Here is a 115,343-nt window from a genome sequence, read left to right as displayed (position 1 = left end):
GCCCCACCGGACACCCCCAGCCCGATACCGTCACCGTGGAGCAGGCCCGGGCCGTACTGCGGCTCCTGCACCGCTACGGGCTCATCACCTGCGACTCCCGCGACGGCCCCCGAGCGGTGCGCCTGCACGCGCTGACCGCCCGCGCCGCCCGCGAAACCACCCCCGCCCCGGCAATCCCCGCCACCGCTCGGGCGGCCGCAGACGCCCTAGCGGCGATCTGGCCGACAACCGACCACACCGACCGCGACCTGTGTGCCGTGCTCCGGGCCAACACCGACACTCTGGCCGGTCATGCCGGAGATCTCTTGTGGCAGCCGGATGGCCATCCGGTCCTGTATCGGGCCGGGAAAAGTCTGCTGAACGCCGACCTGTACGCCGCCGCCCACTGGCACCAACTCGTCGCCGATGCCGAGCGGCTGCTGGGCGATGACCACCCCGACACCCTGGCGATGGCGGACGTGCTGCGCCAATGGAAGCGCGTGCGGAAGGACCCGTAGTCCCAGCCTCAGACACCGGTCGCGAAGATCTGTCTGTGATGCTCTGGCCCGTAGTGGCCACGGCGACTTGTAGCAGGTGGAGATGCCTGTGGATCAGCTCCCACGCTTCATCCGACAGGTCACTGGGGTACGGCTAGCGTCCGTCCACACCCACAGCCCACCGCGTACCCGGCCAACGGTGAAGCCCTCGAACGGGACAACCCACCTTCAAGCACTACCAGGGCCACTGAACCTCGCAGAACGCCCACTCACGGAGTTGCGGTGCTGGAGGTGCTCCATCAGGCCGCACAGCGCCAGTACGCCCAGTACTGCGACGACGTGTTCCTTGCCTGCCAGATTGCACTTGATGAACAGCACTTCGACGACCATGGCCGCCACCACGAGCCCGCAGGTGAGCCGCGCACGGTAGCGCCAGCACACGAAGACCGCCAGGCCCACCACGGCTGCCGACGGCCCGGAGTCGTTGAGGTACGCGGCCGACGTCGGCAGGCCGAGGGGGCCGTCCGGCCCGAGCCGGACGCCAAGGTGTGCATACATCGTTCCGGCGAGCGTGGCCGCGTACGCAATCGCCAGGGTCCGCGGGCCACCCAGACAGATTTCGCAGATCCCGAAGACGACCAGGATCTGCGCGAGCGCCCCCCACACCGGGAGGTCCAATGCGGGCACGAAGAGGGACAGGAGGGTGCGCAGTAGGGTCAGCCACAGGGGATCGTGTGCATGTACCGACCCGAGTTCCTGGACGAGTCCGTAACCCCAGGACTGGTTCTGCGCGATCTGCAGCAGCAGCGTCAGGCACACCGATGCGATCGTGATCGGAATCGCACGGAGCCCTCGCTCGCCCAGCCCGTTGCGTACGGTGCGAAGCAGCGGGCCCCACTCCGTGCGCACGGCTCGGCGCAGGACCGGCCTGTGCATCTCTTGGCTCTGCGGCATTACGAGGAGCCAGCGGTCTTGGCGCTGAGCAGCGACTCAAGCTCCTGTCGACCCGCGGACACCGGGCCGGGCGAACGCCGCAGCTGTGCATAGTACGCGAAGGGCGGACCGGTGCGCCGGCTGACGCGCAGGCCAGCTGCGCTTGCGTGGCCGATGAGGTGGGCCGGACGGATCTGATGACGGTCGAAGAACTCTCCGACGATCAGTCGGCCACCGGGCTTGAGAACCCTGCGCAGTTCACTCAGCGTCCGGGCCGGATCCGGGATCTCGCCGAGCGCGGTTACCAGATAGGCGCCATCGAACGTCGCGTCGATGAAAGGGAGTTGGTGAGCATCGGCCAGGCTGGGCACGATGTTGGTGATGTTCCTGTCCGCGGCCCGGCGCATCACGTGGTCGAGCATCGGCTGCTGGATGTCGACGATGTCCAGCCGACCCTGGGCCTCCAGCTGCGGCGCTACGTGGAGGGACTGCAGCCCGGTGCCGGGGCCGATCTCAAGGATCCGCTCCCCTGGACGGGCCTCCAGTATGTCGTCCAGACGGCGCAGGGTCAGGAATGGCAGCGGAAGGTCGAGCAGCCAGTGCTGGGAGTACGGGTAGGGAGCGGAGTCGGACATCCACCACGCGCCGATCGCGGCACCGATGGTGGCTCCTGCCGCGACTCGCCTGAGGGTCCGGCTGTGCCTGATCGAGGCCGGGATCGAGATGCTGGACATGATTCTCCTTCGACAGCATGCGTGCATAGCTGGGCAGGTCCGGAACACACCACGTACTGGTGTGGCGGGGCATGGGTCTGTCACCCATTGCGTTCCGGGGCGGTGAGCAAGGAAGGCCCACGGTCGGCTCGCCTCCTGCCAACACCACAGTGCCGGGGGAGCCCGGCGCGATCCTCAACCCAGGCATCCGAATCCACGGTGGTGCTAGAGCCACCACGGCCCCGGCTGCCGAAGCCGCAGGGGGATTCCCCGAGTTGAGGGGTGAACCCAGTGCCACCCCGGAGTCGGGTACTGGGGTTGGAGACTGGGGCCCTCGCTCCGGTCAGGCTCGGTTGTGTACCTCAAAAGCGGGCCAAGGAGAGTCGACGCCGTGAACACTGTGCTGAACCAAGAGCTTCTTCCCTCATCCGGCGACGACGACAGGGCCCAACTCCGGGGCACCCCATGGTCGGTGCGGCTCAGCCGGGCAACCCTGGGACGTGCGGCCCTGGAGATCTACGACGGCGAACGCGTCGTGGACGTCGTCGTCCCGACCGCTCTGATCTCAGCCACCCTGCTCGGCGTGCTGTCGGGCATGCAGGCCGACGGCGATCCCGTCACCCTGGCCTGGGGCGTCTTCGAGGCCGGCCAGGACGCTCCGCCGGACGTCACCTTCCAGCGCGGGCGACGGTGGGGGAACACGTCAAGCAAGGGTGCGGAGGTCTTGATCGGCAGGCAGTTCTGGCTCAGCGTCGCGGAAGGCCGCTTCGCCACCGCGACCGCCACACGCTCCAACGGCGACATCGAGCGGCGCACCGTACTGCGCTGACACCTCGGTCCCCGGTCCCGCACCAGAACCACCTACGCCCCTCCCACACGGCTGTGCGTCGGCAGCCCTCCCGGCCCGCGGACCCTCACCGGACTTCCACGAAGAAGAGGACAAGGCTCGCGAAGTGTCCATGGCGCTCCGGTGGTCAGTGTGGTCAGGAACTCAATTGGCGTACCACCGAGACCAGGGTCTCGCGCTGGGCATCGGGGCCCTTCTCTGTGGCTGCGGACATGAGTATGCGGGCGAGCTGGGGGAGGGTGAACCAAGAGGCGGAGAGCGCGATCACGGCGTGCATGAGCTCCGCCGGGCCGACGGCGTCGCCCAGGGATCCGTTCTTCTGGGCCTGGGCGACGGCGGCGATCTTCTCGGCGTAGTGGTCGGTACGCTCGCCCTCGGCGGCGATCCGGTCCTCGTACAGCAGGCCCTCCCAAGCCAGCAGGCGTACGAAGTGCGGGTGGGCGCGGTGGTAGTCGAAGACGCGGCCCGCATAGTCGCCCAGGTCTGCGGCCTGTTCGCTGGTCATCGGAACGGCTGCGGCGATCTTCTTCAGCTCGGATTCCAGGACGGCGGCGAACAGTTTGTCCTTGCTGCCGAAGTACTGGTAGATGCGCTCCTTGTTGATGCCGGCGCGCTGTGCGATGCGGGCGACGCGGGCGCCCTCGGGGCCGTGTTCGGCGAATTCCTCGACGGCGGCGTCAAGCAGGAGCTGTTTGGTTCGCGCGGTGTCCCAGGCCATGGGGCGACCCTATCCCATCTCCAACCATTGGGTTGGACATTGGTGGAGGTGTGTGTGAAACTCCAACCCATCGGTTGGAGATTCAGGCTCCAGCGCGTCCCACCTCGCCTGCCAGGAGATACGCATGTCCGTGAACGTCCCCGCCGCCGCTCCGTCCACGCATCGCCGCGCGCTGATCACGTGGCTGGCGATCTACCCGACGGTCACCGTCGTCCTCGGCCTGATCGGCCCGGCCACGGCCCGTCTGCCGCTGCTGGTCCGTACGTTGATCCTCACGGCGATCGTCGTCCCGGTCGCTGCCTACCTGTTGATCCCGGCCCTGATGAAGGCCAACGCGGTCCTCGCCCGGCGCTGATCTGGCGCTACGACGGCCTCGCCGTGGGCCGGGGGCGCACAGAACCTTGGTGTCGCCGCTTGCGCCGAGATCGAGATGGCGGTCCAATGCTGAAGGTGACTGCTGCTGGTGGACTCGGGACCATAGACGCTGGGGCCGGAGAAGATACGAACCCTCTCGAGGAGCTTTCGCTCAAGCAGCTCCGTCAGCGCAACAGCATGAAGCGGCGCACGTATCCGGCAGATGTCCTGCCCCTGTGGGTGGCTGAGAGCTGAGATGGATGTCCTGCTCACGCCGCCGGTCGCCGAAGCGCTGCGCGAGGCGATCGATACCGGTGACACCGGATACCCCGCCGGAACCGAGTTCGCCGAGTCGCTGGCCGGCTTCGCCTCACGTCGTTGGAAGTGGGAAGGAGCGTCGGTCGATCGCGCCGCCGTGGTCCCGGACGTGATGATGGGCGCGGTCCAGGTACTGCGGCTGATCACTGACCCCGGCGACCCGGTCATCGTCAACTCTCCGGTGTACGCGCCCTTCTACGCCTTCCTCACCCATGACGACCGACGGATCGTGGAGGCGCCGCTCGGGCGAGATCTCCGCATCAACCTGGACTGATGGAGGAGATGTTCCGGCGTACCCGGGAGCGGCAAGGGCAGGATCGCCTTTCTCCTCAGCAATCCGCACAACCCCACCGGCACGGTTCACACCGCCGAGGAGCTCGCCGCCGTGGCGGAGTTGGCTCGGCGGTACGGAATCCGCGTCGTCGCCGACGAAATCCATGCCCCACTCGTCTTGCCGGGCGCCGACTTCAAGCCCTACCTCAGCATGCCCGGGGCCGAGGACGCCTTCTCGCTCATGTCGGCGACCAAGGGCTGGAACCTGAGGCCGCTGCCGATCTGCGCCGGACGCCCGAGGAAGTCCACGACGGCGCCGGGTTCCTGGGCGTCATCGCCCATACTGCGGCCTACCGCCACGGGGACAATTGGCTCGATGCGTTGTTGGCGGGGCTTGACGCGAACCGCTCCCTGCTGGGTCGGTTCATCGACCAACACCTGCCCGGAAGCGGCTACGCCAGGCCGGAGGGAACCTATCTGGCCTGGCTCGACTGCCGTTCCCTCGGCCTCGCCCCGGAAGAATGCTCCACGGACCTCTCGGGTGTGACCGATCTGGCCGGCCCCGCGTGGCTGTTCCTGGAGGACGCCCGGGTGGGTTCTCTCCGCCGGCCACATCTTCGGGACGGGAGGCGCCGGGCACGTCCCTCTGTACTTCGCCACCTCCCAGTCCGTCCTCACCGAGGCGATCACCCGAATGGGACAGGCTGCCGCCCGGCACCCCGCGCTGGTCAAACGAGCCTCGCTGTTGAGCAGCGCCTAGTTCACGGCCAGTTCCGCGATGCCCGGGTGCTGCTTGGCCTCGGTGTCGCCTCGCACTGTCACTCGTACGTACCGGGCGAGTCGCGCAGCACCCGCCACCTCGGGCTGCCAGTGATGCCCGTCGAGGGAGAGTTCGATGCTGTAGGCGGTGGGTTTGGTGCTGTTCCAGGTGGGGGTGACCTTTGTGACGCGGACGGGCCTGGTGAGGTCCGCCGTCAGCTGGCCGCTTGTGCCGTCGGGGACCCAGGCCGTGGCCCCGTTGCCGTCGAGCGCGGCCCCCGCGTACATGCCGGGCTGTTCGGACGAGGCCGTGGCGGTGGTGCAGCGGGCCGCGTTGGTGGTGGGTATGAGGTCGGGGCGGCGGGTCTTGAGGACGGCTGGGGAGCCCTTGCTGACGATCTGCTTGCCCTGGGGAGTGTCGAGCGTCATCGGGGCGCCGTCGGTGAGCCGCACGGTGGTGCTGTGGGCGCCGAGTTCGATGTCGTAGGTGCGTCCCTGCCAGGTCAGGCCGTGCAGGGTGACACCGCGGTCGAGCTGCGGGGGCAGCATCGGGTCGAGGTGGAGGCGGTCCTCGCGCATCCGCATGCCGGTCAGGCCGTTGGTGAAGACCTGCAGGAAGCCGCCCTTGCCGGTCAGGAAGTCGTGGGCGGGCGAGCCCGCCAGCGGGTCCTGGGCGCCCGCCTTGTCGCCGCGGGCCTCCGAGAACTGGTCGAAGGGGCCGCGGACGAACGGTTTGATGGAGCGTTCGAGATAGGTGTACGTGGAGCAGCCCGGCTCGCCGAGTCCGGCGGCGTCGATGGCGTGCACCGAGTCCGTCATGGCCGGGCCGTCCGGGTCGGTGCGCTGCGCGTAGTAGTCCAGGGTGGCGGCGTCGGCGCCCTGGGGCATCGGCCATTCCAGCGGGTACATCAGCAGGACCGTGTCGGCCTGCTTGATGGTGCTGCCGTGGTAGCCGTCGTACTGCTGGAAGACCTTGCTGCGTTCGTCGTATGGGATCCGGATGTGGTCGGCGATCGTCTTCCACTCGGCGGGGGCCTGCAGGCCGAGCAGTTCGGCGGCGCGGATGGCGTGGCGCAGGGCGGTGACGGCGCCGGCGTTGGTGAAGACCGCGTCGTCGACGCCGTTGCTGTATTCGTCGGGCCCGGCCGTGTCCTTGATCGAGTAGCTGCCGTCCGTGTTGCGGCTGACACGTCCTGCCCAGAACTCGGCGATGCCCTGCAGCACCGGCCAGCCGCGCTCGCGCAGCCACTTCGTGTCGTTGGTGGCCAGGTAGTACTGCCAGGTGGCCAGGGAGATGTCGGACTGGAGGTGGATCTGGGTGCGGCAGTGCGGCGGGTCGACGCTGTGGCACTCCTGGGCCAGGTCGCCCGAACTCCCGCTGTTCCAGGGGTAGAAGAGCCCTTGATAGCCGAGCTCGCGCGCATTCTCGCGAGCCCCTGCGAGGGTCCGGTAGCGATAGTCGACCACGGTCTTGGCGAGTTCGGGCCGGGTGGCGAGCAGGCCCGGGTACATCCACGTCTCGGCGTCCCAAAAGACGAGGCCTGCATAGTTGTCGCTGGTCAGGCCCGTCGGAGCAATGCTGTTGGCCGCGCCCTCGCGAGTGTTGGAGAGCAGCCCGTACTGCGCGGACCGCACCCACGACTGCATCTCGGGCTGTCCGGGCACCTCGATGTCGCTGCGCCACAGCCGCGACCAGGCGGCGGTGTGGGAGCGCAGCAGGGCATCCCAGCCACCCTGAGAGGCACGCTGTGAGGCGACGGTGGCATCGCGGCGCGGCGCGCGCGAGGTCAGAGACGTGTCGACGCCGACGTACTTGGTGACGTCGTACGACTGCCCACCCCGGACCGGAAGAGTAAGGGCCTGATGGGCCGTCATGTCCTTTGCTCCTGTGGCCTGTTGGACGTCGGCGCCGTGCGCTCCGCGTCCGGCGCGCAGGGTGGAGGCGACGGCTCCGTCCACGTTCGTGCCGTCCGTACGGAAAGCCACATCCATGGTTGGTGCGGCCCTGTCGCCGCCCTGCCCGCTGGTCCGGTCACCGCCGCCGGTCTGGCTCATGCGGCGCGCGCCGCGCCCGTCCAGCGTGTCGGTCACGGTCGCCTCGCCGCTCCAGTGCGGCGTCATGCTCAGGCGTACGGCGCCCACGTGCGGGTTGACGCGGTCGGCGAGCACCTCGTACACGAGGTCGGTCCGGCGGCCGTCGGTGGCGGTCCAGGTCAGTGACGTACGCACCACGCCGCAGTGAAGGAGGAGCGACTGACGGTAGTGGGAGATCCGGCCGGACGGCGTCGAAGAGTCGAAGGTATCGCCCCGCGTTCCACCGGTGCTGATGGCGAGCGCGGTCCAGGTGGGCAGCGCCGCGACGGCTTGCCGGTCCCCGGCGGTCTGCTTGTTGTGCGCATAGAGCCCGGACACGAACGAGCCGTCGTAGCTCGGGGTGAACAGTGGCCAGCCGGTCTTGGCCGTGCTGTCGGTATATCCGGCACCGTTCGGCGGCACGCGCTGCCCGAGGTAGCCGTTGCCGACGAAGGCATGGTGGGTGTCGGCCGCGTCGATACGGGTGGTGCCAAGCGTCCAGTCGTCGCTGTCGGGGCAGTCGGCGGTCGTGGCGGCGGTGTTCCGCACTGGCTGCGAGGCCGCCGGCGGCACGGAGGCGAGAAGCGCTCCGGCCAGCAGCACCGCGGTCAGCCGGGCGGCACGCGGCCGCACACCTAGGGAGTACGACGTCATGGTTCTCCGTCACTCTGGTTCGCCTGCGAGGGTCCTGGGACCATAAATTTCCTGAACGATTCACGTCAATAGATGCGCAGTCTTAGCCAAGTTCCGAACACAAGAGGTTGGCTGTTGACGTACAGGGCGAGGTGTTTCGGCCAGTGTGGGGAGGTCGGGAGGCTGGGCGTCGGGGCGTGTCCTGTGCGGTGGTGCAGCGAGGCGGTCCTGTCGTTCACAGGCGCTGCCCGTGCCTGACACGTGTGTGCGCGGGACACCGGCACGTCTCCCCTGCGGGATATCGGGCTGCCTTGCAGAGAATGTCGCGTTCTTCCTCCACGGCGACTCCGTTCTCTTGGACCATCGAGATCCAAGTCTCTCCGGTGTCCAAACTCCGGCGTCAGGGCTCGGTTGCCACGGCCCGGCCCCGGACGGAGAAGCGGGGATAAAGCGGACGTCCCGCCAACAGCGCAGGGTCTGCTGGGCGGCCGTCAATGATGCGGGATGTCGATGCCTGCCGCGCGCAGGTTCGCCTCGACCAGCGCGTTCAGCCGGGCGATGGACGGTGCCTGGTCTTCCCGGTGGTGGTTGACCAGTCCGTACCGGGAGGCGGCGTCGGACTTGTTCCGAAACTCGGTCGGCATCGCCAGCAGCGTGCGGTTGGTCAGCAGCTTGCCGGCCAGCGTGGACGCCAGCTCCTCGATCCGCGGGTCGTCCGGCTCCCAAGACCTCGCGTCCCAACCGCGTTTGGTCAGCTCGACGGACTCGGGATCGTCAAGCGAATGTTCAAGCCGGGTCAGGAAGGTGTCGAAGATCTCCGGGACCAGCGCCCGGGCCAGCACCAGAGCCTCCCGTTGACCGGCCACGTAGTCGGGGCTGAAGCCGAGATCGGCGAGTCGGTCCAAGACCGAGCAGGCCCGGTCGGGCAGCAGGGCTCGGTCGCCATGGGCAAGCCGGTGCAGCATGTCCCGTCGCGCGATCAGTTCCTCGATCTGTTCGGTGAGTCGATGATGGACATCGTCCAGGGCGGCGGTGAACCGCTCGGGACCGGCGTCGAGCAGGTCACGGATCTCGGCCAGCGGCACGCCGGCCCCGGCCAGGGTCCGGACCTGGACCAGCCGCAGCAGGTCGGCCGACCCGTAGCGGCGGTAGCCGGAGATGTCACGTTCCGGCTCGGCAACCAGGCCGAGCCGGTGATAGTGCCGCACGGTCTTGATCGTGACGCCGACGAACCCCGCCGCCTGACCGATTGTCAGCCCGCCTGCCATCGGATCAGCACACCTCCAGATCATGGGCGGCCGCGGTCTCGCAAACCGCGTCGGCGCGTAAGTCCTTGCGCAGGATCGAACCGTAATCGACGGCGACCTTCGCGCTCACCTTGAGGTATGGCTTGCGGACGATCAAAGGGGCGAGGGTAGCGCGCATCTGTTCCCGCTCGTTCACCCTTCTCGCTGAGGCCGGCACCCGAGCGACCACGTACCGCACCCGCACGGTCAATGAAGCTCCGCCATCTCCGAATGTGCCGAGGACCGCGTCGACGTCGGCGTGGAACGGGGGGCTCGATGGCGATCTCGGCGTACCGGCCGATGCCGTGCGGTCCGCGGCCAGGCCCGGTCCAGGCCGGGCACCTGCGATGAGTACCGGTCAGCCCATGGCCGCGCGAGAGGTTGACCTTGACCTTAGGTCAGGGTGCACGCTCATCGCATCACCACCGCGAAGGGACCGGTAGCCACCAGGGCCGCCGTGACCTCAAGCACTGTGCACAAGGAGATTCATGATGGGAACAGACAACAGCGGCTTCTCCGAAGCAGGGCTGCGCATGCTGCGCGACGTACTGGCACGGCATGTCGAGTCCAAGAAGATTCCCGGGCTCGTCGCCCTGGTCAGTCGCGGCGGTCAGACACACGTCGAAGCGATCGGGACGATGCGCCATGACGGTGGCGCGCCGATGGGCCGGGACACGATCTTCCGGATGGCGTCCACGTCCAAGCCGGTCACGATGGCGGCGGCGATGATCCTGCTCGACGAGTGCCGACTGCGGCTGGACGACCCGGTGGATCCGTGGCTGCCCGAACTCGCCGACCGTCGGGTGCTGAAGCGGCCCGACGGCCCGCTGGAGGACACCGTGCCCGCACAACGGCCGATCACCGTACGGGACTTGCTGACCTCCACCTTCGGGCTCGGGGTGGACTTCGCGCTGATGGGCTCCCCGATCAGGGCCGCGACCTTCGAGCGTCTCGACTACAGCGTGGCATCCGGACCGGCGCCCGACCCGGACGAGTGGATGCGCCGCCTCGGCGAGCTGCCGCTGTCGTACCAGCCCGGAGAGCGGTGGCAGTACGACCTCAGCAACGAGGTGGTCGGCGTGCTTGTCTCCAGGGTTACGGGCCAGCCGTTGGAGACGTTTCTGCGCGAACGCGTCCTCGATCCGCTGGGGATGAAGGACACCGCCTTCCACGTACCCGCCAACAAGATCGACCGGCTGCCGCCCCTGTACGGACCCGATCCGCAGACCGGCGAGTTCGTCGTGTGGGACGAGGCGGCAGGCGGACGGTCCAGCCAGCCCCCGGCGTTCCAGGGCGCTGGCGGTGGGCTGGTCTCCACCGTCGATGACTACCACGCCTACTTCCAGATGCTCCTGAATCACGGGATGCACGGCAGCGAACGGATCCTGTCCCGGCCCGCCGTCGAGCTGATGACCACCAACCGCCTCACGCCCGAGCAACAAGCCGCCCGGGACACCATGTACAGGAACATCGCCCATATGACGGGCGGACAGGGACTCCACGGCGGCTGGGGCTTTGGGATGGCGGTACGAACTTACCGCGGCGACCACGCGCCCATCGGCCAGTTCGGCTGGGACGGCGGTACCGGCACCACCGCCTACGCCGACCCCGACAACCAGCTCACCGGAATCCTGCTCACCCAGGTAGGGATGTCCACCCCGGACTCGCCGCGGCTCATCCACGACTTCTGGACCACTCTCTACCAGGCCATCGACCGACAATGAGCTCGCTGAGCGCCTGCCCACGAATCTGCCGAGGTTGAGCGGGCGGACAGCCGGGGCGCCGCGGAACACACCGCATCTGCCCCGCTACTCGCCCTCCCGTGCCTCATCGGTCTCGGGTGTGTGGGCGGCTTCGATGCTGGGGCCTCGGTATTCGGGATGAGCACGGTCCATGGCGCCGGCGACGTGAAGGGGGACGGGGTGGCGGGTGCGCGCGTCCCAGGCCAGGGACTGGTGGCACAACTGGGCTGCGAGCGCCGCGAGTTGCTGCGGATCTCGCTCTGCGGCGTGAGGGACGGCGATCTGGGTGGCGGTGAAGCTGTGCCAGTCCTTGCGCTGAAGTGCCCAGTCGTCCTTGGGGAGGGTGAAACGGGTATGGACGCCGCCGATGCTGCCAGCGCTGCCAAAGCCGTCATAGGTGCGGGAGGCCTGGGCGATGTACCAACTGGTATGGCCGGTACTGGTGGTACGCCGGTAGAGGCGCTCCTGGGGCTTCGGCGGGCGCTTGGGGCTCTTGCGCGGGCTGGCGGTGTTCTCTACCGGGGTGGGCACTTCGCCATAGGAGGTGTTGATGGCGACCACGGCGACGGACCGTGTCTCGGTGCGCAGGTCATCGCCCGGCAGCGGCCCCTTGCCGAAGCGGACGTTCTGCAGACCCGGCCAGATAGTCCGGCAGGCTTCGGTATCCACGAAGATGATCAGAGGGCGGTCGGAGGGGAGGATCTTCAGGGCGGATTCGATGTGCTGGCGGGCCAGCAGGGCGCCTTCTTCGTGCCGGGCGTGCCCCTCGCGGCCGATGGCACGCCGGCCGAAGGCCGCTTCCGCTGCCGCCTGGGGCCGCCAGTCGTGGGCATGGTGGTCGTAGGAGCCCAGGTGCCAGGGCCGATCGGGGTCGTTGCTGGTGTGGAGTGCGGTGAGGACTTCGACCATCTGCGTGCGGTCGGCAGCACCGGGACGGCGGTTGCTGACGCGCTGCTGGCGCAGGTGGATGCCGACCAGGATGGGCTCGTCCGTCAGGTCGGTGACGTGGCGCAGGCGGTCGTCCACGCAGCCGAGTCGGAACAGCAGATCGCGCAGGGCGTTGATCGCCTTGTAGTCCTTGGGTGCCTCGGCGTCGGCGTCGGTGTCTGCTTCGTCAGCCGCGTCGTCGGGTTCGGGTGCACTCTGGCGGGCCAGGAACTGGGAGACGATGTCGCGCTCGTACAGGGCGCGGCGCAGGTCCCTTTTGTGGTCGTGGCGGTGCTGGCCGGCCTCGCGTTCGCGCTTGGTGGGCTTGGGGTTCCAGATGGTCTCGACCCAGGCGCCGTTAACGGCGTCGTCCTGGAGTTGGTCGAGGAAGTCGAGTTCGCCGTCCCAGTCGACCTGCTCGACGTGGTCGAGGGCCCGCAGTCGGTGGAAGCGGACGACCAGCCGCTGGCTGAGGCGGTGGTCTTGGTGGTCGCCGCAGTCGAGCGGCCGCTCGGGGGTGCTCGTGTAGGCGGCGAGGGCCTCGCTCATTCTCCTGCGGGTGGTGCCGTCGTTGTAGAGGGCGATGATGCGGACGGTTTCACTGCCGGTGGCGGCCAGGGCGTGGTCGAGGTCTGCGCGGGTGACAGCGCCCTTGGTGGGGCGGGTGAGTTCGACATCGGTGGCCTCGAAGCCCACTTGGATGATCTTGGGGCGTTTGAAGGTCTCGTTGATGTGGTCGGCGAGGATCTTGTTGAAGCGTGTGCCGACACCTTTGCCGAGGACGTGGGGAACGGGGGCGGGAACGAGGGCACGCATCTGGCCGCTCAGTGCCGCGAGATCGTCGTTGGTGGGCCAGGCGGTGAAGGCCATGCCGCAGGCTTCGAGGACTTCGGCGGCGTAGTTGCGGGCGTAGGGCACCCACTGGCCGTCGCTGTTCTTGGTGTGGCCGATCGGCATCCGCAGCAGCGTGTTCTTGTGCCCGCCGTGCTCGATGAACACGGTGCGGGTGCTGGCCCAGTGGGTGGCCAGCCTGCTGAACGTGGGCAGCACGTGGAGCGCGAAGAGCGGTTCGCCAGGCTGGGTGGCGACTCGGAAGTCCAGTTTGTGCAGGGCGTATCCGGTGCGCTTGGGTTTCAGCGTGGTCCGCCGGGTGACGTTGTCCCAGCTAATGAGGCTGCCCTGGGTATCCATGCGCCAGTGGATGCGGCGCATGCTGGGGCCGTTAGGGATGAGCAGGGGGGTGCGGGCCAGACGCTGGGCGAAGTTCCAGGCTGCGACGCGGTAGAACCAACCCGGGGCGTGCGGGGTTCCGTCCTCGACGCCGCGCACGAAGGACGCGAGTTCGGGGTGTTCGACTTCGGCAGCGGCGAGCAGAGGGGCAAGTGTGTTGGCGTCCTCGCCCTTGCGTACGCGCCGCTCCCATTCGCGGACCGCGGTGGACAGGATCCAGGCGTTGAAGGGCTTGGTGGTGACCGCGACGGCGGGCTCGGCGAAGTCATCATCCACGGGTTCGTAGGTGTGCGGCATGAGGACAACGGGCTGGCCCGAGACCGCGCTGAGCGCGGAGGCCAGTCCGGCATACGGGGGGCGGCTCGGCTTGCCGTTCTTGGCATCCCCGTAGGTGGGCAGGCTGCTCCATGCCTGGCCGAACTCGCTGTTCAGGGGGTAGAGCGTGATCTTCCCGAGTGCGGAGTACGGGAAGAGAAAGGCCAGGGTGCTGATCATCCGGCAGTCTCCCCAACATGGCGGTCGGCGAAGCGGAAGAAGGCGTTCAGGGTGGTGCCGTAGTAGCGGCGCATCAGAGGCAGCTCGTGGTTCTTGGTCCACTGCTCGCGCAGGGCGCGGATGAGGTGGGGCAGGTCGGACTTGCCGCGGGTGTCGAGGAAGGCGGCGTCGACGAGTTTGATGCGCCCTGGTGTGCCTCCACGCCGGGCGCGTCCGACGAGCTGGATGAGGCTGATGATGAGCTCAGCGGCGATGGCTTGCTTGGCGCGGGCCGGCAGGGAGCGGAAGTAGCGTTCACTGGTGACCAGCTTTTCGAAGTAGTGGCCGGCCACCGTGCGGCGTCGCTCGAGCTCCGTCCAGGGCTCGCTGCTGGTCTGCTTCTCGTCCAGGGCGCGGGCGCCGACGTGGGCGAGGAGTTCGTCGGGCTCGTCGACGAGTGGGACGGGGCGGATGGCGAGCCAGATGGAGCCGATCGCGGACTTGTTGGACTGGGGCGCCAGGATGTTCAGCCCGCGCTCGGCCCGGCCCAGCGGCGCGATCAGGATGCGGGCCTTGGGCAGCCGGGTGAACGATTCGAGCTGGTCGCCGCGGATCTCGTGCCACAGCGGTTCGCCCGAATCGTCGTGGCGGGAGGCCGGTTCGTCCTCCGGGCGGGGCCTGACGGCCACCGCGATGAGCCCGGGTTCGGCGCCCGCGGCCAGCAGGCCGTCGCGCAGATGCTGGCAGCTGTCGTAGGAGGTGGTGACGAGCAGGATGGAGTCCTGGACCCGGTTCTTGCTCTGCCGGGCGAGATCGTGGAGCTCGCCGCGCAGCCGGGGCCACAGGCGACGGCCCAGAAGCCGGGTGGCTTCGACGCGGTCCTTGCCGGTGATGCCGGAGATGCGCAGCATCTCTTCGCCGAGTCCGGGGAAGAGTTCGGCTTCGATGCTCACCCCGTGATCGACGTCGTCGGGCACCCACCAGGTGGGGACGGTGTGCACGTGGTGGCGGTGCGCGCCGGGCGCGTATGCGGTGGCCGACAGGCCCAGCACGGCGCGTTTGTGGCCGCTGTGGGCGAGCGCCGTGATCTGTCCGAGGGTGGTGACGTAGGTGTGCGGGTCGCCGCCGAAGGCCGCCACGCTCAGGCGGGTGTCCTCCGGCACCCCTGTGCGCACGTCCTCGGTGAAGGCGAACATCAGGCGCCCCTGCGGGCCGTGCGGGATGGCCCGCCACGCGCTGAAGGGTCCCAGCACGTCGGCGATGTCCCGTGCTGATTCCACCCCGGCCAGCTTGAGCTGCTGGGCGTTGTGGACGAAGCGGTACAGCAGCAGCCGCAGCGGTTCGAGGAAGGCCCGGCGCAACATCCGGTCCAGCACGTCGGCGCGCACGTGCTGGTTGGGCACCCACCGGGCCAGCAGCTTCTCCAACTGCTTGCGCACGTGGGACAGGGATCCGGCATCCCCGTCCGGGTCGATGACATCGCGCAGGAGCTCGGCGAGCGGATGCAGATGTTCTGGCAGCGCCGTCATCTTGATCTTGCGCTCGTACAGGGCGGCGAACAGGCCGCGCTCGGCCACGTCCGGGGAGAAGCCACGTTCCTGCCCGCTCACCTGCTGCTCGTCGTTGGCGAACAAGGCCCGCAGCTGGGTGCTGATCCAGCCGTCCCAGCGCTGCGGAATGATCCACCGCCGCTCCTGCACCGGGCGGCCCGACTTCTTCGCGGGGTGGCTCCCCTTCTTGTTCTTGGTGTCTTTGCGGTCACTGGGGCCGAGGGAGCCGTGGGCGAGGTGGCTGGTGTAGGTCTCGGCGAGCCAGCGGGTGCGCATCAAGGTGTTGCGCATGGACTCGTCCAGGGCTGGCCGTACCCGCCCGAAGGCCTGGATGAACTCGCCGTCGAGCCGCAGCAGCGGGCGCTGGTCCTGGCGGTTGCCCCAGGCCAGAGTGAGTCCCCTGCCAGCCTGCCCCAGGACGAAGGACTGAAACGCGTCGACTTCGTCCAGGGCGATGAACTGGCATCGCCGCAGCATCAGTTCCTCCACCGTCATCCGCTCGACGACGGCCCCGGAATCGACCTGGACGGGAATGTGCAGATGCCCCTGGTAGAAGTTCGCGTGCGTGGTGACGATGATCTGCGCGGTGCATGCCTGCCGGGCCAGCCGGAACTTGCCGCACACCGGCCGGTACGGGCAGGCGCAGATCCCCTGCCGTCGTGTCTTCGGACCCCGTCCAGATTCCGGGACTCCAACCGGCCGATACGGGACCAGAGACATGCACGCTTCGTGGCCGGGCACCCACGCATCGACCTCGTCGTCGACGGTCGCCAGCGACGGCAAGGCGCAGCCGTAACCGAGCCGGTCTTCCGCCCACTTGACGAAGGACCGGTCCCTGGACTCCGCAGCCACCTGATCGAGGGCGGCCATCATGCTGTTCGGTGACATCAGCGGCACGACCAGCCGCTCGGGATGCTCAACTCCGCGCGAGCGCAGGTCCTTCTCGATGCCGTAGGCCATCTTCAGCGCAGCCATGGTGGTGGGCACGGCCAGACCCAGCGTGGCGCCCTCCGCCTGCGCCCAGGAGCCCAGGCTCCGCATGAGAACACTCTTACCGAACCCGGTCGGCGCCTGGAGCACCTGCAGATTCCCTGCCTCAACATGCAGCAGGTCGCCGACCTCGACATCGTCGCCGGTCCGTAGCTGAGCAAACAGCGGATCAAGGGACTCGGCGCGGAAGGTCTCACCGGCCTGCTGGTCCAGCTCCCGGTTGAGGGCGAGGAACTCCTTCACCTTGAGGGTCAACTGCCCGGCCGACGCGGTGCACACCCTGACCGGCTCGGCCTCCGGTGCCGCATGACGCTCCTGCAACGTGTAGTGGGCCTGGACGGCCCACGTGGAGTCGTGGCCAGCGACCGGCACCCGCAAGGTGGTCACGTAGTCACCGGGCTCGGCATGGGGCAGGGGGCCGGAGTTCTCGGCACGGAGCCGGTCGATCTCCTCCAGCAGCACGTCGGCCAACTCCCGGGGCAGCATGCCATGGCGGGCGGCGAGCACACCGTCGTCCTGCAGGACGTACTCACACAGCGCTCCCGTGGCCAAGAAGCGCTCCGCGTCCGTATGCAGCGACTCCTCGTTGCTCAGCCGGTTGGGGCGCTGGCGCAGCATCCGGCTGATGCGCCGCTGCTCTTCGCCCGACAGCTGCGGGTATTTGCTCCACGCGTCGTACTGGCCCGTGAGCAGATAGGACACCCGCTTGAGGTCAGTGCCGGCGCTGCCGTCCTTGGCCCGCAGCGGGAAATGCGCCTGCGCGAGCGCGCACGCACAGGCAATGACCTTCGGCAGAATCCGCCGGTCCAGCTCACTGTCCTTCTCCACCACCGGCATGGTCATCGTCGGCCCGCCTTGCGCAGTTCAGCCTTGACCGCCTTGATAACCTCGCTCACCAGCAGGACCGTCAGATTCGGCAGCAGTTCGGCCAGCTCGTCGCGCTGTGCCTCGCCCCGGTAGTTGGGAATAACGATGGTGCGCGCCGCCGGCGGTTTCCTGCGCAGCCGGTCGGCCAGCGACACGGCGCTCGCGTAGTCCTTCACATCGATCCGCAGCTCCCAGCCCGTCGCGGGAACTCGGATCAGCAGGTCGTAACGGTCCTTGCCCGGCCACAATTCGACCTCGACACCGCAGTTCTTGAGCGCCTCCAGCCGCTTGAAGAGGTAGATCTCGGAAACCCCGGAGATGACGATGTGCCGCCACACCGCGGTCTCCACGCAGATGCTGCGGTTCGGGCCCTCCCGGTAAAAGGGCCGGGCCGCCGGCTGCTGCGGCACGCCGCCGTCCCGCCGATGCAGCAGCGGACGCCCCTTCGCGGAGTCGGCACGCACGAAGTACGCCGCGTTGTGCAGCGGGAACCGGCAGCGCACCTCGCCACCATCGACGTGCATCGGCCACTGGCACACCGAGCACGGCCACCACCACTTCCCCCCAAACACCTGATCCGCCGGGATCGGCACATAGCGCACGGACTTGCGCATGCCGACCGCCGAACTGAACAACTCCGCCAACTGCCGCTCACCGCCCGCGGGCTGCTTGACCACGAAGTACCGGTGCGCGGTGTACTCCTGCTCGCTGGCACCCTCGTTGATCAGCTGGAACGCCTCACGCTCCACCATCTCGCCGTGCATCCACGCCCACGTGGGCAACCAGCGGCGCGCGGGATCCACACCCCCGCTGAGCAGCTCAACGATGTCCTCGCAGCCTTCGGCGTACACGTCGTCGCTGAGCTCGCCGCCATCGAGTACCGTCAACGAGCCCATCTGGCTGTCGGCAAACAGGCCGGGAGCGATCCGTGCGAGGGGATGATGCAACGCCTCGATGAGCGTCGTCGGCGTGTTCGGGCCTCGGCCCGGGCCGCACACCGACATGACGACCCCGGTCATGCGGGCGATCTCCCGGCGGGCGGCCGGTTCCTCGTAGCGGCAGGTGTGCGCATATCCGGCACGGACCGCCGCGCTGATCAGCAACCGGCGGTGATACTGCAAATCGTCAGACGACAGCGTCATCCGGCTCTCCATCTCACATCATTAAGTGACCACGACAGAGCTCTCTGTGATGAGGATGGCAGCATTCAGCGCCCCGCCCGCCGTGGCGCGACACGCCGCACCAGGGCTCTGAACTGCATCAACGTCGACGTGATGACGCATTCGGGGTTATCGAAGTTCACCAGGACCGGTGAGCAGTGGCGTGGCGAGTTGACGGGCTCCGCGCCAGGCGGGGACATGAGACCCGCGGCGCGAGTGCGCCCTCAATCGAGGCTGCCGGAGCCGACACCGCCTCGTCCGCGCCGGCTTCGGCGGTGTCGCGGCCCTTCCCGGGTCTGTCCGTGCCGCACTTCGACGCGAAGCCGATCGCCGACGGACGTTCCGGCGTGGACCTGCGCTCAGGCGATCAGGACGTTTCGGCCGGTGGACGTGAGGCGTGCTGACCGGTGCGGGACCCGTCGTCAGGAAGTAGGCCTTGGCGCTACCGTGTAGTGGCGGATGATGTCTTGTGCCGTGAGATTGTTGATGGACAGCGGTTCGCCGACAGGGCCGGCATTCATCCAGGTATCGCCTTCCGCCAGTACCCTCATGGCCGTGCATGCCGCCTCGCACAGTGCGGCCATCCTGGATGCCGTCACGATGCGGCAGACTGGGGGTGCGGTGGCGTTGTGTTCCAGGGGGTTGGCCTGGTGCAGCCGGACGGCGGCGCTCTCCCACCCCGGCCCGGCGACTCGCCTTCCGCGTGGGACACACGTTGAGGCCCCGGCCTGTTCATGACAGCGGGCTTCTCCAGCTGGCCTCGAGCACTCTTCCAACGAGCCACGGCTGCGCGGTCGTTCGAAGACATTACGGTGATGGACCGAGGTTGACGTTTCGTTTCCGGACACGCGCCGTTGGGCCGGGGCACGCCCACGTCGCCTGGCAGCAGGCGTACGTCGTCGTGAGGCGTGAGGCAGGCGAAGGGCGGGGCGATGACTACGAGCAAGGTCCAACGCGTACTCGAGCGGGCCGTGGACGAAGGCGGTGTTCCCGGAATCCTCGCCGAGTTTCGCGACGGCGAGGGACGCTGGTTCGGCTCGGCCGGGGTGGGCGATACGGAAACCGGCCGCGAACGCAGCCCCCAGGACCGGTTCCGTATCGGCAGCATCACCAAGACGTTCGTGGCGACCGTGGTGCTGCAACTCGCCGCAGAACACGAGCTGAGCCTCGACGACACCGTCGAGAAGTGGCTGCCGGGCGTGGTCCGTGGCAACGGCCACGACGGCTGCCGGGTCACCGTCCGCCAGCTGCTCGACAACACCAGCGGGATCTTCAGCTACACCGAGGACTACGCGGCGCTGCAGGCCCGCGACAGCTACACCCCCTTGCAACTCGTCCAGATAGGCCTGTCCCATCCGGCCGCCTTCGAACCAGGTACGGACTGGGGGTACTCCAGCACCAACTACATCCTCGCCGGGCTGCTCGTGGAGCGGGTGACCGGCAGGGCGGTGGCCGACGAGATCGCGGAGAGGATCGTCCATCCGCTCCGCTTGGCCGGAACGTATCTGCCGTGCGCCGATGACCAGGCGATCAGAGGGCCGCACTCGCGGCACTACACCAAGCTGTACCTGCCCGACCCCGACGCCGAGATCTACGACACCACCGAGCTGGACCCGACCCCGTACTGGGCCGCCGGCGGCATGATTTCTACGGCCGAGGATCTCAACCACTTCTTCGGCGCCCTGCTCCAAGGACGGCTCCTCCCGGAAATCCAGCAGAAGGCGATGTTCGCCACGGTCCCCACCAAGGGCTGGATTCCCGGCACTGCCTACGGACTCGGCGTCTGCTCCCTGACACTGCCGTGCGGCACAACGGTCTGGGGCATGGGCGGCGCTGTCCTTGGATCGTGGTCCTACACCTACGGCACCCGCGACGGCCGGCGCATGCTGACGATCAACACCAACGCCGACTGGGCCCAGGGCGGTTGGGACGATCCAATCGGGATCTTCACTGACGTGCTGGAGGCCGAGTTCGGCCCGGGGGATTCTCCGGAGGACGTTGCTTAGAGCAGTGGTGTTCTGGGTCGCGGACGACCTGGGCGAAGGCGCCACCGTCACCGACGCGGTGCTCGCCGCCCACTGAATCAGCGCAGACGCAGGGCCGGGCCCGGGCACAGCAGCCCGGGCCCGGCCCTGCGGCGTCCCGGAGTTCCCTCGTCGTGCAGCACAAGCTGACGAGATCAGTACGGGATTGACCGGAAAGCACCGCCCCGCTTGAGGCTTGAGGCAGAACGGCTCGAAGACGGCTCGAACGCTCGCACCAGGCCGGGCCGTGCAGTGAAAGCTGCTGGAAGTGCTGCGCACGGCGAGGAACCCATCGGCAGCGATCCCGACGGAGGACGGATGGTCAACAACCTTGCGCGGGCCCTGCGTTCGGCCGCCGCGCGACCGCCCCTCGTACGGCGTCCAGACTTGCGCACACTGTTCTTCAGTACGTACAGTGTTCACTGCAACGTACGCCGTACGAATCGAGTGGGGGTGGGGCATGGAGGTGGAAGAGCGACAACTCGCCGCAGCGCCCGGCCCGTTCACCGCGTTCCTTCGATTCGTCCTGTGCGGTGGCGGTCTGGGGGTCGCCTCCAGCAGCGCCGTGGCACTCCTCGCTCTGCTGCTGCCCTGGGCGCTGGCCAACGCACTGGTCACCGCTGCCTCGACGGCCCTCGCCACGGAGCTGCACGCCCGTTTCACGTTCCAGGCGGGTGGTCGTGCCGGGTGGCGTCGGCATGTGCAGTCGGCAGGGTCGGCGGCGGGTGCGTACGTGGTGACCTGCCTCGCGATGGTCGCTCTGCATGCGCTTGTGGCCTCGCCGAATGTGCTGGCCGAGCAGGCCGTCTACCTTTCGGCGTCCGGACTCGCGGGCCTCGGGCGGTTCATCGTGCTCCGGCTGTTCGTCTTCACCGACGCCCACGACCAGCGACAAGACTCGCCCGGCACATCGGTCCACGACGGTGCGGACGCCCGTGCGGAGGAAGGTGTCCACCCACGGCCGGTCCGTCGGCGGGCCCGCGAATCCGCTCGAACGGGGAGCGCACTGCGAGGCCCCTCGCCGGGACGGGCGCGGCAAGGAAGACGCCAGACGCATCCGGGCGTGGTCGGCCGACGGCGCAGACCAGGAGGACCTGTCTGCGTGCCCCGGATACCGGCCTGACCGGCCCCGACCGGTGCATCTGGATACACGAGACCGGCGACCTCGGCCGACCGGAGCCGTCACCGCCCTTCACACCAGTGGGAGACGACCATGTACACCAGCTCGCCGGACCCCTTAACGCCCCAGGACCGCCCCGCCATCGCGCGCCGAGCGATCGCCTGGTCGGTCGATTTCGCCCTCATCCTCGTCGCGGCGTACGCCATCGGCGTCTACACCGCCCACCAAATCACCGACGTATGGAGCAACGCTCCCGAAATCGGCCTGTCCAGCTGGCAGATCATCACCGGTGACGGCAGCGCCATCGACAAGGCGGGGCAGATCGCCACGTCGCTCTGGGACCAGGTGGTCACAGCCGTGATCCAGGGCTTCCTGCTCCTGGCCGCCACGACCTTCGTCTACCACTGGGCCACTCTCGCCGTCACCGGCCGCACCGTTGGCAAAGCACTCGTCGGCATCCGCATCACCCCGCGCACCCCCGCCCGTGCCGCTGCCCGTGCCGCCGTGACCACCATCGCCGACGTGGGCTGCTTCTCCTTCGCCTGCTGCCTGCTGATCTCCGGACACCCCGTCTGGTCCGTCTTCGCCTGGCTGGGCGCGGTGGCTGTCTTCTGGTTCAACGCCCTGTCGGCGTATTCGGGTCGCACGGTGGCCGACCGGGTGGCGGGCACGACTGTGGTACATGCCGAGACGCCCGACTACGCCCCACCGACCACGACTTGGAGTCCTCAGGCTCCGCAGAACGCCCCGGCCGTACCCCCCATGCCCCAGCACGAGCCCCAGTCCACCCCGGTTTCGTAAGCGCCTGTCTACGATCACGGCACCCGTGTGGTGTGGGGGACGTGGCCTTGGCCGGTGTTTGACGGAAGTTCCGGTCGGCAATGTGCGCGAGCCTGGTCCGCGGACGGCCGAGAACGCCGACGGGGCGGCGTGCACCGACGCGGTGTCGGAGTACGCCACCCTCGGGCGGGACGAACTGCGGGAGGCGGCCCGCGCTGTCATGGCGGTTACTTCGGGTCGCTGTTGAACTTCGCCTTCGACCAGAAGTAGCCGAGCACGGTGAGGCCGAGAGCCCAGGCGATGGCGAGCCATCCGTTGTTGCCGATCTCGGTGCCGAGGAGCAGGCCGCGCAGGGTCTCGATGGCGGGGGTGAAGGGCTGGTACTGGGCGATCGGCTGGAACCAGCCCGGCATCGAGTGGAGCGGCACGAACGCGCTGGACAGCAGCGGCAGCAGGACCAGCGGCATCGCGTTGTTGCTGGCGGCCTCGACGTTCGGGCTGATCAGGCCCATGCCGACGGCGATCCAGGTCAGCGAGAGGGAGAAGAGCACGAGCAGCCCGAAGGCCGCGAACCACTCCAGGACGGAGGCGTCGGTGGAGCGGAAGCCGATGGCCACGCCGACCGCGCCGACGACGACCACGCTGAGGATCGACTGCAGCACGCTGCCGATGACGTGTCCGACGATGACCGAGCCGCGGTGGATCGCCATGGTGCGGAAGCGGGCGAGGATGCCCTCGGTCATGTCGTTGGAGACGGAGATCGCGGTGCCGACCACGGTGCTGCCGATGGTCATCAGGAGCAGCCCGGGGACGATGTAGGCGATGTACTTGGCGCGGTCGGGGCCGCCGCCGCCGATGCCCATGCTCATGGTGTCGCCGAAGATGTAGACGAAGAGCAGCAGCAGCATGATTGGCGTGAGCAGCAGGTTCAGGGTGAGCGACGGGTAGCGCCGGGCGTGCAGCAGGTTGCGGCGCAGCATCGTCGAGCAGTCGCGTACGGCGAGGGACAGGGAGCTCATCGGACGGTCTCCTTCTGGGCGGCACCGGCCGGGACGGTGGCGACGGGGGCGGTGGGGTGGCTGGTCAGGGCGAAGAACACGTCGTCGAGGTCGGGGGTGTGGACGGTGAGCTCGTCCGCCTCGATGGCGGCGGAGTCGAGCCAGTCGAGGATGGCCCGCAGCTCGCGCTGGCTGCCGCCGCTCGGAATCTGCAGCGAGAGCGACTCGTCGTCGCGGGTCGCCTCGCGCAGCGCGACGGCGGCGCTCTGGTACGCGGCCGGGTCGGTGAAGCGGAGCCGGACGTGGCCGCCGGGGACGAGCCGCTTGAGCTCGCTCGCGGTGCCCTGGGCGACGAGCTTGCCGCCGTTCAACACCGCGATCCGGTCGGCGAGTTCGTCGGCCTCGTCCAGGTACTGGGTGGTGAGGAACACGGTCACGCCGCCCGCGACGAGGCCGCGGATGATGTTCCACATGTTGTGCCGGCTGCGCGGGTCGAGGCCGGTGGTCGGCTCGTCGAGGAAGATGATCCGCGGGCTGCCGACCAGCGTCATGGCGATGTCGAGGCGCCGGCGCATGCCGCCGGAGTAGGTGGAGGCGGGCTTCTTCGCGGCCTCGACCAGGTCGAAGCGTTCGAGGAGCTCGGCGGTCACCCGGCGCCCCTCGCGGCGGGACAGGTGGTTCAGGTCCGCCATGAGCAGCATGTTCTCCTCGCCGGTGATCAGGTTGTCCACCGCCGAGAACTGCCCGGTCACCCCGATCGCGGCGCGCACCGACTGGGCGTGGGAGGCCAGGTTGTGTCCGGCGACCCACAGCTCGCCGGCGTCGGCGCTGATCAGCGTGGAGAGGATCTGCACGGCGGTGGTCTTGCCGGCGCCGTTCGGGCCGAGCAGCGAGAAGACGGTGCCGGCCGGGACGTGGAGGTCGATGCCGTCGAGGACGGTCTTGTCCCCGTAGGCCTTCCGCAGCCCGGTGGCCGCGATCGCGAAGCTGGTCATGAGGGGTGCTCCTTCGGAGGCTGCGGTCAGAGGCTGCGGGCGGTGATGTCGCCGTAGGAGGTGGTCGCGTGGATGTTCAGGCCGGCGGCGGTGCCGTCGGTGTTCTTGAGCGCGTTCTGAATCCGGCCGTAGCCGGTGCCGGCGTCCAGGGAGGCAGAGACTCCGCGGGCGGCGCCGACCGAGATCTCGCCGGACTCGGTACGCAGCCTGACGGTGCCGGACACGGCCTCGGAGATGCGGATGTCGCCCCTTTGGGTGCGGATCTCCGCGGGGCCGCCCAGGCGGCCGACCGAGACGTCACCGTCGAGGAGGATGAGGCGGGCGCCTGCGGCCTCGTCGAGCTTGACCGGACCCAGCGCGCCCTCGAAGGCGACGTCGCCGAGCCGTCCGACGCCCCGGAACTCGGCGCCGGCCGTCTTCGCCTCGATGCGGGAGCCGGCGGGCAGTTGGATGGTCACCTCGACGCATCCGGAGGCGCCGAAGTACTGGTTCTTGGTCGGTGCGGCCTCGATCCGCAGGACGCCGTCGCCGTATTCGACCGTCGTCTCCTTCGCCGCTTTCACGTCGCGGCTCTTGGAGGCGTTCGCGGGCCGGATCTCGACCATGGTGTCGGCCCGGTCGGCGGCGATGAGCTGGATGCGTCCCGCGGGGACGTTGAGGACGGTGGAGATCGGGGCGGGGGTGTCGAACTTCTGCATCGTGTTCTCCTGCAACTCGTTGTTTCTGATGATGGAAACGCTACGTTGCGTTCATGAATTCTTCAACGAGCTTGTTGCGTTAGAACGGTATTTGAGCAGGTGAAGCGCTATAAATCATTGCAATGGTTTTGGATTTAACGCAACGCCCTCCACTCATTGCGTTGCAATGAGTGGAGGGCGAACGCTATGCTGGAGGCATCAAGGAGAGCGAAGGAGACCGCAATGCCGGGAGGCAGGCTCACCCAGCAGGAACGCCAGCAGATCGCGCTGGGGGTGGCCGACGGCCTCGCCTACGCGGAAATCGCCAGGCGTCTCGACCGTCCGACCTCGACGATCACGCGTGAGGTGATGCGCAACGGCGGCCCCACCGGCTACCGCGCCGACCTGGCCCATCGCGCCACCGAACGTCGTGCCCACCGGCGCAGGCAGGCCCCGCCCCTGAGGGCGGGGGCACCCTCGCAGGCCCACGGGCGCGACGCCGATGCCGTGCGCGAGTACGAGGAGACGTTCGCCACCGTCTTCATGCAACAGGGCCTGCCCAAGATGACGTCCCGGGTACTGGCGTCCCTCTACACCACCGACGCGGGCAGCCTCACCGCGTCCGAACTCGTCCAGCGCCTCCAGGTCAGCCCAGCGTCCATCTCCAAAGCGGTCGCATTGCTCGACAGCCAGGGCCTCATCCGCCGGGAACGCGACGAACGCCGCCGCGAGCGCTACGTGGTCGACAACGACGTCTGGTACCAGGGGATGATCGCCGCCGCCCGGGGCCACGCCCGGCTCGTCGAGACCGCGCGGCAGGGCGTCAACGTCCTCGGCTCCGGCACCCCGGCCGCCGCCCGCCTCGAAAGCATCGCCCGCTTCGTCGACTTCGTCGGCGAAGGCATCGCCCGCGCCGCGGAGCAGGCCCGCGAGGTCCTCTTCACGAACGCCGAAACATCCTCGGGCGGCACTGACACGCCGCATTCGGATCGCGGATAGACACGTCCGGCGGACCCGGAGGGCGGCGACCTCGGGCCCCGGCCGGACTGCGTCCAGCAGCTGGCACAGCAAGGGCGGTAGGTCTCCAGGGCGGCGACGAAAGGCCAACGTGCCTCTGCCACTTCATCCCGGGCCCCGGATGGGGAGGCGTTCGTGCGCGGTTCGAGAACTGGGCAGCCGTGCATGGCTCGGACCCGATGGCGCTCGAAACAGCACAGGTGATCCGGCCCCATCAGGGACCTCGCACTGACGCTGGTTGAGGACGAAGGCCGGCCCATGGCGCTCTTCAAAGAGTGCATCCTCCGTATCGACGGCGGCACCGCTCGCGTGCGCTGCTGACCCAAGCGAAGCCACCGAGCCTGAACAACAAGCTGAGACCCGCCGAAAGCACCTCCGCCCGGCGTGCGCTTCGTGTGCGTTTCGACGTGCGGTTCACGTAAGGTGCGCTGCTGGAGGTGAGGGACGTGTCCCACGAGCAGGAGGGGCTGTTCGCTTCCGTCGATGCCTTGCTGGAGCAGGTCAACGCGGAGGACGGACTGCCGGAACCGACCGAACGCAAGCGGCTTCGGAAGGCCGCGGGCCTGAGCCAGGAGCAGGTCGCCAATGCGCTGGACGTGCGGCGGGAGTCCGTGACCTCCTGGGAGGCCGGGCGCACCGAACCCCGGCAGCCCAAGCGGGCCGCCTACCTCCGCCTCCTCGAAGGCCTCGCCGCCCGCTATCCCGCACCCTCGATCGCCGCACCTCAGCTCGTGCCCGAGCCAGCCCCTGTCTCCGCCCCTGCGCCCGCTGCTACCCCGGCCCCGGCACCTGCCGGGCCGTTGCCGACGGCACGCCGGGCGGCCGCGAAGAAGGCCGTCGCCAAGCCGGCCGCTCCCGCTGGGACCGATCCCCGTTTCGCACACGGTCCGCTCGCCGTCCTGGACGGCGACGGGTCCGCCTACTGCGTCGGCGGCCTAGTCCTGGACTGCCCGGCCACCGACATCGTGTCCCTGGTCGAATGGGCGTTGAACGAAGCGAAGTTGGGTGCCTCGCGGCTGCACCGTTCGGGCAAGGACTCCGACCCGCTCATCGTCGTCACGGCGGCCGCCGCCGAACGCCTCGGGCTCCCAGCCGTGCTGGAGGACCGGCGGGGCCTGCGGCTGCCGGAGGCCCACCCGACGGTCGAACGGATCACCAAGGCGAAGTGGAAGCTGACGAGGCGCGGCTTCGGGCCGTGGGCGCGCGTCTACCGCCCGGCGCGCTCCGGACAGCGCCAGTGTGTGCAGTTCGCGGTCCTGCCATGGGGCGCGCTCGACGCCCGGGCCTGGGGGAGCGCGGACCGGTTCCCGCCGGCTGAACTCGCCCGTGTGCTGGGCGGATACGCGACCCGTGTCATCACCCCGCGCGGCTCGACCGCCGTCTCGGGTCTGGAGCTGATGACCGCGCTGCGGCCGCCGACCCGCGCGGTGAAGGACCAGCGGTCCGAGGCATGGGTGTCCGGTCCGATGCCCGGTTCCCTCACCGAGGCGGTCGATCCGGCGCCGCCCGAGGCCCCGGACGAGCACCCCGTCGTGGCCGCGCTCCACCCGCGCGGCCACCAACGCACCCCCGCCGACGTCCTCGACGAAGAAGCCTTCGACTGGATCCGGGACCCGCAGCTCCTCACCGACGCCGAGTGCACCCGGAAGTTCGCGGTCGGCATCGATGTGAACACCGCGTTTCTCGCCGCCGCGAACCGTCTTGTCGTGGGGCTCGGCGCCCCCGTCCACGTCACCGCCCCGACCTTCGACAAGACGGTGCCAGGCTCCTGGCTGGTCGACCTGTCCGGCATCGGGCTGGACCCGCGCCTGCCCAGCCCGTTCACACCGGACGGCGTGCGGCCCCAAGGCCCGGCCTGGTATGCGACTCCCACCGTGGCCTACGCCCACGAACTCATCGCCACCTACCGGCTGCCCGTCACTCTGACTCCGGTCGAAGCCTGGATCCGTCCTGAGAGCGGGGCCTACCTCGACCCCTGGTACAAGCAGCTGAGCGAGGCGTACAAGGCGACGATGGCCGACCTCGGGATCGAATCCGGAATGGACGAACGGGACTTCCTCACCGCGATGGAGACCTGCAAGGCGGGTGACCCGGGCATGGCCGCCGTCCTGTCCGCAATCAAGTCGACGGTCAAGGGAGGTATCGGCAAGCTGCGCGAGCGACCGCAGGGCGCGGGTTATCGGCCCGGCGAGCGCTGGCCCGCGCTGGAACGGCCGACCTGGCGGCCCGATATCCGAGCCGCCGTCATCTCGACCGCCCGCGTCAACATGCACCGCAAGCTCGTCAGAACGGCCCTGGCCACCCAGCGGGCACCGCTCCCCGACGGGCATCTGCACCTCGCCGACGACGCACTGCTGCCCGTCGCCCTGCTGTCCGACTGCGCGGTCTACTTCGCCGACGGGCCCGGCCCGCTGGACTTCCTGCCTCACACACCGGACGGGAAGCCGGCACCGGGGACGTTCCGGCTCGGAGTCAGCCCCGGCATGGTCAAGCACGAGGGCACCCAAGAACTGCTGTGGGCGGTGAAGATGCTCGACGAAGGCCACAACCCGGCCCGGCACATCAAGGGCACCGACGCTGCGATCGACGGAGAGTAGGCGACCTCGATGGGCATCCTCGGCGACAGCCTCGACAAGGCCGCGGCGAACACGTTCACCCGGCCGATCCCCAAGTCCGCCCAGGCACAGGTGAAGTTCCTGGTGAAGCAGGAGAAGGGCTCGACCCGGAACGTGGCTCGGCTGTTGGGCATCTCCCAGCGCACCGTGGAGCGCTACCTCACGGGCCAGATCAAGCAGCCCCGCACGGAGCTCGCGGCCCGGCTCCAGGAGGAGGTGCGCAAGCGGTGGCAGCCGAAGGTGCGCGCCAGGGCGCAGAAGCAGGCCGCCACCACGGGAGGCATCGTCATCGAGACCCGTGCCCGGTTCGGCTACACCGCTGCTCCGGGCACCAGCGACGACGGCCGGCTGCGCCTCATCACACAGGCTCTGCCGCCGACGTACGCGTCCCGGCTCTTCGAGGCCCAGGCCTCCGGCGCCACCGAGCAGCAGCTGCGGGACATCGCCGCCGAGGGCCTCCAGGAGATCTACTTCAAGGACCGCGGCCGCCGCGCCCAGGATCTCGTGGTCGAGTTCAGCGACATCGACTACGTCGAGCTCGACTACTAGACGGGCTGAAACCCGGTAGTGCCCGTGGGGAGCGCTGGTTGCCCCAGAGCGTTCGGTGTACGCAACATGCGAACAGCATGACTACGGTAGGCCGGTACAAAGATTGTTCGAGCGGGAGAGAAAGAGGACACCTTATGGCTGGCGAGACGCCGATTCCCTCGGTGTGGACCCGTCCGCACCGGCAGCGTGAACAGCTGAGCCGCGAGCAGATCGTGTCCGAGGCCGTGAAGCTGCTGGACACCGAGGGACTCGAGGCCCTGAGCATGCGGCGCCTTGGCACCCGCCTCGGAGCCGGGGCCACCTCTCTCTACCGGCACGTGGCCAGCAAGGACGAGCTGATCGAGCTGGTCGTGGACGAGGTCTACGGCGAGCTCGTGGTACCGGCCGCCGAAGGAGCGACCAACTGGCGGAAGGCTGTTGGCGCCAGTGCCCACAGCCTGCGGTCGATGGTGCTGCGCCACCCCTGGGTCGCTTCCGTGCTCGGCCAGGTCGGGCTCGTACACCTCGGGCCCAACGTGATGCGGATGTCGGACCGGATGCTGGCCGTGTTCGGAGCGGCGGGCTTCGCGGCCGAAGAGGCCGACCAGGCCATGAACACCGTCATCGCCTGCGTCATCGGCATGACGACCAGCGAGGCCGCCTATCTGTCGATGATCGCCCGCAGCGGCAAGGACGAGCAGGAGTGGCTGGAAAGCCTGATGCCGGCCGCCGAACAGGCCGCGCAGGACTACCCGCGGCTGCGTGAGGGCCAGGCCGCACACCGGGACAAGAACCCGCAGGAGATCCGCGAGGACAACTTCGCGTACGCGCTGGAACGGGTGCTGGATGGCCTGGAGGTCCGGCTCGGCCACACCGGCGGTTAGGCGGCCGCTGCGCAGCGACTGAAGGGCAGGCGACTCTGATTCGTTCAGTCGCTTGCCCTTCAGTCGTCAGTAGTCCCAGGTCAAAAGCCTGTTCCCGATGAAAAAGCGACTGAAGCGACTGAAGCCTCCTATCTATGACGCGCACACGCGCATGCGCACCCGCGCGGGAATGTCTTCATAGATGGAACCTTCGGTCGCTTCAGTCGCTGAAAGGCTTGGCGAACCCCGCCTGACCTGGTGTCTTTTAAAGCGCTGGCGGGCAGCTACTCAGTCGCTGAGGAGCTGCCCGCCTTCAGTCGCTGTCCGGGCTCAGTCCTTGGGCAGCGTGATGCCGAGCTCGCGCATCGCCTCGGACTCTGGGCCGCCCTCGGACCGCTGGGTCTTGTACCCCTTGATCCGCGGGGCGATAGTGCGCGGATCGACAGCCTCCGACGGTGCTCCGCAGGCGTAGAGCCCCGCGGGCTGACCGTCCCGGTCATGCGGCGCGAGCCAGAACACACGGCGGAGGAAGGTTCCGGACGCGCGGGAGGAGCGCGCCTCGGGGCCGAGCACCGCGTAGCCGACCATGCGGCCGCCCCGGTGGTAGGCGGGCTTGCCGCTGCGGGTGGGCAGCCGGTCCAGGCTCTGGCGCACATAGTCCAGGCCGGTGATGTCCTCCAGCCATACGAGCCTGCTCTCGTGGGCGAGCTGCTCGGGCTCGATCAGGGCGCTCATGAGGTTGCTCCCACTTCGGTGTTGAGCCCGATTCCCGGGTAGAACTTCCGCTGATTCGACAGGATCATGTCTTTGGGGGTGGCAATGCCGACAGTCTCCCGCACTCGGGCGGCGAAGGCTCTGGACGAGACGGGGTTGGCGCCCTCCAGCTGGCACCAGTCCTTGTAGCTGTTGTAGAGCTGCGCCTGCTCGGCACGCATGGCGGGCGTCAGCGTGCAGCACTCGCCCAGGAAGCGCCCGGTGTGGTCCTCGGTCTCGGCGTAGGCCGTGGTGGCGGTACGGACCTGCTGCGGGCCCGTGAGGTCACGTGGCCCGGTGAGGTAGCGACGCGCGCCGGTGACCAGCCAGTTGAGGATGCCAGGGCCCTCCTCGGTGACCAGGACGTCGGCGAGGTTGTCCACCTTGCGGTCGTCCGCGACGACCCGCTCGAAGGGGATGAGCTTCATCCTGCGCCAGAACGCGTAACCCCCGGTGCCCACTTCGGGACGGTGATTGCCCAGCAGCCAGAGTTTGTGGGTCGGGTTGAACCCGAAGAAGTCCTGACGCATCCGACGGGCCTTGATGCGGTCACCACCGGTGAGGAGCTTGACCCGGGCCTCGTCGAACCGGTCGCCTGGCTTGAGCTCCGAGCACACGATGATGCGCCGACCGTGCAGTTCCGCCAGGTCGGTGGGGTGTCCCTCGAAGGGGCGGGCCATGAGGAAGCCGGGCGGGGCGGCATCCGCGTAGTCGCCGAGCAGCTTGACCATCACGTCCAGCAGCACGCTCTTGCCGTTCTTTCCCTGCCCGTAGAGGAACGGCATGATCTGCGCGCCGACATCGCCCGTGATGGAGTAGCCGAGCAGTTCGTGCAGGAAGTCGATCATCTCGTGTCCGTCGGCGCCGTCGCCGAAGGTGTCGGTCAAAAAGCGCTGCCAGCGCGGTGTGGCCATCGTCCGGGAGGGGACGCTCGTGGCGCGCGAGTGGTAGTGCTTCTCGGGATCGGGCGGGGCGAGCGCGCCGGTGGTGAGGTCGATGACGCCGTCGGGCGTGCACAGGGCGTACGGATCGGCGTCCAGCAGGGAGGCGTTGAGGACCATGCCCGGTGCCGCCTTCGCCTGCATCAGCATGGCCTTGATCCCCGACGTGGACAGAGCCCGCCGCCGGTGGCGGCGCAGCGCAGAATCGGTGTACCGCGCACGGGCGTCGGTCTCGGCGAGCGACTCGGCCATCTCGCCGGCCGCCCACAGCACGTTGTCGTCCTCGTCCATCTCCCAGCGGAATCCGGACCAGCGGTACCAGCCCAGACCCGGGACATGGCGGAAGTCCCGCCCGTACAAGGACACGAACAGCTTCGCGTTGCCCCGGTCGCTGAGGCTGTCGGGCAGCAGACCGTGCTCACTGGCCTGTGCCGCGACCGGATCGGATGTCGCCTGCGCGGGTACGCCGTCGGCGGAGCCGAGCATGATCTGGCGGGCGACTTCGACCGGGTCGAACAGGCCCTCCTGGGGCGATGGCGCGTCGTTCACGTACGGTCTCCCGGATTGAGCGGCCGTCGGCTGCCTGCGCTCATCCCGCTGCGGATGATCTGCAGGCAGCGGCGTTCCTGGCCGGGACGTGCATGTGCGGCGGCAGCCACCAGCGCGGACTCCGCGTCGGCGAGGGCCATGCGGCCGGCCCCCACCAGACCGCCCGCGGTGAAGGCGGCGCGGTTGAGCTTCTCGCTGAAGCCCGCGCCCTCCGGAACGGCCGCGCACTCCGCCACCGCCGTCAGCACGGTGGCCAGGCTGCGCTGCGCTGCGTCGCGGCCGCCGCGCGCGGCGATGACCGCGGCACGGGCCCGTGAGGGTACAGGTGTCGCCGCTCTCGGGGACGTCGCGGCCGGGCGGTGGCCGGTGCGCTCAAGTTCGGCGGCGAGCCAGCCCGGCAGCGGCGCGGGGTGCCTGACGGGCCGGCAGACGGTGTACGTGCCGACGGCGGTCGTGGTGCCGGGAGCGATGATGTAGCCGCCGTGCGCCCGGACATCGACCTGCCACGCCAGTGCCCGCCGGGCACTCGATCCGCTGGAACAGCGCCAGACATGGCCGGGCCGCGCCGTGTACCACAGGTGCAGCCCCCCGGAAGGAGTGCGCACCCGCAGGGTCGAGGCGTCCTGGCTCGGGTCCTGGGCGCCGCGCAGCGCGGCCAGCAGAGCCAGGCTGTGAAAGCCGTGCTGAAGGCCCCCCAGCGACACCGAGGTGGGGATGTGGATGCCGGGCAGGAGCCGGTCCGGATCCGGCAGCGGCGCCCGGTGCGCGTCCACGTCGATCACCACGAGGTTCGCGGGCCCGCAGGCGACGCCGACCCCGAAGCGGGGCTGCTCCGTCCACCAGGCCGCGATGCGGGACGGGTCGGTCGTCGCGGCGTGAAAGCCGTGGCACCAGCGACCGGCGGCGATGCAGGGGCAGGCCTGAGCACTGTGCGGCTGGTTCCGGCAGGTGTCGCAGTTGGCGGCCGGCGTCTTGCGTCCGGGGGCCAACGGGTGCACGGGCCAGCCCTGTTCGGCACACCATAAGGCGGTGCCCAACGACGCCCCCGGCCTTGGCCGTTCCTGCTCTATCGCTGCGTACCGGGATGAGTCGCTGTCAGAAATCCCCAGGTCAAGGGGCATTGATAGTTCCTTTCAGCGACCGAAGCGACCCAAGATCGAAACATGTTCAGCACAGGCTAGCGGAGTGCGCTCGAACGGTCCTGCAGTTGGCGCCCCCGGCAGGACGGCTGCCCGACGCTTCCGATGCCAGAGCAGCCTCTCCCCTCGGTAGCGACCGAAGCGACCGTTGCCGCGTATTGAAGTCGTCAATGTGCGACGGAATCGCGGCGTCCGATTCGGCCGGGCTTCCGGACCGGCAGCACAGCCGTTCCCGTGGGAGACAAGGCCGTTGAGCGCGGCCGTCCGCCCGCGTGAGGGCCGTCTGCGGCGTGGTGCCGAAGGAGGCGGGGTCAGCTTGCTCGGCAAGCAGCGATGTCGGCCTTTGTCGAGCAGCCGTCCAAGTCCCGCTCTGTCAGCCGGTCAGGAACCCACAGGAGATCACCGGAGGATGAACATTCGTCCTGGGCACGGCCGTGGCCGGCGAACCGGGTTGTGACGTGAGAGGACGTTCCTTGGTGATGTGCATGCCGTTTCCCCCGGGCGTGCGAAGTGACGCTCCGCGGCTTGCAGGCGCGCAGAGCCTTGCTGTGCTGTGTCAGGTACCGGCTCTTCTTTTGTCGCCGCCGGTTCCCCGAGGCGTGCGCGCAATCCGTCCTCGGCTCGGGGAAACCTTCCATCGCAAAATAAAGGGTAACCGGTCTGTTTGTCGAGTGACTGGCGAGTTCTCCTGGTACACAGCGCAGGCCTGACTGCGGTCAGGCCTGCCTACTTCCCGAGGCCGGGAAGCACGTCCAGTGCCGCAACGGACCGGTCCTCAGGAACGGATGGCCGGGTCGGCCTCCGACGAACCCTCACCGGCCCGCCCGGAAAGCGGGATTGCCGCCGCCCGCCCGCCGCCCGAAGACCGCCCGGTCTCACCGGCCGTGCCGGCCTCCTCGCTCATGCCCACCCCTGCCAGAGCCAGCCGCCAGACGCTTTCGAGCTGGGCGACACCGCTCCGCGCTGCCGCTCCCGCCTCAGGACGGGTCCGCAGGAACGCCTCCGCGCCCGCCGTCAGGTACTGGACCAGCACCGTGACTTCCGCAGGCCCGGCTCCGCTCCGCAACTGCCCGTCGGCGTGGGCCTGGTCGACGAGTTGTTTCACAACCGGGAGCCATACGTCCGACCAGCCCCCGGTGCCCGGCCGCTCCCTGGTGAGCCGCACCGCGCAGCGGACGGACGTCTCCTCCTCCAGCAGACGGGTGAGTTCAAGGGTCAGTTCGACGACCTTGCGCAGCGCGGGACCGGGACGGGCCGAGACCTGAAGCAGCGCCGCCTGTGTGAGTGCGCGGCCCTCGTCCATCACCGCGTCGGCCAGTTCCCCCTTGGTCGGGAAGTGGAAGGTGAGGGCGCCCAGCGAAATGCCCGCGGTCCCGCACACCTTGGCCAGGGACGTTCCCTCGTATCCCTCGCGGTCGAAGTGTGTGGCCGCGGCCTCCACGAGGACAGCACGCGTCCTCGCCGCCCGGCCCTGCTGCTTCGTCATGCTCGCTCCGAGTTGGGGTTGCCGATGGAGGCGTGGGGCGCGCGGTGGGTCTCCGCGGTACTGAAAGTGTGCACTCCGTACGCGCCCAGTATCGACCTCCGTCCGAACAGGCCGCGGACGCACGGTGCACTCATTCCCCCTCTTCCTTTCCGCGGTCGGCGCCCCCAAGGAGTCTTGAACGATGTGCGTCCTTGCGAACAGTGTTCCTCAAGCCGTACGCTGTTCCTTGTAACGTACGTCGTGCGAATCGAAGGGGAGGGGCGGATGGTGACGTCGGAAACGCACCAACTTTCCGCGGTGCCCGGCCCGTTCGCCGCGTTCGCCCGATTCGCGCTCTACGACGGCGGCATCGGTGTGGCTGCCAGTGCCGCGGTGGCACTGGTTGCCCTACTGATGCCTTGGGCGGTGGCGAACGCGCTGGTCACCGCCGCGTCGACCCTCCTGGCCACCGAGGTCAACGCCCGCTTCACCTTTGGAGCCCGCCGTAGCGCCGACTGGCGCCAACATCTGCAGTCGGCCGGCTCGGCCGTGGCCGCCTATGTGGTGACCTGCGCCGCGATGGCTGTTCTGCACCTGGCCGCGGCCTCGCCCGGCGTGCTGGGCGAGGCCATCGTCTACCTCTTGGCCTCCGGACTCGCCGGCATCGGGCGCTTCGTCGTCCTCAGGATGTTTGTCTTCGCCGCTGGCCCGGGCCCGGAGCGAGTCCGGCCCGGAAACGTCGCCAGCGACGACCAAGCAGCGACAACCCCCGTCCTGTACACGGCGCATGAGGGGGAGGAGCGGATGAGGGTGGCGCGTCGTCTGGTCGCACACGCCACCTCGTCGCCGCGCACCGCACACTGCCGTTACCGGCCCCATCACTCGGTACGGCCGGCCTCCTGGTCCGTGCGTGGGGGCGGAATGCGGTTCGTCGGCCTGGTGGGCGGGCCTTCCGCCCCGGGCGTAGGCGCTGCCCGGCCGGGGCGGGAAAGATCCGGCCGGGCAGACCGATGACGGCCCCGTGCTGCTGAATCGAGGTCAGGCGTGCACCGGCTCGGCGTTGTCGGGCATCCGGTCGAGGTACTGGTCGACACCGGCGCCGCTGGCGATGGGGATCGAGGCGAGGATCTCGTCCGGCAGGTCGAAAGCGTCCACCAGGGTCAGCATGTGCGGGGCGAGGTCGGCGACGACGGCCTCGATCGCCTTGGGGAACTCGCGTATGTGCTGGATGGTCAGGTGCCCCTCGGCGAGCAGGTCACCAGTGTGCTCGCGGAGCTGCTGGAGGAGGAACAGCCGGCACAGACGGTCGAGAAGGAAGCGGGCCGTGGAGTCCGTTGCCTGCTCGGCCGCGGCGAGGAAGGCGTCGGTCGCCTTCAGACGCGCATGTGCCGAGACCATCTCCAGGGCGGGGCCGGACGTCTCGTTCCACCGCGCGATCGGGTCGCCGAACGGGCCCTGGCGCACCGCGATGCGGGCTCGCGTCTGCCACAGCGCTTCCACCTCGGCGAGAAGGCCGCGCAGGAAGTCCAGATCGGTCAGCTGCCGCTCGGCGGCGGGCCGGTCCGACAAGCTGTGACGGTCCGTCTGGTGACTGAAGATCATCTCTGCGGCAGCCTTCACCCAGATGACCAGGTTGTCGCCTTCGGCGGTGATGGTGCCTTCGACGTTGGCCTGCAGGTCGGCCAGGCGATTGATGTGGAAGAGACCCTGGGCCCCGCACCGCTCCCGGCATTCGATCATGATGTTGCGCGCCTGCCAGGTGGTCCAGCCCTTGGCGACGGCCACCAGGCGCTCGGCGTCCGCCCTGTCCGCAGAGGTGTGCTCCGCCCATGCGGAAACGGCCGAGCGATGTAGAAACGTCATGGCGTAGGCGGTGGCGAGGGAATGGAGCAGCCTGGCATGGTGGCTGCGGTGCGCGACCAGTGGCACCTGCTCGCCGGCTTTCGGGCCGCTGATGTGGCGGCTGTGGGCGTAGCGCACCGCGATCGCGAGGGCGGTGCGGCCCGCGCCGACGGCCGCCGCACTCATGCACAGCTTGCCCGTGGTGACACGGCTGATGGAGCGCAGGAACCGCTTGCGCCGGTTGCCCACGTTGCTGCTCAGCGTTCCGTCGGGGGCCAGTTGCCCGTGCTCGGCCTCCAGCAGTGCCTCGGGAGGCAGCCGTACGTGGTCGAAGGAGGTGAGGCAGTGGTCGACGGGGCTTCCCATCCGCTCCGGCAGGGGGACGACCGTGATCCCGGGCCGGGGGCCGGTCTCGTCACTCAGCGGCACCAGGAACAGGAACACTCCGTGCTCCTGTTCCCCGATCACCAGGCGTGCGGCCACCAGGGCGCTCTTGGGGCCGCCGGTCATGCTGGTGTTCGGCATGAACTTCCGTGCGCCAGGGGTGGGGGTGTGCAGGAGGAAGCCGCCGGTCACCGGGTCGAGGGTCGCGGTGGTCTGCAGCGCCGCGGCGTCGTTGCCGTGCTCCAACTCGGTGCACAGAAACGTTCCTGTCCGCTGCATGGAGGTGTATTCGGACAGATTGCGCCGGTAGCCGTCGTGGTCGAGGACGCTGCCCAGGAACAGGTTGTAGTGGATGCTCGCCAACGTGCACAGGCCGCTGTCGACGAACCCGGTCCACTCGTGCAGGCTGGCCAGTCGCCGGGGGTCGGACGCGAGCGCCTCGGCGTTGTCGATGGTGTGGTTGACCAGACGCAGACGGTCGTAGGACAGGGCGGTCCGCGCCACGGCAGGCAGGCCAGGGCGGTAGGAGAACTCCTTGCCACTGATGAGCTTGCGCCACGACTCGTGGACGCGGTCCCGGTCCTGCTGGTCGAACAGCAGGTGAGCCAGCTCGCCCGAAGCCAGGGCTCGGCTTCCGAACCGAGCCGGATCACTTGGTGCTGAGGTGATGGGGACTGTCTTCGTAGCTACGACGACGGGCGTTTCCTTCTGGAACGTGAGCATAGCCATGCTCGGCACTCTCCCCCGTGAATGGACCCAACAATGGGAACTCAGGCCTCACAAGATACGTACCAACCGGTTTTTATTCAAGAGATTCTCTAGGGCTTGACAACAGACTGACGCCGGGCCGGGCGCCTGTCGGTTGCGTCACAGCCGGGCCAACTGCCGGGCAATCATGAGCGTGACGTGCTTCTATCACCGATCTGGCGGTGATAGAGCAAGGCTTGAGGCTGCCTGCCGGAGGGCTTGAAAAACCGGTTCGCTGGTTTTATATTGGGTCCTGTCGGTCGGTTTCACCGGGTGATCACCCCTCGCCGGGACCCTCGCGCACCTCGCGCGATACGTAGAGCGCCGAATGCGCTTCCATCTGCCTACGGAGAGTAACTATGTGTTAGCATACGAACCCTACGGTTTCTTTTCGTTCGGGGGAGTGCGGAGGTGTGTTATGGCGCAGCAGGAACGGGCTATCAGGACTCGAGAGAAGATCCTCATCGCAGCAGCAGAGGTCTTCGACGAGGTCGGATACGACGCTGCCACCATCTCTGAGATCCTCAAGCGATCCGGGGTGACCAAGGGTGCCCTTTACTTCCATTTCGCAGCCAAGGAAGAACTCGCCCAAGAAGTGCTGGCAGGCCAGGTCATGGCGATGCCGGCCGTCCCGCCGCGGGAGCTGACACTGCAGCAGGCTGCGGACGAGGCGCTCCTGCTCGCGCACCTGCTCAATTCGGGCGATCCGATGGTGCGCGGAAGCATCCGTCTCACTGTGGACCAGGGCGCGGACCGTGACGGGCTGGACAGGCGTGTCCCGATGCAGGCCTGGGTGGACCGGGGCGTGATCGCCCTGGAGAAGGCGAAGGCTGACGGAGAGCTCCTGCCCCACACCGACCCGGCTGCCCTCGCCAAACTGATCGTAGGGTGCTTCACCGGCGTCCAGGTGCTGTCGAACATCATGACCAAGCACCAGGACATGCCCGAGCGAGTCTCCGATCTCTACCGGACCCTGATGACAGCAGTCGCGGTTCCGGGTGTCCTTGTCCAGCTGGACTTCCGGCCGGAGCGGGGCGCCCAAGTGTATGAAGAGGCCATGGCGCTGCGCCACGGGGCGGGAGCGTCCACGGCCGAAGCAAGTATCCGATGACTCAGCCCTGATTCATCGGAGTGGGAGGGAACGGAGTCCTCCCACATGCACAGTTGGAACGCGAATCACCGCGCAATGACCAACTTCTGGGGAGTGCACCGATGGAAAAGACCGCTTGCCCGTACGCTCTGGACGTCTCGGGGCAGGACCTGGCCGGTGAAGCCGCACAGCTCCGAGCTCAGGGGCCGGCCGTGCAGGTGGAGTTGCCGGGCGGAGTGCTCGCATGGGCCGTCACCCGCCACCGCTACGTCAAGCAACTGCTCATGGATTCGCGGGTTTCCCGGGCTCCCCGACTGCACTGGCCCGCGCTGATCGAGGGGCAGATAGCAGAGGACTGGCCGCTCTACCACTGGGTGTCGGCGGAGAACATGCTGTTCTCCTACGGCGAGAGCCACGCCAGACTCCGGAGGATGATCTCGGGGGCGTTCACTGCACGGCGTACCGAAGATCTGCGGCCTCGGGTCGAAGAGCTCACCGCCGCACTGCTCGACACTCTCGCGGCCGCACCGGCGGGAGACCCGGTCGACCTGCGTGCCACGTTCGCCAAGGTACTGCCGATGCAGGTGATCTGTGAGCTCTTCGGGGTCCCCGAGGACGCCCGGCGCCCGTTGATCTCCGCGATCGAACGGACAGTCAGCACCTCGGTGTCGGGCGAGGAGATCTACAAAGCTCAGATGCAGGTCTTCGCTTCAGTGGCCCAACTGGTGGCGCACAAACGAGACGAGCCCGGGGACGACCTGACGACCGTGCTGCTCGACATCCGGGATCAGGGCGAAGGACTCACCGAGCAGGAGTTGGTGAGCACCCTCAACATCATGATCGGGGCGGGGCAGGAGACCACGAGCACCTTGATCAGCAACGCCACTGCCGCACTCCTCTCCCGACCGGAACAGCTGGAGCATGTCCGCGCCGGCCGGGCGAGCTGGGAAGACGTGGTCGCTGAAACCTTGCGGGTTCACAACCCGGCGGCCTACATACCGCTGCGCTTCGCGGTGGAGGACATCGAACTCGACGGCATCACCCTCAAGAAGGGGGATCCCATCCTGGTTTCTTTCGCCTCGCCCGGTCTCGATCCTGAGCAATACGGCGACGGCGCTGCGGTGTTCGATGTCCTGCGCACCGATCGCGACAATCTGGCTTTCGGGCACGGCGTGCACTTCTGCGTCGGAGCGAATCTGGCGCGGATGGAGGCGTGCATCGCCCTGGCGGCGCTCTTCGAGCGCTTCCCGGACATGACGCTGGCCTGCTCGCTCGACGAGGTTGCGCCCTTGCCGACCTTCGTCAACAACGGCTACGGCGCTCTTCCCGTACTCCTTGGCCCGTCCACGCGCTGACCCGGCCGTTGCCCCGCGGCACAGACGAACTCCGCAGCCTTTATTGGGCTGCGGAGTTCGTCGTTTTGGACACCAAGCATTCAGTAATGGCTGGGATCCGAACCCATCGCAGTAGAAACCGCCTAAGCGGTTTGTTAACATGGTTGTGCGGACGACGTCCAAACGGCCATAGTCGCTGTGCGTATGCAGGTCGTTACGGTAGTGACCGGACGGGGGAAGCGCGCGGGCCGTCCCGCCGTGAAGTCCGTAGCCGATGCCCCCTCTGCACCACCGGAGCCCTTAGATGGCCAAACAGGATCGCGCGGTACGTACGCGCAACGCGTTGATCGAGTCCGCCGCCGAGCTGTTCGACCGGGACGGCTACGAGCATGCGTCGCTGTCCACGATCAGCACCCAGGCGGGGGTGAGCAACGGTGCGCTGCACTTCCACTTCACCAGCAAGGCCGCCCTGGCCGACGCGGTCGGTCAAGCGGCGGCGCAAAGGCTCCAACGGATCACCCAGCAACAGACCGGCAGCGCTCTGCAGACGCTCATCGACGCCACGCATGCCCTGGTGAGGACCCTTGACCACGACGTGGTCCTGCGCGCCGGTTTCGGGCTGGGCGACAGTCTTGAGCACGTGCGCGCGGGCGCGGGCCTGCGCGGAAGGTGGCAGGAGTGGGTGGAAGACGCGCTGACGCGAGCCGAGGGGGAAGGCGCCCTGGCGGCGGAATCCTCGGCGCGTGACGCGGCGACGGCTGTCGTGGCGGTCACCGCGGGGCTGGAGACTCTGGGCCGCCAGGACGAGTGGTGGCTCTCGCACACCCCGCTCACCCGGTTCTGGCGACTGCTGCTGCCGAGGCTCGCGGAATCGTCCTGTCTCGACGGCCTGGTGGCCTCCGGGACCTCGGCCCCGACTCCTTGACCGCGCGTTTGCGTCCCGGTGCCGGGCCTGCGAGGGGTGTGGCAGGCCCGGTCAGTGAATGGGCACCGGGCGGGTGGACAGGCCAGGCCTGCGCGCCGTGAGCTGGGCGCGGCGCACCGGCCCGTGCCCGCCAGGAGGTGTCCGGTCCCGCCCGCCGGAGTGTGTGCCGGCCGGCTCCAGCACGGCGAGGGCTGCCGGGGTGGCCAGGGCGGGAAGGACGAGCGTCCAGAAGTCGGTCAGTGTCGTGTGCGAGAGCCACCCGGCGTCGTCCCGGGCGAGCAGTTCCAGACCGGTAGTCGTCGCCACGATGGAGGCCGCCACGTCGTCGGGGACGGCGTCCTCGACGAGTACGCCCTCATCCGCGGCCTGCGTGAGAAGCCGCTGGACGTACTCCCGCCATTCCTGGCACACGTCCCACTCGGTCTCGCACCTCGCATCGCGGCTCAGCTGGAAGCCCGCGCGCGCCACGACGTCGTCCCGGAGTGTGTCCGCCAAGACGTGCGAGGTGTTCGTCAGCGTCTGCAAAGCGTTCGTACCGGGCTGCGAGGCCGCCGATCGGGCCGCCGTGCGCAGAATCGCGGCCGCCGCGTCCTGCACTGTTGACGCCAAAGCGGCTTTGGTCTCGAAGTGGAAGTGCAGGGCACCCGTGCTGACTCCTGCACCGGTGCTGATCTCCGCCAGCTTCGCTTGGACGTATCCGTGCCTCAGGAACGTCTCCGCGGCGGAGTGGATGAGTGAGCGCAGGGTGCGCACGGCGCGCTCCTGTTTCAACACCGGTGGCTCCTCACGGTAGGAGAGAACATATTAAACCAACCTTGCGGTTTCATTCTAGGCCTGTTTACTCGACCGCGCCCACTTGTCAGCTAGCTATGTCCCATAACTAGTGGGATATTCCCGGCATATCTGGGCATGCGTACAGCGTGTGCCCATAGAGGCAGCGTGCGCCCAGTGAGACAGTGTTACGCATTCAGTACGCCGTACTGCGGGACTTCTAGCGAAGCTGTGGCAAGCATCGAGACGGCAAGTAGAAACCAGGGAAGCGGTATGTTTCCATGATGGCGAAAGGTTGCTCGATGCTCGGCCGGTCGCTTCACCCCTGCCGACCCCCCCTTCGGGTGGCGCCGCGCCGGTTGATTTCGGACTCTACGCAGGTCCCGCTTCCATCCCTCCGGGGTGCCGCAATGGGCCTACGTGCAGGCTGTTCGGCTGAAGGGGTGGTCGGCGTCCTGCGTTCGTCGGGTCTGGCTGTAGGCCCGCTTGAGGTGCCGTGGGGTTCCAGAAAAACAGCGCGAACGGTTTGGTATTGACAAACCGCTCGCCCCGTTTTTTACTCGTCCTGTGCCGAGAACCGGTTCTGCCGCAACCCTCGGACGACTAGCGGCTCATGACTCATACGCGATACACGAACAGGGGACACGGCGTGGACATCGATGTACTGGGCGCATTGGCCGTCAGGGAGAACGGGATCTCGGTGACACCGACCGCGCCGAAGCCGCGGCAGGTGCTGGCCCTGCTGGCGCTGCACGCCGATCAGGTGGTGCCCATGGCGTGGCTGATGGAGGAGCTCTGGGGCGAGCGGCCGCCGCGCAGTGCGCGGACGACACTGCAGACGTACATCCTGCAGCTGCGGGAGCTGATCTCGGTGGCGCTGGAGCGCGGCCCTCAGGGCAGCGAGTCACGCACCGCCAAGGACGTACTCGTCACCATGCCCGGCGGCTACCTCCTCAAGACCTCGGGCGGCACCAGTGACGTCCGCGAGTTCGAGCGGCTGTCCGGCGTGGGATACCGGGCCATGGACGCCGAGGACTTCTCGGCCGCGGGCCGCCAGCTCCGCGAGGCCCTCATGCTGTGGAGCGGCTCCGCCCTGGTCGACGTACAGGCAGGACCTCAGCTGGAGATGGAGATCCGGCGCCTTGAGGAGACCCGGCTGTGCGCCCTCTACCAGCGCATCGAAGCGGACCTGCGGCTGGGCCGGCACCGTGAACTGCTGGGTGAGCTGACCGTTCTGGTCAGCCGCTACCGCACCCACGAGAACCTGCACGGGCAGTTCATGCTGGCGCTGCACCGGTCCGGGCGCCGCGGTGAGGCGCTCGACGTCTACCAGCGGCTGCGCAACTCCCTGGTGCGCGACCTGGGTCTGGAGCCTTCCGTCGGACTGCGCAGGCTGCAGCGGTCGATCCTCACGTCCGGCCCCGAACTCGCTCCGGAGACGCCCGCCGCCGTCAGCGAGGATCGTCTCAGCCGCGTCGGCTGACCTGACCCACCGTCAGCACGGCATTCCCGTACGGAAGGAGAGGAGTCCCGGATGCAGGCCAGGTCGGAGCGGACCCGCCGGAGGCTGGTTCACGCCGGTGCACGGACGTTTGACGAGAACGGCTTCGCCCAGGCGACCCTGCTGCAGATCGCCGCGGCCGCGGGGACGACCAAGGGCGCGCTGTACCTCCACTTCCGTTCCAAGGACGCGGTGGCCGACGCGGTGCAGGAGCAGGGCCGCGCGATGCTCGGCGACTTCGTCCAGGAACAGTGGCAACGCGGCGTCCCGCCGGTCCAGGCGCTGATCGACATGACGCACTGGCTGGCGCGCGGCCTCCACGAGGACCCCGTCGTCCGGGCCGGCTTCCGCATCACCAACGAACGCACCGGGAGGCGGCCGTCGGCCACCGACTTCCACCAGCTCTGGATCACCGAAGTAATGCGGCTGGCCGGGCCGGCACGGGTGGCGGGGGAGGTCGTCGACCACGGCTCCGGCGACGGGCCGGAGACACTGCTCTCCGCCGCGGTGTGCGGCATCGTGGCACTGGCGGGCACCGGCATGTCGTTCCCCGAACTCAGCCGCAGGGTCGGCGCGTTGTGGGAGTTCCTGCTGCCGGCGCTGGTCCCGGCCGGCCACGCGGCGCGCTACCGCACGGACGCACCTTCCGTCCCCGCCGCCCTGACTGACGCCGCGTAGCACCAGCTTCTTGGACATACAGACCTTGATGGACCCCCGTGGAACGGACCGCGGGGGTCGATTGCGTATGCGCGGCGGCCGTCCGAAGTTGGTGCGGGTGAGCCTGCGCCCACGGCGTCGCCGGCCTGCGGGCCAAGGAGCCTTCGCCGCGCGGAGTTCCGGCAGGCCCCAGCCCGTATCCGGTGCGGGCAGCCTCGCGGCGCGGCGAGGGGTGCTACGACGACTTCGGGAGCAGGGCCGCCACGGCGTCGAAACGTCGTACCAACGCCTCCTGCTCCTGGCTGAGTTCGTCAATGCGCTGTCGCAGACGGGCGATCTCACCGTCCAGGTCGAGCGCCTCCGCCCAGGCGGTGGTCCGCGCGGGGGCGGGCACGGACCGCGGTGCCGACAGGCCGGGGGACTGGTTGAGGATCGCCTCCATCCGGCCGCGCAGGGCCGGGCCCGGTCCGATGCCGAGGGCGCCCGCCAGCCGGAGGCGCGCCCGCTCGTACACGCCCAGTGCCTCGGCCTGTCGGCCGCTGCGGTAGAGCGCGACCATCAGCAGGTCGTAGAACCGCTCGCGCAGAGGATGGTCGGCTGTCAGCCGCTCCAGTTCGCCCGTTATCTCACTGTGCTGGGCGCAGCGCAGGCTCACGTCGTACAACGTCTCCAGCGTGGTGAGCCGCTTCTCCTCCAGACGGTCGGCGGCTGCGGTGCAGATCGGCCCGTACCGGCTGTCCTGGAGCGCGGGCCCGCGCCACAAGGACAGGGCGTCGCGCAGGAGTTCCAGGGCGTGCGCGGGGTCGGACGGGGCCGCCGCCCGGCTCCGCGCCGAGAGGCGCTCGAAGCGCTGCACGTCGGTGGTGGCCCGGCCCAGGGTGAGCAGATAGCCGGTGGGCAGGGTGCTGATCCACTCCTGGCCGGGACCGCCCCCCGGCCCGCCAGGGGCAGGCAGCAGCCGCCGCAGCCGGGCCACATGCGCCTGCAGCGCGTTCGCCGCATTCGACGGAGGCCGGCTGCCCCAGAGCTCCTCGACGAGCCGGTCGGTGGAGAGCAGCTCACCGGCGTGGATGACGAACGCGGAGAACAGAGCACGCTGTTTGGAGCCGGAGGGCACGATGGCGGCGCCCGTCCGCCCGTCGTGGACCGCCACAGGGCCGAGCAGCCGGAACTCGGTCTGCGTACCCGCGGTGACCGTGGCCGGGGAGCCGAGGTCGAGGAGGGTCACCGCGGCACCGCGGGGGCGGCCTCGGCGAGCGCGAGAGCACGGCCCGCGTCCTTGACGATCCGCTCGATCACGGCGGTGGGGTCGTCCCGGAAGTAGAAGTGGTCGCCGTCGAAGAGGTGGAAGCCGACGAATCGCTCGCACAGCTCGGACCAGCCGGTGAGCCGGTCGGGCGGAACCGCCGTGTCGCGCTTGCCGCCGAACACCGAGAGCGGCACGGCCGGAGGCAGCGGGTCGGGCGAGGGCCGCCACGTCTCCCCGAGTCGCAGGTCTCCCCGGATGGTGGGGGCGAGAATGGCCCACAGCCCCGGGTCCTGCAGAACCTCGGGGGGCGTGCCGCCCATCGCCGCGATCTCGCGGCGCAGCGCGGCGTCAGAGAGCAGGTGGCGCTGGACCGTGTCGGCGGGCCGGGTCGCGGAGCTGGCCGAGAGCCCCAGCCAGAAGGGCGGTGTGCGGCCCTCAGCGAGCAGCCTCCGGGTCAGCTCGTACGCGATGGTAGCGCCCATGCTGTGCCCGAACAGGGCGAAACGGCCCGTGAGTCCGTCGCCCAGCTCGTGCAGGAAGTGGTCCACCACCGCGCCCACTTCACCCAGCGGAGGACGGTCGTCCCAGGGCCCGCGGCCCGGCGCGTCCGGTGTCCGTACGTCCCAGCTTGACGGGAACCGCTCAGGCCAGTCGCGGTACATCAGGTGCGATCCACCCGCGTGGTGGAACACGAACAGGCGCAGCTCCATGGTGACTCCGTCGACGGTTCCGGCAGGGACTTCGGACGATAGCTGCGGCACGGCGGGGGCGACGCGATCCGCGAGCCCGCCTCCAGCGGCCGTACAAGCCTTCTCAAGGAAGCGTGAATGCAGTGAAGTTCCCGGTCTGGAGGGGGACGTGAGCATGCATGCAAAGACAGGGAGGCGTGGTGCGCAGGGGGCTGGGGCTGCATGGCGGGGCCATGGTGGGGCGGGCCGTTGCGCCCCGGTGCGGCGACCGGTCGCGCGCCCGGGTCCCGCCCCGGTCAGTGCGTGCTTCAGGCGAGGTCGTCGCGGGTCACGCGGCGGTGGCGGGTGCGCCAGGTGCTCCGCGAGCGGACGAGCACGTCCTCCATGACACAGACGTGCAGGACCCTCGAATCGCCGCCGGGCGGAGTCGCGTACGCCAGCGCGGAGCAGCGGGTGCGCAGGGTCCCGTCGAACTGCGGCCGTACGTCGAGCTTGCCGATCCAGCGCCGCACACAGGCTCCTTCGCGCTGCTGCCGTGCCTGATCGCGGCGCACGTTCGCGGCCAGGCCGGCGCGTCCGCGGACCGGTTCGCTCAGCGGCGGCACCTCGAAGACGGCGTCCTCGGTAAAGGTCCCCGCCCAGCTCTCGGCGTCGTGGGCGTCGAAGAGCTCCAGCTGGTGCGCGTAGAACTGCTCGACCTGCGCGTACAGCGAGGCGAACTCCAACTTTCCCGAAGGCTCGTTGCGGATCTCGGTGGTCATGCGATCTGCCTTCCTCTTCCAGGAACGTACAAAGGGGTACGGCGAGTCTCGGGCACGTCGCTCCAGGGCAATTCGAGGACGCCTCAAGGACCGCCGGCCAGCACGGCTCACCGCGGCGGTTCGACGCCCGCGCGCAGCAGCCCGTAGGTGTACGAGTCCTGCAGGGCCCGCCAGGATGCGGCGATGACGCTGTCGGCGACGCCCACCGTCGACCAGGTGCCGGCGTTGTCGGAGGTGGTGATCAGGACGCGGGCCGTGGAGGCGGTGTTGTGGTCGCCCCGTAGGATGCGGACCTTGTAGTCCACCAACTCCAGCTTGGCGAGCTCCGGGTACAGGCGCTCTAGGCCCGTGCGCAGCGCGCGGTCGAGGGCGTTGACGGGCCCTTGGCCGTCGGCGGTGGAGACGATGCGCTCGCCCCTGGCCCACAGCTTCACGGTCGTCTCGTCGGTGTGCGTGCCGTCCGCGCGGTCCTCCACGATGGCTCGCCAGGACTCGATGCGGAAGTAGTCGCGGGGGCCGCCCTCGACCTCGTCGCGAAGGAGCAGCTCGAAGGAGGCGTCGGCGGCCTCGTAGGTGTAGCCCTGGAGCTCGCGCGCCTTGACCCGCTCCACGACCCGGGCGACGACCGCGCGGTCCTCGCCGAGGTCGACGCCGAGCTCCTTGCCCTTGAGCTCGATGGAGGCGCGGCCCGCCATGTCGGAGACCAGCATCCGGATGTGGTTGCCGACCAGGGAGGGGTCGATGTGCTGGTACAGGTCGGGGTCGACCTTGATCGCGGAGGCGTGCAGGCCCGCCTTGTGGGCGAAGGCGGAGACACCGACGTACGGCTGGTGCGTGGAGGGGGCGAGGTTGACCACCTCGGCGATGGCGTGCGAGATGCGGGTCATCTCGGCGAGCGCGCCCTTGGGCAGCACGGTCTTGCCGTACTTGAGCTCCAGGGCGGCGACGACGGGGAACAGGTTGGCGTTGCCGACGCGCTCGCCGTAGCCGTTGGCGGTGCACTGCACGTGGGTGGCGCCCGCGTCCACGGCGGCCAGGGTGTTCGCGACCGCGCAGCCGGTGTCGTCCTGGGCGTGGATGCCGAGCCGGGCGCCGGTGTCGGCGAGCACGGTGGCGACGACCGCGTGGATCTGGGCGGGGAGCATGCCGCCGTTGGTGTCGCACAGGATGACGACGTCCGCGCCGGACTCACTGGCGGCCCGTACGACGGCCTTGGCGTACTCGGGGTTCGCCTTGTAGCCGTCGAAGAAGTGCTCGCAGTCCACGAAGACCCGGCGGCCCTGCTCGCGCAGGTGGGCGACCGTGTCGCGGACCATCTCCAGGTTCTCGTCCAGGGTGGTGCGAAGGGCCAGCTCGACGTGCCGGTCGTGCGCCTTGGCCACCAGCGTGATCACCGGGGCGCCGGATTCGAGGAGGGCCTGCACCTGCGGGTCCTCGGCGGCCCTGCCGCCCGCGCGGCGGGTCGCGCCGAAGGCCACGAGCTGCGCGTTCTGGAAGCTGATCTCCTGCTGCGCGCGGGCGAAGAACTCCGTGTCGCGGGGGTTGGCGCCGGGCCAGCCGCCCTCGATGAAGCCCACACCGAACTCGTCCAGGTGCCGGGCGATCGTCAGCTTGTCCGCGACGGTGAGGTTGATGCCCTCGCGCTGGGCGCCGTCGCGCAGCGTCGTGTCGAAGACATGGAAGCTGTCGTCGACGGCAGTGGCCTCCGCCCGCTTCCCCAAGCCCGTTTGTCCCATGGCGAGCTCCTCGTCCTCGTGTCCACTTCTGCCGCCGCGCACGCTACTCACGCACGGGGGGCCGGGTGCGGTCCTCCACCCGGTGTGGACAGCGCCTCGAACGGCCCTGTGCCGCGCGGCTCGACGAAGCGCAGCGGCCGGGCCCGGCGCGGACACTGCAGCGCTTCACTAGCGCCGTCTCAGGGCTTTGTCAGCGCCGTATGGGCGGGGCCCCACATACTCGATCCGCGCTTCCAGAGAGGGAGGGGGAGGGGTCTTCTCCGGCGCACCCCGGACAGCCGATGACCAGCAGCCACCCCGCACGTATACCGCAGGACGAGCCGACGGCCGTCGTCGTGGACCTCGGTCCGGCCGCTCACGGCACGCCGCCCGTCCTGGACCTGCGCGGCCCCTTGGACACAGCCCACATCGAGGCCGCCCTGGACAGCATCGCGGTCCACTGCCCGGGCGCCGCGGCCTGGCGTCCGGTGTTCCAGTCCCACAACGCCGGCCACCACACCCTGCGGTTCACCGCCGGCGCGGGAGCCCGACCGGGCGGCTTTCCGCTCGGACGGCTGGCCGACCTGCTCACGCACCCGAGCACCGCCGACTCCTTCGCCACGCGCCGCACGGCCGCGACACCGCTCCAGTGCGAGCTGCTCGCCGATGCCGACGCCCACCCCGGCACCGGCCGTCAGGTCGGACAACTCACCTGGAACTGGGACGGTCCGTTCGACGAGGAGCGCTTCACCGCCGCCTGGCAGTCCGTCTTCGACTGCGAAAGCGTGCTGCGCAGCGCGTTCGACGACGGACCCGAGCCGGCCGTCGTCGTGCACGACCGGGTGGCACCCGAGGTCGTACGCCTGCCGCAAGGCACGGCCCACTGGCACGCGCTCATCGAACGCGACCGGCGGCGGGGCCTGGACCCACGCCGCCCCGGACCGCTGCGGATCACGGTCCTGGGCGGTGGGCCCGCCATGTTCGCCACCGCCCCGCCCATTCGCGTGGTGCTGACCCATCACCACGCCCTGCTCGACAACTGGAGCGTGCGTCTGCTGCTGCGCGAGTTCTACCGCGCCTACCTGGCCGGCGGCCAACTGCCGGGCGGGGAACGGCGCCCCGACATGAGGGACTACGCGCGGTGGCTGGCCGACCAGGACACCGGCCCGGCACAGGAGTTCTGGTCCGGCGGCGCGGCCGACCGCCCCAGCACGGCAACGGCCGCTCCCGGCTCTGCTGTCCTCACCGGCAGAGCCCCCCACACCACGGGCAACGGCTGCTTCCGGCTCCGGCTGACCCCGGACGAGACCGCGCGCCTCGCCGTCTGGGCCGCCGCCTGGGGCGCCACCGAGAGTACGGTGCTGCAGGCCGTGTGGGCGCTGCTGCTGTACCGGCTCGGAGGGGCCGAGAGCGCGGCTCCCGTGCGTTTCAGCACCACCGTCTCCGGCCGGGGCATTCTGCTCGACGGCGTGGAACGCCTGCCGGGTGCGCTGTGCAACCCGCTGCCCCTGTCCGTCGTGATCGACCCGGGCGCCCCGGTGTCCGCTCTGCTGGCCGAACTGCGTGACCGGGCCGTGGACACGGCGGGCTACGAATGGGTGTCGGCGAGCCAGATCCGCTCCTGGACCAACGACGCCCTCGCCCCGGCCGACAGCCTCCTCGCCTTCGAGACCCGGCCGCCGGTCCCGGACGACGTGACGTCCGAACTCGCCGTACTGGGAATCCACGTGGGGACGCCTGAGCCGCTCGGCTCCCACACGGCCTTCTCCCTCGCTATGGCGGCTCACCACGACAGCGCCGGAGGGCTCGCCCTGACCGTGTCGTACGACCGCGCCCGGCTGCCCGACGCCACCGAGGTCCTCGCGTACGGAGCGCTGCTGCTGCGTGAACTCCCCGACCGGGTGGGGGAGTTCACGACGGTCGCCGAGGCCCTCGGCCTGCTGTCCGGCATGAACCCCGGAGTTCGCACCGGCCTGGCGAACCAGCGCTCGGCGCGCACCGCCGCAGCCGCGCCCCCGTCGCTCGGCGTGCTGCGCCCGGCGGCCCGCCCGGGCGCGGGCACCGTTGTCCTCCTACAGGCACCCGGGACGCCCGGCTCGTTCTACGCCCGGCTCGCACGGGCCTACCCGGGGCCCGAGGAACTCGTCCTGCTGCGCGCGGTGCCCGGGGGCGCGACCGCCCGGTACTCGGCGCTCGGGCCGCGGATCGGCGACGGCGGGTACGTCACGCTCGCCGGATTCACCGGCGACGGAGCCGCCGCCTACGAGATCGCCCGACTGGTCGCCGCGCACGGCGGCCGGCCCCGGGTCGTGGTGCTCCCGGCGGCCGCGACCGGCGCCGCCGGACTCGCCCGGACCCTCGCCGCCGCCACCCGGCGCGCCCCCTGACCTGCCCCCGCGACCCTACGCGGACCCTGCCTGAACCAACCCGTCGTACAGCGGAGGGTGGACATGCCCGAGTCAGCACAGCAGAGCACGGCGGAACTCGTCACCCAGGCCTGGGCGGAGGCCCGGGGCATGGCTGGTGCCGACCGGGAGCACCGCCACCGTGCCCCGGGCGAGATCACGGCCGCCGCGCTGCGCGCGCACGGCGCCCTGTGCACGGGGCTCGGCCGCAGCGTGCCCGTCACCGCGCTCACCGCCCGGCCCGGGGTGCGGGACCTGGCCACTTTCCTGGCCGTGTACGCCGCCGCGGGAGCCAAAACGGCAGCGGACCGAGGCGGGCTGCCGGACGTGGAGTCGGGGCCGGCCCCGGGCCGTTGAACCCGGCGTCCGCGCTGGACCCGCGCTCGCGGCGCGCTTGAGGATCCACCTCGTGCGCGGGACTCGGGGCGCGCGGCTGTCTAGGCTGACATCTGTCGGCACTGCCCCGCACAAGCTGCGCCCGTTCTCCGTTCCTCCCCCGGACGGAGAACGGGCGCCCTCCTCGTCAGAGCCGTGCGAGGGTGACCCGCACATTGCTGAAGAACTTGTCCTCGAAGGCGGACACGAGGATGCCGAGGCAGCGTTCGACGCGCGCCACCGCCTCCTCGTCGGCCAGCACGACGGCGACGTCACGGCAGCGGGCCAGGCGCTCGCTCCAGGCACGGCAGGCCATCGCGAACGCCTCGCGCTCGTCGACGATCTCGATGACCTCGAAGAGGCCTTCGGTGGCCCGTGCCAGCTCGTGCAGGTGAGGGATGCGGCCGTGGCCGAGACCGGAGCACCGCAGCAACCTCAGTTCGTCCAGGAGCCGTCCGTCCACGGGCCGCGCCCCGACGGTGAGGGTGTGCAGGACGAATCGCGCGTCGGGCCTGAGCGCGCCGGCCACCGCGGTGAAGAAGGCCCGGTACCTCTCGGCGCGCTCGTGCGGGGGAGTCGCGCAGGGGACGACGTGCTCCAGGGCGTTGATGCAGAACGCCGCGTCGTACGGGTCCCGCGGGCGGTGCTCCTCCCAGCTCTCCACCCGCGCCGAGATCCGCGGGTTGGCGTAGCCGGCGATGAACTGCTCTTCGGCACGGCTGGGGGTGAGGCCGACGGCCTGCTCCACGCCGTGCACGATGGTGAGCCGGTTGAGCAGGGTGCCCCAGCCGCAGCCCACGTCCAGGACGCGCCGGGCGCCCGCGGCCCCGGCGAGCTCGACGAACCGGTCGAGCTTGCGCTCCTGGGCCTCGTCCAGGGTCTCGGTCAGCCTTTCGCCGTCCTCCCAGTACCCGCCGGAGCACACCATGGTCGGGCCGAGCAGGAGCCGGTGGAAGGCGGCGCTCTCCTCGTGGTGGTGCCTGAGGGTGCCGAGCCCGGGGACCGACCGTCCTGGCACCGTCGTCATCGTGGCTCCCAACTCCCGTGCGGCGTGGCGCTGTCGGGAACCAGGAAAGCGCTCCACTCGCAACAGAGGCGCAACACGGCCCGGGCCCTGTGACGCTCGAGGTCACCTCAAGGGCGGGCTGAGTGCCTCGAAGGCCCCGATGAGGACCGGATCCAGGCCATCGGCCGGAGCCCGGCCCGAGGCGCAGGAGCGGGGCCGCCGGGGCGGTTGGGGGGCGCGCAGCAGCTCCAGGTACGCGGCCTGGGTCTCGGGTGCCGGGTCGATGCCCAGTTCCTCGGCGAGGACCTCTCCCAACTGGTGATAGGCGCGCAGCGCGTCCGCCCGGTTGCCCGCAGCGGCGTGCGCGGTCATCCGGCACCGGTGGGCGCTCTCTCGGAACGGGGCGCGGCGCACCGCCTCGTCGGCGCAGCGCAGCGCATGGTGTTCGTCGCCGAGTCCGGAAGCCGACAGGCTGGCCAACTCCAGTGCGGTCAGGCGCAGTTCCTCCACTCGCTCCCGTACCCCGGCCGCCCACTCGCCCTCGTGGGCGGGCAGGAACGAGCCGCGCAGATTGTCCAGCGCGCCCGCCGCGAGGCGGCGCACCACGGTGTGCGCGCCGTCGGCGAAAGCCGCCTCCGCCTCGGCGACCGCGACATCGGCGGCCTCCAGGTCGACGGCGGTGCCCTCGGGCAGTCGCAGCAGATAGCGGCCGCTCTGCGAGACCAGCGGTGTCGTGCCCGGCTGCTGGAGTGGGCTCGCGACGCAGGAGCGGACCCTGCTGACCACGCCGCGCAGGGCCGAGGCCCAGGTGTCGGGCAGACCCTCCGGCCAGAGGGTGTCCGCGAGGTGTTCCCGACTGGTCCCCGAGTCACGTTCGAGCACCAGGCGCGCGAGGGCCACCTGGGCCTGGGCGCTCGACACGTGCAGAGGCGCCAGACCCTCGTGCTCGATCGTGACGAGACCCATGAGTCTGATCAGCAACTCCCCACTCCCCTCCGGATCATCGGCGCCGCGCAGTGCCCCGCCTGCGCCGGTATCCGAGATTGCGCGGCTCTTGCGTTTCCCTCCATTGAAGACGCAACGGCTCCAGCACGGCTCAAGAACGGGACGAGGTGCGGTGCGCGCGGGCCTCTGCGGCGCGGGGCCGGCTCCGGTCTCGAAGTCTGCTCAAGGCCCGCCGCACTCCCGCCTCAGGAATCGGGGCCCGCGCCACGGCCCGGGCTACGTTGCCCGGGCACCGTCAAATCCGCCCAACGGGTTCGTGGAGGCTCATGCGATGACGGCAACGACGAGGACGACCGCCCTGATCACCGGCGCGACGGGTGGCATCGGCCTGACCGTGGCCCGTGATCTGGGGCGGCGCGGCCATCGGATCTTCATCTGCGCGCGAACGGAGCTGCAGGTCAAGCAGACCGTCGAGGATCTGCGCGAGGAGGGCTTCGAAGCGGAGGGCACCGGGGCCGATGTCCGCGACCGTGCGTCGGTGGCCCACCTGGTCGCCGCCGCCTTCGAGACCTTCGGCCCGATCGGCATCCTGGTCAACAACGCGGGCCGCAGCGGCGGCGGTGCCACCGCGGATCTCGCGGACGACCTCTGGTACGACGTCATCGACACGAACCTCAACGGTGTCTTCCTGGTCACGAGCGAGGTGCTCAGGAACGGCGGCATGGCGGATGCCGCATACGGGCGGATCGTCAACATCGCCTCGACGGCGGGCAAGCAGGGCGTTCTGCTCGGCGCCCCCTACTCCGCCTCCAAGCACGGGGTCGTCGGGTTCACCAAGGCGCTGGGCAAGGAACTCGCCCCCCGCGGCATCACCGTCAACGCGGTGTGCCCCGGCTATGTCGAGACTCCCATGGCCGAGCGCGTCCGCAAGGGCTATGCCGCGGCGTGGGACACCACCGAGGGGTTCGTCCAGGAGCAGTTCGAGGCGCAGATCCCGCTCGGCCGCTACTCGACCATGGAGGAGGTGGCGGGCCTGGTCGGCTATCTGACGACGCAGGGCGCCGCGTCGATCACCGCGCAGGCACTGAACGTCTGCGGCGGGCTCGGCGCCTTCTGACCCGCGGCGGGACGCCTCTGCCTCGCTCCCGCCGCCCTGCCCCGGCCCCCGCTCGCGATGCCGCCATGAAGCACCGCGCCACGAATGGCGCCACTATGGCTCGCCATGGCGCCATGCGTGTGCCATAGTGGTGGCACGACCTCGCACCACGGGGGCCGGACAACCAACTGCGAACGCCGTGCGCTGCATCGTGCAGTGTGCGGATGAGTGGACCGCCACGTCTGCCGGAGCCACTCGCCACCCGTCCCACCAGCGGGGACGCCCTACAGACTGAGGATGGGGAAGTCATGCCTACCTTCGAGACCCCGAAGCCGATCACCACCACGATCCACGTCGAGGTCGGAGCCGCCCGGATCATCGCGGGCGACCGCGCCGACACCGTGGTCGAGGTGTACCCGGCGGACACCGCCAGCGAGGCCGACGTGAAGGCGGCAGAGCAGACCCGCGTCTCGTACTCGGACGGCAAGCTGCTGATCAAGACGCCGAAGGGACGTGTGCTGAGCGGCGCCCCCGGTGCCGTCCGGGTGGACATCGCACTGCCGCGCGGCTCCCGGTTGAACGGCACCGCCGCGCGGGCCCACTTCGTCTCCAAGGGTCAGCTGGGGGAGTGCAGCCTGACGACCATGGACGGCGACATCCAGATCGACCACGCGGGCGAGACGCAGCTGCGTACCCAGAAGGGCGACATCACCGTGGAGCGCACCCGCAGCGCCGAGATCACCACCGGGAGCGGCGAGCTGCGCATCGGCGAGATCGACGGCACCGCGGTGATCAAGAACTCCAACGGAAGCACCGAGATCGACGAGATCACCGGCCAGGCCCAGCTCCGGGCCGCCGAGGGCAACATCTCCATCGGCCGCGCCCACACCGACGTCACCGCGACCTGCGCCACCGGTGACATCACCATCGAGGAGGCCCGCGGCAGGGTCGACCTGCGGGCCCAGATCGGCAACATCCAGCTCGGCATTCCCGAGGGCACCGCCGCGTGGCTCGACGCCAACGCCCAGTCGGGCACGGTGCACCGACTGATCGACTCCGCCGACGGCCCCGGCGAGATCGGCATGAGCGTCGACGTCTTCGTGCGCACCAGCCGCGGCGACATCGTGGTCCACCGCGCGCAGGCCCAGCTCGCCAGCAAGAGCCGCTGAAGCAGCGCCGGGAAGGAGCAGAGACGATGACCGCCCTCACCGAAGTCACCGCCCCGGCCAAGGGGATCACCGCACTCGGTCTGCGCAAGGCATACGGCGACAAGGTCGTCCTGGACGGGCTCGACCTCCAGGTCCGCGAAGGAACGATCTTCGCGCTGCTGGGCCCCAACGGCGCAGGCAAGACCACCACCGTGCAGATCCTGTCCACGCTCGTCTCCGCCGACCAGGGCCACGCCCAGGTTGCGGGGCACATGCTGGCCGACGATCCGGACGGCGTCCGGTCCTCGATCGGTGTCACCGGCCAGTTCGCTGCGGTCGACGGCCTGCTCACCGGTGAGGAGAACCTGCTCCTCATGGCGGACCTGCACCACCTCCCCCGCAGGGAGGGCAAGCTGCGCGCCGCCGATCTGCTCGACCGGTTCGAACTGACCGAAGCGGCAGGCAAGTTGGCCTCCACCTACTCCGGCGGCATGCGGCGCAAGCTGGACCTCGCCATGACCCTGGTCGGCGATCCGAGCCTCATCTTCCTCGACGAGCCGACCACCGGTCTGGACCCGCGCAGCCGACGCAACCTGTGGGACATCATCCGCAGCCTCGCCGCCGACGGCGTCACCATCTTCCTCACCACCCAGTACCTGGAGGAGGCAGACCAGCTCGCCGACAGGATCGCCGTCCTCGACGGCGGCAGGATCGTCGCCGAGGGAACAGCCGAGCAGCTCAAGAGGCTCGTTCCCGGCGGCTACATCCGCCTCAGGTTCGCCGACGCACACCGCCTCGACGTGGCGGCCCACGCCCTGGGCCACGCGGTACGCGACGACGACGCGCTCACCCTCGACATCCACAGCGACGCCGGCATTCCGGCGCTGCGCGACGTGCTCGACCAGCTGGAGTACGCCGCCGTCGAGGCGGAGGCCCTGACCGTGCACACCCCCGACCTGGACGACGTGTTCCTCGCCCTGACCGGCCGGCCCGAAGCGCGGAAGGAGAGCGTCCGATGAGCGCCACCTCGTACGCAGTGCGCGACTCCAAGACGATGCTGCGCCGCAACCTCAAGCACGCGCGGCGCTACCCGTCCATGACGATCTCGATCGTCGCCATGCCGATCCTGATGCTGCTCCTGTTCGTGTTCGTCTTCGGCGGCGCGCTCGGCAGCGGCATCGGGTCGGGCGACCGCGGCGACTACACCAACTACGTCGCCCCCGGCATCCTCCTGATGGCCGTGACCTCCGGCGCCATCTCGACCGCCGTGTCGGTGTGCACCGACATGACCGAAGGCATCATCAACCGCTTCCGCACCATGGCGATCTCCCGCGCCTCCGTGCTGACCGGTCATGTCCTCGGCAATGTCATCCAGACCATGATCAGCCTGGTGCTCGTCATCGGCGTCGCCCTCGCGGTGGGCTTCCGGCCGACCGCCGGGCCCATGGAGTGGCTCGCCGCCCTCGGCATCCTCGCCCTGCTCGCCTTCTCCCTCAGCTGGCTCTCCGCCGCGATGGGCCTGGGCGCCAAGACCGTCGAGGCCGCCAGCAACGCCCCGATGCCGTTGACGTTCCTGCCCTTCCTCGGCAGCGCCGTCGTCACCCCCGACTCGATGCCGACCGGACTGCGCTGGTTCGCCGAGTACCAGCCCTTCACCCCGATCAACGAGACCCTCCGCGGGCTCCTGCTCGGCACCGAGATCGGCAACAACGGCCTCATCGCCCTCGCCTGGGGCATCGGCCTCAGCATCCTCGGCTACCTGTGGGCACGGTCGGCCTTCGCCAAGCAATAGGAGAACAGCACCCGAACCGCACGACTGATGGACGAACCGGTGACGGGGGCCGTCCGGGCAGGAGCCCGGACGGCCCCCGTCAGCCTTTCCGCCTCCGGCCGCACGACCTCCCCAATACCGCTCGGCGATCGCTCGAATTCGCCTCGACAATCGTCTGACAATTGTCCCGGCGCCCGGACATAACCGCTGGTCGGACGAGTCCGGCCAGAATTTCTGGTGTGCTTCCGTTCGAATTTTTCTTGCCTCTTCCTGAGGGCCGCCCATAGGCTCTGTGAGAAATTGATGCGCATCGTGCCCGCATCGGCACGCGCAGCGTCGCCGCAATCACCGAGCTGGTGATTTCCGCGCCACTTCCTCGCACTCCGTCGAGCGTTTCCTCACTTCCGTAGAGGGGTCATGACTACACAAATACGCCGGCCCGGCCTGGTTCTTGAAAGCCCGTTCATCTGGCGGGCACGCCGGCCCAACGCCCAGCACCGACTGATCTGCTTCCCGCACGCGGGCGGCGGCGCGAGCGCGTTCACCGAATGGGTCAGCGCCCTGCCCGCCGAGATAGAGGTCGCGGCCATCCAGCTGCCCGGCCGCCAGAACCGCATCCTGGAGGACCCGCCGACCGAGGTCGGCCCGCTCGTCCGGGACGTCACCGAGGCCCTGCGCCCGCTCCTTGACGGCCCGTTCTCCTTCTTCGGCCACTCCTGCGGGGCGCTGCTCGGCTACGAGGTGGCACAGCTCCTGCACGCAGAGGGCGGCCCCCGGCCCGAGCGCCTGTTCCTGTCCGCACAGCCCTCGCCCGCTGCGGCCGCGCTGCGGCCGAAGATCCACAACCTCTCGGAGGCCGAATTCCGCGCCGAGGTCATGCGGCTCGGCGGTTTCGACGAGGAGGTCGCCCTCGACGAGGACGCCATGGACGAGCTGATCCCGACCGTCCTCGCGGACTTCGCGCTCTGGGAGCAGCACGCCATGACGATCGGCCCGCTCATCGACAGCCCCATCACCGTGATGGTCGGCGAGGCCGACGTCCGGGCGCCGCTCGACACCATCGAGGGCTGGGGAGACCACACCTCCGCCGGGTTCGACAAGCAGATCTACCCGGGAGGCCACTTCTATCTCTTCGACCCCGGCACGGACACGCAGGTCTTCGAGTTCCTCGCCGAGACCCTGCTGGCCCCGTGAGCGATGCGCCCGCCGGGTGGCAGCGGCGGGCGCTCCCACAGCTGCCGACCGGCCTTGAACGAGTCTGTAGCGCTTTCATATCGACCTGGCTCAAACCTGGTCTACGCTATCGGCCAGGTCTTCGAATTACGGGTGCAGAGAAAATCTCGCCCCGGCGGTCAAGCGGTCCTTCCGCTCTTTTCTGGATGCATGGTCCCGTAATCGATCCATGCCCTTTTCGCTGACGTCTAACCACTCTGGGGGAAGTCCCTTGTGTTCCTTTGGGCAGAATTCGTTGCTGGGTGAGCTCAATGACACGGAGGTTCCGGTGCCGGTGGAGACGTTCACTGAATTGTTCGAGCGGCAGGTCGCGACGGCACCGGGTGCGGTCGCGGTGGTGTTCCGTGACATTCAGCTGACGTACCGGGAACTCGACGAGCACGCCAACCGGCTGGCGCGCCTGCTGACCCGGCGCGGCGTCGGACCCGAATCGGTCGTGGGCATCGCGATGCGCCGCTCGCCGGAATGGACCGTGGCGGTCCTCGCCGTGCTGAAGGCCGGCGGATCCTATCTGCCGATGGACTCGGCCTACCCTGCCGACCGGCTCGCCTACATGGTGGAGGACTCCGCGGCCCGCCTGATCCTCGCGGACGTGGCAACAGCCGGGGAACTGCCCGAGCTGTCCGTCCCCGTACTGCGCCTCGACGACCCGGCCGTTGCCCGGTCGGTGTCCGGCCTCGACCCCGCCCCGCTGACGGCGGACGAACGCATCCCGGCGACGGCCACCAACACCGCGTACGTCATCTACACCTCGGGCTCCACGGGGCGCCCCAAGGGCGTGCAGGTCACCCACACCGGCTTCGCCAGCCTGCTCGCGACGCAGACGGACCGGCTCAAGGTGACGGCCGACAGCCGGGTGCTGCAGTTCGCCTCCCCCAGCTTCGACGCCTCGGTGTGGGAACTGTGCATGGCTCTGCTCTCCGGCGCCACACTGGTGCTGGCCGACAAGGACCACCTGGCTCCGGGCAGCCCGGTGGCCGAGACGATCGCCGCCCACGGTGTGACCCACGTGACGCTGCCGCCGCCGGTGCTGGCCGCCGTGCCCACCGCCTCGCTGGCGAGCGTCGAGACCCTGGTCGTCGCCGGCGACGCGACCTCGCCGGAACTGGCGGCCACCTGGTCGGCCGGCCGGCGGATGATCAATGCCTACGGGCCCACCGAGACCACCGTCTGCGCCACCATGAGCGCGCCGCTGCGCGGCGACGGCCGGGTGCCGCCCATCGGAACGGCGATCGCCAACGCGCGGACCTATGTGCTGGACGCCCAACTGCGGCCGGTGCCGGCCGGGGAGGTCGGCGAACTGTACGTGTCGGGTGCTGCCCTGGCCCGCGGATACCTGGGCCGGCCGGGACAGACCAGCGGGCGCTTCGTGGCCTGCCCGTTCGGTGACCCCGGAGAGCGGATGTACCGCACCGGAGACCTCGCGGAATGGACACCCGACGGCGACCTGATCTTCCACGGGCGGGCCGACACCCAGGTCAAGATCCGCGGGTTCAGGATCGAACTCCACGAGATCGAGGCGGCGCTCGAAACACACCCCGGCGTGGTGCACGCCGCCGTGATCGCCCACGAGGCAGCGGGCTCCGGCAGAGGCAAGCAGCTGGTGGGCTACGTCGTCCCGGCCGGCTCCGCCGAGCAGGACCACGGCGCCCAGAACGGCGCCTACGGCGCCATCGCCTTCGAATCCGGCTTCGCGGTGGGGGAGCTGCGGCCGTTCCTGGCACAGCGCCTGCCCGACTACATGATCCCCGCGACGTTCACCGTCCTGGACCGGCTGCCGCTGACGCCGAACGGCAAGCTCGACAAGGCCAAGCTGCCAGAGCCGGAGTTCCGGGGCGGGGTCTACCGGGCGCCGCGCACCGAGCACGAGGAGATCCTGACCGGGCTGTTCGCCGAGCTTCTCGGCCTCGACCGCGTCGGCATCGACGACGACTTCTTCGCCATCGGCGGCGACAGCATCCAGTCGATCCAGGTCGTGACCCGGGCTCGGGCCCACGGCCTGGTGCTCAGCTCACGCGAGATCTTCGAGCGCCGCACCGTGGCCGAACTGGCCGAGGTCGCCGCCGCCAACAACGAAGCCGGCGCCGGACCGGTCCTCGAAGAGCTTGAGGGCGGCGGCACGGGCGGGATGCCACTGCTGCCGGTGGCACAGTGGATCCGCGAGTGGGGACCGGGTTTCGACCGCTTCCTGCAGGCCATGGTGCTCGACCTGCCCGAGGGCATCGACCGCGCAGGCCTCGCCGCAACCCTGGGCGCGGTCCTCGACCGCCACGACCTGCTGAGGTCCCGCCTCGTGCCCGAGGACGGCGGAAGCCTGCAGGTCACCCCGCCCGGCTCGGTCCAGGCCGATCCGCTGATCCGGCGGGTCGCCTGCGACGGACGCTGGGACGAGTCCTGGACCCAGACCCTGCTGAGCGAACTGGACGACGCCGCGCAGCGCCTGGACCCGGCCGCCGGAGTGATGGCGCAGTTCGTGTGGTTCGACCCGGAGCCCGGTGAGGGCACGGAGCCCGCCGGCGCGGGCCGTCTCCTGGTCGCACTGCACCACCTCGTGATCGACGGCGTGTCGTGGCGGATCCTGATGCCCGACTTCGCGGCCGCCTGGGAGCAGGTCCGGGCCGGTGCCACCCCCCAACTGCCCGACGTGGCCACGTCGGTGCGCCGCTGGGCCCACGCCCTGGCCGACGATGCGTCGAGCCCCCGGCGGGCGGCGGAGCTGAAACTGTGGCGCTCGATCGTCGAGGGCCCGGACCCGGTGCTCGGCACCAGGCGCCTGGACGCCGCGACGGACGTCGTGTCCACCGTCGAGAAGACGCACGTGGAGCTTCCGGCCGCAGTCACCGAGGCCCTGCTGACGGCCGTCCCCGCGGCCTTCCGCGGCGGCGTCAACGACGGCCTGCTCGCCGGCCTCGCCCTGGCGCTCGCCCAGTGGCGCCGCCTCCGCGGCGTCGAGGAGTCCTCGGCCCTGGTCCGCCTCGAAGGACACGGCCGCGAAGAGGACGTGGTGCCGGGCGCGGACCTGTCCCGCACGGTGGGCTGGTTCACCAGCGCCTTCCCGGTACGTCTCGACCTCACCGGCGTGGACCTCCAGGACGCGTTCGCGGGCGGCCCCGCCGCGGGCCGCGTACTCAAGGCGGTCAAGGAGCAGCTGCGGAGCATCCCCGACAAGGGCATCGGCTACGGCCTGCTGCGCCACCTCAACCCCCGCACCGCCGCGGTCCTGCGCGAACACCCCATCGGACAGGTCGGCTTCAACTACCTCGGCCGGTTCTCCACCGCCGCCGACATGCCCGAGCACCTGCGCGGCCTCGGCTGGACCCAGGCCACCGACATCGCCGAACTCGCCGAGCTCGACGCCGGCCAGGACGCCCGCATGCCGGCCCCGGCCGAACTCGACATCAATGCCAGCGTCACCGACACCCCCCAAGGACCCCGCCTCGGCGCCGTGTTCGCCGCCCCCACCGGCATCCTGACCCCGACCGAGGTGCAGGAGCTCGCGGACCTGTGGTGCGCCGCCCTGAACGGCCTGGCCCAGCACGTCGCCCAGCAGGGCGCCGGCGGTCTGACCCCGTCGGACGTTCCCCTGGTGCCGGTGAGCCAGAGCGACTTGGAGGCCTGGGAGGGGCGCTATCCCGGCCTCTCCGACGTCTGGCCCGCCACCCCGCTGCAGTCGGGCCTGCTGTTCCACTCCCAGCTCAACGACTCCACGTTCGACGCCTACCAGGTGCAGTACGCGCTGCACCTGTCCGGGCGGGTGGACCCGGCGCGGATGCTCGCCGCCGGGCAGGCACTCCTGGACCGGCACCCCAGCCTGCGGGCCGCGTTCCTGCCCGACTCCAACGGCGACCTGGTCCAGCTGATCTCGGAGAGCATCCCGCTGCCCTGGCAGGACCTCGACTACAGCGGCCTCGGCGAGGCCGAACGCGCCGAGGCCTTCGAACAGTTCCTGGCCCAGGACCTGCGCACCCACTTCGACCCGGTCGCGCCGCCCATGCTGCGCCTCGCCCTGGTCAAGATGGAGGCGGAGCGCTTCGAACTCGTCCTGACCGCCCACCACGTGCTGTTCGACGGCTGGTCGGTGCCGCTGCTGATGCAGGACCTGCTGAAGCTGTACGGATCCGCCGGCGACGCCTCCGTCCTGCCGCGAGTGCGCAGCTACCGGGACTTCGTGGACTGGCTGTCCAAGCAGGACCCCGACGAGTCGGCCCGGGTGTGGACACGGGAACTCGACGGGGTGGGCGAGCCCACCCTGCTCGTCCCCGGCGCCGACGCGGAGCACAGCGACGGCGGGGCCGGGATCGGGCAGGTCGACGTCCAGCTGTCGGGCCAGGAGGCCCGCGACCTGATGCGGCGCGCGGCCGACCTCGGCGTCACCCTGAACACCGTCGTCCAGAGCGCCTGGGCGATCCTGCTGAACCAACTCACCGGCCGCTCGGACGTGATCTTCGCGTCCACGGTGTCCGGCCGGCCGCCGGCGGTGCCCGGCGTCGACTCCATCGTCGGCATGTTCCTCAACACCCTGCCCGTGCGCGTGCAGACCTCTCCGGGGGACACGCTCGCCGAGCTGCTGACCGCGGTGCAGGGCGGACAGGCCGCACTGATGGACCACCACCACTACGGGCTGACCGAGATCTACGCGGCGACCGGCCTGGAAGCGCTGTTCGACACCATCATCGGGTTCGAGTCCTTCCCTCTCGACCGGGTCGGCATCGCCGAGGCCTGCCGCGCGGCCGGCATATCGGTCACCGGGATCCGCTCCTTCACCGCCAGCCACTACCCGGTGACCCTGCTGGTGTTCATCGAGTCCGACGGACTGCGGCTGACCGTCCAGTACCAGCAGAACGCTCTCGACCGAAGCACGGCCGAAGCCATCGCCGCCCGCTACGGGCGCATCATGCGCCAACTGGGAGCAGACCCCGCCCAACGGGTCGGACGCGTCGACGTGCTCGACCAGGCCGAGCGAGACCTGCTCGCCGGGCTCGACGCCACACCCGTGACCGGGCCCGCGACGACGATCCCGGAGCTGTTCGAGCGACACGCCGAAGCCGCGCCGGACACCGTCGCGGTCGTCCGCGGCGACGTCTCGTGGACCTACCGCGAGCTCAACGCACGGGCGAACCGCCTCGCCCGCGAACTGGTCCGCCGAGAGGTCGGCCCCGAGACGGTCGTGGCCGTGGCCCTGCCGCAGAGCCCCGACCACGTGGCCGCGGTCCTCGCGGTGCTCAAGGCCGGCGGCGGCTGCCTTCCACTCGACCCGCACACCCCCGCCGACCACCTGTCGTCCCTCATTGCGGACGCAGGAGCGGCGCTCGTCCTGACGGACAGCGCCACAACCTCCCCGGCAGAGCACGGAATTCCGCACCTGCGCCTGGACGAGCTCACCGCCGACCCGGAAGCGACGGACGGCAACCTCGGCGACCGGGACCGGATCCGGCCGCTGCTCCCGGACCACGTGGCCTGGCTGACGTACACATCGGGCTATCCCGGCGGGCCGAGGGGAGTGACCCTCACCCACCGCAACGTGACCGGCGGCGTGCCGGGGCTGGCGGCACACCTGACCGACACCCCCGCCAGCCACGTACTGGCAACGAGGACGAGCACCTCCGAGGTCACGGCGCTGACCCTGTTCAGCGCGCTGTGCACCGGCGGCAGCATCGAACTGGCCGGGGAAACACTCGACTTCGCGGGACGCTCCGGCGCCACCGGCGGCGTGATCAACGCGATTCCGTCGGCCTTCGCCGAACTCCTAGACCAGGCAGGCGACATCACCGCCGACACCGTCCTGCTCGCGGGCGAGCCGCTGCCGGCACCGCTCGTGCAGCGGATACGCCAGGCGGTTCCCGGCGTCCGGATCGTGGGCACCTACGGGCCGAGCGAGTCCTTCGGCGCCACCGCCTTCGCGCCGCAGGACGGCGACGAGCCGGCCCCGGCGGGCGAGACGGCCCTCGGAACCCCCCTTCCCTCCGTACGGACCTATGTGCTCGGCGCCGGGCTCACCCCGGTTCCGCCGGGCGCGGTCGGCGAGCTGTACATCGCCGGCACCACCCTGGGGCGCGGCTACCAAGGCCGTGCCGAACTCACCTCCGCGCACTTCGTGGCGGACCCGTTCGGCCCCGCCGGATCACGGATGGTGCGCACCGGCGACCTCGTCCGACGGCACCCCGACGGCCACCTCGCCTACGTACGGCGCGGTGACACGCAGGTGACGATCCGCGGCGAGCGGATCGAACCGGCCGAGGTCGCGACCGTCCTGCAGCAGCACCCCTCGGTGAGCCAGGTGGTGGTGGTCGCCCACGACGGCGACACCAGGCAACTGGTCGGCTACGTGGTCGCCGAGGCGGGCGCCGACACCGGCGAACTCACCGCCTTCGCCAAGCAGAGCCTTCCCGCGCACCTGGTCCCCGCGGCGTTCGTGGTTCTCGACCAACTGCCGCTGACCCCCGCCGGGAAGCTGGACCGCTCGGCCCTGCCCGAGCCCGGATCCGCCGGCCCCGCCTACCGCGCCCCGCGCAGCGAGCAGGAGGAGAAGCTCTGCGAGCTGTTCGCCGAAGTCCTCAGCCTCGAACGCGTAGGCATCGACGACGACTTCTTCGAACTCGGCGGCAACTCCCTGACGGCGACCCGCCTGACCAGCCGCATCCGCAAGACCCTCGGAGTCTCCGTGACCATCCGAGCCATTTTCCAACACCGCAACATCGCTGAACTGTCGCGCACGGTGAAGAGTGCGAACACGTCGAGTCGCCCCCGTCTGCGCAAGATGAACAGGAGTGGACAGTAATGATCCCGTTGTCTTTCGCGCAGCGCCGACTGTGGTTCATCGAGCAGTTCGAGGGCCCCTCGGCGACGTACAACGTCCCGTTCCTGGTGCGGCTGACCGGCGCCCTGGACGTGACGGCACTCCAGGCGGCCGTACGCGACGTGGTGGTCCGGCACGAGAGCCTGCGCACGCTGATCGTCGCGAACGCCGAGGGCGTGCCGTCCCAGCAGGTCGTGCCGGTGGACCAGCTCGTGTTCGAGGTGCCGCTCGTCGAGGTGGCGCCCGACGCGCTGGACCACGCCGTCGACCAGGCGGGCAAGGCCACGATCGACCTCGCCACCGAGATCCCGGTACGCGCCACCCTGTTCCGCTCCGCACCGCACGAGCACGTCCTCGTGCTCCTGATCCACCACATCGCCAGCGACGGCGAGTCGGTGGTCCCGCTGGCGCGCGACCTGGACACCGCCTACACGGCCCGGATCCTGGGCGAAGCCCCGGACTATCCCGAGCTGCCGGTCCAGTACATCGACTACACCCTGTGGCAGCGCGAGGTGCTGGGCGACGAGGACGACCCCGACAGCGTCCTGTCGGCCCAGGTGAAGTACTGGCGCGACGAGCTGACGGGCGCTCCGCAGCCGCTGCGCCTGCCCACCGACCGCCCCCGCCCGCCGGCCGCCAGCCACCGCGGCGGCATCGTGGAGTTCCCGATCGAACCGGAACTGCTCGCCGCCGTCGAGGAGTTCGCCCTCGACCGCGACGTGTCGGTGCCGATGGTGATGCAGACGGCCCTGGCGGTCCTGCTCCAGCACCTGGGCGCCGGCGAGGACATCCCGATCGGGAACACGATCGCGGGCCGTACCGACGACGAACTCCAGGACCTGATCGGCTTCTTCGTCAACACCTGGGTGCTGCGCACCGACCTGTCGGGCAACCCGACGTTCAACCAGCTCATCGGGCAGGTCCAGGAGAAGGCGCTGGCCGCCTACGACAAGCAGGACGCCCCCTTCGAGCGCCTGGTGGAGGAGCTCAACCCGGAGCGCTCCACCGCCTACCACTCGCTGTTCCAGGTGATGTTCACCTGGGAGAACGAGCGCTGGATCGACCTCGAACTGCCCGGCGGGCTGCAGGCGCGCCTGGAGGTCCAGGCGACCTCGTCGGCCAAGTTCGACCTGGAGTTCAACTACTTCACCGACCCCACCAAGCCGGGCATGCTCGTCTACATCGAGTACGCGACCGACCTCTTCGACCACGAGACGGTCGAGGCCATCGGAGCCCGCTACGTCCGCGTCATCGAGCAGATGGTGGCCGACCCGCAGAAGCCGGTCCGCCAGGCGGACGTGCTGGAGCCGGCCGAGCGGGAGCTGGTGCTGCGCGGGTTCAACGACACGGCCATGCCGACTCCCCTGGTAACGGTTCCCGAGCTGTTCGAGCAGCAGGCGGCCCGGACGCCGGACGCCGAGGCCGTGGTCTTCGACGGCGCCGCGCTCACATACCGCGAGCTGGACGCGCGGGCCAACCGGTTGGCGCGTGAGCTGGTCCGGCGAGGCGTCGGCCCGGAGACGGTGGTGGCTCTGTCGCTGCCGCGCTCGGCGGACCTGGTCGTCGCGCTGCTCGGTGTGCTCAAGGCGGGCGGCGCGTATCTGCCGATCGACCCCAAGTACCCCAGCACCCGGCTCGACTTCATCTTCTCGGACGCCAGTCCGCAGCTGCTGCTGACCGACGCGGACACCGTCGGGATCCTCCCGGAGACCGACACCCCGCGCCTGTTCCTCAGCGACCTCGACCTGACCGGCGACGCGGACGGCACGCCGCTCCAGGACGCCGAGCGGCTCTCCCCGCTGCGGCCCGACCACATCGCGTACGTGATGTACACCTCCGGCTCGACCGGTCAGCCCAAGGGCGTCGCGATCACCCACCACACCGTGGTCAACGGTGTGACGCGGCTGGTGTCCGCGGTGGGTGTGGACTCGAACACGTGGCTGCTGGCCGGCACCTCCATCAACTTCGACGTATCGGTGTTCGAACTGTTCACCGCGCTGTCGACCGGCGGCACCCTCGAAGTGGCCCGGGACGTCCTGGTCATCGGTGAACGCGGCGGCTGGTCGGGCGGAGTCATCAGCACCGTCCCGTCCGTCTTCGTCGAACTGCTCGACCAAGTCGGCGGCGAGATCAGCGCCGAGACCGTCGTCTTCGCCGGCGAGGCGCTGTCCCCGGCGCTGGTGCGCCGGGTCCGCGAGACGATCCCCGGCATCCGGGTGGTCAACGCCTACGGACAGACCGAGTCCTTCTACGCCACCACCTTCGCCCTGCTGCCCGAAGAGGAGTGGGACGGCGCGAGCAGCGCCCCGATCGGCACTCCGCTCGGCAACATGCGCACCTACGTCCTGGGTCCCGGCCTGGAGCCGGTCCCCGTCGGCGTGGTGGGCGAGCTGTACGTGGCGGGCAATGTGGCCCGCGGATATTACGGCCGCACCAAGATGACCGCGGAGCGCTTCGTCGCCGACCCCTACGGCCCGCCCGGGGCACGGATGTACCGCACCGGCGACCTGGCCCGCTGGAACGCCCACGGCCAGCTGGAGTACGCCGGCCGTGACGACTCCCAGGTGAAGATACGCGGATTCCGCATCGAGCCCGGCGAGATCGAGGCCGCGCTGACGGCCCACCCGAGCGTCGCCCAGGCCGTGGTGATTGTCCACGAGGGCCGCAGCGGCACCGGCAAGCAACTCGTCGGCTACGTCGTCCCGGTGGAGGTCGAGGAGAGCGGTCTGGGCAGCGTCGAGAGCCTCGGCGACCTCGACATCGACATCACCGCCGGTGTCTCGGCCCGCGACCTGCGCCGCTTCGTGGCCGCCAAGCTGCCCGAGTTCATGGTCCCCTCGGTGTTCGTGATGCTGGACCGGCTGCCGCTGACCCCCAACGGCAAGCTGGACCGGGCGGCCCTGCCCGAACCGGAGTTCACCGGCGGCGAGTACCGCGCGCCGCGCACTCCCGCCGAGCAGGTCCTCGCCGCCGTCTACGCCGAGGTCCTCGGTCTCGACCGGGTCGGCATCGACGACGACTTCTTCGCCATCGGCGGCGACAGCATCCGCTCGATCCAGGTGGTCTCCCGGGCCCGGGCGGAGGGCGTCGAGGTCACCCCCCGGCAGATCTTCGAGAGCCGCACGGTGGCCGAACTCGCCCAGGTCGCCCAGGCCGGCGGCCCCGCCGGAGCGGGCGTCGTCCTGGAGGAACTCGAAGGCGGAGGCGTCGGCTGGATGCCGCTGCTGCCCGTCGGCAAGTACCTGATGGAACTGGGCGGTGGCATCAACCGGTTCTCCATGTCCCTGGTCCTCGAACTGCCGCAGGGCATCGACCAGGAGGGCCTCGCCGCGACCCTCGGCGCGGTCCTCGACCGCCACGACGCGCTCCGCTCGCGCCTGGTGCACGGCGACGACTGGGGCCTGGAGGCCGACGCGCCCGGCACGGTGGACGTGCCGAGCCTGATCCACCGCGTCGAGTGCGACGGCCGCTGGAACGAGCAGTGGCAGCGACTCGCCGTCGCGGAACTGGACGCCGCCACCGGCCGGCTCGAAGCGGCCGCCGGGACGATGGCGCAGTTCGTATGGTTCGACGCGGGCAGCGACGCCCCGGGCCGTCTCCTGGTGGTGCTGCACCACTTCGTGATCGACGGGGTGTCCTGGCGCATCCTGCTTCCCGACTTCGCCGCTGCCTGGGAACACGTACGGGCCGGCCGCACACCGGAGCCCGCGGCCACCACGACCTCGGCCCGGCGCTGGGCGCACGCCCTCGTCGATGCCGCCGCATCACCCGAGCGGGTCGCCGAACTCGACTTGTGGCGCGAGGTGGTCGCCGGACCGGACCCGGTCCTCGGCAGCCGCCCCCTCGACCCCGAGGTCGACGTCGTCTCCAAGTCCGGGCACATCTGGGTACGGCTGCCGGAGACGATCACCGAGACCCTGCTCAACACCCTGCCCGCGACCTTCCGCGGCGGCGTCAACGACGGCTTGCTCACCGCCCTCGCCCTCGCGGTCACCCGCTGGCGCCGGGCACGCGGCATCGAGGAGCCTTCGACGCTGATTCGCCTCGAAGGTCACGGCCGCGAGGAGGACGCCGTCCCAGGGGCGGACCTGTCCAGCACCGTGGGCTGGTTCACCACCATGTTCCCCGTCCGGCTCGACCTCGCCGGGGTCGACCTCGACGAGGCCTTCGCGGGCGGCGCGTCCGCGGGCGAGGCGATCAAGGCAGTCAAGGAGCAGCTCCTCGCCATCCCGGACAAGGGCATCGGCTACGGCCTGCTGCGCTATCTCAACCCGCAGACCGCGGCAGAGCTGAAGCAGCACTCCACGGGCCAGATCGGCTTCAACTACCTGGGCCGTTACTCGACCACGGACATGCCCGAGCACCTGCGCGGCCTCGGCTGGACCCAGGCCGAGGGGACCACCGAACTGGTCGCCGACCCGGACGCCGACATGCCCGCCCTCTCGACGCTCGACCTGAACGCCATCGTCACCGACGGCGAGCACGGCCCGCAGCTCAGCGCCCGGCTCGGCTTCGCCACCGGAGTGCTCGACGAGGCCGACGTACAGGAACTGGCCGACTACTGGCGGACCGCGCTCGAAGCCCTGGCCCGGCACGCCGAGCAGCCCGGCGCCGGCGGACTCACGCCCTCGGACCTGGCACTCGTGTCGGCCACCCAGCGCGAGATCGACCGATGGGAGAAGCAGTACCCGGGCCTGTCGGACGTCTGGCCGCTGACCGCGACGCAGTCGGGTCTGCTGTTCCACACCCTGATGGTCGACGCCGCCTTCGACGCCTACCAGATGCAGATGGTCTTCCACCTGTCCGGGCAGGTCGTCCCGTCCCGGATGCGGGCCGCGGGCCAGGCCCTCCTCGACCGCTACGCCGCCCTGCGCACCGCGTTCGTGGCCGACGCCGCCGGAGACCAGGTCCAGGTCGTCCTCGACCACGTCGAACTGCCCTGGCGGGAGGTCGACTTCAGCCGCCTCGGCGAGGAGGCTCGCGGCGCGGCGCTCAAGCAACTGCTGGCCGAGGACCACGCCACGCACTTCGACCCGGTCACGCCGCCGATGCTGCGGATGACCCTGGTGACCATGGGCCCGGACCGGGCCGAGCTGGTCTTCACCGCCAACCACGTGCTGTTCGACGGCTGGTCGGTGCCGCTGCTCCTCGAGGACCTGCTGCGGCTCTACGGCTCCAGCGGGGACGCCTCGGCGCTGCCCCGGGTGCGCGGATACCGGGACTTCCTGGTGTGGCTGTCGCAGCAGGACCGCGACGAGGCCGCCCGGGTGTGGGCCGACGAACTCGCCGGGATCGAGGAGCCCACCCTGCTCGTCCCCGCCGCCGTGTCGTCCGACGCGGCGCCCACTGGCATCGGCCAGGTCGACGTCCCGCTGACCGCCGAGCTCTCCCAGGAACTGTCCCGCCGCGCCTCCGAGCTGGGCGTCACCATGAACACCGTCGTACAGGCCGCCTGGGGTCTCCTCCTCGGCGGGCTGACAGGCCGTCAGGACGTGGTGTTCGGCACCACGGTGTCCGGCCGCCCGCCCATGGTGGCGGGCGTGGACTCCATGGTCGGACTGTTCATCAACACCCTGCCGGTGCGGGTGGACTGCGCCCCCGCGGACACCCTCAGCGAGGTGCTGACCGGCCTGCAGGACCGCCAGGGCGCGCTCCTGGACCACCAGCACTACGGCCTCGCCGAGATCCACCACGCCACCGGTCTCAAGTCGCTCTTCGACACCATCGTGGTGTTCGACTCCTACCCGATCGACCGCGCGGGCATCTCCGAGGCGTACTCGGCGGCGGGCATCGCCGTCACCGGCATCAGCCCGCTCAGCGGCACCCACTACCCGATGATCGTGACGGCCACCGCCGAACCGCGGCTGCGCGTCGCCCTGGAATACCAGCACCACCTCTTCGACAGCGCCGCCGTCGAGACCATCGCCGCACGGTTCCAGCGGATCCTGCAGCAGCTCGTCGAGGACCCGCAGGTGCGGGTCGGCCAGGTCGACGTGCTGGAGGCGGCCGAACGCGACCGGCTCCTGGTCGAGTTCAACGACACGGCCGCGCCGGCCTCCGAACTGACGGTCCCCGCACTGTTCGAGCGCCAGGCGGCCCGCACCCCGGACGCCGTCGCGGTGGTCTTCGAGGACACCTCGCTGACCTACCGGGAGCTGGACGTGCGGGCCAACCGGCTCGCCCGCGAGCTGATCGTGCGCGGGGCAGGCCCGGAGACCGTGGTGGGCCTCGCCCTGCCGCGCTCCGCCGAGCTGGTGGTGGCGATGCTCGCCATCCTCAAGTCCGGTGCCGGATACCTGCCGATCGACCCGAAGTACCCGAGCCACCGCCTGGACTTCATCCTGTCCGAGGCCCGGCCGCGACTGATCCTCACCGACGCCGCGACCGCGGACGTGCTGCCGCCCACCGACATCGCCCACCTCCACCTCGACGACCTCGACCTGGCCGGCGCCGGCAACGGTGCACCGCTTCGGGACGAGGACCGCACGACACCGCTGCACCCCCAGCACCTGGCCTACGTCATGTACACCTCGGGCTCCACCGGGACCCCCAAGGGCGTCGTGATCACGCACGGCACCGTCGTCAACGGCGTGACGCAGCTCGCCTCGCGCGTCGGCGCAAGCGCGGGCTCGCGCATGCTGGCGAGCACCTCCATCAACTTCGACGTGTCGGTGTTCGAGATCTTCACCGCACTGTCGAGCGGCGCGAGCATCGAGGTCGTCCGCGACGCCCTGGTCCTCGGCGAGCGCGACGGCTGGACGGGCAACGTCATCAGCACGGTCCCGTCCGTCTTCGCCGAGCTGATCGACCGGCTGGAGGACCGGATCAGCGCCGAGACGCTGGTGTTCGCCGGCGAGGCGCTCCCCGCGTCGCTGGTGCACAAGATCCGTGCGTCGATGCCCGGCGTACGGGTGGTCAACGCCTACGGACAGACCGAGTCCTTCTACGCCACCACCTCCTCGGACTCCGGCGACGGCACCGGCAGCGCCCCGATCGGCACCCCGATCGGGAACATGCGCGCCTACGTCCTGGGCCCCGGCCTCCTGCCGGTCCCCCCGGGAGTAGTGGGCGAGCTGTACATCGCCGGCGCCGTGGCGCGCGGCTACCTGGGCCGGGCCGGGCTGACCGCTGAGCGGTTCGTCGCCGACCCGTTCGGCGCCGCGGGCTCGCGCATGTACCGCACCGGTGACCTCGCGCGGTGGAACGCCGACGGTCAGCTGGAGTACGTCGGCCGCGACGACGCGCAGGTCAAGGTGCGCGGCTTCCGCGTCGAACCCGGCGAGATCGAGGCGGCCGTGACCGCCCACCCGGGCGTCGCCCAAGCCGCCGTCGTCGCCCGCGAAGCGGGTTCCGGCAAGCGGCTCGTGGCCTACGCGGTTCCCGCCGCGACGGGCGAGGACGGCGCCGGCGTCGACATCGACGAGCTGCGCAAGTTCGTGGCGGCCCAGCTGCCGGAGTTCATGGTGCCGTCGGCCTTCGTGGTCCTGGAGCGGCTGCCGCTGGCCCCCAACGGCAAGCTGGACCGGGCGGCCCTGCCCGAGCCGGAGTTCACCGGCGAGACCTACCGGGCACCGCGGACCCCGCAGGAGGAGGTCCTCTGCGCGCTGTTCGCCGAGGTCCTCGGACTCGACCAGGTCGGCATCGACCACAATTTCTTCGACATCGGCGGGCACTCCCTGCTGGCGACCCGGCTTGTCAGCCGGATCCGTACGTCGCTGGGCATCGAGATTCCCATCCGGGCGGTGTTCGACTCGCCCACCGTCGTGGAGCTCACCGGACACCTGTCCTCGGGCTCGCGGGCGCGGCCGCAGCTGCGCAGGGCGGAGCACCGGCCGGACCTGGTGCCGCTGTCGTTCGCGCAGCGCCGCCTGTGGTTCATCGACAAGTTCGAGGGCCCTTCGGCCACCTACAACGCGCCCTTCCCGCTTCGGCTGACCGGCACCCTGGACGTGGCCGCGCTGGAGTCGGCGGTACGGGACGTGGTGGCCCGGCACGAGAGCCTGCGCACGCTGATCGTCGAGGACGCCGAGGGCGTCCCGTACCAGCGGGTGCTCCCGGCGCACCAGGCGACCCTGGACATGCCGGTCGTCGAGACGGACGCCGAAGGCCTGGCCGACGCCATGGCCGAGGCTGTGGCTCACCCGTTCGACCTGTCCTCGGACATCCCGGTGGCGGCGACCCTGTTCCGGATCGGCGAGCAGGAGCACGTCCTGGTACTGCTGATCCACCACATCGCCAGTGACGGCGAGTCCATGGCGCCCCTGGCCCGGGACCTGGCCACCGCCTACACCGCACGCCGCGAGGGCGAGGCCCCGCAGTGGGCGGACCTGGCGGTGCAGTACGTCGACTACACGCTGTGGCAGCGCGAGGTGCTCGGGGACGAGAACGACCCGGACAGCGCGCTGTCCGCCCAAGTCCGGTACTGGCGTGAGGAGTTGACGGGAGTTCCGCAGCCGCTTCAGCTGCCCGCGGACCGCCCCCGCCCGCCGGCCGCCAGCCACCGCGGCGACACGGTGGAGTTCGGCCTCGCACCGGACGCGATCGCCGCCGTCGACGAGCTGGCCCGCACCCACGGCGTGACCGTGTCCATGGTCCTGCAGTCGGCCCTCGCGGTGCTGCTGCACGGCCTCGGCGGCGGCGACGACGTGACCATCGGATCCCCGATCGCCAACCGCACCGACGAGGGCCTCGCGGACCTCATCGGGTTCTTCGTCAACACCTGGGTGCTGCGCGCCGACCTGTCGGGCAACCTCACGTTCGAGGAACTGCTCCAGCAGGTGCGCAACAAGTCCCTGGCCGCGTACGACAACCAGGACGTTCCGTTCGAGCGCCTCGTGGAGGAGCTGAACCCGGAGCGCTCCACCGCGTACTCGCCGCTGTTCCAGGTGATGTTCGCCTGGCAGAACTTCGCCCGGAAGGACTTCACCCTGCCCGACGTACGGGTGGAGTTCGAGCGGGTGCGCAACGAGTCCGCGAAGTTCGACCTGTTCTTCAACATGGCTGACCTGCCCGGCATGGGTGTCCTCGGCCACCTTGAGTACGCCACCGACCTGTTCGACCGCGCGACCGTCGAGGCCATCGCGGCCCGCTTCACCCGCGTCGTCGGTCAGCTGGCAGCCGATCCGCGCCAGCGCGTCGGCAGGGTCGAACTGGTCGAGCCGGCCGAACGGGAGCTGGTGCTGCGCAAGTTCAACGACACGACGGTGGAGATCCCTGACGCAACCGTTCCCGGGCTCTTCGAGCGCCAGGTGGCGCGAACCCCGGACGCGGTCGCGGTGGTGTACGGCGAGCAGTCGCTGACGTACCGGGAACTCGATGCGCGGGCCGACCGGCTGGCGCGCGAACTGGCCGGACGGGGCGTGGGTCCCGAGACGGTGGTGGCTCTGTCGCTGCCGCGCTCGGCGGACCTGGTCGTCGCGCTGCTCGGTGTGCTGAAGGCGGGCGGCGCGTATCTGCCGATCGACCCCAAGTACCCCAGCACCCGGCTCGACTTCATCCTCTCCGATGCCCGTCCAACGCTGCTGCTGACCGACGCGGAGACCGTCGGGATCCTGCCGGAGACCGACATCCCCCACCTGTTCCTCGGCGACCTCGACCTCGGTGCGACCGAGGCGGACGCCGACTCCACGGACGCCGGGTTCTCGGCGCTGCGGCCGGAGCACGTGGCGTACGTGATGTACACCTCCGGCTCGACCGGCCGCCCCAAGGGCGTCGCGATCACCCACCACAACGTGGTCAATGGTGTGTCGGGCCTGGCATCGTCCGTCGGCATGGTGGCGGGCACCCGGACCCTGGCGGGCACGTCCATCAACTTCGACGTGTCGGTGTTCGAGATCTTCACGACGCTGACGACCGGCGGCACGCTGGAGATGGCGCGGGACGTCCTGGTCATCGGCGAGCGCGGCGGCTGGGCCGGTGGGGTGATCAGCACCGTCCCGTCGGTCTTCGCTGAGTTGCTCGACCAGACGGCTGGCGAGATCAGCGCCGACACCGTCGTGTTCGCCGGCGAGGCGCTCCCGGCCTCGCTGGTGCGGCGGGTCCAGGAGACGATCCCCGGCGTCCGGGTGGTCAACGCCTACGGACAGACCGAGTCCTTCTACGCCACCACGTTCCCCATGTCGCCCTGCGCGGGATGGGAACGCGCGGGCAGCGCGCCGATCGGCGCCCCGATCGGGAACATGCGCGCCTACGTCCTGGGGCCCGGCCTCGAACCGGTCCCCGTCGGGGTGGCGGGCGAGCTGTACGTTGCCGGAAACGTCGGGCGCGGCTACCACCGGCGCCCCTCGCTGACGGCCGAGCGCTTCGTCGCCGACCCGTTCGGCCCGGCCGGGTCGCGGATGTACCGCACCGGCGACCTGGCCCGCTGGAACGCCGACGGCCAGTTGGAGTACGTCGGCCGCGGTGACGCGCAGGTCAAGGTGCGGGGCTTCCGCATCGAGCCCGGCGAGGTCGAAGCCGCGCTGACGGCCCACCCCGAGGTGGCTCAGGCGGTGGCGATCGTGCGCGAGGGCCCGGGCCGCTCCAAGCAGCTCGTCGGCTACGTGGTGCCCGTCGGCGCCGATGCGGACCACAGCGTCGACGGCCTCGGCGACCTCGAAGTGGACATGACCGCCGGTCTCTCCGCGCGGGACCTGCGCCGCTTCGTCGCCGCCCGGCTGCCGGAGTTCATGGTGCCGTCGTCCTTCGTGGTCCTGGACCGGCTGCCGCTGGCCCCCAACGGCAAGCTGGACCGGGCGGCCCTGCCCGATCCGGAGTTCAGCGGCGGCGAGTACCGCGCGCCGCGCACCGCGGTCGAGCAGACGCTCGCCGCCGTCTACGCCGACGTGCTCGGCCTGGACCGGGTCGGCCTCGACGACGACTTCTTCGCCGTCGGCGGCGACAGCATCCGCTCGATCCAGGTCGTCACCCGGGCGCGAGCCCAGGGCATCGAGGTGACGCCACGTCAGATCTTCGAGCAGCGGACCGTGGCCGAGCTCGCCGAGGTCGCCACCAGCGACCTCGGCGCCCGCCAGGTGCTGGAGGAGCTCGAAGGCGGCGGCGTGGGCCGGCTGCCGCTGCTGCCGATCGGCGCCTACATGCTCGAACTCGGCGGCGGCTTCGACCGGTTCTCCATGTCCATCGCCCTCGAACTGCCCGAAGGGATCGACGAGCAGCAGCTCGCCGCCACCCTGGGCGCGGTCGTCGACCACCACGACATCCTGCGCTCCCGCCTCCTCCTGGAGGACGGCGGCGCCCTGGACATCGGAGCGCCCGGCACGGTCGAGGCGGCCGCGCTGGTGCACCGGGTCGCCTGCGACGGCACCTGGAGCGACTGGGAGCAGGCGGCTGCGGCGGAGCTGGACGCCGCGACCGGCCGCCTCGACCCGGCCGCCGGAGTGATGGCCCAGTTCGTCTGGTTCGACCCCGACCAGGGGGCCGGCCGGCTGCTCGTTGCACTCCACCACCTGGTCGTCGACGGCGTGTCCTGGCGGATCCTGGTCCCCGACCTCGCCGAGGCGTGGAAGCAGATCCGGGCCGGCAAGACACCGGAACTCCCCGAGGTCGGCACATCGGTGCGCCGCTGGACACACGCCCTGGTGGACGAGGCGGCCAGCCCCGAGCGGGTGGCCGAACTCGACCTGTGGCGCGGCATGCTGGACGGGCCCGACCCCGTACTGGGCTCGCGGCCGCTGGACCCCGCGGTGGACGTGCTGTCCACCGTCGAGCACCTGGAGATCCAACTGCCGGTGGCGGTGACCGAGGCGCTGCTCACGTCGGTACCGGCCGCCTTCCACGGCGGCGTCAACGACGGCCTGCTGGCCGCCCTCGCCCTCGCGGTCGCCAAGTGGCGTCGTGGGCGCGGTGTGGCAGAGCCGTCGGCACTGATCCGCCTCGAAGGCCACGGCCGTGAGCAGGACGTGGTGCCGGGCGCCGACCTGTCGCGCACCATGGGCTGGTTCACCAGCATGTTCCCGGTCCGCCTGGACACCGCCGGCTTCAGCCTCGACGAGGCGTTCGCCGGCGGCCCGGCCGCGGGCGGCGTGGTCAAGGCGGTCAAGGAGCAGCTGCGGGCGGTCCCGGACAAGGGGCTCGGCTTCGGTCTCCTGCGCTACCTCAACCCCGAGACCGCGGCGGAGCTGCGACAGCACTCGGCGGGCCAGATCGGGTTCAACTACCTGGGCCAGTTCTCCTCGGCTGACATGCCCGAGGAGCTCCGCGGGCTCGGCTTCACCCAACTGCCCGACATGGACGCGCCTCTGGACGCAGACATGCCGGCGATGTCGACCGTGGAGATCAACTCGGCGGTCCTCGACACCGGTCAGGGCCCCCAGCTCGGCGCGATGATCGGCTTCCCGACCGGCGTCCTCAGCCGCGCGGAGGTGCAGGAACTGGCCGACCTGTGGTGCGAGGCGCTGACGGCGCTCGCCCGCCACGTCGCCACTCCCGGCGCCGGCGGTCTGACCCCCTCGGACCTGCCGCTGGTGTCGGTGCGCCAAGGCGACATCGAGGCCTGGGAGCAGCACTACCCCGGCCTCGCGGACGTCTGGCCGCTGACCCCGCTCCAGTCCGGGCTGCTCTTCCAGTCCACGATGCTCGACGACGACACCTTCGACGCGTACCAGATGCAGATCGTCTTCCACGTCTCCGGACAGGTTGACCCCGCCCGGATGCGCACGTCCGGACAAGCGGTGCTCGACCGCTACGCCAGCCTGCGCACCGCGGTCGTCACCGACGCCGACGGCAACCAGGTCCAGGTCGTCCTCGACCACGTCGAGGTGCCCTGGCGGGAGGTCGACCTGCGCGGCCTGGAGGACTCGGCCCGTGAGGAGGCGTTCGAGCGGCTCCTCGCCGAGGACCACCGCGAACACTTCGACCCGGCCACGCCTCCGCTGCTGCGGCTGACGCTGGTCACCATGGGCCCGGACCGCTCCGAACTGGTCCTGACCGCCCATCACGTGCTGTTCGACGGCTGGTCCTTCCCGCTCCTGATGCAGGACCTGCTGCGGCTGTACGGCTCCAACGGCGACGCCTCAACGCTGCCGCGGGTGCGCGGGTTCCGGGACTTCCTGGTCTGGCTCTCCCAGCAGGACCACGACGTGACCGCCCGTGCCTGGGCCGCGGAACTCGCCGGCGCCGATCCCACGGTGCTCGCCCCTGGAGCCCCGGACAACGAGGGCGTCGGACAGATCGAGATCCCGTTGCCGATCGAGGAGGCCCGTGCCCTGAACCGGCGCGCCTCCGAGCTGGGCGTCACCGTCAACACCCTGCTCCAGAGCGCCTGGGGCATGCTGCTCGGCCAGCTCACCGGCCGTCAGGACGTAGTGTTCGGTGCCACCGTCTCCGGACGGCCGCCCGCCCTGACCGATGTCGACTCGATCATCGGCCTGTTCATCAACACCCTTCCGGTCCGCGTCGCATACGCCCCGGGCGACTCGCTGGCCAGCCTGGTGACCGGTCTGCAGAAGCGGCAGGCCGCCCTTCTCGACCACCACTACTACGGTCTGAGCGACATCCAGCAGTCCCTCGGGCACAAGAGCCTGTTCGACACGCTGGTCGTCTTCGAGTCCTTCCCGGTGGACAAGGAAGGCCTGACCGACGCCAACACGGCGGCGGGCATCGCGTTCACCGGCATCCGGCCCTTCTCCGGCACCCACTACCCGCTGGCCCTGATGGCCGGCGCCGAACCGCACCTCATGATGGTGCTGCAGTACCAGCAGGGCGCCTTCGGCCGGGACGAGGTGGAGGCGATCGCGGCCCGGCTGGCGCGGATCCTGCGGCAGGTGGCCGCCGATCCGACGGTACCGGTCGGTCAGGTGGACGTGCTGGAGCCGGCCGAGCACGAGCGGCTGCAAGAGCTCAATGACACGGCCGTGGCCACGCCCGGACTGACCGTTCCCATCCTGTTCGAGCGCCACGTCGCGGCCACCCCGGACGCCGTGGCGGTGGTCTGCGACGACGAGTCGTTGACGTACGGCGAGGTCAACGCGCGGGCCAACCGGCTGGCGCGGGAACTGGTACGGCGCGAAGTCGGCCCCGAGTCGGTGGTGGCGGTCTCGTTGCCGCGCTCGGCGGACCTGGTCGTCGCGTTGCTCGCGGTGCTCAAGGCCGGCGGCGCCTACCTGCCGATCGACCCCAAGTACCCCAGCCACCGACTGGAGGCCATCCTCGGCGAAGCCCGCCCGCAACTGATCCTCACGGACACCGCCACCGAGTCCGTACTGCCGCCCAATGACAGCGCCCGGTTGCACCTGGACACCTTCGACCTCGAGCAGGCCGGACCGGACACCGATCTCACCGGCCGGGAACTGGCGGCCCCGCTACGACCGGAGAACCTGGCGTACGTCATGTACACCTCCGGTTCCACCGGCACGCCGAAGGGCGTCGCCATCACCCACCACACCGTCGTCAACGGTGTGCTGCGGCTGGCCGCGCAGGTGGGCACGGGGCCGGACCGGCGCACCCTGGCAAGCACCTCGGTCAACTTCGACGTCTCGGCGTTCGAGATCTTCACCACCCTCACCTCGGGCGGCAGCATCGAAGTGGTCCGCGACGTCCTCGTCCTTGGCGAGCGCGACGGCTGGACGGGCAGTGTGATCAGCACCGTCCCCTCCGCCTTCGCCGAGCTCGTCGACCAGATCGCGGACCGCACCACCGTCGACACACTCGTCTTCGCCGGCGAGGCGCTGCCGACGGCGCTGGTGCAGCGGGCCCGCCAGGCATTCCCCGGCGTGCGGGTGGTCAATGCCTACGGACAGAGCGAGTCCTTCTACGCCACCGCCTTCGCCGTCCCCGGCGACGAGGAGTGGAGCGGAGCGGGGAGCACCCCCATCGGTACGCCCCTGGGCAACATGCGCACCTACGTGCTCGGTCCCGGGCTGGCTCCCGTACCCCCGGGCGTCGTCGGCGAGCTGTACGTCGCAGGAAGCATCGGCCGCGGCTACCGCGACCGTCCGGGCCTGACCGCGGAACGCTTCGTCGCCGACCCCTTCGGGCCCGCCGGCTCGCGGATGTACCGCACCGGCGACCTCGCCCGCTGGAACGCGGAAGGCCGGCTCGAATACGCGGGCCGCGACGACTCCCAGGTCAAGGTGCGCGGCTTCCGCGTCGAACCCGGCGAGGTCGAGGCCGCTCTCGTCGCCCACCCCGACATCGCCCAGGCGGTCGTCATCGCCCGCGAGGGCCGCGCCGGCAACGCCGGCAAGCAACTCGTCGCCTACGTGGTCCCGGCGAGCGACGGCCTCACCGTCGACGAACTGCGCCGCCTGGCCTCGGAACGCCTGCCGGACTACATGGTCCCCGCGGCCTTCGTGCAGCTGGAGCGGCTCCCGCTGGCCCCGAACGGCAAGCTGGACCGGGCCGCCCTGCCCGAACCGGAGTTCACCGGCGGGGCCTACCGGGCGCCCCGGACGCCGCGCGAGGAAGTGCTGTGCGGACTGTTCGCCGAAGTGCTGGGCCTCGAACGGGTCGGGATCGACGACGACTTCTTCACCCTGGGCGGGCATTCACTGCTGGCCAGCCGGCTCATCAACCGGATCCGTACGCTGCTCGGCGTCGCGATCCCCATCCGGGTCATGTTCCAGTCGCCCACCGTCGTCGAGCTGAACGAATACCTGGCGTCGGGCACCGGCTCGTCCGAATTCACTGACCCGTTCGGTGTCGTGCTGCCGCTGAAGACCGACGGGGACCAGGCACCTTTGTGGTTCGTCCACCCCGGTGTGGGGCTCTCCTGGGCCTACATGGGCTTTGCCGGACACCTCGGCGAGGACCGGCCCGCCTACGCGATCCAGGCACGCGGCTTCGACGGCGCGGCACTGCCGGAATCGATCGAGGCGATGATCGCCGACTACCTGGAGCAGATGCTCAAGGTCCAGCCGGAAGGCCCCTTCCATCTGGTGGGGCTCTCCCTCGGCGGCACGCTCGCCCAGGCCATGGCCGCGGAGCTGCAGAAGCAGGGCCACGAAGTGGCGACGCTCGCCCTGCTGGACTGCGTCCCCGCCTCCTGGTTCACGCACAACGAGACGGTCGACGTGTCCGAGGTACGCGAATTCTTCGGGGAACGACTCCCGGCCCTGGCCGGCTCGACCGAAGGCGACCGGGAATCATTGGTCGACAATTCGGCGGCCATCATGGTTCGACACATCACGATGATGAAGGACTTCGAGTCGCCCGTATTCGACGGGGACGCCCTGTTCTTCAACGCCACGTTGAACCCGGACGAGTCGTACCGCAGCCACTGGACTCCCTACATCCTGGGCTCCGTACAGGAGTGGGATATCCACTCCACCCACCTCGGCATGAATATGCCGGGCCCTGCGGCCGAGATCTGCAAGGTAATCAACCGGCACCTCAAGGAAATCAAGGCGAATTCGGGAGCTTCTCTTGTATGACGTGATTGTGGTTGGCGCGCGGGCCGCCGGAGCACCGGCCGCCATGTTGCTCGCGCGCGCCGGATACCGGGTGCTCATGCTGGAGCGGGCCCGGTTCCCCAAGGACACCCTGTCCACCCTCTACATCCACCAGCCCGGTGTGGCGCAGCTGGACCGCTGGGGCGTGCTGCCCGACGTCGTGAACACCGGCGCCCCGGCCCTCGACAACGTCCGCTACACGATCGACGACATCAGGCTCGAAGGCTGCTCCTGGCCGGCCGACGGCAACGCGGCCTCCTACGCGCCCAGGCGCTACCTGCTCGACTCGATCCTGGCGCAGGCCGCGGTGGACGCCGGAGTGGAGTTCCGCGACAACTGCTCGGTGAACGACCTGGTGTGGGAGGACGATCGGGTCGTGGGCGTCCGCATCGGCTCGATCCGGGGCGGCGGCCAAACCGTCGAACGCGCCCGGCTGGTCATCGGCGCCGACGGAATGCGCTCCACGGTGGCGGCCAAGGTCGAGGCCCCGCTCGTGATCGAGGACCCGTCCCTCACGTGCGCCTACTACACCTACTGGTCGGGTCTGCCGCAGCAGTTCAGGCTCTTCGAGGCGCCCGGACGCTGGGTCGGCACCGTACCGACCAACGACGGCGCGACGCTCGTGGCGGGCTACTTCCCCCAGTCGGAATTCGGCACTGTCCGCGGCGACGCCCTGAACGCCCTGCTCGACTGCGTGGCGCAGACGGCGCCCGAGGTGCGCGAACAGATGGCGGGCGGAAGCCGGCTCGAGCGCGTGCACGGTACCGGCGACCAGCGCAACTTCTTCCGACAGGCCGCCGGTCCCGGCTGGGCCCTCATCGGGGACGCCGGACATCACAAGGACTCGATCACCGCCCGCGGGATCACCGACGGCTTCTTCCAGTCCCAGCTCCTCGCGGACTGCATCGGCGACAGCCTCCAGGACCCCGACCGTCTGGAAGCGGCGCTGGAGAGTTTCGCGATCCAGCGGACCGAAGCCCTCATGCCCTATTACCGCAGCACGCTGAAGACCGGCCGGCTCTCCGCACCCGCGCACCAGCTGGACATGCTGCGCGCCATATCCACGAGTCCCGAACTCACTTCCCGGTATTTCTCGACGATGTCGGGCGTCTGCCCGGTCGATGAATTCCTCACCCCCGAGCTCCTCGAACTCATGGCGGATCAGGTGGCCGCGTAACCGGCACCCGCTCCGCTCCACCGCGGGTCCCGCTGCTTGCGGGGCCCGCCCCATCCATCAGTGCAAGTGCAGTTCTGACGGCGGCCGTTTTCTGTGGACGCGAAGGGAATGACGAGATGACCGACGTGACGATCGGCCGTGGTGCCCTGCTCGGTGAGGAGCCGACGGTGCTGTTGCGGGAACGAGGTCCGGCTGCCGGGGACGACCGGCTTCCGCTCTCTCTGGGCCAGGAGCAGCTGTACCGGCTGGCATCACAAGGGGCGGAGCACCGCCTGGTCGTGGCGCTGCGCCTGAGCGGCGAGCTGCGGCAGACGGCGCTGACCGAAGCGGTGCGCCAGCTGGTGGCCCGGCACGAACCGCTGCGCACCACCTACGCCGTGGTGGACGGCAGCCCCTGCCAGAGCGTGTGGCCTGTCGCCCCCATCGAGCTGGAGCTCGCCGACCTGGAGCCGCTGCCCGCTGCGGCCCGCCAAGCCCAACTGGACGTCCGGACCAGCGAGTTGCTTGCGGCGCCCTTCGACCTCGCGTCCGGACCGGTGCTGCGGGTGCTCCTTGCCCGGCTGACCGCCACCGAGCATGTCCTGGTGCTGTGCCTGCACCGGATCGCCGCGGACGGCTGGTCCAAGGACGTCATCACCGCGGAACTGGGCGAGCTGTACGCGGCGGCCGTGGCGAGCCGGCCCGCCCGGCTGCCCGAGCTCACGGTGCGCTACGCCGACCACGCGGCCTGGCAGCGCAAGCGGTTCACCGATGCCAAGCTCGACTCGCGCCTGGACTGCTGGCGCAAGCGTCTCGCGGACCTTCCCGTGCTGCGGCTGCCCACCGACAGGCCCCGGGGCGGCGGGCGCGGCACGCACGGCGCGTTGTACGAGTTCACTGTGCCCGCCGACGTTGCCAGCGGCCTGGACGAACTGGCCCGGGACCAGGGCGGCTCGCTGTTCGGCGGCCTGTTCACGGCCTGCCAGGTGCTCTTCTCGCGCTACAGCCAGCAGCAGGACCTGGTGCTCGGCACGATCGCGGACGGCCGCGAGTCCCGGCCGCAACTCAAGGACCTGGTCGGCCACTTCGCCAACCCGCTGGTCCTGCGCGGGACCGTGCTGCCGCAGACGCCGTTCACGCAACTGCTCACCGAGAGCACCCAGACCATCCAGGACGCCTACGCCCATCAGGAGGTGCCCTACGAGCGTCTCCTGGAGGAGCTGGGAGACCGGGGTGAGGGGGGCCGCCAGCCGCTGGTGCAGGCGATGGTGGTGCTGCGTGACGCGCCCGGCGACGCCCCCGAGCTGCCCGGACTCTCGGTGCGGGAGTTCCGGCCGGCCGGGGTCCCCGCCGCGTACGACCTCACGGTGGAGTTCCGCCCGACCGACACCGGTGAACTGGCCGGTGTTCTGGAGTACGACACGGCACTGTTCGACGCGACCACCATGGAGCGGCTCGCCCGGCACCTCGGGGTGCTGCTGGCCGCAGCCGTGGCCGACCCCTCGCGCCCGGTCGGCGACCTGCCCCTCCTCGACGAGGAGGAGCGCCGCACGGTGACCGCCGACTGGGCCGTCAACCGCGTCGACTTCCCCGCCGACCGCGGGGTGCACGAGCTGGTCGCCGAGCGGGCACAGGAGCAGCCCGACGCGGTCGCGGTGGAGGACGGCTCGGACACGACGACGTACGCGGAGCTCGACGCGCGGGCCAACCTGCTGGCCAACCTGCTGGTGTCGGCCGGGGTCCGGCCGGGATCCTTCGTCGCGGTGTGCCTGCCGCGAGGTCCCGAGCTGTTCGCCGCGCTGCTCGGCGTCCTGCGAGCCGGCTGCGCCTACCTGCCACTGGACCCCGACTACCCCTCCGACCGGCTCGCCTTCATGCTCGCCGACGCCGGGGCGACGGTGTGCCTCACCGAACGGCGACTGACCGCCAAGCTGCCGGACTCGGACGTCCGGATGCTGTGCCTGGACGAGGAGCGGGAGACGATCGCCGCGCTGCCGGCCGAGCCTCCGCAGATCCAGGTCTCGGGACGTGACGCGGCGTACGTCATCTACACCTCGGGCTCGACCGGCCAGCCCAAGGGGACCGTGATCGAGCACCGCTCCATCACCCGCCTAGTGTGCAACGCCGACTACGTCTCGCTGCGCGAGGACGACGTCGTGGGCCAGGGAGCCGACGCCACCTTCGACGCGGCCACCTTCGAGATCTGGGCGCCGCTGGTGGCCGGGGCCCGCCTCGTCGTGATCGACAAGAACACCCTCCTCGACCCGGCCGCACTGATCGGCACGCTGACCCGGCACCGGATCACCACGCTGTTCCTGACCACCGCCGTGTTCAACCAGGTCGTCGCCGCCGACCCTGCCGCCTTCCGCACACTGCGCAACCTGCTCTTCGGCGGCGAGGCGAGCAACTCCGCCCGGGTGGCCCAGGTGCTCGCAGCCGAGCCCCCGGAGCGGCTGCTGAACGTGTACGGGCCCACCGAGACCACCACGTTCGCCACCTGGCACCTGGTGCGCGAGGCCGACGAGAACTCCTCCGTCCCCATCGGCGGTCCGCTCGCCAACACCACGGTCTACGTGCTGGACGAGCAGCTCGCCCCGGTGCCCGTGGGAGTGGTCGGCGAGCTGTACATCGCCGGCCCCGGAGTGGCCCGCGAATATCTCAACCGACCCGAACTGACCGCGGAACGCTTCCTGGACAACCCGCACGGCGAGGCCCCGGACGACCGGCTGTACCGCACCGGAGACCTGGTGCGGTGGACGCCCGAGGGAGTCGTCGAGTACGTGGGCCGGGTCGACCACCAGGTCAAGGTCCGGGGCTACCGGATCGAGCCGAGCGAGATCGAGCTGGTCCTCGCGCAACACCCGGACATCGAGGCCGCTTTCGTCATGGCCCTGGAGGAGGGCGGGCACAAGCGCCTCGTCGGCTATGTCCGGCCTGCCGCCGCGCGGCAGGTGCAGGCGGCCGAGCTGCGCGACTTCGTTGCCGCCCGGCTGCCGGAGTTCATGGTGCCCTCGGCCTTCGTGTCGCTCGACGAGTTCCCGCTCACCCCGAACGGCAAGATCGACCGCAAGGCGCTGCCGGCTCCGGAGCACCCGGTGGAGGGCGGCGACGGACTCCAGCCGCGCACCGAGACGGAGCGCGTGCTGGCCGGTATCTGGGCCGAGGTGCTCGGTCTCGCCCAGGTCGGCATCACCGACAACTTCTATCAACTGGGCGGCGACTCGATCCTCGGCATCATGGTCGTCTCCAAGGCGAAGAAGGCCGGGCTGCCGATCACCGCCAAGGACGTGTTCCGGCGGCAGACGATCGCCGAACTGGCCGAGGCGGTGGCCGGCCAGGCGTAGGAGCGCGGCACACTACGGCCCGCCGGGTTCTGCCCGGCGGGCCGTAGTGCTGTCCGGGAGAGCTCGCGGTGCGAGTGGCTCGCGCCGCACGCCGGGGCCATGAGAAACGGCGGAGGGGCCGCACCCGGGGTGCGGCCCCTCCGCCGTTCGTGGCGTGTGGGCGTGTGGGGGTCCCGTCCGGCTCAGATGCGGCCGCGGCCGAGCTCCAGGAGCGCCATGGCGAGGGCCGTACCGGACTTGCCGAAGGCCCCGTTGTAGGTGGACAGGACCTCCATCTCGCGCGACAGGTTCACGCGGCGGCCGCCCGATGCGATCCGGGTGTCCTGGATCATGGCCGAGAAGGCGATGCGCTCCCGGATCAGGCCGATGATGCGGTTGTCGAGCGCGTCGATGCGCTCGCGGGCGTCGCCGATCAGCGACGCGGCCTGCTCGGTGCGGGCACCGGTCGTCTCGGTGGGCGCCTGCGCGGTGGTGGTGGCGGTCATCTTCGGGCCTCTTCTCGATGGCGGGAGCGGGTTGCTTCCGTACGCGGTGCAAGGGGACCGGGAGGCAACTGCCCGGGCGGTCCTTCGCACCCGCGCTCGGCGGGTGCCCACGGCGCCGGCGAGTTCGGCGGGCCGTCGGAGACAAGGAGACCCGAGGGCGCGCAACAGGTGCGCAACACGACTGCTGCGTCGGCCTGTTGCGCACGTGTTGCGGGCCGGAGTGTTCGATGGTCCATGAGCGAACCCGCCCCCGCGCGAGAGGGAGTGTGCCGCGTGGGCGCGGGGGAGCGGGCCAATAGCCGCCATGACATGGGGAGTTCTGTGGTCGAGGCGAACGGGGGAAGTGGTCGACGGGTGTTGTCGGTCCGGACAGGCATCGTGAGCCGCATGAGCGAACGGCACCGTGCCGCACCCGAGGACTGCTGCCGAATTCCCATGAATCTATTTCCCGTTTGGGAGCGGACCGCGCTGCGCCGGCGCTTCGCATCCATTCACACGGAGGCATGATGACCAGTCGGACCAGTGATCCCGCAGGCGCCACAGTCGCCCCCTTCCGCCGAAGGCCCCAAGGCCTGCCCATGCAGCGTCGGGGCAGCGGCGCTGACGAGTCGCGCCATGGCCAGGTGCTCACGACGAAGGTGGGTCTGCAGATTCCGGCGGGGATGACCTACGAGGACTGGGAGCAGGCCGGCCGTCAGCTCTCCGGCATCGTGGACTCGTCCTCGTGGTGGCTCGGCGACTGGCTCGTCTATGGCAAGGACCACTACACCGACCGCTACCAGCGGGGCATCCGCACGGCTGGGCTGCAGTACCAGACACTGCGCAACTACGCATGGGTCGCGCGGCGGTTCGAGTTCGGCCGGCGGCGGCAGGCACTGACGTTCCAGCACCATGCCGAGATAGCCTCCCTGCCCGTCGACGAGCAGGAGGTGTGGCTCGACCGCGCCGAGCAGAAGAAGTGGACCACCAAGCAGCTCCGCGGCGCCCTGCGGGTGGCGCGTGCGGGCGAGCCGCGCGGTGGCAAGCAGCTCCAGACGACGCGGCGCCTCGCACTGCCCGACAGCCGCCTGCAATGGTGGCACAAGGCCGCGGAGCAGTCGGGTCTCGACCTCGAACAATGGGTCCTGGAGACGCTCGACAGCGCGGCCGGACGGGCTCTGGAGGAGATAGCGGAGATGGAGCAGATGCGGGAGCGGGCCAGCATCAGCGCCTGACCCCGCAGAACCGGAAGGCGGGAGCCGCCGCGCCCGGACAAATGCCGAGGGCCCACACTCCAGCCGGAGTGGGGGCCCTGACGGCTGCCCGGACGAGAGGCTCTAGGCGACGATGTGCCCTCGCTCTCTCAGACCCGCGCGCACGGCAGCTCGCTCATGAGCCTGGCCGTCTCGCGGTGACGGCCGCACTCGCGGCCGGCGAAGGACTGCTGCACGCGGTCACGGACTTCCGGCGCCTGCTCCTGGCTGAGCTTGAACATGCCGTCGGCGCCGGTCACCCGGACCCGGAACGCACCGACGGCCGGCGCGAGTTTGTGGAAGTAGCCGATGGACTCGGACATGTCCCAGCCGGTGCCGAATTCGCCCTCGAAGGCCTGCACGGTGGACTGCACCACCTCCAGCGTGTCGTCGAGCGAATCGAATTTCTCCACCACGCCATGTACATGCACCGAGGTGAAGTCCCAGGTCGGAGCGGCCGGTGTGAAGTCGTAGACCGTCGGCGAGACATAGGCGTGCGGGCCGGTGAAGACAAGCAGGACCGCGCTTCCCGACTTGAGCGCTTCCCAGTGGGGATTCGCCCTGTTCATATGGCCGAGCAGGGTCATTCCGGACAGGTCGTCGGTCGGTTCGTCATTCATCTGCGGATCCGGTATGACCGGCAGGTGAGTGGCGAACGGGCTCGCGGGAGAACTTCCGTCGGCCGGACTGCTGTTGGTCGCCATAAGTGCCATCGGATTGTTGCGGATCAGGTCGACCATCCATGAACCGTCCGGTTCACGATATTGGCTGGGAACGAACATCCGGCATCCACCCTTTCGGAGATCTCACTCGAAGTACGGGTTCAAGCAGCATCGACGCTACTGGTGCATCGAGCGGTTCTGTCAAATATTTTTGGAGCAGTCGCCGTGCTGTCCTGTCGACAGGACAGAGGCGCCCGGTGCACGCCTTGACCGAAAGTCTTGCAACGCTCGTCCGGCCGCTCTACGTTGGTTCCCGAAGCGTTCTTGAGTGCAATACGCGAGTGCTTGTCTCCCGGACTGCCGGTTGAGATTCCGATACCACCTGCCGTGCACTTGACGACAGTTGACGACTTTCCTGATCAGGGGCCTCTTGGGGTATACACAGATTGGCCTGCCGAAACTGCGGCAGGTTCCGTCACAGCTACGCAAACGGGAGAATTCTCTATGAGTACTCGTGCACACGAGGTATACGACGTGGTCGGCATCGGTTTCGGCCCGTCAAACCTGTCGCTCGCCATCTCCCTGGAAGAACACCGGGAGAATGTTCCGGCGCATCCGACCAAAGCCGTTTTCTTCGAGCGGCAGTCCGCGTTCGGCTGGCACCGCAACATGCTGCTGCCGTCGGCCACCATGCAGATCTCGTTCCTGAAAGACCTGGCCACCTTCCGGAACCCGGTGTCGCGCTTCGGCTACGTGTCGTACCTGCACGAGTCGGGCCGGCTGGCGAAGTTCGTCAACAACATGGACTTCTTCCCCACCCGTCTGGAGTTCCACCAGTACCTGGAATGGGCGGCGGCGAGCTTCAACGACCGGGTCCACTACGGCTCGGACGTCACGGCGATCCGCATGCCGCCGGCCGTCGGCGCCGAGCGGCCCGACTGCCTTGAGGTCGAGGTCAGGGACAACGCCACCGGCGCCAAGCGCCTGGTCAGCGCGCGCAACGTGGCCATCTCGACAGGGCTCGTACCGCGCATGCCGCAGGGCATGAAGAGCGACGAACGCGTCTGGCACAGCTCGGAGTTCCTGGCCAAGTACCGACGCATGAACCCGGCCGACCTCAAGAGTGTGGCGGTGGTCGGCGCCGGCCAGAGCGCCGCCGAGATCACCCGGTTCCTGTACGACAGCCTTCCGCACGCGCAGGTTTCGGCGGTCTTCCCGTCGTACGGATACTCCGTCGCGGACGACACGCCTTTCGCGAACCAGATATTCGACCCGGACGCGGTCGACCACTACTACTACGGAACGGAGAAGGCACGGGAATCGTTCTGGCGCTACCACAAGAACACGAACTACTCGGTGGTCGACGCCGACGTCATCAAGGACTTGTACCGGCGCTCCTACGACGAGGACGTCCAGGGTGTCCAGCGCCTGCACTTCCTCAACATGACGCGGGTCAGGGAGGTCAAGCGGGCCGGAGACGAGACGCGCGTCCTGTTGGACACCTTGCTCGACGGCCACACACGGGAACTCGACGTGGACGCGATCGTCTTCGCCACCGGTTACGACTCTCTGGACCCGAGCCGCCTGCTCGGCGACCTCGACCGCCACTGCCTGCGCGACGACGCCGGGCGCCACCAGGTACAGCGAGACAACCGGCTGGTCACCACCCCGGAACTGTCCTGCGGCATCTACATCCAGGGAGGTACCGAGCACACCCACGGCCTGTCGTCGGCCCTGCTGTCGAACATCGCCGTACGCAGCGGCGAGATCGCCGACTCCATCGTCAGCAGCCGTCCCGCGCCGCGGCAGCGGGAGGCCCAAGGGGTGCTGGCCGCGGTGGGCGGATGAGCCGTGACCCTGCGCGAACGGCCCGTCAGCCGGGCTGACGAGCCGTTCGCATGTCCCGCGGCGGGGCTATGGAGACTGCCGGCGGGCAGTCGCCTAGGCGGCCATCGCCTCGCGCAGGCTCTTCGGCCGCAGGTCGGTCCAGTTCTTCTCCACGTACTCCAGGCACTCCTGGTGGCTCTCCTCGCCGAACGCCACCCGCCAGCCGGCGGGAACCTCGACGAAGGACGGCCACAGGGAGTGCTGCTCCTCCTCGTTCACCAGGACATAGAACTGGCCATCCGCGTCATCGAACAGGTTGCTGCTCATCGTCCACTCCAATTCAAGCCGTTCACGATCGGCTTTCCAGCGGGAAGCCATTTCGTGATCCGTGTACTCTGCGAGGTGGATAGGCTCCCCAGCCCGCATTCTTAGGGTGTTCGGCCTGTGGGAGCCGGGGCTTTCGGCGACTCCGGGCTCTTGCAGGCCGGTTGATCGGTCCATGCATATCAGCGTTGCGCCTGCGGTCAAAGCCAGGCGGTTCTGCCCTGGATCAGACCTTGAGGTGTCCTGTGGACAGGACAGTCCGTGCTGAAGGACTTGAATTGCCAGCAGTTTGGCACAAGGCGCTGGACGGACGGTCAAGTTCCGGCCGATAGTGGCCGACGTACCCCTCCGGCACCGGCGACGGAGCCCGGGGACACCGGTCGGCAAAGATGCGATTCACCGGCCCTTTGCGGCGGCCGTGCCGCCCCCCACCAACAGCACGGACCGCGGCCTTGTCGGTGGCCGCCATCGGCCCTCAGGAAACAGGAATTTTCCACCTTAGGAGTTTCGCCATGAGTGTTACGGCAGCGCAGGGCTTCTCAGCCGCAGGCGTCGCAGCCGGAATCAAGAGCAATGGCAACCCGGATCTGGCCATTGTGGTCAACAGCGGCCCCAGCAGAGCCGCGGCGGGCGTCTTCACCTCCAACCGGGTGCAGGCCGCGCCCGTCGGGTGGAGCAAACGGGTGCTGGCCGGCGGGGTGGTGAGCGCCGTCGTCCTCAACTCCGGTGGCGCCAACGCGTGCACGGGACCGGAAGGCCTGAAAGACACGCGAGCCACCGCCGAGAAGGCGGCCGAGGTGCTCGACGGGCACAGCGCCGACCAGGTCGCCGTCGCCTCCACCGGGCTCATCGGCGTCCGGCTGCCGATGGACCGGCTGCTGCCGGGAGTCGAGAAGGCGGCCGTCGAACTGTCCGCGGACGGCGGCGAGAACGCGGCGGTCGCCATCATGACCACCGACTCGGTGCACAAGACCGCCGTGTACGAGGGCGACGGCTGGACCCTCGGCGGCATGGCCAAGGGCGCGGGCATGCTCGCTCCCGGCCTCGCCACGATGCTGGTGGTCCTGACCACCGACGCGGACCTCGCCAGCGAGACCCTGGACGAGGCGCTGCGGGCGGCGACCCGCACCACCTTCGACCGGGTCGACTCGGACGGCTGCATGTCCACCAACGACACCGTGCTGCTGCTTGCCTCCGGAGCCTCCCAACAGACCCCGGAATACGGGGAGTTCGCCGAGGCTGTGCGTACGGTGTGCGACGACCTGGCGCGCCAGCTCATCGGCGACGCCGAGGGCTCCTCCAAGGACATCCGCATCGACGTCGTCGGCGCGGCTTGTGAGGACGACGCCGTCGAGGTGGCCCGGACCATCGCCCGCAACAACCTCCTCAAGTGTGCCATCCACGGCGAGGACCCCAACTGGGGACGGGTGCTCGCCGCGATCGGCACCACACGGGCGGACTTCGACCCGGACCGCCTCAACGTCGCCTTCAACGGCGTGTGGGTCTGCAAGGACGGGGCGATTGGCGAGGACCGCGACGGGGTGGACCTGCGCGGCCGGGAGGTCGTCATCACGGCCGACCTCGCGGCGGGCACCGAGTCGGCCACCGTCTGGGCCAACGACCTGACCGCCGAGTACGTCCACGAGAACAGCGCGTACGCCTCATGAAGACCGACCAGCACCCGGGCCTGGCCAAGGCGGAGTCCATCATCGAGATGCTGCCGTGGCTGGTCCGCCACCGGGGCGAGATCGTCGTCATCAAGTTCGGCGGCAACGCCATGGTCGACGACGAGCTGAAGGCCGCCTTCGCGCGCGACGTCGTCTTCCTGCACCACGCCGGGCTGAAGCCGGTGGTCGTCCACGGCGGCGGGCCGCAGATCAGCGCGGAGCTCGACCGGCGCGGTCTGGCCAGCGAGTTCAAGGCCGGCCTTCGCGTCACCACGCCCGAGGCGATGAACGTCGTGCGCATGGTGCTCGCCGGCCAGGTCCAGCGCGAGCTAGTCGGCCTGGTGAACCAGCACGGCCCGCTCGCCGTCGGCCTCACGGGCGAGGACGCGCACACCATCACGGCAGCCAGGCACTGGCCCGAGATTAATGGCGAGTTGGTCGACATCGGCCGGGTCGGTGAGATCACCGAGGTCGACACCGGCGCCATCGAGGCGCTCCTCGAGAACGGCCGGATCCCGGTGATCTCCTCGATCGCCCACTCACAGGACGACGGACATGTCTACAACGTCAATGCTGATACGGCGGCTGCGGCACTCGCTGCGGCGCTTGGCGCTGAGACCCTGATGGTCCTCACCGATGTCGAAGGCCTCTACGCCGACTGGCCCAACAGCGACGAGGTGATCGGCAGGCTCACGGCGACGGAGCTGGAGAAGCTGCTGCCCGAGCTGTCCAGCGGCATGGTGCCCAAGATGGCCGGCTGCCTGCACGCGGTACGCAACGGCGTGAGCGACGCCCGCGTCATCGACGGCCGGGTCCAGCATGCGGTCCTCCTTGAGATGTTCACGGACGAGGGAGTCGGCACGGTGGTCGTGCCGGACGACGAAGAGGGGAAGTCATGAGCGAGGGTGCGAATACGGAGCTCGTCGGGCGCTGGCAGGCGTCGCTGATGGGCAACTACGGCACGCCGCGCGTCCCGCTGGTGCGCGGTGAGGGCACCGCCTTCTGGGACGCCGACGGCAAGAGGTACCTGGACTTCGTCGGCGGCATCGCCGTCAACGCCCTGGGCACCGCGCACCCGGCCGTCGTGCGGGCCGTCAGCGAGCAGATCGGCCGGCTCGGTCACGTGTCGAACCTCTTCGTCGCCCCGCAGCCGGTGGAGCTCGCCGAGCGGCTGCTCCAGCTCGCCGGCCGCCCGGGGCGGGTCTTCTTCTGCAACTCGGGCGCCGAGGCCAACGAGGCGGCCTTCAAGATCGGCCGTCTGACCGGGCGCCGGCACATGGTGGCCACCCACGGCGGCTTCCACGGCCGCACCATGGGCGCCCTGTCGGTCACCGGCCAGTCGGCCAAGCGGACCCCCTTCGAGCCGTTCCCCGAGGACGTCACCTTCGTCGAGTTCGGTGATGCCGAGGCTCTGCGCCGCGTCGTCACCGAGCGCACCGCCCTCGTCGTCATCGAGCCGATCCAGGGCGAGAACGGCGTGATCGTCCCGCCGCCCGGCTACCTCGCCGCCGCCCGCGAGATCACCCGGGCCGCCGGAGCGCTGCTCGCGGTGGACGAGGTGCAGACCGGCATCGGTCGCACCGGCCACTGGTTCGCGCACCGGGCGCGGGGCATCGAGCCGGACATCGTCACGCTGGCCAAGGGCCTCGGCGGCGGTCTCCCGATCGGCGCGACCCTCGCCTTCGGCACAGCCGCCCAGCTCCTGGGCCCGGGTTCGCACGGCACCACCTTCGGCGGCAATCCGGTCGCCTGCGCCGCCGCGCTCGCCGTACTCGACACCATCGCCGGCGACGACCTCCTGCACCACGTCGAGCGGCAGGGCGAGAAGGTGCGCCGAGGCATCGAGGAGCTCGCGCACCCGCTGGTCGAAGAGGTCCGCGGCGCGGGTCTCCTGCTGGGCATCGTCCTCGCCGAGCCGCTGGCCCTCCAGGTGCAGCAGGCGGCGGAGGAAGCGGGCCTGCTGGTGAACGCCGTCGCGCCGGAGGTGATACGCCTCGCCCCGCCACTGATCCTGGGCGACGACGACGTGGCCGCCTTCCTGCGCACACTGCCCCGGGTACTGAACCAGGTGCACGAGGGGTGGCGCCGGGCGTCGACGGCCGTCGACGCCCTGACCGAGGTGCGTACCGAGCACCTGGCCCGGCTTTGAGATGCCCATGACCGACAGTGCCGACAGCGGCCACCGGGGGCCGGTACGACGACAGGTCCGCGACGGGGAGAACTCATGAAGATACGAGCAGCGGTGGCGGGAGCGAGCGGATACGCGGGAGGAGAGGTGCTGCGGCTGCTCCTCAACCACCCCGATGTCGAGATCGGCGCCCTGACCGGCAACTCCAACGCGGGCCAGTACCTGGGAGCGCTGCAGCCGCACCTGCTGCCCCTCGCCGACCGCGTCCTGGAACAGACCACCGCCAAGTCGCTGTCCGGCCACGACGTGGTCTTCCTCGCCCTGCCGCACGGCCAGTCCGCCGCCGTCGCCGAACAACTGGGCCGCGGGGTCCTCGTCGTCGACATGGGCGCCGACTTCCGGCTCCGGAACGCCGCAGACTGGGAGAAGTTCTACGGCTCCCCCCACGCCGGCACCTGGCCCTACGGGCTGCCCGAACTCCCCGGCGCCCGCGCCGCGTTGGAGGGGTCCCGGCGCATCGCGGTGCCCGGCTGCTACCCCACCGCGGTCTCGCTGGGGCTGTTCCCCGCCTACGTCGGACGGCTCGCCGAGGCCGAGGCGGTGATCGTTGCCGCGTCCGGAACCTCCGGCGCGGGCAAGGCGGCCAAGCCACACCTACTGGGTTCCGAGGTCATGGGCAGCATGTCGCCGTACGGAGTGGGCGGCGGGCACCGGCACACCCCGGAGATGGCGCAGAACCTCGCCTCCGTCGCGGGTGAGCCGGTCACCGTGTCGTTCACGCCCACCCTGGCGCCGATGCCGCGCGGCATCCTGGCCACCTGCTCGGCGAGGGCGAAACCGGGAGTGAGTGACGAGGCCGTGCGCGCGGCGTACGAAAAGGCGTACGCGGACGAGCCGTTCGTGCACCTGCTGCCCGAGGGACAGTGGCCGACGACTGCGGCTGTGTACGGGTCCAACGCGGTGCAGGTCCAGGTCGCCTACGACGAGAGCGCGCGTCGCGTCATCGCGGTGTGTGCCATCGACAACCTCACCAAGGGCACCGCCGGCGGCGCGGTGCAGTCGATGAACATCGCCCTCGGGCTGCCGGAGGAGACGGGCCTGCCCGCGACCGGGGTGGCGCCGTGAACACCGCCGGGACCGGGAGGGCCCCAGGGCTGCGCCGGTGACGCCCCGGAGGCGGGGCGGCCGCTGAGGCCCAGCCGATATGCCGTCGTGGGCGGCACTCCCAAGGACGCGCCGTCACCACGGCGCCGCACGAAGCGCCCTGCCCACGAGCCGGGGCGCTGGACGAAGGCGCCCCACCCACGGGTGCCTCGGCGACGGGCGCGGCAGCCGGGTCGTACCAGGGACCCGGCTGCCCGCCGGCGCCGCGGTAGACAGCGGCCGCCGAGAACTTCTCGGCGGCCGCTGTCTACCGCGGATGCTCTAGGCCTCCAGGCCGTTGAGGAGCCGGTCCAGGCCGTAGGTGAAGATGTCCGTCGAGTCGCCGCCCATCGGGTCACTGCTGCGGCGCGACACACACCAGGCGTGCAGCCGCGGGTAGGGCTGCGCGGCCTGTTCGACGGCCGGCCACAGGTCCTCAGCCCACTCCTCCTGGCTCTTGCCGCTCCGGGTGAGCGCTGTCAGCCACGCCGCCTCACTGGTCCCCATGCCGACGACGTAGGCGACGAGGGCCTTCATGGCGTGGTCGGCCTCGTCCAGATCGCAGCCGCCCGCCTCGAACACGGCCAGCAGCCGGTCGGTGTTGCGCATCATGTTCGGGCCGAGCGAGGAGAATCCGGCCCGGCCGAGCACGGAAACCAGCCAGGGGTGCCGCAGGATGGCGGCCCGCAGGCTCTGGGCGCTGTGGGCGGCCGCCGAACGCCAGCCCGCCTCCTGCGCGTCCGGGACCTCCATCTCGCCATAAACCTCGTCCACGACCAGCTCGATCAGCTCGTCCTTGCTGGCCACGTGCGAGTACAGCGAGGTGGCCCCGGCGTTCAGACGAGCCCCCAGGCGCCGCATGCTCAGGGCTTCGAGCCCCTCGGTGTCGAGCAGTCGAATCGCCTCGGCCACGATCTGTTCGCGGCTCAGCGCCGGCTGCTCACGTCGAGCGCGGTGCGGGCGAGTCCACACCGATCGGATCAGCTGCTCCTTGGCAGGCATGGGGCCTCCTTCTCTCGTCATCTCAGGATAGCGCGACTTTCGCACGATGTACGGGGTTGCGTACAGTGTTCGTTGAGCGTACGGTGTTCGCTAGAACGAACGGCGTGCAGACCTCGGGGGGTGGCTTGAAACGGACTAGCGTCTAGATAAAAAACCGGCACGCTGGTTTGATGGCTGCCTAAGCTCCCCCCACCCGGGCGCGGCTGTTCGCCTTGCCCACACCGTTCGAGAGGTATTCAAGATGGAACGTCATCCGCGACGCTGGCTCATCCTGATCGTGCTGTGTCTCAGCACGCTGGTGCTGGTCATCGACAACATGGTGCTCACCGTGGCGGTTCCGCACGTCGCGGAGGACCTGAAGGCGAGCGCCCAGGACATCCAGTGGATCATCGAGTCCTACATGCTGGTCTTCGCCGGCCTCCTGCTCACGGCGGGAAGCCTCTCCGACAAGTTCGGGCGACGGCGAGTCATGATCATCGGTCTCGCGGCCTTCGGCGCCGCGTCGGTCCTGGCCACCTGGGCCGGAAGCCCTGAGCAGCTGATCCTCGCCCGCGTCCTGATGGGCGTCGGCGGCGCACTGATCATGCCCAGCACGCTGTCCATCCTCATCACCGTCTTCGACGACGAGGAGCGGCCCAAGGCCATCGCGGCCTGGAGCGCGGTGGCCATGGTCGGCCTGGTCGGCGGCCCGGTGCTCGGCGGTGCCCTGATCGCTCAGTTCTGGTGGGGCTCGGTCTTCCTGATCAACATCCCGATCGCGTTCCTCGCCATCATCGCGGCCCTCATCCTCATGCCGGAGTCCAAGGGCCCCTGGCGCAAGGCCGACCCGGTCGGCATGGTGCTCTCCATCGTCGGCATGGCCGCGCTGGTCTGGACGATCAACGAGCTGCCCAAGGGTGGTCTCGGCCACGCCAGCACCGTCGTCTCCCTCGCCGTGGCCGTGGTCGGCCTGGTGTCCTTCGTGATCTGGGAGACCCGCGTCGAATCGCCGATGGTGCCGCTCACTCTGTTCCGCAACAAGATCTTCACCGGCGCCAGCTTCTCGCTCGTGCTACTGACCTTCGCCAACGGCGGCCTGATGCTGGTGCTCACCCAGTACCTGCAGTACGTCCTGGACTACACCCCCGTCCAGACCGGCCTGGCCTTCACCCCGCTGGCCGTCGCGACCCTGGCGTTCAACGGTGTTGGTGCGGGCCTCATCCCGAAGACCGGCAACCGCCCCATCGCCGTGGTGGGTCTGCTCCTCATCGCGTCCGGGTTCGCGACGCTGTCGACGCTTTCGATCGGCGACGGCTGGGGACCGCTGATCACGGCCATGGTCCTCATGGGTGCGGGCAGCGGTCTGGCGATGCCCGCGGTCATGTCGGCCCTGATGGGTGCCGTGCCGGAGGAGCACGCCGGTGTCGGCTCCGCGCTCAACGACACCATCCAGCAGGCCGGTGCCGCCCTCGGTGTCGCCGTTCTGGGTGCTGTCCTGTCGGGTACCTACACCAGCTCGATGCCCGGTTCGGCGCCCGAGACGGCCAAGAAGTCCATCGTCGACGCACTCGCCGTCGTCGCCCAGACGAAGGACTCCTCGCTGCTCGACACCGTCCACCAGGCGTTCACCGACGCCATGTCCGCCAGCTTCCTGGCGGGCGCCGGCGGCGTCGTGGGCGCCGCCGTCCTGGCCCTCTTCCTCATCAAGGGAGGCAAGGCGGCCCCTGCGGCGGAGGGTGCAGAGGCCGGTGCGGAGCAGGCCGCCTCGGCGCCGGACGTCGCGGGCGCGGGGGCCGTGGAGGCCAGCCACTGATCCCGGCAGACCGCCCGAGCGCACAGCGGTGACCGTGGCCGACGTGGCAAGTCCACGCCGGCCACGGTCACCGCTCGGCCGTTTTCGACCCGACTTTCCCCAACGGAGGGGTGACCGTTCCGTGGCCATGACCAGCGCCCCCGCCTCACCTCCGCCCATCGGCGCGGCACCCGCGCCCGGGCGGCGTCGCGCCGCCTTCGCCCTCACTCAGGTGCTCGACGCCCTCGGACCCGGGGTGCACCGGCTCTGCTGCAGCGCCCAGGAACCCGACGGGCGGTACGTCGTGGCGGAGGCCGCGGTGACGCTCCCGGGCCGCCTCGACCTGGCGCTCGAAGGGCTGTGGCAGGTGGAGGCGGCGCTCGATGCCGCCTTCCGTGACGCCCGCGCCGAGTTCGCCGTCCTGATCGCGCAGACCTTCGCCGAGCCCGCATCCCTCGCGTGCGGCTGGCGGGTGTCGGGCGGCCGACTGTAAGCCATTGAGACCGCCCGACTCCAGGAAGCCGTGACGCCGTGCCCGGGCATCGGCGCCCCCGTACCCGTCGCGTACGCCGCGCCCGCCCTCACCGAGCCCCGTCCCGCGGACCGCTAGCCCGCGCCCTGCAGACGACCGCAGGCCGCCGGTCTGCCGCCTCAAAAACATATTGGCGAACCTGTTTGTGGGGCGCAATTGACCCCATACCGGGATCGAAACATCCACCGCCTCAAGAGTGAATCGAGATCAACTCAAGCCTCAATCCAGGGCACTTGAGGCACTTCCGGCTCCGCGGATACCTTCAAGGAAACCGTCTGAGCGGTTTTCGAGTGTGCTCCAAGTCCTGCTGTCCCCGACCCCAACGGGAGTCCTTTCGCCGTGGCTACGTTCCTCTACAAACTGGGCCGCTTCGCCTTCCGACGGCGGGGCTTGATGGCACTGCTGTGGGTACTGATCTTCGGCGGAGTGGGCTTCGCCGCCTCATCCGCTCCCACACCCCCGGCCGATACGTTCTCGATGCCGGGAACCGAGTCGCAGAAGGCCTTCGACCTGCTGCAGGCCAAGTTCCCCGCCGCCAGCGCCGACGGCGCCAGCGCCCGCGTCGTCGTCCGCGCACCCAAGGGCGAGAAGATCTCCGCGCCCAAGCACAAGGCCGAAGTGGCCGGACTCGTCGCAGACCTGTCCAAGGGCCCGCAGGTCGTCGCGGTCACCGACCCGTTCCAGACCAAGGCCGTCAGCAAGGACGGCACGACCGTCTACGCGGTCGTCACCTACAAGGTCGCCGCGCCCAAGCTGACCGACCAGGCGCACGACGCACTGACCAAGGCCACCGACAAGGCCCGTGGCACGGGCCTGACCGTCGAGGCCGGCGGTGACGCGGTCAAGGTGGAGGCCTCGATGGGAGGCACCGGCGAGAAGATCGGCATCCTCGTCTCCGCCGTCGTCCTGCTCATCACCTTCGGCTCCGTGATCGCCGCCGGCATGCCGCTGCTCACGGCCCTGATCGGGGTCGGGATCGGCATCTCCGGCATCACCGCGCTCGGCAGCACCCTCGGTCTGTCCAGCACGACCTCGACGCTGGCGATGATGCTCGGTCTCGCCGTCGGCATCGACTACGCCCTGTTCATCGTCTCCCGCTACCGCGCCGAGATCGCCGAGGGCCGCGACCGTCAGGAGGCCGCCGGGCGTGCCACCGGCACCGCGGGTTCGGCCGTCGTGTTCGCCGGCCTGACCGTCATCGTCGCGCTCGCGGGTCTGGCCGTCGTCAACATCCCGATGCTCACCAAGATGGGGCTGGCGGCAGCGGGCACCGTTGCCGTCGCCGTCCTCATCGCGATCACCCTCGTCCCCGCGCTGCTCGGCTTCGCACCCGTCAAGGTGCTGCGCCGCAGGGACCGCAAGCAGCACTACGGCAAGCCGCTCTCGGAGCGCCAGCAGCGCAAGGCGGCCAAGCGGGCCGCCAAGGCGGGCCCCAACCTGGGTGCACGCTGGGCGGGTTACGTCCTGCGCCACCCGGTGGGCGTCCTGCTGATCGCCGTCGTGGGCCTCGGCGCCTGCGCCGTGCCGGCCGCCAGCCTCGAACTCGGGCTGCCCGGCGAGGGCACGATGGCGCCGGAGACCACCCAGCGCAAGGCGTACGACATCCTCTCGGAGTCCTTCGGCGCCGGGTTCAACGGCCCGCTGATGGTCACCGTCGAGGCCAAGAACGCCGCCTCCGCGGCCGACGGCGTGGCCAGGGCCCTCGCCAAGGAGAACGGCGTCGCCTCGGTGTCTCCGGCCACGGTCAACAAGGCGGGCGACACCGCGATCCTCAACGTCGTCCCGACCACCGGGCCGACCGACAGCAAAACCCAGGACCTGGTCCACTCCATCCGCCACACCGTGACCGGCCTCCAGGCCGCGAACGGCGCGGAGATCCTGGTGACCGGCCAGACCGCGATGTTCATCGACTTCTCCAAGACGCTGGACGACGCGCTGCTGCCGTACCTCGGCCTCGTGGTGGGCCTCGCGTTCCTGCTCCTGATGGTGGTCTTCCGCTCGGTCCTCGTACCGCTGAAGGCGGCGCTCGGCTTCCTGCTGTCGGTGAGCGCGGCGCTCGGCGCGGTCGTGGCGGTCTTCCAGTGGGGCTGGCTCGCCAAGGTCTTCGGAGTCGCCCAGCCGGGTCCGGTCATGAGCACGATGCCGATCTTCATGATCGGCGTGGTGTTCGGTCTCGCGATGGACTACGAGGTCTTCCTCGTGACCCGCATGCGGGAGGCCTACGTGCACGGAGCACAGCCCGGCGAGGCGGTCGTCACCGGCTTCCGCTACGGCGGTCGGGTCGTCAGCGCCGCCGCGATCATCATGGCCAGCGTCTTCTCGGGCTTCATCATGGAGGACAACGACCTCATCAAGATGATCGGCTTCGGCCTCGCCGTCGCCGTCCTCTTCGATGCCTTCATCGTCCGGATGACGATCGTGCCCGCCCTGCTCGCACTGCTCGGCAGGTCCGCCTGGTGGCTGCCCCGGTGGCTCGACTGGCTGCTGCCGAACGTGGACGTCGAGGGCGAGAAGCTGAGCCGCGTGGGGCCCGCCCCGATCCCGATGCACCCGCGCCGGGAGCGCCAGCTCGTGGACTGATCACCCGTCATGGCTCCGAGGTCCAGTGGCTGCTGGACCGCGGGGTCACACGGCGCCATCGTCTGACCCACAGCGATTCGCACGCCGTACGCCATTGCGTACGGCGTGCGAATGGTCGTACAGTGTTCGACATCGGCGCGCCGCCATCCCCCGTCGGCGCGCCGACCAGGCTTTGCCTCCGGCCAGCCACGAAACTGCACGCACGATGCATGTCGGCCCGTGCAGTCTGCGGGGTTGCGCGTGTTCGTCCCCGTCGGTGCCCCATGGGCAGGCCGTGCCGACCGCTCGGGACCGTCCGCGCCGCGTGCGGGGATCCGGGCAGGACGGCCGAACCGGCAGGAGCGCCTTTGCTCCTGCCGGATTCACGGGCTACTCGGCCGCCGGTGAACTTCCGCCCGCCCGCTGGGAGATGACGGTGATGGCCCCGGCGGGGCAGAAGCCGGCGGCCTGGCGGGCCGCCGTGTCCCGCTCTGGTGACGGGGGGACCGGCAGCAGAAGGACCCGGCCCTCCTCCGCGTCCTGGTCGAACAGTTCGGGGGCAGTCAGCGCGCACATGCCCGCGCCCTGGCAGCGCTCGCGATCGATGACGACTCGCACCGGCTACTCCCCGTCCCAGGTGACGGGGAGCCGGTGCACCCCGTAGACGTCCATGCCGACGCGCAGCGGCACCTCCTCGGGCGGGACGGCGAGCCGCAAGGTCGGGAAGCGGGTGAACAGCGCCGGAAGGGCGACCCGCATCTCCACACGGGCCAGTTGCTGGCCCAGGCACTGGTGCACGCCGTGGCCGAAGGCCAGATGCCCGGTGGCCTTGCGGCGCAGGTCGAGGGTGTCGGGATCGGCGAACCTGGCCGGGTCACGGTTGGCTGCCTGCACCGAGATGGTGACCGACTCTCCGGCCTTGATCAGTTGGCCGTCGATCTCGACATCCTCCAGCGCCGCCCTCACTCCGGTGTGGGCGATGCTCAGGTAGCGCAGCAACTCCTCCACCGCCAGGTCTGCGAGGTCCGGCTCGCCGCGCAGAGCGGCGGCCTGCGCGGGGTTGCTCAACAGCGCAAAGGTGCCGAGCCCGATCATGTTCGCCGTGGTGTCGAGCCCCGCCGCCAGCAGGAAACTCCCGACGCCTGCCAGTTCGACGTCCGTGAGGTCGCTTGTGGTGAGGTCGCTGAGCAGGTCGTCGGTGGGGCGGGCCCGCTTGGCCAGCACCAGCGTCTGCACCACCTCCTGAAGCGCGGTGTAGGCGGCGAACTGCTCCTCCCTAGTGGCATCCACGCCGCTCAACGTCGCCGCGTGGCGCTGGAAGACCTCGCGGTCGGCCTCGGGCACGCCGAGCAGCTCGCAGATCATCAGCGCCGGGATGGGGTGCGCGTACGCCTCCACCAGATCGACCGAGGGGCCGCGGCGCTCCATGGCGTCCAGGTGCTCGGCAGTGATCTGCTCGACGCGCGCGGTGAGTTCTCGCATCCGGCGGACCGTGAACTTGCCGGCGAGCAGCCGCCGGTAGCGGGTGTGTTCGGGCTGGTCGATCCCCGTGAGGTCGCCGACCTGTGCGGGGGGCATCTCGGTGATGTCCCCGCCGGGGAACGGGTAGTGCATGAGTTCGTACCGCGAGCTGAAGCGGGAGTCGGCGGCTAAGGAGCGGACCACGGCGTAGCTGGTGGCCAGCCAGCCGATGTGCCCATCGGGGTAGCGCATCCGGACGAGCCCGCCCTGTTCGCGCATCTCGGCCAGTTCACTGGGCGGGCTGAAGGGGCAGCCCGTGGGCCGTTGGGTGGGCAGCCCGGCGAGTGGCGCCGCCTCGTGGGCGGATCCGGACGTGTGGCTGGATGGTTCGTGTCGCATGGTGTCCTCCGATGCGGAAATGCCTGGGTGGTCAACGACGTGACGTGCAGGGTGAAACGATGGTGCGGCGGCTGCCCGCCGGGTGGTCCGGCAAGCCGATGCCGTCCGGGCAGCACGAAGTCGCCCGGGGCGGACGATCACGAGGTGGAGTTGACGGTCGTCCCGTGCGGGGAACGGTGCGGGGACGCAGAGCGCGGCGCGAGCGGCACGTCCGGTGTGGGTCGGATTGAGTGGGAGCGGGGAGAGCCGGTTCGGTGGCGCTCTCGCCCGTGACGTCGGGCCCGGGCCGTGCGAAGCCGGTACCTCGGCAGCGCCTTGTCGCCAGGGGCGCATACTGTGCGACGCCCCGGGTCGTGGCAGCCATATCGCTGGGGTCGTGCGAGGGGGGTCAGGGGCGGCGGATCACGATGTCGCCCACTCCAGTGCGGGCGCGTACCTCGACGGTCTCGTCGGACGTCGCGGGGCCCTCGGACGCGCCGAGGGAATTGCGCACGCTGCCGATGCGGGTGTTCACGTCGAGCCAGGCTGCGGTGGAATCACGGATGCCGACCTCGACATCACCGGCCGCGGTCTGCAACACCACTTGGCCGCGCGCCACTTCGCCGATCCGGATGCCGCCGCTGGCGGACTTGGCGTCGACCCCTGCATGCGCGATGCCCACGGAGATGCGGCCGTTGGACGCCTTCGCCCGTAGCTCGCCGGTGACCTCGCCGACGGTGGTCTCGCCATTGACGTTCTTGACCGTCGCTGTCCCCGCGATCTCGCCGATGTCGATCCGGCCGGCGCCGGAGACCTCGGCGTCCCCCGTCACCCGGTCCACGCGGATGTCGCCGTGGTCCGTGCCCAGCCGCACGGTGCTGGCCTCGTCGATCTGGATATCACCGAGCGCGGTCCTGAGCCGGCAGTCCCCGAGCGGGCCCGCGCAGGTGAAGTCCGCCATGGACGAGGTGCCTTGGACGTCAGATCCGGCCGGCAGCTCGATGTTCACCTCGACCGACCCGGGCTTGCCGAACAGGGAGTGCTTCTTGGGTCCCCTGACGAGCAGTCTGCCGCCCGAGCAGGTGACTCTGGTCTGCTGCGCGGCCTGTACGTCGATGTCGTCGGCGCCGTTGCTCGGGAGCACATCGACGACCGTGTCGGTGCGCTTGCCTGCGGTGATCCGTGCCGAGCCGACGTCGAATTCGACGGTGACGGAGATGGGGCCTGGGGTGTCGAAAGTGGGCATGGTGTCCCGTTCTCGTGGCGGTGGAGTGCGTTCCCGCCGATGCGGCGGGGAGGGGTGAGAGGTGGTGGGGTTCGCGTCCGCGCTAGCGGACCCAGCCCGTGTACCCCTGTCGGCCCAGATGTCTACTGCGTCCCTGCATGCGGCTGGGCTCGGCGGGTTCCAGGGCAGTGGCGGCGGCCCGGATCAGCCAGGCGTTGACCGAGAGGCCCTCCTGGGCCGCGGCTTCTTCCAGCCGGTTCTTGAGATGGGCGGGGAGGCGGAAGTTGATCCGCGCGGTACTGCCGTCGTCACCGTCCGTCGGGGCGGGCGCCAACGGCGCCCGCGCACCGTTCGGCGTGCTCGCGCGCTCTCCCGCATCCTCGTACGCCTCCTGGCTCGGCGGCGGTGTCACCACGAACTCGGGATCGAGCCCACGAAGCCGTACGTCGACCGAGCCCGGTGCCAGATCACGGGTGACCTCACCCATGGCGGCCGACAGCGCGTTCAGCAGGGTGAGCCGGGCGGCCGACTCCAGGGGAGCGGAGAGCCGCTCGGCCAGGGCCCGTGCTTCGGCTCCGCCCGCATCCGCGGCGACCGCGAGCTCGTGCCGGAGATTGTCGACGTACGGAGTAAGGTCCATGACGCCATAGTGGCACCGTTTTGGCGCCATCGCAAGTCGCTATGGCGCCCGCCTGGCATCCTGTCTGCCGGGCGGCGCCAAGGCGCCGGTGCACGGCCGGTGTGTCTCCCACCGCCTGTCCTGTTGCCGGTACGGATGGTGCGAGGCCGCACGGAGCCGCTTCGGCCTCGATTTCCTTGCCTCGGCCGGTTGTTGTTCTGCAAGCTGGAGCTGCGCCAGGCCTTCCAGCCGCGAATTCCGGGACTCGGCAACCTTGCCGTCATGCTGTCCCGTCGGCCGGTGAGCAGAGGGTCCGGCGGCCGCTGCTGTCACGAGGCGGCATATCGGAGGGACCTCAACTGTGAGCAGTGGCATCGCCTTAGGGCTCGTGATCGTCGCGCTGGTCGTACACCGGCAGGAGCGCGCCAGGACCGTACGCGAGAACTGTCACCCGGCGCTGCCGGGGCTCCTGGCCGCGCTGGGGATACTCGCACTCTCCTTCGGTGTGGCATCCGTCGTGAAACACCACCCGCTGGACGCCGCGACCGTCTCCCTCGTGATGGCGAGCCTCGTCGTGGGCGCGGGATTCGGGGTGGCACGGGCCCGCACCGTGAGCGTATGGCGTGAACCCGGAGGGCCGGCCCTCTGTAAGGACACGGCTCGCACGACGACCCTGTGGTTCGCCTCTGTCGCGGCCCAGTTCAGCATCGGCGCGTGGATCGACAAGACCACGGGAGCCGGAGCGCTCGGGTTCTCCGCCCTCTACCTCTACCTGGCGGTCTCCCTCGGAACGCAGAGCCTCCTGGTGCGCCGCCGGACCGCGTCCGGCCCCATCCATACGCCGCAGTTGGACGGCTCGGCGAGTCGCAGCCCGCGGGCACGTGTGCACACACCGAGCTGACCGGCGGGTCGGAAGTGAACGGCTTGCCGTCAACTCCCCTGTATATTCATGGGAGTTGACGGTATGTCCGGCTTTCGGTCGAAGTCGTCTGCCAGGGCTTCGCGGTGGCACAGGTGTGGAAGCCCTGCCCGCCCCTGCTTGGTGTTCGTAGACGCAGTCGACGGCGACAACCTCGTCACACGATGGATGGGGGAGATCAACAGAGCAGGTTTGCCCCCACCTCAGAGCACCCAGTGGCCACTTAGAGCGCCGCCGTTCCCAGGTCACGGACCACCTGGACGAAGGCCCGGACGAGGTCGTTCTCGGCGCCGGTGCGCCACACGAGGCTCCAGTGCAGGCGGGGGGCGTCGTGCAGGGGGAGGTAGACGATGTCGGGGCGGGTGTAGTAACGGGTGACGTGGGCGCCGAGGCTGTTGACGGCTTCACCGGCGGCGACGATGGTGTACAGCGCGTCCAGGTTGTCCGCGGTGTGGTTGCGGTCGATCGGTCGGCCTTTAGGGGTCTGGAACGGCATGAAGGCGTCCTCCCAGTAGCCAGGCAGCGGTGTGGTCGAGCCGATGACGCCGTAGTCGCCCAGGACTTCGACGGAGACCGACTTCCGGTCGGCCAGCAAGTGGTCCCGCGCCGCCAGAGCCACCCGGTGCTCGGTGAACAGAACAGGCCCGACCGTTAGATCGGGTTCCTCGACCGGGGTCCAGGACACCAAAAGGTCGATGTCGCCGGCGCGCAGGGGAGCGAACGGGTCGATGAACCCGTTGTGGCGGATCCGCAGTCCCCACTCGGGGTGCCGGGAGCGGAAGGTGTCCCAGTACGCGCGCAGGTCATGGGCGTTGCTGGGCATCATGCCGACCCGCAGGATGTCCATCTTGCCCAGGGCGGCCGCTCTGGCCCGCTCAAGGCTTTGCCGAAGCCCCCGGTAGACCGGCCGCAGGTCGTCGCGCAGTCGCTCACCGACCGTGGTCAGCCGCACGGCGCGGCTGGTGCGCTCGAACAGCTCGGCGCCAATCGCGCGTTCCTGTTTCTTGATGGCCTGACTGACCCGGGCCGGTGAGACATGCAACCGCTCGGCGGTCCGGCCGAAGTGCAACTCCTCGGCCAGCGTCAGGAATATCTCGATGTCACGCAGCTCCACCGCTTTCTCCCCCTCCGTCAGCCACACGCTTTGACCTGCGACATCGCACCCTACGTGCTCAGTCGGCGGCGTAACCAGGACGGTTGCGGGGGCCCGGCCACGAGCACGCCCCACCGGCAGGCGAAGGGGCTATGCCGGGGTCTCCTTGTCCGCGGCTTCGAGGAGGGTCCGTACGAAGTCCTGGACAGCGACGGTTTCGCCGCTGGCTGGCCAGGAGAGGCCGAACTCGATGGGAGGGGCGTCGAGCAGGGGGATGTAGGCGAGGTCGGGGCGGGCGTAGTAGCGGGCGGAACGGATGGAGGTGGGACAGACGCCCTTGCCCGCCGCAACCAGGGAGAGTGCCTCCTGCCAGGCGATCGTGGCGGGCCCGCGCGGGATCGCGCGCCCGGCCGGCGTGCGGTGCGGCAGGTGGGCGTCGAGCCAGTACTGCGGCGGGCCGGTGATCGTGATCAGGGGGATGCCTGCGAGGTCTTCCAGGCGGACCGACTCCCGCTGAGCGAGCGGGTGGTGAGCAGGGACAGTGAGGGCGCGCTGGTCGGAGTAGACGACGGGCCCGTTGACGATGTCGTCCTCGTCGACGGGCAGTTCGGTCAGCTGGAGATCGATGTCTCCCGCGCGCAGCGCCCCGAAGCGGTCATGCAGCGGCATCTCAGCGATCTGGACCTCGCAGCCGGGATGGCGGGTCCGGAACTGGTCGGCGGCCTTGACGATCAGGTTGCCGCACCAGGCGCTGGAGAAGCCGACCTTCAGCACGCCCGTGATGCCGCGCCCGACCGCCGAGGCCGTAGCGATGGCCTGCTGGATCTGGCGATAGCCCACCTCCAGGTCGTCCCGCAGTCGCTCGCCGACCGCGGTCAGTCGCACGGCGCGGCTGGTGCGCTCGAACAGCTCGGCGCCGATGACGCGTTCTTGTTTCTTGACGGCCTGGCTGACCCGAGCCGGTGAGACATGCAGCCGCTCGGCGGTCCGGGTGAAGTGGAGTTCTTCCGCGAGCGTCAGGAATATCTCGATGTCGCGCAGCTCCACCGTGCCCGGCCCTCCATGAACCTGTGGTCATAAACCTGTGGGTTAACGAACGTTGCAGGATTGGCCGTTGTTCCCCCCGCTGGCCACGGCCGATGCTGGATCTCGTCGCCGATGCCCGGCCGACTACACATCTGATCCCAGCAGAGGGCAGTCCCACATGATCCGTACCCGCGATGCGACGCCACCGGGGAAGCCGCGGCGCACCCACACGGCGACCGCATGAACATAACCGCCTCCGCCGTGGCCCTGTACGTCAACGATGCAGCCGCCTCGGCCAAATTCTTTACCGCCCACCTCGGATTCAGGGAGGTGGTGTCCCTGAGCGAGGAGTACATCTGCCTCAGCCGTGACGACGAAGCCGCCGACATCGTGCTGCTGCAGCGCTCAGCCGAGTCCCCGCCCGAGCAGACGAACGGCCGAGGGCCAACGAACGTGACCGTCACATTCACCGTCACCGCCATCGCCGACGAACACGCCCGGCTGCGCCAGGAGAACGCCCCCATCACCACACCGCTTCGCCAGAAGCCCTGGGGTGAGTGGACGCTCCAGCTCACCGATCCCAACGGGGTCGTCATCGAACTCGTCGAGTGGGTCCCGCCCGCCGGAGCCTGACCACCCTTCAGCAGACGTACGCCTCCACACGTCCCGGCCGTCTGCGCCCAAAGCCACCCCCATCGCGCACCGCCCCGCCAGTCCGGGATACCCGTGCGCCTTTCAGAGAGATGACTATGGAAGCGACAGCTGCTGCCCGTCACCCCCGCCGCTGGCTGATCCTCGTGGTCCTATGCCTCAGCACCCTGGTGCTCGTCATCGACAACATGGTGCTCACCGTGGCGGTCCCGACGATCGCGGAGGACCTGGGCGCGAGCGCTCAGGACATCCAGTGGGTCCTTGAGTCGTACATGCTGGTCTTCGCCGGCCTCCTGCTCACCGCGGGAAGCCTCTCCGACAAGTTCGGCCGGCGGAAGACGATGATCATCGGTCTCGCCCTGTTCGGCGTGGCCTCAGTGGTGGCCATGGAGGCCACATCACCCGCGATGCTCATTGTCGGCCGCTCCCTGATGGGGGTCGGCGGCGCGCTGGTCATGCCCGCCACCCTCTCGATCCTCATCACCGTCTTCGACGAGGCCGAACGCCCCAAGGCGATCGCCGTGTGGTCCGCGGGGGCCATGGTCGGCCTGGTCGGCGGCCCCGTCCTGGGCGGCGCTCTGCTCGCCCAGTTCTGGTGGGGCGTCGTCTTCCTCATCAACATCCCGATCGCGATCCTGGCGATCATCGCCGCCATGGTGCTGATGCCGGAGTCCAAGGGCCCCTGGCGCAAGGGCGACCCGGTCGGCATGGTCCTCTCGGTGATCGGGATGAGCGCGCTGGTCTGGACGATCAACGAGTTCCCCAAGGGCGGCCTGTCTCACCAGTCGACCCAGATGTCCCTGGTCGTCACCGTGGCAGCCCTGATCACGTTCGGCATCTGGGAGACCCGCTCGAAGTCGCCGATGATCCCGCTCGCCTTGTTCCGCGACAAGGTCTACACCGGCGCCAGCTTCTCACTGGTCTTGCTCACCCTCGCCAACGGCGGACTCATGCTGGTCCTGACCCAGTACCTGCAGTTCGTCCTCGGCTACACCCCTACCGAGGCCGGCCTCGCCTTCACCCCGCTCGCGCTCTCCACCCTCCTGTTCAACGCCATCGGCGCCTCCCTGCTCGCCAAGACCGGCAACCGCGCTATGGCCGTCCTCGGCCTTCTCGTTATCGCCTCCGGCTTCGCACTGCTCGCCAACCTGACGACCGAGTCGGGCTGGGGCGTCCTGGCCGGCGCGATGGTCCTGATGGGCGCGGGCGCCGGCCTCGCGATGCCCGCCACGATGGCCGCGATGATGGGCGCGATCCCGGACGAGCACGCCGGAGTCGGCTCGGCCCTGAACGACACCATCCAGCAGGCCGGCGCCGCCCTCGGCGTCGCCATCCTGGGCGCGATCCTCTCCAGCACGTTCACCAACCACATGCCCGCCGACGCCCCCGCGGCGGCCCGCCACTCCATCGGCGACGCGCTGGCGGCCTCGGCCCAGACCAAGGACAGCGGTCTGCTCAACGCGACCCACAGCGCCTTCACCGACGCCATGTCCGCCAGCTTCCTCGTCGGCGCCGCGGGCGTCGTAGGTGCCGCGATCCTTGCGGTCTTCCTCATGAAGGGCAAGGACAAGGAAGCCCCAGCTGCCGAGACCGCCGACCAGAACGCGACCGACGCCGCCCTCGCCACCCACTGACCCCGCCTCCCACCACACACGGATCGCGAGAGCGGTGACCTGGGCCCCTACCGGCCGAGGCCGCCGCTCTCGCCGTATCAGCTTGGCATTTAACCTCGGTCGCCCCTCAGCGGAACGATCGCGTTGGTGGTGCCGGTCGGGGAAAATCTGTGTCGACGCAGGCAGCAGCGCCTCTAACCTGCAAGCCATGCATCAGGATCGAAGGCGCGATCGACGACCAGTCCGCCATGTGCGGCCAGCGACGGTCCAGCATCAGGCTGCGGCCACCGAGGGAACTGAGGTTGTACTCGTCGGCTACTTCTCCGGCAAGCAGAAGGACTTCGCGGCGTTGATGGACACGGCGGCCCAGCAGGCGACGAAGCACGGTGTGCGCGTTGTGGGCCGTATCGTTCAGCGCCGCGGTGTCTCGGACGGCGGGGCCAAGAAGATGGCCTTCCCCTATTCCTCACGGACACTCCTGAGCTACGGAAAGGTCCGCGAAGTAGCCGCACTCTGCGAGCAGACGGACGCCGACGCGGCGCTCTTCTTGTCCACCCTTACCGAGCGCCAGCGTCGCGTGCTGACGGGGATGCTCGGCTGCCCCGCTGTGAGCCTGGCCGATGTCGTGGCAGTTGGCTGAACCGTCCTTCAGCCGGGGGCCTCGAACAGTGACCCGTACATGGGCGCTCGCTGGGGAGTTCACCGGACAGGCGGACGGCGCTCGCGGGAACATGCGTTCCGTCATGGAAGCGCACTCATAGGTAAGGCCGCAGGAGTGAGTCTGCTGGACCACAGTGCCCGGCACGAGGCGATCGACTTCACGTCCCACTTCAGGGAGGACCTCTACACGTGTCTGACCCGGCGCGGTGACACGCTGTTCGAGCTGTGCGACGCGATGCTCTGCGAGGACGGCCCGGTCACATCGCCGGTCGACCTGATGCTGCTGGCGGAACACCGGCGTGGGCACGGCGCGTTGGACGACGCGCTCAACCATGGGCGCATCGACGTGGCCAGGCTGCGCAAGGCGCTGGCCATGCTGCCGCAGCCCAAGGCCGCGGACGGGCGCCTGGTCCTGGCCGTCGATGTCTCCGCGTGGCTGCGGCTCGACGCGCCGACCAGCCCCGACCGTTTGTTCTGTCACGTTTACGGCCGCTCGGGACGCTCCTCGGACCAGTTCATTCCCGGCTGGCCGTACTCTTTCGTCGCCGTGCTGGAGACCGGACGGACGTCGTGGTGCCAGCTGCTCGACGCGGTCCGGCTCGGCCCCGACGACGATGCAGCCGAGGTCACCGCCGCCCAGGTCCGCCGCGTTGTCACCGATCTGATCGACCAGGGACAGTGGGAAGCCGGGGACGACGACATCCTGGTCGTCTCCGACGCCGGCTACGACGCCCCGCGTACGGCCTATCTCCTTGACGGCCTGCCCGTTGAGGTGCTGGGACGGATGCGTTCGGACCGGGTGATGCGACGGCCGACGCCCACGCTCAAGGAGTACGCCCTGTCGTATCCTCTCGGCGGGCGACCGCCGAAGCACGGCAAGGAGTTCCGCTTCGCCAGACCCGACACGTGGGGCGAGCCCGACACGGAGACCGTGCAGATTACCGACCGCTACGGCACCGCCCAGACCATGGCCTGGGACCGCATCCACCCCCGGCTCACCACCCGCAGCGCGTGGATCGACCACGACGGTGAACTTCCCGTCATCGAGGGCACCCTGATCCGCCTCCAAGTGGACCATCTGCCCGGCGGAGGTGACCCACTGGGCGACTCTGTCGGGAATCTTGAGGACTTCAGGCGCGGTGGCTTGATCGGCGGGCATGCTCAGGGTGGTTCATGAACTTGACGGCCGTACGTGAGGTGCTCGATGTCCATCCGCCCGCGCTCCGGTGTCCAGATCCCGCCCCTGACCGCGCGGGTGGCTCGGGCGAGCAATCCCCGCGGGACGACGGCGATATGGGTGCGGGACCGGCTGGATGGGCTGTGGCGGGACGAGGATTTCGTCGCCTGGTATCCACAGGACGGTCGGCCGGGTCTGTCGCCGGCCCAGCTGGCCACGGTCTGTGTGCTGCAGTTCCTGCACGGGCTGTCCGACCGGCAGGCGGCCGAAGCGGTCCGCTGCAGAATCGATTTCAAGTACGCCCTGGGCCTGGAACTTGACGATCCGGGCTTCCACCACAGTGTGCTGTCCGACTTCCGCGACCGGCTGGCCCAGGGGGACCGAGCAGATGCCCTGCTGGATCTCATGCTGGAGCGATTACGGACGGCCGGGCTGGTCAAGGAGCGCGGACGACAGCGCACCGACTCCACTTATGTCCTGTCCACAGCACGGGAGTTGACCCGGCTGGAGCTGGTCACCGAGGCGGTGCGGGCAGCCTTGGAGGAACTGGCCCGCGACGCGACCGAGATGCTGGACGGCCTGGTGACGGCCGAGTGGGGTGAACGATACGGGCGGCCGGTGCGGATGTGCAGCCAGCCCAGTCACCCCGTCGCCCGGCTCACCCAAACCGGCCTGGATGCCCGCGACCTGCTCGGACGCTTCCAGGAGAATCGCCCTGGCCAGGTCCTGGGACCCATGCTGGAAGTACTGCGGCAGATCATGGTGCAGCACTTCGTCGTCGATGCCCGTGGGCAGCTGCGGCCGCGCACCGAGCGGGACGGCCTGGCACCGGCCAGGATCCGGATCGAGTCGCCCTACGAAACCGAGGCCCGGTGGGTCCGCCGGGGCAACACGCGCTGGACCGGATACCTCACCCACGTCACGGAGACCTGCGGCGAGACGAGCATCAACGTGATCACGGACGTGGCCACCGTGGCGTCCGCGGCGGACAGCACTGCCCTGCCCGGCATCCACGCCCGCCTCCGGCACCGCCGGCTACTGCCCGCGCAGCACCTCGTCGACGGCGGTTACACCTCTGTCGCCCTGCTCGACGCTGCCGCCCGCGACCATCGCATTGACCTGGTCGGGCCGCTGAACCGGGGCAATCCCCAAAAGAGCAGACGCGAAAAGGGCTTCGCCCGCGAGGACTTCACCATCGACTTCGACCAACGCCAGGTCACCTGCCCCGCAGGTCAGACCAGCCGGACCTGGCTGGAACCACCGGCCATGGCCCCCTACACGGTCGTCCGCTTCCATGCCCGGCAGTGCGACCCCTGTCCGCAGCGCACTTCGTGTGCGCCCGGTCTCTCCGCACGCACTGTGAACTTCCTCCCCCGCCACCTCCATGAACTCCTGATACGTCATCGCGCTGACCAGCACGACCACGAGTGGCGGCGCCTCTACGCCTCCCGCTCCGGCGTCGAGGGAACAGTGAACGAGTTCGTCAACAACCATCAGATGCGGCGCTGCCGCTACCGCGGCTTGGCCAGGACCCACGTCCAGCATGTCCTGACCGCCATCGCCGTCAACATCGAACGCCTCGCCCAACAGGAACCCGCCACTTCCACCCACCGTCCCAGGCGACCCACAACGTTCCAGCAGTACCTCGAAGCCCGCGGGCTACCCCGGCCCCTCTGGTGGCGCCAAGGCAAGTGACCTTGGAATCTCAAGATTCCCGACAGAGTCGCTCAGTGTGACCGGGGTTCTCGGAGTGGTGTCGTCGGTGTTCGTCAGTGAGGGGGGCGAGCGGTCTTGGGCTTCGGCGCCTTGGTGGGTCGCCTGGTCATGAGCTCTCATGACCAGGCGACTGGCCCGGAAAGGTGCCACCCCCAGCTGGCCGAGGAAGCCGGCGCCGGCCGACTCGACCAGGTAGGGCGGGGTTAGTTGTCGATTGCCTGGTAGAGGGTGGTCCAGAAGTCCTGCATGGCCCGCGCCGAGTCCGGGGTGGACATCCCGGTCTGGGTGAGCAGGATGCCGACGAGCTGGTTGTGCGGGTCGGCGTATGTCGTGGTGCCGGCTCCGCCGTCCCAGCCGAACTGGCCTATGGGCGCGTAGTCGCCTCGGTAGGTGCGCACCGTCATCCCGAAGCCCCAGCCACCGGTCTGCCCCTGGCCGTGTGACAGATGGACGACGCTGCGCGCCCAGGCCTGTAGGGCGGCTGTCTGCTCGGGCGTGAGACGGTTGGTGGTCATCAGCTCGACGGCCGGCCGCGACAGGATCCGCTCGGTGCCGTGCATCCCGTGGTTGAGCAGCATCCGGAAGTAGGCGTGGTAGTCGTCGACGGTGGAGTCGAGTCCGCCGCCGCCGGACTGGAACGCCGGAGGCTTGCTGTGCTGCCCGCCTTCGGCCTGGTCCTCCACGGTGAACTCTCCGGTCTGCGGGTCGGGGGCGTACAGCGGCGGCAGCCGGTCGATCTTGTCGGCGGGCACGTGGAAGCCGGTGTCCTTCATCCCCAGCGGATCGAAGATGCGCATCCGCAGGAACGCCTCGAACGACTGGCCGGTGACCCGGGCCACCAGCACCCCGAGCACGTCGTCGCTGACGTTGTACAGCCACCGCTCGCCGGGCTGGTACATCAGCGGGAGCGTGCCCAGGCGGCGCATCCACTCGTCCGGCTCCACCGCCGGCAGCATCCATCCGTTCTCGCCGTAGACCCTCTGCTCGAAGTACGCGCTCATCATCGGGGAGCTCATCGCCGTCGTGTCCAGCCCGAGCCCGCAGGTGGAGGTGAGCAGGTCCCGTACGGTGATCGGACGCCGCGCCGGCACGGTGTCGTCCAGCGGGCTGTCGGGCCTCTTCAGCACCTGCCGGTCGGCCAGTTCCGGCAGCCACTGATCTATCGGGTCGTCAAGTCGCAGCCGGCACTCGTCCAGCAGGACCATCGTCGCGGCGACCGCGACCGGCTTGGTCGTCGAGGCCATCCGGAAGATGGTGTCCCGGCGCATCGGCGCGCCGCCGTCATGGCGCATCGTCCCGATCGCTTCGACATGGGTCTCCTCGCCCCGGCCGACCAGGGCGACGAGTCCGGGGATCTTCTT

At 69.8% G+C, this 115,343-nt stretch carries 77 protein-coding genes and 2 pseudogenes (1 of these 79 running past the window's edge); 44 read left to right on the top strand and 35 right to left on the bottom strand.

The genetic code is table 11. The features are described from left to right. The first annotated feature begins 35 nt into the window (after positions 1–35). Positions 36–497: a hypothetical protein gene (locus OHA17_RS41295; protein WP_331721480.1), complete on the top strand. Its 462-nt coding sequence runs from the start codon at positions 36–38 to the stop codon at positions 495–497. A 207-nt stretch (positions 498–704) separates the two neighbouring features. On the opposite strand, the gene OHA17_RS41290 is transcribed toward OHA17_RS41295, so the two are convergent. After that, on the bottom strand, positions 705–1,412 hold the full coding sequence (locus OHA17_RS41290) for a hypothetical protein (protein ID WP_331721479.1): 708 nt from the start codon (positions 1,410–1,412) through the stop codon (positions 705–707). A gap of 17 nt (positions 1,413–1,429) precedes the next feature. Then, on the bottom strand, positions 1,430–2,143 hold the full coding sequence (locus OHA17_RS41285) for a methyltransferase domain-containing protein (RefSeq protein WP_331721478.1): 714 nt from the start codon (positions 2,141–2,143) through the stop codon (positions 1,430–1,432). A gap of 370 nt (positions 2,144–2,513) precedes the next feature. On the opposite strand from OHA17_RS41285, the gene OHA17_RS41280 reads away from it, so the two are divergent. Then, complete coding sequence (locus OHA17_RS41280; protein WP_331721477.1) at positions 2,514–2,951, top strand: hypothetical protein; 438 nt, start codon at positions 2,514–2,516, stop codon at positions 2,949–2,951. A gap of 154 nt (positions 2,952–3,105) precedes the next feature. Here OHA17_RS41280 and OHA17_RS41275 read toward each other — a convergent pair whose 3' ends face one another. Next, positions 3,106–3,687 (bottom strand): TetR family transcriptional regulator, encoded by a 582-nt coding sequence (locus OHA17_RS41275; protein WP_331721476.1) that lies wholly within the window; start codon positions 3,685–3,687, stop codon positions 3,106–3,108. A gap of 124 nt (positions 3,688–3,811) precedes the next feature. Between OHA17_RS41275 and OHA17_RS41270 the strand changes: the two genes are divergently transcribed. Next, positions 3,812–4,042, top strand: coding sequence for a hypothetical protein (locus tag OHA17_RS41270; RefSeq protein WP_331721475.1), 231 nt, complete (start codon positions 3,812–3,814; stop codon positions 4,040–4,042). A 197-nt stretch (positions 4,043–4,239) separates the two neighbouring features. Then, a pseudogene (locus OHA17_RS41265) lies at positions 4,240–5,392 on the top strand (MalY/PatB family protein). On the opposite strand, the gene OHA17_RS41260 reads toward OHA17_RS41265, so the two are convergent. From OHA17_RS41260 to OHA17_RS41250, 3 genes are all read right to left on the bottom strand, one after another. After that, positions 5,389–8,118, bottom strand: a complete 2,730-nt coding sequence (locus OHA17_RS41260; RefSeq protein WP_331721474.1) for a discoidin domain-containing protein — start codon at positions 8,116–8,118, stop codon at positions 5,389–5,391. The pseudogene OHA17_RS41265 and the gene OHA17_RS41260 overlap by 4 nt on opposite strands. Positions 8,119–8,588: 470 nt before the next feature. After that, entirely contained in the window at positions 8,589–9,365 is a 777-nt protein-coding gene (locus OHA17_RS41255; RefSeq protein WP_331721473.1) for a MerR family transcriptional regulator, read from the bottom strand. Between the two features lie 4 nt (positions 9,366–9,369). Further along, entirely contained in the window at positions 9,370–9,501 is a 132-nt protein-coding gene (locus OHA17_RS41250; protein WP_406510986.1) for a hypothetical protein, read from the bottom strand. A gap of 373 nt (positions 9,502–9,874) precedes the next feature. On the opposite strand from OHA17_RS41250, the gene OHA17_RS41245 reads away from it, so the two are divergent. After that, positions 9,875–11,107: a serine hydrolase domain-containing protein gene (locus OHA17_RS41245; RefSeq protein ID WP_331721471.1), complete on the top strand. Its 1,233-nt coding sequence runs from the start codon at positions 9,875–9,877 to the stop codon at positions 11,105–11,107. A gap of 84 nt (positions 11,108–11,191) precedes the next feature. Here OHA17_RS41245 and OHA17_RS41240 read toward each other — a convergent pair whose 3' ends face one another. From OHA17_RS41240 to OHA17_RS41230, 3 genes are read right to left on the bottom strand one after another with little or no spacing between them, the layout of a single operon-like run. After that, the gene (locus OHA17_RS41240) at positions 11,192–13,777 is read right to left on the bottom strand and encodes an RNaseH domain-containing protein (RefSeq protein WP_331721470.1); all 2,586 of its coding nucleotides are present in this window, start codon (positions 13,775–13,777) and stop codon (positions 11,192–11,194) included. After that, the gene (locus OHA17_RS41235) at positions 13,774–17,139 is read right to left on the bottom strand and encodes a hypothetical protein (protein WP_331721469.1); all 3,366 of its coding nucleotides are present in this window, start codon (positions 17,137–17,139) and stop codon (positions 13,774–13,776) included. Before OHA17_RS41235 ends, OHA17_RS41240 begins: the two co-directional genes overlap by 4 nt. Further along, the gene (locus OHA17_RS41230) at positions 17,136–18,317 is read right to left on the bottom strand and encodes a hypothetical protein (RefSeq protein WP_406510985.1); all 1,182 of its coding nucleotides are present in this window, start codon (positions 18,315–18,317) and stop codon (positions 17,136–17,138) included. Before OHA17_RS41230 ends, OHA17_RS41235 begins: the two co-directional genes overlap by 4 nt. A gap of 938 nt (positions 18,318–19,255) precedes the next feature. On the opposite strand from OHA17_RS41230, the gene OHA17_RS41225 reads away from it, so the two are divergent. The 3 genes from OHA17_RS41225 to OHA17_RS41215 all read left to right on the top strand — a co-directional run bounded on the left by OHA17_RS41225 (position 19,256) and on the right by OHA17_RS41215 (position 22,268). Continuing rightward, on the top strand, positions 19,256–20,329 hold the full coding sequence (locus tag OHA17_RS41225; protein ID WP_331721467.1) for a serine hydrolase domain-containing protein: 1,074 nt from the start codon (positions 19,256–19,258) through the stop codon (positions 20,327–20,329). 433 nt (positions 20,330–20,762) lie between these two features. Beyond that, positions 20,763–21,470, top strand: a complete 708-nt coding sequence (locus OHA17_RS41220) for a hypothetical protein (protein WP_406510984.1) — start codon at positions 20,763–20,765, stop codon at positions 21,468–21,470. Between the two features lie 90 nt (positions 21,471–21,560). Beyond that, positions 21,561–22,268: an RDD family protein gene (locus OHA17_RS41215; protein ID WP_331721466.1), complete on the top strand. Its 708-nt coding sequence runs from the start codon at positions 21,561–21,563 to the stop codon at positions 22,266–22,268. A gap of 206 nt (positions 22,269–22,474) precedes the next feature. On the opposite strand, the gene OHA17_RS41210 is transcribed toward OHA17_RS41215, so the two are convergent. From OHA17_RS41210 to OHA17_RS41200, 3 genes are read right to left on the bottom strand one after another with little or no spacing between them, the layout of a single operon-like run. Beyond that, entirely contained in the window at positions 22,475–23,266 is a 792-nt protein-coding gene (locus OHA17_RS41210; RefSeq protein ID WP_331721465.1) for an ABC transporter permease, read from the bottom strand. Beyond that, complete coding sequence (locus OHA17_RS41205) at positions 23,263–24,240, bottom strand: ATP-binding cassette domain-containing protein (protein WP_331721464.1); 978 nt, start codon at positions 24,238–24,240, stop codon at positions 23,263–23,265. Before OHA17_RS41205 ends, OHA17_RS41210 begins: the two co-directional genes overlap by 4 nt. 26 nt (positions 24,241–24,266) lie before the next feature. Next, the gene (locus tag OHA17_RS41200) at positions 24,267–24,938 is read right to left on the bottom strand and encodes a DUF4097 family beta strand repeat-containing protein (protein WP_331721463.1); all 672 of its coding nucleotides are present in this window, start codon (positions 24,936–24,938) and stop codon (positions 24,267–24,269) included. 222 nt (positions 24,939–25,160) lie between these two features. On the opposite strand from OHA17_RS41200, the gene OHA17_RS41195 reads away from it, so the two are divergent. The 4 genes from OHA17_RS41195 (at position 25,161) to OHA17_RS41180 (ending at position 29,961) form a co-directional block, all read left to right on the top strand. After that, on the top strand, positions 25,161–25,916 hold the full coding sequence (locus OHA17_RS41195; RefSeq protein WP_331721584.1) for a helix-turn-helix domain-containing protein: 756 nt from the start codon (positions 25,161–25,163) through the stop codon (positions 25,914–25,916). 464 nt (positions 25,917–26,380) lie between these two features. Continuing rightward, positions 26,381–28,531, top strand: a complete 2,151-nt coding sequence (gene tap, locus OHA17_RS41190) for a telomere-associated protein Tap (RefSeq protein ID WP_331721462.1) — start codon at positions 26,381–26,383, stop codon at positions 28,529–28,531. Positions 28,532–28,540: 9 nt separating this feature from the next. Beyond that, positions 28,541–29,098 carry a telomere-protecting terminal protein Tpg gene (gene tpg, locus OHA17_RS41185; protein WP_331721461.1) on the top strand — a complete coding sequence of 186 codons (558 nt, stop codon included), beginning with the start codon at positions 28,541–28,543 and terminating at the stop codon, positions 29,096–29,098. Between the two features lie 134 nt (positions 29,099–29,232). Then, complete coding sequence (locus OHA17_RS41180) at positions 29,233–29,961, top strand: TetR/AcrR family transcriptional regulator (protein ID WP_331721460.1); 729 nt, start codon at positions 29,233–29,235, stop codon at positions 29,959–29,961. 309 nt (positions 29,962–30,270) lie between these two features. Here the strand turns inward: OHA17_RS41180 and OHA17_RS41175 are convergent, their stop codons facing one another. The 4 genes from OHA17_RS41175 to OHA17_RS41160 form a co-directional block, all read right to left on the bottom strand. Then, entirely contained in the window at positions 30,271–30,675 is a 405-nt protein-coding gene (locus tag OHA17_RS41175; protein ID WP_331721459.1) for a DUF6009 family protein, read from the bottom strand. Beyond that, positions 30,672–32,120, bottom strand: a complete 1,449-nt coding sequence (locus OHA17_RS41170; RefSeq protein ID WP_331721583.1) for a phage/plasmid primase, P4 family — start codon at positions 32,118–32,120, stop codon at positions 30,672–30,674. The genes OHA17_RS41175 and OHA17_RS41170 overlap by 4 nt, the downstream gene beginning before the upstream one ends. Positions 32,121–32,179: 59 nt before the next feature. Beyond that, positions 32,180–33,304, bottom strand: a complete 1,125-nt coding sequence (locus OHA17_RS41165) for a bifunctional DNA primase/polymerase (RefSeq protein WP_331721458.1) — start codon at positions 33,302–33,304, stop codon at positions 32,180–32,182. 793 nt (positions 33,305–34,097) lie between these two features. Further along, positions 34,098–34,808, bottom strand: coding sequence for a TetR/AcrR family transcriptional regulator (locus OHA17_RS41160; protein ID WP_331721457.1), 711 nt, complete (start codon positions 34,806–34,808; stop codon positions 34,098–34,100). A gap of 264 nt (positions 34,809–35,072) precedes the next feature. Between OHA17_RS41160 and OHA17_RS41155 the strand changes: the two genes are divergently transcribed. Continuing rightward, positions 35,073–35,801 carry a GtrA family protein gene (locus tag OHA17_RS41155; RefSeq protein WP_331721456.1) on the top strand — a complete coding sequence of 243 codons (729 nt, stop codon included), beginning with the start codon at positions 35,073–35,075 and terminating at the stop codon, positions 35,799–35,801. Between the two features lie 24 nt (positions 35,802–35,825). Here the strand turns inward: OHA17_RS41155 and OHA17_RS41150 are convergent, their stop codons facing one another. Continuing rightward, entirely contained in the window at positions 35,826–37,742 is a 1,917-nt protein-coding gene (locus OHA17_RS41150) for an acyl-CoA dehydrogenase (RefSeq protein WP_331721455.1), read from the bottom strand. A 436-nt stretch (positions 37,743–38,178) separates the two neighbouring features. Between OHA17_RS41150 and OHA17_RS41145 the strand changes: the two genes are divergently transcribed. The 3 genes from OHA17_RS41145 (at position 38,179) to OHA17_RS41135 (ending at position 41,109) form a co-directional block, all read left to right on the top strand. Further along, complete coding sequence (locus OHA17_RS41145; protein WP_331721454.1) at positions 38,179–38,871, top strand: ScbR family autoregulator-binding transcription factor; 693 nt, start codon at positions 38,179–38,181, stop codon at positions 38,869–38,871. Positions 38,872–38,972: 101 nt separating this feature from the next. Beyond that, complete coding sequence (locus tag OHA17_RS41140) at positions 38,973–40,205, top strand: cytochrome P450 (protein WP_331721453.1); 1,233 nt, start codon at positions 38,973–38,975, stop codon at positions 40,203–40,205. Between the two features lie 283 nt (positions 40,206–40,488). Next, on the top strand, positions 40,489–41,109 hold the full coding sequence (locus OHA17_RS41135; RefSeq protein WP_331721452.1) for a ScbR family autoregulator-binding transcription factor: 621 nt from the start codon (positions 40,489–40,491) through the stop codon (positions 41,107–41,109). A gap of 51 nt (positions 41,110–41,160) precedes the next feature. On the opposite strand, the gene OHA17_RS41130 is transcribed toward OHA17_RS41135, so the two are convergent. Continuing rightward, positions 41,161–41,883, bottom strand: a complete 723-nt coding sequence (locus OHA17_RS41130) for a ScbR family autoregulator-binding transcription factor (protein ID WP_331721451.1) — start codon at positions 41,881–41,883, stop codon at positions 41,161–41,163. 646 nt (positions 41,884–42,529) lie between these two features. Here OHA17_RS41130 and OHA17_RS41125 point away from each other — a divergent pair. Both OHA17_RS41125 and OHA17_RS41120 read left to right on the top strand, forming a co-directional pair. Beyond that, positions 42,530–43,363: an AfsR/SARP family transcriptional regulator gene (locus tag OHA17_RS41125; protein ID WP_331721582.1), complete on the top strand. Its 834-nt coding sequence runs from the start codon at positions 42,530–42,532 to the stop codon at positions 43,361–43,363. 51 nt (positions 43,364–43,414) lie between these two features. Beyond that, positions 43,415–44,059 carry a ScbR family autoregulator-binding transcription factor gene (locus OHA17_RS41120; protein ID WP_331721450.1) on the top strand — a complete coding sequence of 215 codons (645 nt, stop codon included), beginning with the start codon at positions 43,415–43,417 and terminating at the stop codon, positions 44,057–44,059. A gap of 214 nt (positions 44,060–44,273) precedes the next feature. Here the strand turns inward: OHA17_RS41120 and OHA17_RS41115 are convergent, their stop codons facing one another. The 4 genes from OHA17_RS41115 to cimA all read right to left on the bottom strand — a co-directional run bounded on the left by OHA17_RS41115 (position 44,274) and on the right by cimA (position 48,473). After that, entirely contained in the window at positions 44,274–45,266 is a 993-nt protein-coding gene (locus OHA17_RS41115; protein WP_331721449.1) for an AfsR/SARP family transcriptional regulator, read from the bottom strand. Further along, a complete protein-coding gene (locus OHA17_RS41110) occupies positions 45,263–45,997 on the bottom strand; it encodes an alpha/beta fold hydrolase (protein ID WP_331721448.1) in 735 nt (244 codons plus the stop codon). Before OHA17_RS41110 ends, OHA17_RS41115 begins: the two co-directional genes overlap by 4 nt. A 287-nt stretch (positions 45,998–46,284) precedes the next feature. Then, a complete protein-coding gene (locus OHA17_RS41105; protein ID WP_331721447.1) occupies positions 46,285–46,737 on the bottom strand; it encodes a nuclear transport factor 2 family protein in 453 nt (150 codons plus the stop codon). Positions 46,738–46,844: 107 nt separating this feature from the next. Then, positions 46,845–48,473: a citramalate synthase gene (cimA, locus tag OHA17_RS41100; RefSeq protein WP_331721446.1), complete on the bottom strand. Its 1,629-nt coding sequence runs from the start codon at positions 48,471–48,473 to the stop codon at positions 46,845–46,847. A 281-nt stretch (positions 48,474–48,754) separates the two neighbouring features. On the opposite strand from cimA, the gene OHA17_RS41095 reads away from it, so the two are divergent. After that, positions 48,755–50,839, top strand: coding sequence for a condensation domain-containing protein (locus OHA17_RS41095; RefSeq protein ID WP_331721445.1), 2,085 nt, complete (start codon positions 48,755–48,757; stop codon positions 50,837–50,839). A 63-nt stretch (positions 50,840–50,902) separates the two neighbouring features. Further along, positions 50,903–51,214: a hypothetical protein gene (locus OHA17_RS41090; protein WP_331721444.1), complete on the top strand. Its 312-nt coding sequence runs from the start codon at positions 50,903–50,905 to the stop codon at positions 51,212–51,214. A gap of 166 nt (positions 51,215–51,380) precedes the next feature. Here OHA17_RS41090 and OHA17_RS41085 read toward each other — a convergent pair whose 3' ends face one another. Next, positions 51,381–52,259 (bottom strand): class I SAM-dependent methyltransferase, encoded by an 879-nt coding sequence (locus tag OHA17_RS41085; RefSeq protein ID WP_331721443.1) that lies wholly within the window; start codon positions 52,257–52,259, stop codon positions 51,381–51,383. A 102-nt stretch (positions 52,260–52,361) separates the two neighbouring features. Next, positions 52,362–53,219, bottom strand: a complete 858-nt coding sequence (locus OHA17_RS41080; RefSeq protein ID WP_406510983.1) for a BTAD domain-containing putative transcriptional regulator — start codon at positions 53,217–53,219, stop codon at positions 52,362–52,364. 295 nt (positions 53,220–53,514) lie between these two features. On the opposite strand from OHA17_RS41080, the gene OHA17_RS41075 reads away from it, so the two are divergent. The 9 genes from OHA17_RS41075 (at position 53,515) to OHA17_RS41035 (ending at position 86,112) form a co-directional block, all read left to right on the top strand. Then, on the top strand, positions 53,515–54,300 hold the full coding sequence (locus tag OHA17_RS41075; RefSeq protein ID WP_331721441.1) for an SDR family NAD(P)-dependent oxidoreductase: 786 nt from the start codon (positions 53,515–53,517) through the stop codon (positions 54,298–54,300). Between the two features lie 287 nt (positions 54,301–54,587). Further along, complete coding sequence (locus tag OHA17_RS41070; RefSeq protein ID WP_331721440.1) at positions 54,588–55,448, top strand: DUF4097 family beta strand repeat-containing protein; 861 nt, start codon at positions 54,588–54,590, stop codon at positions 55,446–55,448. A gap of 26 nt (positions 55,449–55,474) precedes the next feature. Beyond that, positions 55,475–56,446, top strand: a complete 972-nt coding sequence (locus tag OHA17_RS41065; protein WP_331721439.1) for an ATP-binding cassette domain-containing protein — start codon at positions 55,475–55,477, stop codon at positions 56,444–56,446. Continuing rightward, on the top strand, positions 56,443–57,219 hold the full coding sequence (locus OHA17_RS41060) for an ABC transporter permease (protein WP_331721438.1): 777 nt from the start codon (positions 56,443–56,445) through the stop codon (positions 57,217–57,219). Before OHA17_RS41065 ends, OHA17_RS41060 begins: the two co-directional genes overlap by 4 nt. A gap of 396 nt (positions 57,220–57,615) precedes the next feature. Beyond that, on the top strand, positions 57,616–58,392 hold the full coding sequence (locus OHA17_RS41055) for an alpha/beta fold hydrolase (protein ID WP_331721437.1): 777 nt from the start codon (positions 57,616–57,618) through the stop codon (positions 58,390–58,392). 307 nt (positions 58,393–58,699) lie between these two features. Next, positions 58,700–65,209 carry an amino acid adenylation domain-containing protein gene (locus OHA17_RS41050; protein ID WP_406510982.1) on the top strand — a complete coding sequence of 2,170 codons (6,510 nt, stop codon included), beginning with the start codon at positions 58,700–58,702 and terminating at the stop codon, positions 65,207–65,209. Continuing rightward, on the top strand, positions 65,209–81,594 hold the full coding sequence (locus tag OHA17_RS41045) for an amino acid adenylation domain-containing protein (protein WP_331721435.1): 16,386 nt from the start codon (positions 65,209–65,211) through the stop codon (positions 81,592–81,594). Before OHA17_RS41050 ends, OHA17_RS41045 begins: the two co-directional genes overlap by 1 nt. Then, a complete protein-coding gene (locus tag OHA17_RS41040; protein ID WP_331721434.1) occupies positions 81,587–82,789 on the top strand; it encodes an FAD-dependent oxidoreductase in 1,203 nt (400 codons plus the stop codon). The genes OHA17_RS41045 and OHA17_RS41040 overlap by 8 nt, the downstream gene beginning before the upstream one ends. A 116-nt stretch (positions 82,790–82,905) precedes the next feature. Then, positions 82,906–86,112 carry an amino acid adenylation domain-containing protein gene (locus OHA17_RS41035; protein ID WP_331721433.1) on the top strand — a complete coding sequence of 1,069 codons (3,207 nt, stop codon included), beginning with the start codon at positions 82,906–82,908 and terminating at the stop codon, positions 86,110–86,112. Between the two features lie 182 nt (positions 86,113–86,294). On the opposite strand, the gene OHA17_RS41030 is transcribed toward OHA17_RS41035, so the two are convergent. Continuing rightward, complete coding sequence (locus OHA17_RS41030) at positions 86,295–86,597, bottom strand: chorismate mutase (protein ID WP_331721432.1); 303 nt, start codon at positions 86,595–86,597, stop codon at positions 86,295–86,297. A gap of 623 nt (positions 86,598–87,220) precedes the next feature. On the opposite strand from OHA17_RS41030, the gene OHA17_RS41025 reads away from it, so the two are divergent. Then, a complete protein-coding gene (locus OHA17_RS41025) occupies positions 87,221–87,811 on the top strand; it encodes an LmbU family transcriptional regulator (protein WP_331721431.1) in 591 nt (196 codons plus the stop codon). Between the two features lie 128 nt (positions 87,812–87,939). Here OHA17_RS41025 and OHA17_RS41020 read toward each other — a convergent pair whose 3' ends face one another. Then, positions 87,940–88,611, bottom strand: a complete 672-nt coding sequence (locus OHA17_RS41020; protein WP_331721430.1) for an FMN-binding negative transcriptional regulator — start codon at positions 88,609–88,611, stop codon at positions 87,940–87,942. A gap of 384 nt (positions 88,612–88,995) precedes the next feature. Between OHA17_RS41020 and OHA17_RS41015 the strand changes: the two genes are divergently transcribed. Further along, entirely contained in the window at positions 88,996–90,339 is a 1,344-nt protein-coding gene (locus OHA17_RS41015) for a lysine N(6)-hydroxylase/L-ornithine N(5)-oxygenase family protein (protein WP_331721429.1), read from the top strand. A gap of 93 nt (positions 90,340–90,432) precedes the next feature. Here OHA17_RS41015 and OHA17_RS41010 read toward each other — a convergent pair whose 3' ends face one another. After that, positions 90,433–90,645, bottom strand: a complete 213-nt coding sequence (locus tag OHA17_RS41010) for an MbtH family protein (RefSeq protein ID WP_331721428.1) — start codon at positions 90,643–90,645, stop codon at positions 90,433–90,435. A gap of 509 nt (positions 90,646–91,154) precedes the next feature. Between OHA17_RS41010 and argJ the strand changes: the two genes are divergently transcribed. The 4 genes from argJ to argC all read left to right on the top strand — a co-directional run bounded on the left by argJ (position 91,155) and on the right by argC (position 95,562). Further along, positions 91,155–92,309, top strand: a complete 1,155-nt coding sequence (gene argJ, locus OHA17_RS41005) for a bifunctional glutamate N-acetyltransferase/amino-acid acetyltransferase ArgJ (protein WP_331721427.1) — start codon at positions 91,155–91,157, stop codon at positions 92,307–92,309. Continuing rightward, a complete protein-coding gene (argB, locus tag OHA17_RS41000) occupies positions 92,306–93,208 on the top strand; it encodes an acetylglutamate kinase (RefSeq protein WP_331721426.1) in 903 nt (300 codons plus the stop codon). The genes argJ and argB overlap by 4 nt, the downstream gene beginning before the upstream one ends. After that, positions 93,205–94,458 carry an acetylornithine transaminase gene (locus OHA17_RS40995; protein WP_331721425.1) on the top strand — a complete coding sequence of 418 codons (1,254 nt, stop codon included), beginning with the start codon at positions 93,205–93,207 and terminating at the stop codon, positions 94,456–94,458. Before argB ends, OHA17_RS40995 begins: the two co-directional genes overlap by 4 nt. A 75-nt stretch (positions 94,459–94,533) precedes the next feature. Then, the gene (gene argC / locus OHA17_RS40990) at positions 94,534–95,562 is read left to right on the top strand and encodes an N-acetyl-gamma-glutamyl-phosphate reductase (RefSeq protein WP_331721424.1); all 1,029 of its coding nucleotides are present in this window, start codon (positions 94,534–94,536) and stop codon (positions 95,560–95,562) included. 300 nt (positions 95,563–95,862) lie between these two features. Here the strand turns inward: argC and OHA17_RS40985 are convergent, their stop codons facing one another. Next, positions 95,863–96,582 (bottom strand): TetR/AcrR family transcriptional regulator C-terminal domain-containing protein, encoded by a 720-nt coding sequence (locus OHA17_RS40985; protein ID WP_331721423.1) that lies wholly within the window; start codon positions 96,580–96,582, stop codon positions 95,863–95,865. 241 nt (positions 96,583–96,823) lie between these two features. Between OHA17_RS40985 and OHA17_RS40980 the strand changes: the two genes are divergently transcribed. The 3 genes from OHA17_RS40980 (at position 96,824) to OHA17_RS40970 (ending at position 101,465) form a co-directional block, all read left to right on the top strand. Then, a complete protein-coding gene (locus OHA17_RS40980) occupies positions 96,824–98,374 on the top strand; it encodes an MFS transporter (RefSeq protein ID WP_331721422.1) in 1,551 nt (516 codons plus the stop codon). Between the two features lie 127 nt (positions 98,375–98,501). Beyond that, positions 98,502–98,846: a hypothetical protein gene (locus OHA17_RS40975; RefSeq protein ID WP_331721421.1), complete on the top strand. Its 345-nt coding sequence runs from the start codon at positions 98,502–98,504 to the stop codon at positions 98,844–98,846. Positions 98,847–99,224: 378 nt separating this feature from the next. Beyond that, positions 99,225–101,465 carry an MMPL family transporter gene (locus OHA17_RS40970; RefSeq protein ID WP_331721420.1) on the top strand — a complete coding sequence of 747 codons (2,241 nt, stop codon included), beginning with the start codon at positions 99,225–99,227 and terminating at the stop codon, positions 101,463–101,465. Between the two features lie 369 nt (positions 101,466–101,834). Here the strand turns inward: OHA17_RS40970 and OHA17_RS40965 are convergent, their stop codons facing one another. The 4 genes from OHA17_RS40965 to OHA17_RS40950 form a co-directional block, all read right to left on the bottom strand. Then, on the bottom strand, positions 101,835–102,062 hold the full coding sequence (locus OHA17_RS40965) for a ferredoxin (RefSeq protein WP_331721419.1): 228 nt from the start codon (positions 102,060–102,062) through the stop codon (positions 101,835–101,837). 3 nt (positions 102,063–102,065) lie between these two features. Beyond that, positions 102,066–103,304: a cytochrome P450 gene (locus OHA17_RS40960; RefSeq protein WP_331721418.1), complete on the bottom strand. Its 1,239-nt coding sequence runs from the start codon at positions 103,302–103,304 to the stop codon at positions 102,066–102,068. 388 nt (positions 103,305–103,692) lie between these two features. Further along, positions 103,693–104,529, bottom strand: a complete 837-nt coding sequence (locus OHA17_RS40955) for a DUF4097 family beta strand repeat-containing protein (protein ID WP_331721417.1) — start codon at positions 104,527–104,529, stop codon at positions 103,693–103,695. Between the two features lie 82 nt (positions 104,530–104,611). Then, positions 104,612–105,148, bottom strand: a complete 537-nt coding sequence (locus OHA17_RS40950; protein WP_331721416.1) for a toxin-antitoxin system HicB family antitoxin — start codon at positions 105,146–105,148, stop codon at positions 104,612–104,614. Positions 105,149–105,488: 340 nt separating this feature from the next. On the opposite strand from OHA17_RS40950, the gene OHA17_RS40945 reads away from it, so the two are divergent. Beyond that, positions 105,489–106,028 carry a hypothetical protein gene (locus tag OHA17_RS40945; protein WP_331721415.1) on the top strand — a complete coding sequence of 180 codons (540 nt, stop codon included), beginning with the start codon at positions 105,489–105,491 and terminating at the stop codon, positions 106,026–106,028. A gap of 241 nt (positions 106,029–106,269) precedes the next feature. Here OHA17_RS40945 and OHA17_RS40940 read toward each other — a convergent pair whose 3' ends face one another. Beyond that, entirely contained in the window at positions 106,270–107,160 is an 891-nt protein-coding gene (locus OHA17_RS40940; RefSeq protein ID WP_331721414.1) for a LysR family transcriptional regulator, read from the bottom strand. Positions 107,161–107,289: 129 nt separating this feature from the next. Further along, a complete protein-coding gene (locus OHA17_RS40935; protein ID WP_331721413.1) occupies positions 107,290–108,186 on the bottom strand; it encodes a LysR family transcriptional regulator in 897 nt (298 codons plus the stop codon). Positions 108,187–108,405: 219 nt separating this feature from the next. On the opposite strand from OHA17_RS40935, the gene OHA17_RS40930 reads away from it, so the two are divergent. The 5 genes and pseudogenes from OHA17_RS40930 (at position 108,406) to OHA17_RS40910 (ending at position 113,961) form a co-directional block, all read left to right on the top strand. Continuing rightward, complete coding sequence (locus tag OHA17_RS40930; RefSeq protein WP_331721412.1) at positions 108,406–108,798, top strand: VOC family protein; 393 nt, start codon at positions 108,406–108,408, stop codon at positions 108,796–108,798. A gap of 116 nt (positions 108,799–108,914) precedes the next feature. After that, positions 108,915–110,450, top strand: coding sequence for an MFS transporter (locus OHA17_RS40925; RefSeq protein WP_331721411.1), 1,536 nt, complete (start codon positions 108,915–108,917; stop codon positions 110,448–110,450). A gap of 187 nt (positions 110,451–110,637) precedes the next feature. Beyond that, a complete protein-coding gene (locus OHA17_RS40920; RefSeq protein WP_406510981.1) occupies positions 110,638–111,069 on the top strand; it encodes a hypothetical protein in 432 nt (143 codons plus the stop codon). Between the two features lie 141 nt (positions 111,070–111,210). Next, positions 111,211–112,191 (top strand): annotated as a pseudogene (locus tag OHA17_RS40915) (transposase); the annotation flags it as partial. 102 nt (positions 112,192–112,293) lie between these two features. Further along, a complete protein-coding gene (locus tag OHA17_RS40910) occupies positions 112,294–113,961 on the top strand; it encodes an IS1182 family transposase (protein ID WP_331721409.1) in 1,668 nt (555 codons plus the stop codon). 224 nt (positions 113,962–114,185) lie between these two features. On the opposite strand, the gene OHA17_RS40905 is transcribed toward OHA17_RS40910, so the two are convergent. Further along, positions 114,186–115,343, bottom strand: the 3' portion of a protein-coding gene (locus OHA17_RS40905; protein ID WP_331721408.1) for a serine hydrolase domain-containing protein. 78 nt of this gene lie beyond the right edge of the window; the window shows 1,158 of its 1,236 coding nt (coding positions 79–1,236); the start codon falls outside the window, past its right edge; the stop codon is at positions 114,186–114,188.

Source organism: Streptomyces sp. NBC_00212 (assembly GCF_045206365.1).
In the GTDB taxonomy this organism is placed as follows: Bacteria; Actinomycetota; Actinomycetes; order Streptomycetales; family Streptomycetaceae; genus Streptomyces.
Note: the sequence above shows the minus strand (reverse complement) of the source record. Positions and strands in the feature narration are given on the sequence as shown.

Excerpts from the sequence above, each read along its gene's own strand:
- OHA17_RS41290 (WP_331721479.1), bottom strand. The coding sequence starts at position 1,412 with ATGCACAGGCCGGTCCTGCGCCGAGCCGTGCGCACGGAGTGGGGCCCG.
- OHA17_RS41285 (WP_331721478.1), bottom strand. The coding sequence starts at position 2,143 with ATGTCCAGCATCTCGATCCCGGCCTCGATCAGGCACAGCCGGACCCTC.
- OHA17_RS41275 (WP_331721476.1), bottom strand. The coding sequence starts at position 3,687 with ATGGCCTGGGACACCGCGCGAACCAAACAGCTCCTGCTTGACGCCGCC.
- OHA17_RS41270 (WP_331721475.1), top strand. The coding sequence starts at position 3,812 with ATGTCCGTGAACGTCCCCGCCGCCGCTCCGTCCACGCATCGCCGCGCG.
- OHA17_RS41260 (WP_331721474.1), bottom strand. The coding sequence starts at position 8,118 with ATGACGTCGTACTCCCTAGGTGTGCGGCCGCGTGCCGCCCGGCTGACC.
- OHA17_RS41255 (WP_331721473.1), bottom strand. The coding sequence starts at position 9,365 with ATGGCAGGCGGGCTGACAATCGGTCAGGCGGCGGGGTTCGTCGGCGTC.
- OHA17_RS41245 (WP_331721471.1), top strand. The coding sequence starts at position 9,875 with ATGGGAACAGACAACAGCGGCTTCTCCGAAGCAGGGCTGCGCATGCTG.
- OHA17_RS41240 (WP_331721470.1), bottom strand. The coding sequence starts at position 13,777 with ATGATCAGCACCCTGGCCTTTCTCTTCCCGTACTCCGCACTCGGGAAG.
- OHA17_RS41235 (WP_331721469.1), bottom strand. The coding sequence starts at position 17,139 with ATGACCATGCCGGTGGTGGAGAAGGACAGTGAGCTGGACCGGCGGATT.
- OHA17_RS41230 (WP_406510985.1), bottom strand. The coding sequence starts at position 18,317 with ATGGAGAGCCGGATGACGCTGTCGTCTGACGATTTGCAGTATCACCGC.
- OHA17_RS41225 (WP_331721467.1), top strand. The coding sequence starts at position 19,256 with ATGACTACGAGCAAGGTCCAACGCGTACTCGAGCGGGCCGTGGACGAA.
- OHA17_RS41215 (WP_331721466.1), top strand. The coding sequence starts at position 21,561 with ATGTACACCAGCTCGCCGGACCCCTTAACGCCCCAGGACCGCCCCGCC.
- OHA17_RS41210 (WP_331721465.1), bottom strand. The coding sequence starts at position 23,266 with ATGAGCTCCCTGTCCCTCGCCGTACGCGACTGCTCGACGATGCTGCGC.
- OHA17_RS41205 (WP_331721464.1), bottom strand. The coding sequence starts at position 24,240 with ATGACCAGCTTCGCGATCGCGGCCACCGGGCTGCGGAAGGCCTACGGG.
- OHA17_RS41200 (WP_331721463.1), bottom strand. The coding sequence starts at position 24,938 with ATGCAGAAGTTCGACACCCCCGCCCCGATCTCCACCGTCCTCAACGTC.
- OHA17_RS41195 (WP_331721584.1), top strand. The coding sequence starts at position 25,161 with ATGCCGGGAGGCAGGCTCACCCAGCAGGAACGCCAGCAGATCGCGCTG.
- tpg (WP_331721461.1), top strand. The coding sequence starts at position 28,541 with ATGGGCATCCTCGGCGACAGCCTCGACAAGGCCGCGGCGAACACGTTC.
- OHA17_RS41180 (WP_331721460.1), top strand. The coding sequence starts at position 29,233 with ATGGCTGGCGAGACGCCGATTCCCTCGGTGTGGACCCGTCCGCACCGG.
- OHA17_RS41175 (WP_331721459.1), bottom strand. The coding sequence starts at position 30,675 with ATGAGCGCCCTGATCGAGCCCGAGCAGCTCGCCCACGAGAGCAGGCTC.
- OHA17_RS41170 (WP_331721583.1), bottom strand. The coding sequence starts at position 32,120 with ATGCTCGGCTCCGCCGACGGCGTACCCGCGCAGGCGACATCCGATCCG.
- OHA17_RS41165 (WP_331721458.1), bottom strand. The coding sequence starts at position 33,304 with ATGCCCCTTGACCTGGGGATTTCTGACAGCGACTCATCCCGGTACGCA.
- OHA17_RS41160 (WP_331721457.1), bottom strand. The coding sequence starts at position 34,808 with ATGACGAAGCAGCAGGGCCGGGCGGCGAGGACGCGTGCTGTCCTCGTG.
- OHA17_RS41155 (WP_331721456.1), top strand. The coding sequence starts at position 35,073 with ATGGTGACGTCGGAAACGCACCAACTTTCCGCGGTGCCCGGCCCGTTC.
- OHA17_RS41150 (WP_331721455.1), bottom strand. The coding sequence starts at position 37,742 with ATGGCTATGCTCACGTTCCAGAAGGAAACGCCCGTCGTCGTAGCTACG.
- OHA17_RS41145 (WP_331721454.1), top strand. The coding sequence starts at position 38,179 with ATGGCGCAGCAGGAACGGGCTATCAGGACTCGAGAGAAGATCCTCATC.
- OHA17_RS41140 (WP_331721453.1), top strand. The coding sequence starts at position 38,973 with ATGGAAAAGACCGCTTGCCCGTACGCTCTGGACGTCTCGGGGCAGGAC.
- OHA17_RS41135 (WP_331721452.1), top strand. The coding sequence starts at position 40,489 with ATGGCCAAACAGGATCGCGCGGTACGTACGCGCAACGCGTTGATCGAG.
- OHA17_RS41120 (WP_331721450.1), top strand. The coding sequence starts at position 43,415 with ATGCAGGCCAGGTCGGAGCGGACCCGCCGGAGGCTGGTTCACGCCGGT.
- OHA17_RS41110 (WP_331721448.1), bottom strand. The coding sequence starts at position 45,997 with ATGGAGCTGCGCCTGTTCGTGTTCCACCACGCGGGTGGATCGCACCTG.
- OHA17_RS41105 (WP_331721447.1), bottom strand. The coding sequence starts at position 46,737 with ATGACCACCGAGATCCGCAACGAGCCTTCGGGAAAGTTGGAGTTCGCC.
- cimA (WP_331721446.1), bottom strand. The coding sequence starts at position 48,473 with ATGGGACAAACGGGCTTGGGGAAGCGGGCGGAGGCCACTGCCGTCGAC.
- OHA17_RS41095 (WP_331721445.1), top strand. The coding sequence starts at position 48,755 with ATGACCAGCAGCCACCCCGCACGTATACCGCAGGACGAGCCGACGGCC.
- OHA17_RS41090 (WP_331721444.1), top strand. The coding sequence starts at position 50,903 with ATGCCCGAGTCAGCACAGCAGAGCACGGCGGAACTCGTCACCCAGGCC.
- OHA17_RS41085 (WP_331721443.1), bottom strand. The coding sequence starts at position 52,259 with ATGACGACGGTGCCAGGACGGTCGGTCCCCGGGCTCGGCACCCTCAGG.
- OHA17_RS41075 (WP_331721441.1), top strand. The coding sequence starts at position 53,515 with ATGACGGCAACGACGAGGACGACCGCCCTGATCACCGGCGCGACGGGT.
- OHA17_RS41070 (WP_331721440.1), top strand. The coding sequence starts at position 54,588 with ATGCCTACCTTCGAGACCCCGAAGCCGATCACCACCACGATCCACGTC.
- OHA17_RS41065 (WP_331721439.1), top strand. The coding sequence starts at position 55,475 with ATGACCGCCCTCACCGAAGTCACCGCCCCGGCCAAGGGGATCACCGCA.
- OHA17_RS41060 (WP_331721438.1), top strand. The coding sequence starts at position 56,443 with ATGAGCGCCACCTCGTACGCAGTGCGCGACTCCAAGACGATGCTGCGC.
- OHA17_RS41055 (WP_331721437.1), top strand. The coding sequence starts at position 57,616 with ATGACTACACAAATACGCCGGCCCGGCCTGGTTCTTGAAAGCCCGTTC.
- OHA17_RS41045 (WP_331721435.1), top strand. The coding sequence starts at position 65,209 with ATGATCCCGTTGTCTTTCGCGCAGCGCCGACTGTGGTTCATCGAGCAG.
- OHA17_RS41035 (WP_331721433.1), top strand. The coding sequence starts at position 82,906 with ATGACCGACGTGACGATCGGCCGTGGTGCCCTGCTCGGTGAGGAGCCG.
- OHA17_RS41030 (WP_331721432.1), bottom strand. The coding sequence starts at position 86,597 with ATGACCGCCACCACCACCGCGCAGGCGCCCACCGAGACGACCGGTGCC.
- OHA17_RS41020 (WP_331721430.1), bottom strand. The coding sequence starts at position 88,611 with ATGTTCGTTCCCAGCCAATATCGTGAACCGGACGGTTCATGGATGGTC.
- OHA17_RS41015 (WP_331721429.1), top strand. The coding sequence starts at position 88,996 with ATGAGTACTCGTGCACACGAGGTATACGACGTGGTCGGCATCGGTTTC.
- OHA17_RS41010 (WP_331721428.1), bottom strand. The coding sequence starts at position 90,645 with ATGAGCAGCAACCTGTTCGATGACGCGGATGGCCAGTTCTATGTCCTG.
- argJ (WP_331721427.1), top strand. The coding sequence starts at position 91,155 with ATGAGTGTTACGGCAGCGCAGGGCTTCTCAGCCGCAGGCGTCGCAGCC.
- argB (WP_331721426.1), top strand. The coding sequence starts at position 92,306 with ATGAAGACCGACCAGCACCCGGGCCTGGCCAAGGCGGAGTCCATCATC.
- OHA17_RS40995 (WP_331721425.1), top strand. The coding sequence starts at position 93,205 with ATGAGCGAGGGTGCGAATACGGAGCTCGTCGGGCGCTGGCAGGCGTCG.
- argC (WP_331721424.1), top strand. The coding sequence starts at position 94,534 with ATGAAGATACGAGCAGCGGTGGCGGGAGCGAGCGGATACGCGGGAGGA.
- OHA17_RS40985 (WP_331721423.1), bottom strand. The coding sequence starts at position 96,582 with ATGCCTGCCAAGGAGCAGCTGATCCGATCGGTGTGGACTCGCCCGCAC.
- OHA17_RS40980 (WP_331721422.1), top strand. The coding sequence starts at position 96,824 with ATGGAACGTCATCCGCGACGCTGGCTCATCCTGATCGTGCTGTGTCTC.
- OHA17_RS40975 (WP_331721421.1), top strand. The coding sequence starts at position 98,502 with ATGACCAGCGCCCCCGCCTCACCTCCGCCCATCGGCGCGGCACCCGCG.
- OHA17_RS40960 (WP_331721418.1), bottom strand. The coding sequence starts at position 103,304 with ATGCGACACGAACCATCCAGCCACACGTCCGGATCCGCCCACGAGGCG.
- OHA17_RS40955 (WP_331721417.1), bottom strand. The coding sequence starts at position 104,529 with ATGCCCACTTTCGACACCCCAGGCCCCATCTCCGTCACCGTCGAATTC.
- OHA17_RS40950 (WP_331721416.1), bottom strand. The coding sequence starts at position 105,148 with ATGGACCTTACTCCGTACGTCGACAATCTCCGGCACGAGCTCGCGGTC.
- OHA17_RS40930 (WP_331721412.1), top strand. The coding sequence starts at position 108,406 with ATGAACATAACCGCCTCCGCCGTGGCCCTGTACGTCAACGATGCAGCC.
- OHA17_RS40925 (WP_331721411.1), top strand. The coding sequence starts at position 108,915 with ATGGAAGCGACAGCTGCTGCCCGTCACCCCCGCCGCTGGCTGATCCTC.
- OHA17_RS40920 (WP_406510981.1), top strand. The coding sequence starts at position 110,638 with ATGCATCAGGATCGAAGGCGCGATCGACGACCAGTCCGCCATGTGCGG.
- OHA17_RS40910 (WP_331721409.1), top strand. The coding sequence starts at position 112,294 with ATGTCCATCCGCCCGCGCTCCGGTGTCCAGATCCCGCCCCTGACCGCG.